General features: G+C 73.7%; 100 protein-coding genes, 1 tRNA gene and 4 pseudogenes (1 of these 105 only partly in view). 50 read left to right on the top strand and 55 right to left on the bottom strand.

What is annotated here, in order from left to right; all coding sequences use genetic code 11:
• Positions 1 to 1,016, bottom strand: the 5' portion of a protein-coding gene (locus IF83_RS0108210; RefSeq protein ID WP_394297306.1) for a sensor histidine kinase. It extends 682 nt beyond the left edge of the window; 1,016 of the gene's 1,698 nt are visible here — the first part of the coding sequence; it begins with the start codon at positions 1,014 to 1,016; the stop codon falls past the left edge of the window.
• Complete coding sequence (locus IF83_RS0108205) at positions 1,013 to 2,224, bottom strand: PP2C family protein-serine/threonine phosphatase (RefSeq protein WP_051722600.1); 1,212 nt, start codon at positions 2,222 to 2,224, stop codon at positions 1,013 to 1,015. Before IF83_RS0108205 ends, IF83_RS0108210 begins: the two co-directional genes overlap by 4 nt.
• Before the next feature lie 439 nt (positions 2,225 to 2,663).
• Between IF83_RS0108205 and IF83_RS0108200 the strand changes: the two genes are divergently transcribed.
• A complete protein-coding gene (locus IF83_RS0108200; protein WP_030543403.1) occupies positions 2,664 to 3,500 on the top strand; it encodes an endonuclease I family protein in 837 nt (278 codons plus the stop codon).
• Between the two features lie 106 nt (positions 3,501 to 3,606).
• Here the strand turns inward: IF83_RS0108200 and IF83_RS0108195 are convergent, their stop codons facing one another.
• Entirely contained in the window at positions 3,607 to 4,149 is a 543-nt protein-coding gene (locus tag IF83_RS0108195) for a DUF6817 domain-containing protein (RefSeq protein WP_030543402.1), read from the bottom strand.
• A 191-nt stretch (positions 4,150 to 4,340) separates the two neighbouring features.
• On the opposite strand from IF83_RS0108195, the gene IF83_RS0108190 reads away from it, so the two are divergent.
• Together IF83_RS0108190 and IF83_RS0108185 are read left to right on the top strand one after the other, a co-directional pair.
• Positions 4,341 to 5,354, top strand: coding sequence for a LysR family transcriptional regulator (locus IF83_RS0108190; protein WP_030543401.1), 1,014 nt, complete (start codon positions 4,341 to 4,343; stop codon positions 5,352 to 5,354).
• Positions 5,355 to 5,534: 180 nt separating this feature from the next.
• A complete protein-coding gene (locus tag IF83_RS0108185) occupies positions 5,535 to 5,753 on the top strand; it encodes a DUF5133 domain-containing protein (protein ID WP_030543400.1) in 219 nt (72 codons plus the stop codon).
• 45 nt (positions 5,754 to 5,798) lie between these two features.
• On the opposite strand, the pseudogene IF83_RS0108180 reads toward IF83_RS0108185, so the two are convergent.
• The 8 genes and pseudogenes from IF83_RS0108180 to IF83_RS0108145 all read right to left on the bottom strand — a co-directional run.
• Positions 5,799 to 6,587 (bottom strand): annotated as a pseudogene (locus tag IF83_RS0108180) (SGNH/GDSL hydrolase family protein); the annotation flags it as partial.
• Between the two features lie 404 nt (positions 6,588 to 6,991).
• A complete protein-coding gene (locus tag IF83_RS0108175; RefSeq protein ID WP_078843281.1) occupies positions 6,992 to 8,296 on the bottom strand; it encodes a cation:proton antiporter in 1,305 nt (434 codons plus the stop codon).
• 127 nt (positions 8,297 to 8,423) lie between these two features.
• Complete coding sequence (gene mnhG / locus IF83_RS0108170; protein WP_030543397.1) at positions 8,424 to 8,783, bottom strand: monovalent cation/H(+) antiporter subunit G; 360 nt, start codon at positions 8,781 to 8,783, stop codon at positions 8,424 to 8,426.
• The gene (locus IF83_RS0108165) at positions 8,780 to 9,046 is read right to left on the bottom strand and encodes an MrpF/PhaF family protein (RefSeq protein ID WP_030543396.1); all 267 of its coding nucleotides are present in this window, start codon (positions 9,044 to 9,046) and stop codon (positions 8,780 to 8,782) included. The genes mnhG and IF83_RS0108165 overlap by 4 nt, the downstream gene beginning before the upstream one ends.
• Positions 9,043 to 9,606, bottom strand: a complete 564-nt coding sequence (locus IF83_RS0108160) for a Na+/H+ antiporter subunit E (RefSeq protein ID WP_051722572.1) — start codon at positions 9,604 to 9,606, stop codon at positions 9,043 to 9,045. Before IF83_RS0108160 ends, IF83_RS0108165 begins: the two co-directional genes overlap by 4 nt.
• Complete coding sequence (locus tag IF83_RS0108155) at positions 9,603 to 11,135, bottom strand: Na+/H+ antiporter subunit D (RefSeq protein ID WP_030543394.1); 1,533 nt, start codon at positions 11,133 to 11,135, stop codon at positions 9,603 to 9,605. The genes IF83_RS0108160 and IF83_RS0108155 overlap by 4 nt, the downstream gene beginning before the upstream one ends.
• On the bottom strand, positions 11,132 to 11,623 hold the full coding sequence (locus IF83_RS0108150) for a Na(+)/H(+) antiporter subunit C (protein ID WP_078843279.1): 492 nt from the start codon (positions 11,621 to 11,623) through the stop codon (positions 11,132 to 11,134). Before IF83_RS0108150 ends, IF83_RS0108155 begins: the two co-directional genes overlap by 4 nt.
• A complete protein-coding gene (locus IF83_RS0108145; RefSeq protein WP_078843297.1) occupies positions 11,620 to 14,520 on the bottom strand; it encodes a Na+/H+ antiporter subunit A in 2,901 nt (966 codons plus the stop codon). The genes IF83_RS0108150 and IF83_RS0108145 overlap by 4 nt, the downstream gene beginning before the upstream one ends.
• 721 nt (positions 14,521 to 15,241) lie before the next feature.
• On the opposite strand from IF83_RS0108145, the gene IF83_RS0108135 reads away from it, so the two are divergent.
• Both IF83_RS0108135 and IF83_RS0108130 read left to right on the top strand, forming a co-directional pair.
• The gene (locus IF83_RS0108135) at positions 15,242 to 16,438 is read left to right on the top strand and encodes a right-handed parallel beta-helix repeat-containing protein (protein ID WP_037679138.1); all 1,197 of its coding nucleotides are present in this window, start codon (positions 15,242 to 15,244) and stop codon (positions 16,436 to 16,438) included.
• Positions 16,439 to 16,718: 280 nt separating this feature from the next.
• Complete coding sequence (locus IF83_RS0108130) at positions 16,719 to 17,513, top strand: SDR family NAD(P)-dependent oxidoreductase (RefSeq protein WP_030543389.1); 795 nt, start codon at positions 16,719 to 16,721, stop codon at positions 17,511 to 17,513.
• 217 nt (positions 17,514 to 17,730) lie between these two features.
• Here the strand turns inward: IF83_RS0108130 and IF83_RS0108125 are convergent, their stop codons facing one another.
• Positions 17,731 to 18,969: a PQQ-dependent sugar dehydrogenase gene (locus tag IF83_RS0108125; protein ID WP_030543388.1), complete on the bottom strand. Its 1,239-nt coding sequence runs from the start codon at positions 18,967 to 18,969 to the stop codon at positions 17,731 to 17,733.
• A 119-nt stretch (positions 18,970 to 19,088) separates the two neighbouring features.
• Complete coding sequence (locus IF83_RS0108120) at positions 19,089 to 20,276, bottom strand: LacI family DNA-binding transcriptional regulator (protein ID WP_078843278.1); 1,188 nt, start codon at positions 20,274 to 20,276, stop codon at positions 19,089 to 19,091.
• Positions 20,277 to 20,586: 310 nt separating this feature from the next.
• Here IF83_RS0108120 and IF83_RS0108115 point away from each other — a divergent pair, with 310 nt between their 5' ends.
• From IF83_RS0108115 to IF83_RS0108105, 3 genes are all read left to right on the top strand, one after another.
• On the top strand, positions 20,587 to 21,675 hold the full coding sequence (locus tag IF83_RS0108115; protein ID WP_030543386.1) for a glycoside hydrolase family 43 protein: 1,089 nt from the start codon (positions 20,587 to 20,589) through the stop codon (positions 21,673 to 21,675).
• A 94-nt stretch (positions 21,676 to 21,769) separates the two neighbouring features.
• Entirely contained in the window at positions 21,770 to 23,194 is a 1,425-nt protein-coding gene (locus IF83_RS0108110; RefSeq protein ID WP_347877096.1) for an RICIN domain-containing protein, read from the top strand.
• A complete protein-coding gene (locus IF83_RS0108105) occupies positions 23,191 to 25,089 on the top strand; it encodes a DUF2264 domain-containing protein (RefSeq protein WP_244176930.1) in 1,899 nt (632 codons plus the stop codon). Before IF83_RS0108110 ends, IF83_RS0108105 begins: the two co-directional genes overlap by 4 nt.
• 52 nt (positions 25,090 to 25,141) lie before the next feature.
• On the opposite strand, the gene IF83_RS33655 is transcribed toward IF83_RS0108105, so the two are convergent.
• Positions 25,142 to 25,624, bottom strand: a complete 483-nt coding sequence (locus tag IF83_RS33655; RefSeq protein ID WP_030543383.1) for a pyridoxamine 5'-phosphate oxidase family protein — start codon at positions 25,622 to 25,624, stop codon at positions 25,142 to 25,144.
• A gap of 815 nt (positions 25,625 to 26,439) precedes the next feature.
• Here IF83_RS33655 and IF83_RS0108090 point away from each other — a divergent pair.
• Both IF83_RS0108090 and IF83_RS0108085 read left to right on the top strand, forming a co-directional pair.
• A complete protein-coding gene (locus tag IF83_RS0108090; RefSeq protein ID WP_030543382.1) occupies positions 26,440 to 26,775 on the top strand; it encodes a YnfA family protein in 336 nt (111 codons plus the stop codon).
• A gap of 136 nt (positions 26,776 to 26,911) precedes the next feature.
• Positions 26,912 to 27,418, top strand: coding sequence for a GyrI-like domain-containing protein (locus IF83_RS0108085; protein ID WP_051722570.1), 507 nt, complete (start codon positions 26,912 to 26,914; stop codon positions 27,416 to 27,418).
• A 42-nt stretch (positions 27,419 to 27,460) separates the two neighbouring features.
• On the opposite strand, the gene IF83_RS0108080 is transcribed toward IF83_RS0108085, so the two are convergent.
• The 5 genes from IF83_RS0108080 to IF83_RS0108060 form a co-directional block, all read right to left on the bottom strand.
• The gene (locus IF83_RS0108080; protein ID WP_078843276.1) at positions 27,461 to 30,598 is read right to left on the bottom strand and encodes a glycoside hydrolase family 2 TIM barrel-domain containing protein; all 3,138 of its coding nucleotides are present in this window, start codon (positions 30,596 to 30,598) and stop codon (positions 27,461 to 27,463) included.
• A gap of 12 nt (positions 30,599 to 30,610) precedes the next feature.
• Positions 30,611 to 31,477 carry a carbohydrate ABC transporter permease gene (locus tag IF83_RS0108075; protein WP_030543379.1) on the bottom strand — a complete coding sequence of 289 codons (867 nt, stop codon included), beginning with the start codon at positions 31,475 to 31,477 and terminating at the stop codon, positions 30,611 to 30,613.
• A 14-nt stretch (positions 31,478 to 31,491) separates the two neighbouring features.
• On the bottom strand, positions 31,492 to 32,427 hold the full coding sequence (locus IF83_RS0108070; RefSeq protein ID WP_030543378.1) for a carbohydrate ABC transporter permease: 936 nt from the start codon (positions 32,425 to 32,427) through the stop codon (positions 31,492 to 31,494).
• Positions 32,428 to 32,443: 16 nt separating this feature from the next.
• On the bottom strand, positions 32,444 to 33,706 hold the full coding sequence (locus IF83_RS0108065) for an ABC transporter substrate-binding protein (RefSeq protein WP_030543377.1): 1,263 nt from the start codon (positions 33,704 to 33,706) through the stop codon (positions 32,444 to 32,446).
• 309 nt (positions 33,707 to 34,015) lie between these two features.
• Positions 34,016 to 34,708 (bottom strand): glycoside hydrolase family 11 protein, encoded by a 693-nt coding sequence (locus IF83_RS0108060; RefSeq protein WP_030543376.1) that lies wholly within the window; start codon positions 34,706 to 34,708, stop codon positions 34,016 to 34,018.
• Positions 34,709 to 35,679: 971 nt separating this feature from the next.
• Between IF83_RS0108060 and IF83_RS0108055 the strand changes: the two genes are divergently transcribed.
• Together IF83_RS0108055 and IF83_RS0108050 are read left to right on the top strand one after the other, a co-directional pair.
• Positions 35,680 to 36,450: an oxidoreductase gene (locus IF83_RS0108055; RefSeq protein ID WP_030543375.1), complete on the top strand. Its 771-nt coding sequence runs from the start codon at positions 35,680 to 35,682 to the stop codon at positions 36,448 to 36,450.
• A gap of 44 nt (positions 36,451 to 36,494) precedes the next feature.
• A pseudogene (locus IF83_RS0108050) lies at positions 36,495 to 36,803 on the top strand (SDR family oxidoreductase); the annotation flags it as partial.
• 17 nt (positions 36,804 to 36,820) lie between these two features.
• On the opposite strand, the gene IF83_RS0108045 reads toward IF83_RS0108050, so the two are convergent.
• From IF83_RS0108045 to IF83_RS0108030, 4 genes are all read right to left on the bottom strand, one after another.
• Complete coding sequence (locus IF83_RS0108045; protein ID WP_037679136.1) at positions 36,821 to 37,729, bottom strand: LysR family transcriptional regulator; 909 nt, start codon at positions 37,727 to 37,729, stop codon at positions 36,821 to 36,823.
• A gap of 163 nt (positions 37,730 to 37,892) precedes the next feature.
• Positions 37,893 to 38,750 carry an SAM-dependent methyltransferase gene (locus IF83_RS0108040; protein ID WP_037679134.1) on the bottom strand — a complete coding sequence of 286 codons (858 nt, stop codon included), beginning with the start codon at positions 38,748 to 38,750 and terminating at the stop codon, positions 37,893 to 37,895.
• Positions 38,751 to 39,057: 307 nt separating this feature from the next.
• Complete coding sequence (locus IF83_RS0108035) at positions 39,058 to 40,350, bottom strand: copper amine oxidase (RefSeq protein ID WP_030543371.1); 1,293 nt, start codon at positions 40,348 to 40,350, stop codon at positions 39,058 to 39,060.
• 68 nt (positions 40,351 to 40,418) lie between these two features.
• Entirely contained in the window at positions 40,419 to 41,258 is an 840-nt protein-coding gene (locus tag IF83_RS0108030; protein WP_037679133.1) for a hypothetical protein, read from the bottom strand.
• Between the two features lie 282 nt (positions 41,259 to 41,540).
• On the opposite strand from IF83_RS0108030, the gene IF83_RS0108025 reads away from it, so the two are divergent.
• Both IF83_RS0108025 and IF83_RS0108020 read left to right on the top strand, forming a co-directional pair.
• Positions 41,541 to 42,194, top strand: a complete 654-nt coding sequence (locus IF83_RS0108025) for a TIGR03086 family metal-binding protein (RefSeq protein ID WP_037679132.1) — start codon at positions 41,541 to 41,543, stop codon at positions 42,192 to 42,194.
• 216 nt (positions 42,195 to 42,410) lie between these two features.
• On the top strand, positions 42,411 to 43,286 hold the full coding sequence (locus tag IF83_RS0108020) for an ATP-grasp domain-containing protein (RefSeq protein ID WP_051722568.1): 876 nt from the start codon (positions 42,411 to 42,413) through the stop codon (positions 43,284 to 43,286).
• Positions 43,287 to 43,367: 81 nt separating this feature from the next.
• Here IF83_RS0108020 and IF83_RS0108015 read toward each other — a convergent pair whose 3' ends face one another.
• Positions 43,368 to 44,297 (bottom strand): universal stress protein, encoded by a 930-nt coding sequence (locus tag IF83_RS0108015; RefSeq protein ID WP_037679131.1) that lies wholly within the window; start codon positions 44,295 to 44,297, stop codon positions 43,368 to 43,370.
• 214 nt (positions 44,298 to 44,511) lie between these two features.
• Between IF83_RS0108015 and IF83_RS0108010 the strand changes: the two genes are divergently transcribed.
• A complete protein-coding gene (locus IF83_RS0108010) occupies positions 44,512 to 44,994 on the top strand; it encodes a phosphatase domain-containing protein (RefSeq protein WP_030543366.1) in 483 nt (160 codons plus the stop codon).
• 106 nt (positions 44,995 to 45,100) lie between these two features.
• Positions 45,101 to 45,493, top strand: coding sequence for a DUF302 domain-containing protein (locus tag IF83_RS0108005; protein WP_030543365.1), 393 nt, complete (start codon positions 45,101 to 45,103; stop codon positions 45,491 to 45,493).
• A 239-nt stretch (positions 45,494 to 45,732) separates the two neighbouring features.
• Here the strand turns inward: IF83_RS0108005 and IF83_RS0108000 are convergent, their stop codons facing one another.
• Positions 45,733 to 45,999 carry a metal-sensitive transcriptional regulator gene (locus IF83_RS0108000; RefSeq protein ID WP_019707948.1) on the bottom strand — a complete coding sequence of 89 codons (267 nt, stop codon included), beginning with the start codon at positions 45,997 to 45,999 and terminating at the stop codon, positions 45,733 to 45,735.
• Between the two features lie 448 nt (positions 46,000 to 46,447).
• On the opposite strand from IF83_RS0108000, the gene IF83_RS0107995 reads away from it, so the two are divergent.
• The 3 genes from IF83_RS0107995 to IF83_RS0107985 all read left to right on the top strand — a co-directional run bounded on the left by IF83_RS0107995 (position 46,448) and on the right by IF83_RS0107985 (position 49,297).
• A complete protein-coding gene (locus IF83_RS0107995) occupies positions 46,448 to 47,806 on the top strand; it encodes an MBL fold metallo-hydrolase (protein ID WP_030543364.1) in 1,359 nt (452 codons plus the stop codon).
• A gap of 157 nt (positions 47,807 to 47,963) precedes the next feature.
• Positions 47,964 to 48,326, top strand: a complete 363-nt coding sequence (locus IF83_RS0107990) for a rhodanese-like domain-containing protein (protein WP_030543363.1) — start codon at positions 47,964 to 47,966, stop codon at positions 48,324 to 48,326.
• Between the two features lie 407 nt (positions 48,327 to 48,733).
• Positions 48,734 to 49,297, top strand: a complete 564-nt coding sequence (locus tag IF83_RS0107985; RefSeq protein ID WP_030543362.1) for a rhodanese-like domain-containing protein — start codon at positions 48,734 to 48,736, stop codon at positions 49,295 to 49,297.
• Positions 49,298 to 49,474: 177 nt separating this feature from the next.
• On the opposite strand, the gene IF83_RS0107980 is transcribed toward IF83_RS0107985, so the two are convergent.
• The 4 genes from IF83_RS0107980 to IF83_RS0107965 form a co-directional block, all read right to left on the bottom strand.
• Positions 49,475 to 50,935, bottom strand: coding sequence for a GH1 family beta-glucosidase (locus IF83_RS0107980; protein ID WP_030543361.1), 1,461 nt, complete (start codon positions 50,933 to 50,935; stop codon positions 49,475 to 49,477).
• 117 nt (positions 50,936 to 51,052) lie between these two features.
• The gene (locus tag IF83_RS0107975; RefSeq protein ID WP_030543360.1) at positions 51,053 to 51,976 is read right to left on the bottom strand and encodes a carbohydrate ABC transporter permease; all 924 of its coding nucleotides are present in this window, start codon (positions 51,974 to 51,976) and stop codon (positions 51,053 to 51,055) included.
• Positions 51,977 to 51,995: 19 nt separating this feature from the next.
• Complete coding sequence (locus IF83_RS0107970; protein ID WP_051722567.1) at positions 51,996 to 53,084, bottom strand: carbohydrate ABC transporter permease; 1,089 nt, start codon at positions 53,082 to 53,084, stop codon at positions 51,996 to 51,998.
• Between the two features lie 90 nt (positions 53,085 to 53,174).
• The gene (locus IF83_RS0107965; RefSeq protein ID WP_030543358.1) at positions 53,175 to 54,479 is read right to left on the bottom strand and encodes an ABC transporter substrate-binding protein; all 1,305 of its coding nucleotides are present in this window, start codon (positions 54,477 to 54,479) and stop codon (positions 53,175 to 53,177) included.
• Positions 54,480 to 54,768: 289 nt separating this feature from the next.
• Here IF83_RS0107965 and IF83_RS0107960 point away from each other — a divergent pair, with 289 nt between their 5' ends.
• The 8 genes from IF83_RS0107960 (at position 54,769) to IF83_RS31110 (ending at position 62,190) form a co-directional block, all read left to right on the top strand.
• The gene (locus IF83_RS0107960) at positions 54,769 to 55,785 is read left to right on the top strand and encodes a LacI family DNA-binding transcriptional regulator (RefSeq protein ID WP_030543357.1); all 1,017 of its coding nucleotides are present in this window, start codon (positions 54,769 to 54,771) and stop codon (positions 55,783 to 55,785) included.
• Positions 55,786 to 56,024: 239 nt separating this feature from the next.
• A complete protein-coding gene (locus IF83_RS31115; protein ID WP_051722566.1) occupies positions 56,025 to 56,441 on the top strand; it encodes an SSI family serine proteinase inhibitor in 417 nt (138 codons plus the stop codon).
• Between the two features lie 169 nt (positions 56,442 to 56,610).
• Positions 56,611 to 56,832, top strand: coding sequence for a hypothetical protein (locus tag IF83_RS0107950; protein ID WP_030543355.1), 222 nt, complete (start codon positions 56,611 to 56,613; stop codon positions 56,830 to 56,832).
• Positions 56,833 to 56,924: 92 nt separating this feature from the next.
• Positions 56,925 to 57,206, top strand: coding sequence for a hypothetical protein (locus tag IF83_RS0107945; protein ID WP_030543354.1), 282 nt, complete (start codon positions 56,925 to 56,927; stop codon positions 57,204 to 57,206).
• Between the two features lie 135 nt (positions 57,207 to 57,341).
• On the top strand, positions 57,342 to 58,145 hold the full coding sequence (locus tag IF83_RS0107940; RefSeq protein ID WP_030543353.1) for a VOC family protein: 804 nt from the start codon (positions 57,342 to 57,344) through the stop codon (positions 58,143 to 58,145).
• A gap of 141 nt (positions 58,146 to 58,286) precedes the next feature.
• Positions 58,287 to 59,705: an NfeD family protein gene (locus tag IF83_RS0107935; protein WP_078843274.1), complete on the top strand. Its 1,419-nt coding sequence runs from the start codon at positions 58,287 to 58,289 to the stop codon at positions 59,703 to 59,705.
• 2 nt (positions 59,706 to 59,707) lie between these two features.
• A complete protein-coding gene (locus IF83_RS0107930) occupies positions 59,708 to 60,499 on the top strand; it encodes a slipin family protein (RefSeq protein WP_030543351.1) in 792 nt (263 codons plus the stop codon).
• A 182-nt stretch (positions 60,500 to 60,681) separates the two neighbouring features.
• Entirely contained in the window at positions 60,682 to 62,190 is a 1,509-nt protein-coding gene (locus IF83_RS31110; protein WP_051722565.1) for a serine/threonine-protein kinase, read from the top strand.
• A 164-nt stretch (positions 62,191 to 62,354) separates the two neighbouring features.
• Here the strand turns inward: IF83_RS31110 and IF83_RS31105 are convergent, their stop codons facing one another.
• Positions 62,355 to 62,981, bottom strand: coding sequence for an acetoacetate decarboxylase family protein (locus tag IF83_RS31105; RefSeq protein WP_051722564.1), 627 nt, complete (start codon positions 62,979 to 62,981; stop codon positions 62,355 to 62,357).
• A 317-nt stretch (positions 62,982 to 63,298) separates the two neighbouring features.
• On the opposite strand from IF83_RS31105, the gene IF83_RS29985 reads away from it, so the two are divergent.
• Both IF83_RS29985 and IF83_RS0107910 read left to right on the top strand, forming a co-directional pair.
• Positions 63,299 to 63,553: a DUF5133 domain-containing protein gene (locus IF83_RS29985; RefSeq protein ID WP_347877095.1), complete on the top strand. Its 255-nt coding sequence runs from the start codon at positions 63,299 to 63,301 to the stop codon at positions 63,551 to 63,553.
• Between the two features lie 130 nt (positions 63,554 to 63,683).
• On the top strand, positions 63,684 to 64,256 hold the full coding sequence (locus IF83_RS0107910; protein ID WP_078843272.1) for a DUF1360 domain-containing protein: 573 nt from the start codon (positions 63,684 to 63,686) through the stop codon (positions 64,254 to 64,256).
• Positions 64,257 to 64,400: 144 nt separating this feature from the next.
• Here the strand turns inward: IF83_RS0107910 and IF83_RS31100 are convergent, their stop codons facing one another.
• On the bottom strand, positions 64,401 to 66,032 hold the full coding sequence (locus IF83_RS31100) for a PP2C family protein-serine/threonine phosphatase (RefSeq protein WP_051722563.1): 1,632 nt from the start codon (positions 66,030 to 66,032) through the stop codon (positions 64,401 to 64,403).
• Complete coding sequence (locus tag IF83_RS0107900; protein WP_051722562.1) at positions 66,029 to 66,601, bottom strand: methanogen output domain 1-containing protein; 573 nt, start codon at positions 66,599 to 66,601, stop codon at positions 66,029 to 66,031. Before IF83_RS0107900 ends, IF83_RS31100 begins: the two co-directional genes overlap by 4 nt.
• A gap of 533 nt (positions 66,602 to 67,134) precedes the next feature.
• On the opposite strand from IF83_RS0107900, the gene IF83_RS0107895 reads away from it, so the two are divergent.
• The 3 genes from IF83_RS0107895 to IF83_RS0107885 all read left to right on the top strand — a co-directional run bounded on the left by IF83_RS0107895 (position 67,135) and on the right by IF83_RS0107885 (position 68,897).
• Positions 67,135 to 68,046, top strand: a complete 912-nt coding sequence (locus IF83_RS0107895; RefSeq protein WP_030543344.1) for a putative protein N(5)-glutamine methyltransferase — start codon at positions 67,135 to 67,137, stop codon at positions 68,044 to 68,046.
• A gap of 80 nt (positions 68,047 to 68,126) precedes the next feature.
• Entirely contained in the window at positions 68,127 to 68,570 is a 444-nt protein-coding gene (locus IF83_RS0107890) for an SRPBCC family protein (protein WP_030543343.1), read from the top strand.
• Between the two features lie 129 nt (positions 68,571 to 68,699).
• Complete coding sequence (locus IF83_RS0107885) at positions 68,700 to 68,897, top strand: DUF4236 domain-containing protein (RefSeq protein ID WP_030543342.1); 198 nt, start codon at positions 68,700 to 68,702, stop codon at positions 68,895 to 68,897.
• A 204-nt stretch (positions 68,898 to 69,101) separates the two neighbouring features.
• Here IF83_RS0107885 and IF83_RS0107880 read toward each other — a convergent pair whose 3' ends face one another.
• Entirely contained in the window at positions 69,102 to 69,797 is a 696-nt protein-coding gene (locus IF83_RS0107880; RefSeq protein ID WP_030543341.1) for a DUF4230 domain-containing protein, read from the bottom strand.
• 591 nt (positions 69,798 to 70,388) lie between these two features.
• On the opposite strand from IF83_RS0107880, the gene IF83_RS33650 reads away from it, so the two are divergent.
• Together IF83_RS33650 and IF83_RS0107875 are read left to right on the top strand one after the other, a co-directional pair.
• Positions 70,389 to 71,594: a hypothetical protein gene (locus tag IF83_RS33650; protein ID WP_158711012.1), complete on the top strand. Its 1,206-nt coding sequence runs from the start codon at positions 70,389 to 70,391 to the stop codon at positions 71,592 to 71,594.
• Positions 71,585 to 72,091 (top strand): hypothetical protein, encoded by a 507-nt coding sequence (locus IF83_RS0107875; protein ID WP_158711011.1) that lies wholly within the window; start codon positions 71,585 to 71,587, stop codon positions 72,089 to 72,091. Before IF83_RS33650 ends, IF83_RS0107875 begins: the two co-directional genes overlap by 10 nt.
• Before the next feature lie 128 nt (positions 72,092 to 72,219).
• On the opposite strand, the pseudogene IF83_RS31810 reads toward IF83_RS0107875, so the two are convergent.
• Positions 72,220 to 72,539 (bottom strand): annotated as a pseudogene (locus IF83_RS31810) (transposase family protein); the annotation flags it as partial.
• Positions 72,540 to 72,834: 295 nt separating this feature from the next.
• Here IF83_RS31810 and ppk2 point away from each other — a divergent pair.
• Together ppk2 and IF83_RS0107865 are read left to right on the top strand one after the other, a co-directional pair.
• On the top strand, positions 72,835 to 73,716 hold the full coding sequence (ppk2, locus tag IF83_RS0107870; protein ID WP_051722561.1) for a polyphosphate kinase 2: 882 nt from the start codon (positions 72,835 to 72,837) through the stop codon (positions 73,714 to 73,716).
• A gap of 187 nt (positions 73,717 to 73,903) precedes the next feature.
• Complete coding sequence (locus tag IF83_RS0107865; protein WP_244176928.1) at positions 73,904 to 74,569, top strand: VanZ family protein; 666 nt, start codon at positions 73,904 to 73,906, stop codon at positions 74,567 to 74,569.
• A gap of 84 nt (positions 74,570 to 74,653) precedes the next feature.
• Here the strand turns inward: IF83_RS0107865 and IF83_RS0107860 are convergent, their stop codons facing one another.
• Genes IF83_RS0107860 through IF83_RS0107845 form a run of 4 tightly spaced genes read right to left on the bottom strand, consistent with a single transcriptional unit; the run spans position 74,654 to position 79,048 of the window.
• Entirely contained in the window at positions 74,654 to 75,850 is a 1,197-nt protein-coding gene (locus tag IF83_RS0107860; protein WP_030543337.1) for an ROK family transcriptional regulator, read from the bottom strand.
• A gap of 13 nt (positions 75,851 to 75,863) precedes the next feature.
• Complete coding sequence (locus IF83_RS0107855) at positions 75,864 to 77,135, bottom strand: sugar ABC transporter permease (protein WP_030543336.1); 1,272 nt, start codon at positions 77,133 to 77,135, stop codon at positions 75,864 to 75,866.
• Complete coding sequence (locus IF83_RS0107850) at positions 77,132 to 77,908, bottom strand: ATP-binding cassette domain-containing protein (RefSeq protein WP_037679128.1); 777 nt, start codon at positions 77,906 to 77,908, stop codon at positions 77,132 to 77,134. Before IF83_RS0107850 ends, IF83_RS0107855 begins: the two co-directional genes overlap by 4 nt.
• A 42-nt stretch (positions 77,909 to 77,950) precedes the next feature.
• Positions 77,951 to 79,048, bottom strand: coding sequence for a sugar ABC transporter substrate-binding protein (locus IF83_RS0107845; RefSeq protein WP_030543334.1), 1,098 nt, complete (start codon positions 79,046 to 79,048; stop codon positions 77,951 to 77,953).
• Positions 79,049 to 79,385: 337 nt separating this feature from the next.
• On the opposite strand from IF83_RS0107845, the gene IF83_RS0107840 reads away from it, so the two are divergent.
• Both IF83_RS0107840 and IF83_RS0107835 read left to right on the top strand, forming a co-directional pair.
• Positions 79,386 to 80,114: a class I SAM-dependent methyltransferase gene (locus tag IF83_RS0107840; protein ID WP_030543333.1), complete on the top strand. Its 729-nt coding sequence runs from the start codon at positions 79,386 to 79,388 to the stop codon at positions 80,112 to 80,114.
• A 196-nt stretch (positions 80,115 to 80,310) separates the two neighbouring features.
• Positions 80,311 to 81,456, top strand: a complete 1,146-nt coding sequence (locus IF83_RS0107835; protein WP_030543332.1) for a glutathione-independent formaldehyde dehydrogenase — start codon at positions 80,311 to 80,313, stop codon at positions 81,454 to 81,456.
• Between the two features lie 189 nt (positions 81,457 to 81,645).
• Here IF83_RS0107835 and IF83_RS0107830 read toward each other — a convergent pair whose 3' ends face one another.
• Together IF83_RS0107830 and IF83_RS33645 are read right to left on the bottom strand one after the other, a co-directional pair.
• Positions 81,646 to 83,805: an MMPL family transporter gene (locus IF83_RS0107830; protein ID WP_030543331.1), complete on the bottom strand. Its 2,160-nt coding sequence runs from the start codon at positions 83,803 to 83,805 to the stop codon at positions 81,646 to 81,648.
• Positions 83,806 to 84,058: 253 nt separating this feature from the next.
• A complete protein-coding gene (locus IF83_RS33645; protein ID WP_051722560.1) occupies positions 84,059 to 84,472 on the bottom strand; it encodes an OsmC family protein in 414 nt (137 codons plus the stop codon).
• 438 nt (positions 84,473 to 84,910) lie between these two features.
• Here IF83_RS33645 and IF83_RS0107820 point away from each other — a divergent pair, with 438 nt between their 5' ends.
• From IF83_RS0107820 to IF83_RS0107810, 3 genes are all read left to right on the top strand, one after another.
• Entirely contained in the window at positions 84,911 to 85,768 is an 858-nt protein-coding gene (locus tag IF83_RS0107820; RefSeq protein ID WP_030543329.1) for a universal stress protein, read from the top strand.
• Between the two features lie 576 nt (positions 85,769 to 86,344).
• A complete protein-coding gene (locus IF83_RS0107815; protein WP_030543328.1) occupies positions 86,345 to 87,457 on the top strand; it encodes a CapA family protein in 1,113 nt (370 codons plus the stop codon).
• 233 nt (positions 87,458 to 87,690) lie between these two features.
• A tRNA-Gln gene (locus IF83_RS0107810) sits at positions 87,691 to 87,762 on the top strand.
• Positions 87,763 to 87,811: 49 nt separating this feature from the next.
• Here the strand turns inward: IF83_RS0107810 and IF83_RS0107805 are convergent.
• Positions 87,812 to 88,267: pseudogene (locus tag IF83_RS0107805) on the bottom strand (RNA-guided endonuclease InsQ/TnpB family protein); the annotation flags it as partial.
• A gap of 166 nt (positions 88,268 to 88,433) precedes the next feature.
• Between IF83_RS0107805 and IF83_RS0107800 the strand changes: the two are divergent.
• Entirely contained in the window at positions 88,434 to 90,734 is a 2,301-nt protein-coding gene (locus tag IF83_RS0107800) for a coiled-coil domain-containing protein (RefSeq protein ID WP_030543326.1), read from the top strand.
• 252 nt (positions 90,735 to 90,986) lie between these two features.
• Here IF83_RS0107800 and IF83_RS0107795 read toward each other — a convergent pair whose 3' ends face one another.
• A complete protein-coding gene (locus tag IF83_RS0107795; protein WP_030543325.1) occupies positions 90,987 to 92,321 on the bottom strand; it encodes a BTAD domain-containing putative transcriptional regulator in 1,335 nt (444 codons plus the stop codon).
• 189 nt (positions 92,322 to 92,510) lie between these two features.
• Between IF83_RS0107795 and IF83_RS0107790 the strand changes: the two genes are divergently transcribed.
• Complete coding sequence (locus IF83_RS0107790) at positions 92,511 to 93,068, top strand: hypothetical protein (protein WP_030543324.1); 558 nt, start codon at positions 92,511 to 92,513, stop codon at positions 93,066 to 93,068.
• A 472-nt stretch (positions 93,069 to 93,540) separates the two neighbouring features.
• Here IF83_RS0107790 and IF83_RS0107785 read toward each other — a convergent pair whose 3' ends face one another.
• Positions 93,541 to 94,206: a potassium channel family protein gene (locus IF83_RS0107785; RefSeq protein ID WP_030543323.1), complete on the bottom strand. Its 666-nt coding sequence runs from the start codon at positions 94,204 to 94,206 to the stop codon at positions 93,541 to 93,543.
• Between the two features lie 196 nt (positions 94,207 to 94,402).
• Here IF83_RS0107785 and IF83_RS0107780 point away from each other — a divergent pair, with 196 nt between their 5' ends.
• The gene (locus IF83_RS0107780; RefSeq protein ID WP_030543322.1) at positions 94,403 to 94,582 is read left to right on the top strand and encodes a hypothetical protein; all 180 of its coding nucleotides are present in this window, start codon (positions 94,403 to 94,405) and stop codon (positions 94,580 to 94,582) included.
• 156 nt (positions 94,583 to 94,738) lie between these two features.
• Here the strand turns inward: IF83_RS0107780 and IF83_RS31090 are convergent, their stop codons facing one another.
• The 12 genes from IF83_RS31090 to IF83_RS34035 form a co-directional block, all read right to left on the bottom strand.
• Positions 94,739 to 95,548, bottom strand: a complete 810-nt coding sequence (locus IF83_RS31090) for a CmcI family methyltransferase (protein WP_158711010.1) — start codon at positions 95,546 to 95,548, stop codon at positions 94,739 to 94,741.
• Between the two features lie 55 nt (positions 95,549 to 95,603).
• Positions 95,604 to 97,097, bottom strand: a complete 1,494-nt coding sequence (locus tag IF83_RS35260) for an insulinase family protein (RefSeq protein ID WP_030543320.1) — start codon at positions 97,095 to 97,097, stop codon at positions 95,604 to 95,606.
• On the bottom strand, positions 97,094 to 98,395 hold the full coding sequence (locus tag IF83_RS0107765) for a M16 family metallopeptidase (RefSeq protein ID WP_051722557.1): 1,302 nt from the start codon (positions 98,393 to 98,395) through the stop codon (positions 97,094 to 97,096). The genes IF83_RS35260 and IF83_RS0107765 overlap by 4 nt, the downstream gene beginning before the upstream one ends.
• Positions 98,396 to 98,398: 3 nt before the next feature.
• The gene (locus IF83_RS0107760) at positions 98,399 to 98,965 is read right to left on the bottom strand and encodes a DUF5825 family protein (RefSeq protein ID WP_030543318.1); all 567 of its coding nucleotides are present in this window, start codon (positions 98,963 to 98,965) and stop codon (positions 98,399 to 98,401) included.
• Positions 98,958 to 100,868 carry a RiPP maturation radical SAM C-methyltransferase gene (locus tag IF83_RS0107755; protein ID WP_051722556.1) on the bottom strand — a complete coding sequence of 637 codons (1,911 nt, stop codon included), beginning with the start codon at positions 100,866 to 100,868 and terminating at the stop codon, positions 98,958 to 98,960. Before IF83_RS0107755 ends, IF83_RS0107760 begins: the two co-directional genes overlap by 8 nt.
• Positions 100,869 to 100,879: 11 nt before the next feature.
• Positions 100,880 to 101,566, bottom strand: a complete 687-nt coding sequence (locus IF83_RS29975; protein ID WP_244176926.1) for a pentapeptide repeat-containing protein — start codon at positions 101,564 to 101,566, stop codon at positions 100,880 to 100,882.
• Complete coding sequence (locus tag IF83_RS0107745) at positions 101,559 to 102,245, bottom strand: DUF6445 family protein (protein WP_051722554.1); 687 nt, start codon at positions 102,243 to 102,245, stop codon at positions 101,559 to 101,561. Before IF83_RS0107745 ends, IF83_RS29975 begins: the two co-directional genes overlap by 8 nt.
• Positions 102,242 to 102,907 carry a DUF6445 family protein gene (locus IF83_RS0107740; protein WP_051722553.1) on the bottom strand — a complete coding sequence of 222 codons (666 nt, stop codon included), beginning with the start codon at positions 102,905 to 102,907 and terminating at the stop codon, positions 102,242 to 102,244. Before IF83_RS0107740 ends, IF83_RS0107745 begins: the two co-directional genes overlap by 4 nt.
• A complete protein-coding gene (locus tag IF83_RS0107735) occupies positions 102,907 to 103,512 on the bottom strand; it encodes a DUF6445 family protein (RefSeq protein WP_030543313.1) in 606 nt (201 codons plus the stop codon). Before IF83_RS0107735 ends, IF83_RS0107740 begins: the two co-directional genes overlap by 1 nt.
• On the bottom strand, positions 103,502 to 104,797 hold the full coding sequence (locus IF83_RS0107730) for an MFS transporter (protein ID WP_051722552.1): 1,296 nt from the start codon (positions 104,795 to 104,797) through the stop codon (positions 103,502 to 103,504). The genes IF83_RS0107735 and IF83_RS0107730 overlap by 11 nt, the downstream gene beginning before the upstream one ends.
• Complete coding sequence (locus tag IF83_RS0107725) at positions 104,794 to 105,966, bottom strand: spermidine synthase (RefSeq protein WP_030543311.1); 1,173 nt, start codon at positions 105,964 to 105,966, stop codon at positions 104,794 to 104,796. Before IF83_RS0107725 ends, IF83_RS0107730 begins: the two co-directional genes overlap by 4 nt.
• 102 nt (positions 105,967 to 106,068) lie before the next feature.
• Entirely contained in the window at positions 106,069 to 106,227 is a 159-nt protein-coding gene (locus IF83_RS34035; protein ID WP_167343575.1) for a hypothetical protein, read from the bottom strand.
• Between the two features lie 691 nt (positions 106,228 to 106,918).
• Here IF83_RS34035 and IF83_RS0107715 point away from each other — a divergent pair.
• The 6 genes from IF83_RS0107715 to IF83_RS0107690 all read left to right on the top strand — a co-directional run.
• The gene (locus IF83_RS0107715; protein ID WP_107046727.1) at positions 106,919 to 107,146 is read left to right on the top strand and encodes a FeoA family protein; all 228 of its coding nucleotides are present in this window, start codon (positions 106,919 to 106,921) and stop codon (positions 107,144 to 107,146) included.
• On the top strand, positions 107,143 to 109,392 hold the full coding sequence (feoB, locus tag IF83_RS0107710) for a ferrous iron transport protein B (RefSeq protein WP_051722551.1): 2,250 nt from the start codon (positions 107,143 to 107,145) through the stop codon (positions 109,390 to 109,392). Before IF83_RS0107715 ends, feoB begins: the two co-directional genes overlap by 4 nt.
• A complete protein-coding gene (locus IF83_RS0107705; RefSeq protein ID WP_030543308.1) occupies positions 109,389 to 109,691 on the top strand; it encodes a MarR family transcriptional regulator in 303 nt (100 codons plus the stop codon). Before feoB ends, IF83_RS0107705 begins: the two co-directional genes overlap by 4 nt.
• 124 nt (positions 109,692 to 109,815) lie before the next feature.
• The gene (locus IF83_RS0107700; protein WP_030543307.1) at positions 109,816 to 110,505 is read left to right on the top strand and encodes a FadR/GntR family transcriptional regulator; all 690 of its coding nucleotides are present in this window, start codon (positions 109,816 to 109,818) and stop codon (positions 110,503 to 110,505) included.
• Positions 110,502 to 112,196 carry a hypothetical protein gene (locus IF83_RS34610; protein ID WP_030543306.1) on the top strand — a complete coding sequence of 565 codons (1,695 nt, stop codon included), beginning with the start codon at positions 110,502 to 110,504 and terminating at the stop codon, positions 112,194 to 112,196. The genes IF83_RS0107700 and IF83_RS34610 overlap by 4 nt, the downstream gene beginning before the upstream one ends.
• The coding region (locus tag IF83_RS0107690; protein WP_030543305.1) for a GMC family oxidoreductase N-terminal domain-containing protein at positions 112,193 to 113,223 on the top strand (1,031 nt) is incomplete at its 3' end. The genes IF83_RS34610 and IF83_RS0107690, both read left to right, overlap by 4 nt.

Below are 113,223 nucleotides of genomic sequence, written 5' to 3'. Positions count from 1 at the left end.
TCGCCGTACCGTTTCTCCAGCAGCTGGCAGAAGGAGGCCACCTTCCGCAGCGGTTCCTGGAGGTCGTGCGAGGCCACATAGGCGAACTGCTCCAGCTCGGCGTTGGAGCGCCGCAGCTCGACGGCCTGCGCGTCGAGGTCGCCGGTCTGCTGGGTGAGGCGGGCCTCGCGGTTGCGCGTGGCCTCCAGCTCCTCGACGATCCGGTGCCGCATGGCCTCCACGGCGAGGGCGACCGCGCGCACGTCGGCGGGGCCGGCCGCGCTGATGCGGTGGTCGAAGTCCCCGTCGGCGACGCGCTGGGACGACTCCCGCAGGGCCAGCAGCGGGCCGCCCACGGTGCGGCGCAGCAGCACCGTCAGTGCGATGGCGGTCAGTACAAAGATGATGATCATGAGTCCGTAGACCCAGTCGCGGGTGGTGCGGGTGGAGATGAGCTCGGCGCGCGCCTCGGCCTTGGCCTCGGCTATGTGCTCGTTCTGCTTGGTGAAGAGCGCCCGCAGCTCCTCGAAGGACTTCCTGCTCTTCTCCAGCTCGGGGGTGTCACCGGTCTCCTGCTGCCCGGCGCGGGTGCGCTTGATGAGCGGCACGGCATGGACGGAGCGCCAGTCGCCGGCCGCCCGCTCGATGGCGGAGAGGTCCTCGGACATCACCCGGTCCGGTCCGACGAGCGACCGCAGCCGTTCGACCGAGCGGCGCTCCTGGGCCCGGCCACCGGTGTAGGGCTCCAGGAACCGCTCGTCGCCGGTGATGACGTAACCGCGGACCCCGGTCTCCTGGTTGAGCAGGGCGCTCTGCAGCTGGTACATCTCCGCGCGGGCCGGCTGGATGCGCTCCACCAGGTCGTTGGACTGCCGCACGGTGCTCGACAGCAGCTGCGCGCCGACGACGGCGCCGCCCAGGACGAACAGCAGCATGACCGAGAGGATCAGCTGGAACCAGCCCTGCACGGTCAGCCGGCGGCCGGTGAGGACCGAGCCGTCCGGACGCGGGGCCCGTGTGGGGGGCGTGGGGGTCACGGGGTCTTCCTCCATCCGACACTGACAACGGCGACGTCGTCGGCCAGACCGCCGTAGTCGGCGGCGGCCAGCTCCGCCCCGTCCACCAGGGCGTTGACGAAGTCCTGCGGACCCAGCCCGGCGCAGGCCTCGCCCGCCGCGAGCTCGCAGAGCCCCTCCTCGCCCAGGCGTTCGCGGCCGGGACCGGTCCGTCCCTCGAACAGCCCGTCCGTGAACACGACGACCTCGGCCCCCTCGGGAAGCGGGAGTTCGGTCTCCGGCCAGCCCGCCGCGCCCAGGCCGAGGCCCAGGGCGGGGCCGCCCGGGGGCTCCACCAGCTCCACCTCGCCCCGCGTGCGGATCAGCAACCCCGGATGGCCGGCGCGGACCACGCGCAGGCTGCGCCGGTCGGGCGGGAAGGTGAGCGTCGTGAAGGTGACGAAGACGGGGGAGTCGGCCCGCTCCGCGACGGTGATCTTCTCCAGGAGTTCCGCCAGGTCGCTCCCCTCGGTGCCGCACAGCACGGCCGTCCGCCAGGCGACGCGCAGGCAGACGCCGAGCGCCGCCTCCGCCGCGCCGTGCCCGGAGACGTCACCGATCACGGCGCGCACCGTGCCGTCCGGGGTCTGCACCACGTCGTAGAAGTCGCCGCCGAGGAGGGCCTGGGCGCGGCCCGGTTCGTAGCGGGCCGCGACGACGAGGTCGTCGGTGTGCAGCAGCGGCGTGGGCAGCAGGCCGCGCTCCAGACGGGCGTTCTCCTGCGCGCGGAGCCGGCCGGCCTGCAGATCCGCCGCGGTCTGCTCGACCTGCTTGCGCTGGACGGCGTAGCGGATGGCGCGGCCGAAGAGTTCGGACTCCAGCGCGCCCTTGACCAGGTAGTCCTGTGCGCCCGCGGCCACGGCGGCGAGACCGGCCTCGCCCTCGGCGCGGCCGGTGAGCACGACGACGGCCGTGCTGGGCGCGGCGTTGAGGATCCGGGTGACGGCGGTCACGCCGTCGGCGTCCGGGAGGTGCAGGTCGAGCAGGATGCAGCCCGGCATCAGCCGCGCCCCGGCCAGCCACTCCTGGGCCTCGGCCAGCGAGCGCACCCAGGTCAGCTCGGTGCGGATGTCGCTGTCCGCGAGGAGTTCCTCGACGAGCAGGGCGTCGCCCGCGTCGTCCTCCACCAGGAGGAGGGACTCCGGGTCGCCGCGCCAGCGCGGCCGCGCCATGCCGGCGGTGCCGAGCATCTCGGTCGTCACGCCGCCCGTGCCGCTGCCGGGCACCGGACGAGGACTCGGCACATCCTTCGTACCGCTCACAACCCCCACCCTCCGCCCACCGGGCTGTCCGTACGTCTGCTGGACAATACTGTCCGGTCCTCCTTGCCACCAGGAAGGTGTCCCCTTTAGTGGCCTATGTGTGATTTTTTCCATATTCGGGTTTCGCCGGGCATGCACAGATGGTGACGCCGGCGGTGCATGCCCGGCCGCGGTGGTGGCCTGGTCCCGCCCGGCCCGGCCGGGTCCGGTGGTCGCAACCTCTTCGCCGGATCCCCCCGTCATGTTCACGCCATAGTGATCTATCACGAGGAGACTCCTGAACACCCGAACGCAGGTTCGGGCGTGTCGGGAGTCTACGCGCGTTGCGCGTCAGACGGCCGGCACGGACTCCGAGCAGAGGACGGATATGTCCCCCACCCGTGTCACCCGCTGGAAGCAGCTGGCTCTGCTGGTCGGCGGCCTGTCGATCGCCGTCACGGCCACCCAGGCCACCGCGGCCGTCACCCCCTCCGGCACCGGCACCGCATCCCAGGCCGCCACCACCGTCACCGCGTACGACGACTCCTACTACCAGGGCGCGCTCGGCGAGACCGGCCAGGCGCTCAAGGACGCCCTGCACGGCATCATCAGCGACCAGACGAAGCTGTCCTACTCCCAGGTCTGGGACGCGCTGAAGGCCACCGACGAGGACCCGGCCGACTCCTCCAAGGTCGTCCTGCTCTACACCGGCCGCTCACAGAGCAAGTCCGAGAACGGCGGCGACGCCGACGAGTGGAACCGCGAGCACGTCTGGGCCAAGTCGCACGGGGACTTCGGCACCACGACGGGCCCGGGCACCGACATCCACCACCTCCGCCCCACCGACGTCACCGTCAACAGCACGCGCGGCAACAAGGACTTCGACGAGGGCGGCTCCGAGGTCGGCGAGGCCCCCGGCAACTACACGGACAGCGACTCCTGGGAGCCGCGCGACCAGGTCAAGGGCGACGTGGCCCGGATGCTCTTCTACATGGCGGTGCGGTACGAGGGCGGTGACGGCTTCGCCGATCTGGAACTCAACGACCAGGTGGGCAACGGGTCCAACCCGCTGATGGGACGGCTGTCGGTGCTGCTGGAGTGGCACGAGCAGGACCCGCCGGACGCCTTCGAGAAGAACCGCAACGAGGTCATATACGCCGACTTCCAGCACAACCGCAACCCGTTCATCGACCACCCGGAGTGGGCCGCGTCGATCTGGGGCTGAATCGTTCCGTCGCGGTGCTGACCGCTGACCGCTGACCCGGCGTCGCCGGCCGCGGCCCCGCCGGCCGGCGGGGCCGGTGCCGGAGCTGTTCCGGCACCGGCCCGGCTCAGGGCAGCACCGCGCGGCACTCCGCCCACGCGGCCTCGCTCAGCAGCGGCCGGAGCCGGGTGAGGAGTGCCGTCAGCTCTGCACCCCGCTGCCGGCGGAACTCCGGGCTCACCCGGGCGATGTCCAGCTCGTTGGCGGCCGTCAGCTCCGCGAAGTCGCGGAGCCGGCGCGCGGCGGGGGTGAAGACGCGGCCGGAGAACCGGTCGCGGAACAGCGGCGGGTCGTCCATGAGCGCCGGATACGAGGCCTTCCGGTCGCAGCTCGCGTAGAAGTACACCAGCCCCTCCGCCTCGGCGCCGATGGCCGCCGCGAGCTGCGGGCGGCGGGCGAGGGGCAGCAGCGCGGCGGGGAAGCCGTCCGTCCCGTACAGGGCGTGGCAGAGCCCGGCGAGCCGGAGGGCGGGCCGGGCGCCCCAGTCGCCGAGGAGTTCGCCGACCCGGCGGACGTGTTCCAGCAGCGACCCGCCGGGATGCTCCATCTCCCCGGCGCCGAGGGCGCGCAGCAGAGTCATCGCGTGGGTGGCACCGGTCAGGACGGGCATGCCGATCACCTCTCCCCGTATCCAGGGCACGGCGGGTCGGCACCCGGCCCCGTGGCCGTCGCAGCGATCCGGGAAGGTCTGCGCGGCGCGGGGCGGGTTGCCGCCCGGGCCCGGAACCATCGTCGGGCGGCCCAACTCCCAAGTCAATCCTAGGGTTTCCTTGCAGAGATCCCAGGTCTAGCTTGGGTGGAGTGACACTCGACGATCTCCGCACCTTCGTCGCGGTCTGCGAGGCGGGCAGCCTCAGCGCGGTCGCCCGCGACCAGCACCGCACCCAGTCCGCGGTCAGCCAGCACGTCAGACGGCTGGAACGGGAGCTGGGGCTCGGCCTGCTGGAGCGCCGTCCGCGCGGCGTCACCCCCACCCACGCCGGGCGCGTCCTGTACGCGGCCGCCGCCGAGGGCATCGGGGGCATCGACCTGGCGCTGCGCCGGCTCCGTGAACTGCGGGACGGGGAGGCCGGATCGCTGCGGATCACCACCGGCGCGACCACCGTCCGCCACTTCATGGCCGAGGCCGTCGTGGCCTACCGGGAGCGCTATCCCGGGGTGAGCCTGGAGTTCCAGACGGAGAACTCCAGCCGCGGCTGCTTCGCGGCGCTCGCCGCGGACGACGCCGATCTGGCGTGGATCACCATCGGTCCCCCCGTGCGCGGCATCGAGCAGCGGCCCGTCGTCGAACTCCCCTGGGTGCTCGCCGTACGGGACGACGACCCGCTCGCCGGGAAGAGCGCCGTCGGCCCGGGCGACCTGGCCGGAATCCAGCACATCCGGCTCCCCGGGAACTCCACCTCCGGCTCCCGGCTGGACACTCAACTGCCCCGGCTCGGTGTCCCGTCGGCGTCCGCGACGAGCGTGGCCGACTGGGACACGGCCGTCCTCCTGGCCGAACTCGGGCTGGGCCACGCGCTGGTGCCGGCGATGCCCGGGCCGCCACCGGCGGGGCGGGTCCGGCTCGTCCCCGTCCCGGCTCTGCCTCCGCTGTCGGTCGGCTGGGCCGTGCGGCAGTGGGACGCGCTGAGCCCGCTCGCGCGCGCCTTCGCCGATGCCGTGGACCGGAGCCTGGCCGCACGGCCGCGACCGGGCGCGGAGGCGGGAGGGGCCGCGGGGACGGAACCGGACCCGGGGGCGGGAGAGGGCGCGGGGCCGGGGGAGGGGGCGGAGCGGCAGGCCCTCCCGGGCCCCGGCGCGGCCGTGCCGTCATGAAACAAAGGCGTTACGCGCAAGGGGGTTCGGTGCGGGGACCCGCTGAGGTAACGTTCGCATAACAGCACCGCGGGTGGCCGCTTCCGGCGGGCAATCGCGTGTGCGACGGGGGAAGGGGCGCTCGGAGAGCCGATCGCCTTTCTCGTCCCTTTTCCCACGAAGGCGTGGAGGAGATGCCGGATGCTGATGGCGCACCCGACCGTGCTGCGGAATCTGCTCGAACACTACGAAGCCCTGCGGGCGTTGGCGAAGGAGCAGGTCGTCGCTCCGCACATCCACCGCCAGATGCAGGACACCGCCTACACGCTGTGCGTCTCCACCGGTGCCCGTGACATCGACCAGGCCCTGGCGGAGGCCCGCCGCCGGCTCGACGACGAACTCGCGGCGGCCGCCCCGTAGCCCTCCGGCCGCCGCGAAGCCGCCGGCCGCCCGGGCGGGTCAGGAGCCGGACGCACCCGGGGCGAGGAACTCCGTGAGCGCCGGGTACCAGCGGGAAGCGATCTTCTGGTCGCCGGAGGCGCTGGGGTGCACCCCGTCGTACGTGTCGGCTCCCGTGTCGAAGCCGGTCCACTGGTCCACCACGACCACGGGCGACTCCGGGGTGCTGATGCCGGAAGCCCACCGCGGGATCCGGTCGTTGAGGTCCCGCACCCGCTGGGCGCACTCCGGGCAGCTGCCGGGATTCATCGGGATGATCTGGGCGACCAGCACCTTCATGCCCGGGTTGCTCGCCCGCATCTGCTGGACGAGCGTGGTGTACGCGGCCAGGATGCGGTCGGGGGCGATGTTGCTCCAGACGTCGTTGGTGCCGAAGTGCATCAGCACGATGTCCGGCCGGGTCGCGGCAAGCCAGCCGGGCAGCTGGTTCCCGTCGGCGACCCGGGTGACGAGCGCTCCGCCGTGCCCCTCGTTCTCGCCGTCGTAGGGCTGCCCGCAGCCCTGGGGGCCGAGCGTGCCCACGAAGTCGACCGATGTGTAGCCGGTGCTGCGCAGCTCGTTCCAGAGGACGGAGCGCCAGCAGCCGGGCGAGCCGGTGATGGAGTCGCCCAGCGGCATGATCCTGGTGGCGGCGGCAGCCGTCTCCCCGTCCGCGGTGGCCGTCCGGGCCGCGGAGGAGGCGGAGGCCGCGTCCGCCGGCGCGGGTGCGGCGGCTCCCGCCACCTGAGGGGTGAGGGCGAGCGCGAGGGCCAGGGCCGATCCGGCCGTGACCGCCCGGAGAGGGGTTCTGCGCATGGTGATGGTGCCTCCTGCCGTGCCGTGGGGGGCGGTGGGGGGCGGGTGAAGGGCCCGGTGCGACTCCGCTCGGGAACCGTGCCGGGCCGCTTGCCGCACCTCGGGTGTGAGCGTGCGCGGGGCGCGCGAGGAGGCCGCGCGCCCCGCTGTGCGGTCCTCGGGTCGGACCGCCTGACGGTCGGGGGCGGACCGTCAGGCGGGGCACTATGGGTGTGGGAGCGCTCCCATGGTTGATGGTTCATGACAACCTTGTCAACCCCCTCGTCCCGAGCGGTGGCGGCGGCGCGGCCCGGCGGATTGAGCGCTCCTCCTGCGGCTGACGGACTGATGGACGGGTGAACTGCCGGGCCGGGCGCGCCGGGGCGCCCGGACGCGCGGTGTGCCGGCGGACCGGTGCGCGGGGCTCAGCTCTCCTCGGGGCGTCCGCCCGCCGCCCGGTCCGCCTCGCCGGTGTCTGGCCGCCGGCCTTCACCGTGCCCCGCCTCGTGCCCGTCCCGTCCCTCCCGGATCTCCCGCGTCTCCTCGGGCCCTTCGGGCTCCTGCCAGTGCGGTGTCTCCTCCGGCTTGTCGAAGGAGCGGGCGACCACGACGTCGGTGGAGGAGTGGGCGAGGACCGAGAGCACGATGGTGAGCGCCACCAGGTGGAAGACGAGATCGGCCTCGGCGAGCCCGGCCTCGAGCACCAGCAGGGCGTAGACCACCGAGGCGAAGCCCTTGGGGCCGAACCACATGGCCGCCGCCTGTTCGCGGCGGGTCAGATGGGAGCGGGCGAAGGCGACGGCCAGGGCCACCGGCCGGACCAGCACCAGGGCGAGCACGGCGAACACCCAGCCGCTCCAGGAGATCTCGCTCAGGAACTCCACCGAGATCAGCGCGCCGAAGACCAGCAGGGCGGCCAGTTTGAGCAGTTCGGCGACGAGCTCGCCGAACTCGTCGAAGGCCTTGCGCTGCCGGGGTCCGAGGGTGGCCACCGTCACGCCCGCCGCGAAGGCGGCCAGGAAGAGGTTGCCGTGCAGCACCTGGCCCAGCCCGAGGACGACCAGGCCGATGGCGAAGGCGTTGAGCGGTTCGTAGGCGGCCGAGGCGGCGAAGAAGCGGGTTCGCTCCAGCAGGATGGCCAGCCAGGGCACGGCGACGCCGATGACGACGCCCAGGGCGAGTTCGGTGGCCAGCTCGTCCAGATGGAGATCGTCGGACCCCTCGGAGACGCCGAGGAAGAGGATGACGAAGGGCAGCGCCAGCCCGTCGTTGATGCCGGACTCGACGTTCAGCACATGCCGCAGCCGCGCGGGGACCTTCTTGTTGCCGACGAGCGCGGCGGCGAAGACCGGGTCGGTGGGGGCCAGGATCGCGCCGAGGAGCAGGGCCTCCGGCCAGTCCAGGCCCACGACGTAGTGGGCGAGAGCGGCGGTGAGGCCGAGAGTCAGCGGGAGGCCCCAGCCCAGGGCCCGGCCGGGCAGCCGCCAGGCGGAGCGCAGATCGGACCAGCCCACCTTCATGCCGTCGGTGAACAGCACCGCGAACAGCGCCAGTTCGGCGAAGTTCTCGACGAGCGGGGAGTCGGCCGTCAGCTGGAGGACACCGGTGGTCTCCTTGCCGAGGAGGAAGCCGGCGACCAGGAACAGCGCGGCGGTGGAGAGGATGGTGCGGTGGGCCAGACTGGACACCAGGACGGCGATCAGCAGCACCACGGCGAAGGCGAGCAGCACGGCGACTCACTCCTTGATCGGCTCGGCGCGGGTCAGCGTACCGCCGGGCGGACCGGCGGACCGGAGCGGGGCACTGTGGCGGTGGGCGCGGTGCGGAGCCCGGAGCGGGTGGGAGCAGCACGGCCGGTCAGTCCGGCGGGGGCGCGGTGTCCTCCCGGTCGAGCCGCCCGCCGAGTTCGTCCACGACCAGCCGGCCGCGGTCCACGGCCCCCGTGCGGTAGGCGGTGCGGCCGACGATCTGCCCGGTCACCGGCACCGTGACCAGCTGGAAGAGGGCGAGCAGCAGGAGGACGAGGCCGTGGGCCACCGGCACCTGAAGAGCGGAGCCCAGCAGGATGAGCAGCACGCCGAGAGTCTGAGCCTTCGACGCGGCGTGCAGCCGGCAGACGGTGTCCGGGAACCGCAGCAGCCCGATGGCGCCGAGAAGGGAGAACGTCGCCCCGGACAGCAGGAAGACGGCGGAGAGGACGCCGAGGACGGTGCTCACCGCATGCCCTCCCTGCGCTCGATGAGGTTGGCCGCGGTGACCGATCCGATGAAGGCCAGGATCGCCAGCAGCAGGAGGACGGGAAGGAAGGAGCTCTCGTCCCGGGCGGCGACCCCCACGGCGGTGCCCGCGACGAGCAGCGTCAGCAGCATGTCCAGGGCCACGATGCGGTCCAGCGCGACGGGTCCGCGCACCAGCCGGACCAGCGTCGTCAGGGCGGCGGCCGACAGCAGGGCCGTGGTGACGGCGAACACGGTGCTCACGAGGTCTCCTCACCGGGGCGTGGTGCGCGGCTCCGTTCATCCGCCCCGGTGCGCGCCAGCGCCCAGCACACATGGTGCTCGGCCCGGAGCACCTCCCGGCGCCGCAGCTCGGTCTGGCGCGCATCGCCCGCCGGCAGCGCGTGGACGTACAGCAGCCGGCGGTCGCGGTCGATCTCCAGCACCAGGCTTCCCGGCGTCAGCGTGGCCAGCGAGGCCGTGGCGGCGATGAGCAGGTCGGTGTCGGCCCGGAGCGGGATCTCCACGACCGCCGCCGTGGTGCGCGGCCCGTACCGGAGCACCTGCCAGGCCACGGTGATCCCGGACTGGAGAAGGTCGGCGAGCATGTAGCCGAGCAGGCGCACCAGCCGCCACGGCCGGACCGGCACCCGGGGCAGCAGCGGGGGCAGGGCGAAGCCGCGGACGACCGCGGCGGACAGCAGCGCCCCGCTGAGCAGGACCGCCGGGCGGACCGACCCCCAGAGAACGGCCCACAGCACCAGCAGCCAGCAGAAAAGGGGCAGTTGGTCCCGCGCTCGGGACAGGATCCGGTGGACGGTCAAGGGGTGTTCGCCTCCGTGACGAGTACGGCCGAGCGGTAGGTGTCCCGGTGCAGAAGGTCCTCGGCGGCCCGTTCGCTGAGCCGCGCCAGCGGGCCGGCGAGCACCGCCAGGGCCACCCCGGTGAGGGCCATGCCCGCGGTGGCGGCAGCCATCAGCCGGGGCGGCCGGTGTGCCGGGGCCGGAGCCCGGGGAGCGTCCCGGTCGCGCGGACCGGTCCGGGAGGCCCCGGGGAAGGCGCTGCGCCCGAGCCGCGCCATCGCGGCCAGCGTCAGCAGGCTGCTCAGCAGCGCGGCGACGACGAGCGCGTACGCGGCGGCCCCGCCGTCCGCGACCCCGGCCCGCAGCAGCGCCAGTTTCGCCACGAACCCCGACAGCGGCGGGATCCCGGACAGGCTGAGCGCCGGCAGCAGGAAGAGCAGCGCGAGCAGCGGCGGAGGCGGGGCGCGGCCCTCCATCCGGCGCAGGGCGGGGGTGCCCGCCCCGCGCACGATGAGTCCGGCGACCAGGAACAGCGTGGCCTGGACGACGATGTGGTGGACGACGTAGAGGATCGTGCCGGTCAGCCCGGCGACGCCGGACAGCGCCAGGCCGAACAGCATGAAACCGATGTGGCTGACCAGGGTGAAGGAGAGCAGCCGGTTGATGTTGTCCTGCGCGAGCGCGCCCAGGATGCCCAGCAGCATGGTGACGGCGGCGAGGACGGCCAGCGGGACCCAGGTCTCCTCGCGGGGGAAGAGCAGCGTCTGGGTGCGCACCATGGCGTACACCCCGACCTTGGTGAGCAGCGCCGCGAAGACCGCGGTGATCGGCGCCGGGGCGGTGGGGTAGCTGTCCGGCAGCCAGAAGTGCAGCGGCACCATGGCCGATTTGATCCCGAAGACCACGAGCAGCAGCAGGCTGAGGGCGGTGCGCGGCCCGGCGGGGAGCGCGGCCGCCCGCTCGCCGAGCTGGGCGAGGTTCACCGTCCCCGTGGCCGCGTAGACCAGCGCGATCGCGGTGATGAACAGCAGCGAGGACGTCAGGCTGATGAGGACGTAGGTCATGCCGGCCCGGGTCCGCTGCGTTCCGGCGTTCAGGGTGAGCAGCACGTACGAGGAGCCGAGCATGACCTCGAAGGCCACGAACAGGTTGAACAGGTCCCCGGTGAGGAAGGCCAGCCCGACCCCGCCGGCCAGCAGCAGATACGCCGGGTGGAAGGCGGACGCCACCCGGCCGCGCCGCTCGGCGGTGCCCTGGCCCATGGCGAAGAACAGGACGGCGAGGGTGACCAGCAGCGAGACGGTCAGCAGCAGCGCCGACAGGCGGTCCGCGACCAGGGTGATGCCCACGGTCGCCTCCCAGCCGCCGACCGGCAGTACCAGAGGGCCCCGCCGGTCGGCCAGGACCAGCAGCGCGAACGCGGCGGCCAGGACGGTGACGAGCACCGCGGTGCTCAGCGTCCGCTGGGCCCACAGGTGCCGGCGCAACGCGATGGACAGGCCCGCGGCGAGGAGCGGCAGGACCACCGGCAGGGTGAGCAGCAGGTTCACGGGTTTCCCTCCGCCGGGTGGCTCCCCGTCCCGCCGGTCCCGTCCGGTCCGCCGGCCGTGGAGGGCCGGGACCCGGAGGCCCCCGGCCATCCCGCCCCGGCTGCCGGCGCCGCCGGCCGGGCGCGTTCCCGGGCCGTGCCGATCCGCCGGTCCTCCACGTCGTCCCGCACCTCGTCGTGGCCGGTCAGCCACCAGGACCGGTAGGCCAGGGCGAGCAGGAAGGCCGTGAGCCCGAACGTGATCACGACGGAGGTGAGGGCCATGGCCTGCGGCAGCGGATCGGCGTACCGCCCGGGCTCCGCCGCACTCCCGTCCGTCAGGGGCGGCTCTCCCGGACGTCCCGCCGAGAGCAGCAGCAGATTCGTGCCGTGTCCCAGGAGGATGAAGCCGAGCACGATCCGCATCAGCGACCGCTGCATCATCAGCAGAAAGCCCACGGCGAACAGCCCGCCGACCACGACGGCGAGGACGATGTCGGGTGTTCTCACCGGGTGAGGTCTCCTTCCGCCGACTTCCGCGTCCGCCGCGGGGCGGGAGCGAGGTTCGTGCCCAGGGCCGACAGCAGCTTGAGCGCGACCCCGAGCACCAGCAGGTAGACGCCCACGTCGAAGAAGAGCGTGGTGGAGAACTTCAGGTCCCCCAGGAGCGGCAGGCGCGTCTTCACGAGGAAGCCGGTCAGGGGTTCGGCTCCGAGGAAGGCCGGTACCAGGCCGGACCCGGCGGCCAGGGCCAGTCCACCGCCCGCGACAAGGCCGGCGTCGACCCGCACGGCGGCTCCCAGGCCGTCCCGGCCGCTCACGACATAGCGCAGGACGCACGCGAGGCCCGCCACCAGGCCGCCCGCGAACCCGCCGCCGGGGTGGTTGTGCCCGGAGAACAGCAGGAACACGGAGACCACCATGAGGGAGGGGAAGGTCAGCCAGGTGCCGGTCTCCAGAAGCAATGACCGTTCGCTGCCCGGCAGTTCGCTTCCCCCGGGCACCCAGTGCTCGCGGGGTTCGTCCCACTGGGCCGTCGGCGCGGGCGCGGCCCGGTCACCCGGTTCCCGGCCGGCGCGGACCCCGCCGCCCCCCGTGCGGCCCGGCCCGGCCTCGTCCCCGACCGGCCGCCGGACCCCCGCCAGGCTCACCACTCCCAGCGCCGCGACCAGCACCACGGCGATCTCCCCGAGGGTGTCCAGGGCCCGGAAGTCCACGATGATCGCGTTGACGACGTTGTGGGCACCGGTCTCCGGCAGCAGGCGGACGTACTCCCCGACGGCCGCCGGAGCCCGGCGGGCACCGGCCGCGGTCAGGGAGAAGAGACCGACGAGGACCCCGACGGCCGCGGCCAGCGCCCCCTGCAGGACCCTGGTCCACAGAGCCGACCGCTCGGGCGTGAAACGGGCCGGCATCCGGCGCAGCACGAACACCATGACCACCAGCGTCAGCGTCTCCACCAGCAGCAGGGTGAGGGCCAGGTCCGGAGCGCCGCGGAGCAGGAACAGCCCGGCCACGCCGTAACCGACCGCTCCCGTCAGCAGCACCCCGGTCAGCCGGTGCCGGGTCGCCGCCACCGCAGCGGCCGCGGCCAGGACGACCAGGGCGAGCGGCAGTTGTACGGGCGAGGTCCACAGCCTGACCCCGCCCGGGCCCGTCCCGGCGATGGCCAGGGCGGCCCCCGGCAGGACCAGCACGGTGCACAGGAGCACCGTCAGGTAGACGGGGAGCGAGCCGACCTGGGTGGAGCGCGCCAGCCGCAGCGCCAGCGTGCCGGTCGCGCGGGCCGTCCGCCCGTACGCGCGCTGGGAGTCCGGCAGCCGCACGAGGGTCTTCCAGCGCGGGAGCGTCCCGCGGACCCGCTCGCGGTCGGCCGCGTACAGCGCGGCTCCCAGCAGCAGCGTCAGCACGGACAGTCCCAGGGCGGGGGTGAGACCGTGCCAGAGGGCGAGCTTGTACGGGCCCTCCGGGCCGGCCGGGTAGCCGTCCGCGTAGGCGCGCGCGGGGGCCGCCATGCCCTGGTACCACAGGCCCAGGGCCGGACCCGCCGCCGACAGGAGCGCCGCCGGGGCGAGGAAGCCGCGGGCCGGCCGGTCCGGGACCACCGGCTCCGCCCACGGCTTGCGGGCGAAGGCGCCCCACAGAAACCGGCCGGCGTACGCCACCGTGAGGACGAAGCCCAGGACCAGCCCGGCCACCACCGGGAGGCCGCCGCCGGTCTCCGTGCCGTGCAGGAACGCCTCGTAGCCGGCTTCCTTGCCGAGGAAGCCCAGCAGCGGCGGCACACCCGCCATGGAGAGGGCGGCGAGCAGGGCCGCGGCGAACACGCCGGGCATGCGGCGGCCCGCGCCGGAGAGTCTGCGTACGTCCCGCGTGCCCGCCTGCCGGTCCAGGATGCCGGTGACGAGGAAGAGCGCGCTCTTGAAGGCGGCGTGCGCCGTCAGCATCACCACCCCGGCCATCGCGGCCGTGCGGGTACCGGCACCGAACAGCACCATCAGCAGGCCCAGTTCGCTGATTGTGCCGTAGGCGAGCAGCCTCTTCAGATCCGTCTCGCGCAGGGCCCGCCAGGCACCCAGGACCATGCTCAGCAGCCCGACGGCGAACACCGCCGGCCGCCACGGGGGGACGTCGGCGAAACCGGGCGCGAACCGTGCCACCAGGTACACCCCCGCCTTGACCATCGCGGCGGCGTGCAGATAGGCGCTCACCGGAGTGGGCGCGACCATGGCCGCGGGCAGCCAGCCGTGCAGCGGCATCTGGGCGGACTTGGCGAACGCGCCGACCAGCAGCAGCACCACCGCCACCGTCACCGGGGTGCCGCGCGGCGGGTCGGCCAGGATGCCGGAGATCCGGTAGGTGCCCGCGGCCTGCCCGAGGACGACGAGTCCCGCCAGCAGGGCGAGCCCGCCCGCGACGGTCGTCAGCAGCGCCTGCTCCGCCGCCCGGCGGCGCTCCCGGGGGCGGTCCGGACCGGCGATGAGGAAGTAGGACGCGACCGTGGTCAGTTCCCAGAAGGCGTAGAGCACGAAGAGGTTGTCGGCGAGGACCAGGCCCGTCATGGCCCCGGCGAAGGCCAGCAGCAGCCCCGCCTCCCGGCCGGTGTCCCGTTCGGTGTAGTACGCGCTGTAGGCCAGGACGGCCGCCCCCACCCCGCTGATCACCCACACCATGAGCAGGGACAGGGCGTCGAGCCGCAGGTCCAGGCTCAGTCCCAGGGAGGGCGCCCAGGCGAGGCTCTCCCGCACGGGCGTACCGCGGAGCACGTCCGGCGCCCGGACGGCGCTCCACACCAGGGCCGTCAGGAGCGGCAGCGCCGCGATCACCCAGACGGCGCGTCCGGCGCGGCGGGCCGCCCACGGAAGCGCCGCCGCCGGCACGGCGTGAGCGGTCAGCAGGAGGAGCACGGCCGGGACCACTCCTCCGGTACGGGGGGACGGCGGACGGGGCCGGCCGGAAGGGTCCGTCCGGGGGACGGGAAGACGCGGCGGCCGGCCGGCCGGGCACGGGAGGCCGGGGACGGGGGCACGGAGGACCGGTGCCCGGGGTGCCCGGTGGTGCGGTCGCCCGCTCGTGCCATGCGCCAGTCCTCCAGAGGCGGTCCGTTGGCGGTCCGCTGACGGTTCGTCGGCGGTGCCGGGGCCGGCGGCCCCGGCACCGCCGGCCGGGTGCCCGCCGGAACGCGGAAGACCTCCGGACGCGTCAGGCGCCATCGGCGCTTCCGGAGCACCCGGCCGGCTTCCGGCGACGGGCCGACGGCCCGGGGCGGTGATCGTCGCGGCGGCCCTGATCACCGTCCCGGGAACACCGTAAGTCGCGGACCGGTGCGCTCGGCCCGCACGGCGCCGCACGGCGCGGCGCGGGGCGGTCGTACCGCACGGGGCTGGGGCGGTCGCAGCAAGCGTTTGCTCCCCGTCCGGTCTGCCCGTTGTGGAGCAGCGGAGGTCGGGGGCGATATCACGGGAATGTCCCCTGGTCCACAGCAACTGGCCCGTCATCGGGGCTGATTGACGCTCCGGGGGCCGCTTGCTACGTTCCGGGGCGGCGTGAAAGCGCTTCCTCGGCCGCCACGCCGAACGCTCCCTCACCCCCCACCCGACTCTCACCCGCTCCGAAAGGAGACGTGGTATGTCTTCCACACCGCGAGGACGACGCGGAACGGCCCTGGCCGCCACCGGAACGGCCCTGGCCGCGCTGATCGGTCTGCTCGTCGCCACACCCGGACAGGCCCGCGACACCGGCGCGGCGGCGCCGGCCGCCCCCGCTGCCGCCGCCGCACCGGCCGCCGACTGCGGCACCGGCAGCTACCAGGCCGAGGCCGTCCGCAACGGCAACACCTGGACCGCGCCCGGCTACAGCGGCACCGACATGCTCTCGGCGATGCGCGCGGCCGTCGGCAGCCTGTCGCCCGGCCGGACCTCCAAGCAGCGGGTCGTGGTCCGGGGCTCCGGCTCGATGAGCGCCGGGTCCCGGCTCTCCCTGCCGAGCTACACCGTGCTCGACGTCTGCGGGACCATCAACGTGACCGGCTCGGGCTCGGGGGACCAGGCGCCGGTCTACGCCCGCGGCGCCCGTGACGTGGAGGTCCAGCACCTGACCCTCACCGGCGCCCCGCTGTACGGCATCTTCCTGCGGAACGTCGAGAACGTGACGCTCGGCCAGATCGACATGCGCCTCTCCGGCGGCCTGGGCGTCCGCATCGACAACCACGGCGACCGCTCGGTGCGCTCCCGCAACATCCGCATCGACAACGTCTACGTCTCCGGGACCGGCGCGCACGGCGTCGAGACCTACGGTGTGGACGGACTGACGATCGGCACCGTCACCGCCCGCGACACCGGCTACTCCGGACTGCTGCTGAACGACACGGTGAACGCGACCGTCGGGACGGTGGACGCCGACGGCGCCGGGACCGGCACCGGCTACGCGGCCTTCCGGATGGCCAACCGCAACGGCCGCATCGGTGACGGCTACCCGGTCAACGTCCGGGTCGGCCAGGTCATCGCGCGGGGCGGCGGACGCGGCGTCTTCTGCGTCTCGGAGAGCGGCGGCGCCGTCATCGACCGGGTGGACATCGCGAACACCGGAAGCAACGCCATCCTGATCGAGAACTGCTACAACGTGAACATCGCGGCCCAGGGCGGCACCGTCTCCGGACCGGGCGACATCCGGATCGCCGCCCGCTCCGAGTTCGCCAACACCCGCGACATCACCCTGCAGAACCTGACGGTCACCAACTCGGCCCTCAGGGAGAGCCCCTGCGGCTCGAACATCACCTACCGCAACCTCAACCTCGTCAACACGAGCCGGAACACCTGTTCTTAGCGGCCGGGACCGGGGGCTTCCCGGAGCTCTGACGGGGGGCCGTCCGGCCGCGGGCCGGGTGGCCCCCCGGTGCCACAATGCGCCGGCGGTGCCCTCGTGCCCGCCCGCGCCGCGCACCGCCGTCCGCACCGCCGCCGGCCCGCCACCGCGCCGCACCGCGGCCGGGGCGCCGCCCCGCGCGCATCGCGTCCGTCGTACCGTCGTTCCGCAACGCCATGACATCCACCCCGCGGACCCGGCCGCCACCGGCCGGAGCGGCCGCAGAGGAAGAGGAGACACCATGGACGACACGGGCGACGGGATCAGCGTGTTCATCACCGGGTCGGCGGACGGCATCGGGCGCGAGACGGCGGCGACACTGGCCGCCGCGGGGCACCGGGTGGTGCTGCACGCCCGGAACACGGTGCGCGCGGAGGAGGCCCGCGCGGCGGTGCCGCAGGCCGCCGGCGTGGTCGCCGGCGATCTCGCCTCGCTGACGGGCACCCGCGAACTGGCGGAGGCGGCGGCCGCGGCGGGACCCTTCGATGTGGTGATCCACAACGCGGGCGTCGGCGGGGGAGCGGCCTGGCGCAGTGTCACCGAGGACAAGCTGGAACGCATCTTCCAGACGAACGTGTTGGCCCCTTACCTCCTCACCGCACTGATGCCGAGGCCCCGCCGGCTGGTGTACCTGACCTCCGGACTGGAGGCGGACGGCACCGCCGACCTCGACGACCTGCAGTACGAGCGCAGGCCGTGGGACGGCATGAAGGCGTACTCGGACTCCAAACTCCTCGACGTGGTCCTGGCGTTCGCGGTCGCGCGCCGCTGGACCGGCACCCTCAGCAACGCCGTCGACCCGGGTTGGATCCGGACCCGGATGGGCGGGCCCAACGCCACCGGCGGCCTGCCGGAGGGCGCGGAGACCCAGGTGTGGCTGGCCACCGGCGAGGACCCGGCCGCTCGGGTGACGGGCCGTTACTTCAAGCGGCGGCAGGAACTGCGGGCCAACCCGGCCGCGTACGACCTGGGAGTGCAGGACGGACTGCTCGCCGCCTGCGCGGAGCTGACGGGAGTGGAGCTCCCGGCCGGCTGACGGCGCCGGGGGCGGGCGGGCACGGGTTCGGGGGCGGGCGCCGCACCTGCGACCCCCGCCCCCCGCCCCGGGTGGCCGGGAACGCGCGCCGCCCGGGGCGGCTGCGGCGTCGCCCGCCCGCCGGTGCGCCCCCGCCCGCACCGGGCCGTACCGGCGGTGCCGGGCGGTTGCCGACGGTGCCGGCGGTGCGGGCGGTGCCGGGAGACGCCCGGAGGCGTCAGCGCGTCGCGAAGGAGACCCGGTGCAGCTGTCCCGGCAGGTCGTTGGCGACGTACAGTTCGCCGTTCTCGTCCTCGCCGAAGCTCGTGACCTGGGTCGGGAACTCCCCGATCTCGGCGTTGGCGTAGCCGTCGGGGCCGGGCCGGATGCCCCAGACGGTGGAGGAGCAGTAGTCGGTGGCCAGATACGTGCCGCCGGCCAGTCCGGCGTACTCCTCGCCCCGGTAGACCGGCCCGCCGATCACCGAGCAGCCGGCGACGGAGGACGGGTAGCTGAACACCGGGTCGGTGTAGTCGGCGTCCGGGTCGCACTGGTCCGCGTTGAGGACTTCCGGACCCTCCATGCAGGACCAGCCGAGGTTCGCCCCGCCCTCGTCGGCGGCCAGGTGGTCCACCTCCTCCCAGCTGCCCTGGCCCACATCGCCGATCCACAGCGAGCCGTCGGCCTCGTCGAGGGAGAAGCGCCAGGGGTTGCGCAGACCGTAAGCCCAGATCTCGGGCCGGGCGCCCGGGCGGTCCACGAAGGGGTTGTCCTCCGGCACACAGGAGGCGGCGGCCCCCGCGCGGCAGTCCGGGCCGACGTCCAGCCGGAGGATCTTGCCGAGCAGGGTGTCCAGGCGCTGCCCGCTGTCGAACGGGTCGCCGGAGCCGCCGCCGTCGCCGATGCTCCAGTACAGGTAGCCGTCGGGGCCGAAGGCGAGATGGCCGCCGTTGTGGTTGGAGTACTGGTCGTGCTCCTGGGTGAGGAGCTCCTCCACACCGCCCTCGCGGACGTCGATCCGGGCGAGGGTGACGGCGTTGTCGGAGCTGCGGGTGTAGGCGGCGTAGAGAAGCCGGCTCTCCTCGAAGTCGGGGGCCGGGGCGATCCCCAGCAGTCCGCGCTCGTTGTCGTTCGCGTTGACACGGCCGGTGAGGTCGAGCAGGGGTTCGGCGGCCAAGCCGGTATCCGGGTGGTAGACGCGTACGGTGCCGGCCTTCTCGGTGATGAACAGCCGGCCGGTGGCGTCGTCGGGGGAGGCGATGGCGGTGGGGCGCCGCAGACCGGCGGCCACCTGGGTGGTGCTGACGGTCAGATCCTCCAGCGGCGCCGGCTCGGCGGCGGCCGGGAGGCCGGTGGCGGCCGCGCGCTCGTGCTCGCGGTCACCGAACTGTGACTCCGCCGCCCAGCTGACCGGTGCCACGGCGGCGGTCAGCGTGACGGCGAGGATTAAGCGGCCGATCCGCTTTCCTCGGGACATAGCGACTCCTGGGGAGGTGGGGGGTGCCTCGTGACGGCAGGCTTCTCGTCCGGTCCGCCGGCGGTCCCGGGCGCGGTGGGGCGCGACAGCCCGGGTGGGAGCGTTCCCAGCGGCCTGGTTCACTGTGCCACGGCGGTGGCCCGCGGTACAGGCCCGGATTCCCGGGCCGGTCCGTCCCCCCGGCCGGCCGCGGGACCGCCGGGCACGGGCCCCGCCGGGAGGCCGCCCGCCGCCGGGGCGGAGGCGCGGAGGGAACGCGCCGGCCGCGGGGCCGCCGGTGCCGTGCTGTGCCGGGGGACGAGGCGGGTGGACAGCTCGGTGCGGGGTGACTCCGGACGCTCCCCGCGCATCATCCCGGCCAGCAGCCGTAGCGCGGCCGCGGCCATCGCGGAGAGCGGCCGGCGCACCGTGGTCAGGCCCGGTGACGCCCAGCCGGCCTCCGGCAGGTCCCCGAAGCCCACGACGCTGAGGTCCGCGGGGACCCGTAACCCCCGGACGGCCAGGGCCTCGTAGGCACCGAGGGCCATCACGTCCGAGCAGGCGAACAGCGCGGTGGGCGGCTCCGGCAGGCCGAGGAGGGCGAGCGTCCGCCGCCGCGCGCAGGCCCGTTCGGATTCCCCGTGCCGTACGTACTCGGGCCGGGGCGTGACGCCCGCCGCCGCCAGGGCCGCGCGGTGGCCGGCCAGCCGGGCGTCACCGCGCGGTGTGCCGGGACGGGCGGCGAGGACCGCGATCCGGCGGTGGCCCAGGGCCAGCAGATGGCCGGTCGCCACCGCCCCGCCGCGCTGGTCGTCCGTGCCGACCTGCACGGTGCCGGGCGGCGGACGGAGCGCGGGATCGATGAGGACGTACGGAATGCCGTGGCCCTCCAGCCAGGCGTACTGGCGGGGGCTGAGCCCGGGCAGATGGAACAGCACCCCGGCGGAGCCGCGGGCCGCCAGCCTCTCCGGCCACCCGGGTCCCGCCCGCCGGCCGTCCGGCCCGCCGGGCCCGTCCGCCACCGAGACCACCACCTCCAGCCCCGCGTCGCGCGCGGCCTCCATGACGCCGTGCAGCACCGCGCCCGTGCCGGGGCCGTCGGGGGAGCGCACCACCAGATCGACCATCGCGGGCCGCGCCTTCGGCGCCCCGGCGCGCGGACGGCGCACATAACCCAGCCGCTCCAGCACCTCGGTGACGCGGCGTCGGGTGTCCGGGGCCACATCGGCGCGGCCGTTGAGGACCTTGGAGGCGGTCGGCACCGACACCCCGGCCTCGCGGGCGATCACCGCCAGGGTCGGGCCCGCGGCGCTCCCGGTACGAGCCATCGCTTTCCCCTTCCGCTCCACGGCCTCGCGGATCACACTCAGGACAGCCCGAGTCCCCCCGCGGTACCGGCCGGGCAGCGGCCGGCCACCACTGTAGATCGCGCCGCGTCACCGCAGAAGACCGATGTCCCAGCGGATGAGACGGGCCGGGGCGCGGGCCCGGCGGTGCGGCGGGGACGGGTATTCCGAAACTTTCGCCGTCGTCCATAGGGCTGACCGGCAATCATCAGAAGCCCTAACATTCCAACAAAATCGATCAGTTGCGGGCCGGACGCACAGGCCCACTTCTCCCCCTCCACAGGAGACCCGGATGAGCCGTGGTGCCGTGCCCGATCGCAGAAGCGTGCTCAGGACGGCGGCGGGGCTGGGCGCCCTCGGCGCCCTCGCCGCCACACCGGGCGCAGCCCACGCGGCCGGGCCCGCCGCGGCGGACGCCCGGACGGCCGGCCCCCGCGCGGTGGCCCCGTACGCCAATCCGCTGATCCGCAACCGCGCCGACCCGCACATCCACCGGCACACCGACGGCCACTACTACTACACGGCCACCGTCCCCGAGTACGACCGCGTCGTGCTGCGCCGCTCCCCGACCCTGGCGGGGCTGGCGGACGCCGCGGAGAGCGTGATCTGGCGGCGGCACGGCAGCGGCGACATGGGAGCCCACATCTGGGCGCCGGAGATCCACCACATCGACGGCGCCTGGTACGTCTACTTCGCCGCCGGGCGCACGGACGACGTCTGGCGCATCCGCATGTGGGTCCTGGAGAACCGGAGCGCCGACCCCTTCTCCGGCACCTGGACGGAGCGCGGGCGGATCACCACCGCCTGGGACACCTTCTCCCTGGACGCCACCACCTTCGTCCACCGGGGCACCCGCTATCTCGCCTGGGCCCAGCACGAGCCCGGCATGGACAACAACACCGCCGTCTTCCTCTCCGAGATGGCCGGCCCCTGGACGCTGAGCGGCCCTCAGGTGCGGCTGACGACACCCGAGTACGCCTGGGAGACGGTCGGCTACAAGGTCAACGAGGGTCCCTCCGTCATCCAGCGCAACGGCCGGGTGTTCCTGGTCTATTCGGCCAGTGCCACCGACAGCAACTACTGCCTGGGCCTGCTGACCGCAGACGATTCCGCCGACCTGCTCGCCCCCGGCTCCTGGAGCAAGTCGCCGCGACCGGTGTTCACCAGCAGCGACACCACCCGCCAGTACGGCCCCGGCCACAACTCCTTCACCGTCGCCGAGGACGGCCGCACCGACGTGCTCGTCTACCACGCCCGCCAGTACAAGGAGATCAGCGGCGACCCGCTCAACGACCCGAACCGGCACACCCGCCTCCAGGAACTGGGGTGGAAGCCGGACGGGACACCCGACTTCGGCGTCCCGGTCGCCGATTCCCGGTAGCCGGCCCGGGGCTCCGCCGCGCCGCGACCGCCGGCCCGCCACGGCCGTGCGCCGCCCGACCGCGTTCACCCCCCCACCAAGGAGCGTGCCCGAGTTGAACCGCCACCGTCTGCGAGCCGCGCTGCTCGCCCTCTGCCTCACCCTCGGCCTCACCGGCGTCCTGTTACCGGCGGGCGCCGCGCAGGCCGCACCGGTGACCGTGGTCAACGCCACCCAGTTCACCGACACGTCGGGCGCCCCGCTGCAGGCCCACGGCGGCGGAGTGCTCAAAGTCGGCGCCTACTACTACTGGTTCGGCGAGAACCGCAACGCGGACAACACCTTCCGCTACGTCTCCGCGTACCGCTCGACCGACCTGAAGAACTGGGAGTTCCGCAACCACATCCTCACCCAGGCCAGCGACCCGGAGCTGCGGCGGGCCAACATCGAGCGCCCGAAGGTCATGTACAACCAGCGCACCGGCCAGTACGTCCTGTGGGCGCACAAGGAGAACGGCTCCGACTACAGCGAGGCCCGCGCCGCCGTCGCCACCTCCTCCACCGTCGACGGGAACTACACCTGGCGCGGCAGCTTCCGGCCGCTCGGGCAGCACATGTCACGCGACATCACCGTCTTCACGGACAGCGACGGCACCGGCTACATGGTCTCGGCGGCCCGCGAGAACTACGACCTGCACATCTACCGGCTCACCGACGACTACACGGGCGTCGTCTCCCTCGTCGCCAACCCCTGGCCCGGCGGCCACCGCGAGGCACCGGCCCTCTTCAAGCGCGGCGGCGTCTACTTCATGCTGACCTCCGGGGCCACCGGCTGGAGCCCCAACCAGCAGAAGTACGCCACCGCCACCAGCGTCTCCGGGCCCTGGAGCGAGATGCGGAACGTGGGCGACTCCACCACCTACGGCTCGCAGACCACTTACGTCCTGCCGGTGCAGGGCAGCGGTCAGACCTCGTACCTCTACATGGGCGACCGCTGGGGCAACTCCTTCGGCGGCACGGTCAACGACTCCCGGTACGTCTGGGCCCCGCTGTCCTTCCCGTCCGCCACCAGCATGAGCATGGACTACCACCCGGAGCTCGTCATCGACACCGACGCCGGGACGGTCACCGGCCGCGGCGGGCCGTTCGAGACCCTCACCGCCCGGCACAGCGGCCGGTGCGCCGACGTCACCAGCCAGTCGCTCAGCGCCGGGGCGCTGCTCAAGCAGTACGGCTGCAACGGCGGCGGCAACCAGAAGTTCTGGTTCCGGGACGCCGGAGGCGGCCGTGTCCAGCTGATGGCCCGGCACAGCTCCCTCTGCCTCACCGAGACCAGCGCGGCCGTGCAGCAGCAGACGTGTTCGGACGCGGCGCAGCAGCAGTGGCAGGTCCAGGACGCGGGCGGCGGATACGTCCGGCTGGTGGCCCGCGCCAGCGGCGAATGCCTCGACGTCTCGAACGGGGCCACCGGCGACTCCGCAGAGATCATCACCTACGCCTGCTCGGGCGTGCACAACCAGCAGTGGCGGCGCGGCACGTGACGGCGTGCCGACCCCGGGGAGCCGGGGGCATCCCGTTCCCCCTGCCGCGCGAGGACCGCGCGCTCAGCCCCCGTACCGGCTGGACCCGCGCGCACTGGGAGGCCGCCGCCGACGGGCTGCTCGCGGCCGTCACCCCGTACGCCACCCCCGGCCGCGCCCTCTACCACTTCCCCGGGGCCCGGCCCGGCTTCTCCGGCCGGCGCTCGGACGGGCTGGAGGGCTACGCCCGCACGTTCCTCCTCGCCGCCTTCCGGACTGCGGGCGCCGGCGGCGCCGACCCGCACGGGCTCATCGGCCGGTACGCCGACGGCCTCGCGGCGGGCACCCGCCGGCCCGGCGGCGACGGCCCCGAGGACTGGCCGCGCATCACCGACCGCAGCCAGCCGCTGGTCGAGGCCGCCTCCATCGCCCTGGCGCTCCGCCTCACCCGCCCCTGGCTGTGGGACCGGCTGGACGCGGCGGTACGGGACCGCGCCGCGGCCTGGCTGGCGGACGCTCTCACCGCCGAACCCTGGCCCTGCAACTGGGAGTTGTTCCCCGCCACGGTCGGCGGCTTCCTCGCCGCGACCGGCCGGCACACCGAGGCCGCGGAGTCCGCCCGCGAGCGCGGCCTCGCCCGGATCGAGGACTGGTACGCGGGCGACGGCTGGTACACCGACGGCCCCGGCCGCGCCTTCGACTACTACAACGGCTGGGCCATGCACCTCTACCCGGTCCTGGAGGCCCACCTCTCCGCCGACAGCACGCTGATGGACCGCCACGGCCCCCGGCTGGAGGCCCATCTCGCCGACTACGCCCGCCTGTTCGGCACCAACGGCGCGCCGGTGCACCAGGGCCGCTCGCTCACGTACCGCATGGCGACCACCGCCCCGCTCTGGCTCGGCGCCCTCACCGGCCGCACCCCGCTGAGCCCCGGCACCACCCGCCGCCTGGCCTCCGGCACGCTCCGCCACTTCCTCGACCGGGGAGCCGCCGACCCGGCCACCGGCCTGCTGACCCTCGGCTGGTACGGCCCGAACGAAGGCGTCCTCCAGCGCTACTCCGGCCCGGCCTCCCCGTACTGGGCCGCCAAGGCGTTCCTCGGCCTGCTGCTCCCGCCGGACCACCCGGTGTGGACGGCCCCGGAGGAGCCGGGCCCGGCCGAGCGCGCGGACGCGGTCACCGCGCTGCCCGTGCCGAACTGGCTGCTCCAGTCCACGTCCGCCGACGGGCTCGTGCGGCTGCACAACCACGGCAGCGAGGACGCCCGCTACGACCCGTACTACACGCGCCTCGCCTACTCCACCGCCACCGGCCCGACCCCACCGGGCGCGGAACCCGACAACCACTTCGGCCTGCTCGACGAGCACGGCGCCGTCTCCCCGCGCCACGGCCTGGAACCGCTGGGCACGGGGGAGGGCTGGGCGGCGTCCCGGCACGGGGTGGGCGCGGCCCGGGTCGTGAGCGTCGTCCTCGTGCACGGCGCGGCGGAGGTCCGCGTCCACGCCGTCACGAACGCTCCGCCGGGCACCCCGGTACGCCTCACGGGCTGGGCGGCGGCGACACCGGGCCCGGCCTCCGAACTCCTGCCGCTGCACGGGCTGGAGCCGGCCCCGCCGCTGCCACCGGTGGCGACGGCGTACACGCCGGAGGCGGTGACCCCCGCCGTGTCCGGGCGGACGGGCGCGGCGGTGAGCGTGTTCGTCTGCGCGGCCCGCCTCACGGCCGAGCCCCGCCCGGCTCCGCTGGGCGGCCTGGTGCGGGCCGAGGTGAGCGGCGACGGCACGGCCCCAGCGGTGACGGCCCGCTGGTCGGACGGCTCGGAGCACCGGATACGCCTGTCCGCCGGCACGGCGGAGGTGGAACACCGGGCGGCGGCCGGCACGACCTCCGGGGAGCCGACGGCTCCCGGCTGACCCGGACGGGCCGTGGCCCGGTTGCGCCCGAGCGCGCGCCGCCGGACAGTGCCTAGAGCTGTACTGCTACGCGGTGGTCGGATATGCGGCCGTGCACCGGGCACGGCCGGCTGGATGCCTGGGGACAGAGCATGAAGTGTTCGGTCACCGTTGCCCGGTACGCCCGGTACTGACCGGGAGGCCGGAAGACCTCCGGTCCCCTGCTGAAGGGCGCCGCGCCCAGGTAGATCTCCAGCCCCCGGTCCAGTTCGGCTCCGGACAGCTCGCACGCCGTGGCTGCCATGTACACCGCCTCGTCGGAGCCCGGTTCCTGCTGCGAGTTGAACACCACGATGCCAATCCGCGGCCGCATCGCGATGTTGCGGACCTGCGTCGCCCCGGGGGAGGAGATCCAGTAGAACGTCGAGTACCCGTCGGCCACATAGAAGACCGGTGACGCCCAGGGTTCGCCGTTCGTGTCCGCGGTCGCCAGCGTCATGAAACGGTTGCGGTCGATGATGGCCCGACCCTCGACTTCAAGCTCCCCGGTGTCCATGGCGCAGACCGTACATTCAATGCGCCTCCGGGCCGACCACGCCGGTCTGAGAACCTGCTTGCCGCGGCGGCGAGTGGCCGTGGTGCGGGGCGCCGGTCCCGCCGCTTGTCGGCAAGGTGGAAGTCGAGGCACGGCCGGCCGGGCACTGCTTGGGGCTACGGCACCAGTTGGGTGCCGCACCCACCCGGCCTGTGTGGGGTGGTCCTGAACAGACGTGGCTGGTCGCCCTAGAGGCCCGGGAACAGCCGCCGTGACCACACCACCCGCGGGGCATGACCGGGCGGGGCGGGCCGTGTCCACCGCCCGGCTGCCGCTCCCGGCTCGTCGACGACCTCCGCAGGGCCCTGCCGGGGCCGGTGCTGGGCGGCCAGGAAGGGCCAGTTCCGTTTCACCGGGGTGCCGACCAGGGCAATCGCATGATCCAGGTCGCGGGGGGAAGGCGGAATGCCGACCGCGGGCCGGCTCTCCGTGGAGCGGGAGCGTCATGCTTCTCCGGGTGTGACCGTTCCCTTCCCGAGCAGCGACGGTCCCCGTGGCACACGGGATTGCTGCCGGAACGAGAGGGGTCAGTCACCGTGAGGCCCGGAAGGGAAGAATCCGACCAGCCCTCGTACGGCATGAACAGGCCGCATGCCGTCATGTGGTGGTGGAGCGGCATCGGGCTCGGGATTCTGCTCGTCGCGCTCTTCCTGATGAGCGGTGGCTGAGCCGCCGGCCGGGGTGGACCCGGGGAGCCGGGCGGGTGGCGCCGGACCCCGTCTCCCCGGCGTGCTTAGCTGAATACTCCCGCGTCCCCTCCGGCAGAAGGTCGCCCCGTGTCCGTCGCCCGTTCCGTGGCTCTGTTCGTCGTCGCCGCCCTGTTCGAAATCGGCGGTGCCTGGCTGGTCTGGCAGGGCATCCGCGAGCACCGGGGCTGGGTCTGGATCGGGGCCGGCGCCATCGCCCTCGGGCTGTACGGGGTGGTGGCCACCCTCCAGAGCGACGAGAACTTCGGCCGGATCCTCGCCGCGTACGGCGGCGTCTTCGTCGCCGGCTCGATCGCCTGGGGGATGATCGCCGACGGCTACCGGCCCGACCGGTGGGACGTCGTCGGCGCCCTGGTCTGCCTCGCCGGGATGGCCGTCATCATGTACGCCCCGCGCGGCCACTGACGGGACGGGACGGACGGGCTCGGCCCTCCGCGGTCGGCGCCGCTCGAGGGATCCCCGCACCGGCGTGACGATGAGTTTCCGGCATCCGCGAGGTCTGCACGATCGTGGACAGTCCGCAAACGTGGAGGGAAGTGGCATGAACACTCGCGGATCCGATGGTGAGACTCGCGTTCCGGCACCGGAGCCGGAGCCGGAACTCGTGACGCTCGACCCGGCGACGACGGCGGTCGTCCGCAGCGTCGTCCCGATGGCCGGCCTGCGGGACTTCTTCGACGCCTCCTTCCGGGACCTGGCACGGGTCATGGAAGCGCAGGGGATCGCCCCGACGGGCCCGGCCTTCGGCCTCTACCACGGGACGCCGGGGGAGACCCTGGACCTGGAGGTCGGGTTCCTCACGGACCGGGCGGTGCGTCCGGAGGCCGGGGTCGTGGCCGGTTCGCTTCCCGGAGGGCGGGTCGCGAGGCTGACGCACCACGGTTCGTTCGACCGCCTCGGGTCCTCCTGGGACCGGCTGGGCTCCTGGATGCGGGCGCGGGGACTGCCCGCCGGGGAGGACAGGTGGGAGACCTACGTCACGGAGCCCTCACCGGACATGGACCCGCGCGACCTGCGCACCGAGCTCAACTGGCCCGTGGCGGACTGACCGGGGCCCGGCAGCCGGTACGCGGGGACGCGCCGGGCCTCGTCAGGTCCGGCCCACCGCCGAGAAGATGAACGAGAACTCCGCCGGTTGCGCCCGCAGTTGGTACGCGGGAAGGACGCCCGGGCCGCAGGACTGGGAGCCGATGCCCTGCTGGGCGTGGTCCAGATTGACCCAGACCAGGGGGCCCGGTCTCAGGTCGGGGGTGTGGCGGGCCGCGTCCAGTTGCCCGGTGGTCCAGCGGCGGGCGGTGAACCAGAAGAGGTCACCGGGGCCGCCGCTTTCGGCGCGCAGGCCCGCTCCCGCGGCGTCGGTGAGTTCGGCCCAGCGGACGTCTGCGCGGGCACCGTTCTCCTGGGGGCGGACATACGGGGTCTGGAGCTGGTCGACCGTCATCGACCAGAGGCCCGTCATGGCGGCGGCCCGCGTGTCCGGATACGCCTCGCCCGGGCCGCCGCCGAACCAGCGGGCCGTGCCGTACGCGGCCGGGATGCCGAAACGGATGCCCAGGCGGGGAAGGGCGCACGGCCAGTCGCCCTCCGGGGTGACCGCGACCGTCAGTCCCAGCCGCCCGGCGTCCGCTGTCCAGCGGTACTCGGCGCGCAGGGCGAGGTCGGTGGCGGCGGGGGCCACCCGGGTCCGCACGGTCAGGGCGTCGGCCGATACCTCGACCGCGTCCGGGCGGTGCCGCATCCGGTGCAGGCCCAGGGCCCGCCACAGCGGGCCGTGGCGCGGATCCGGCTGCCACGGCGCGCCCTCGTCGTTGTCGGTCGGGGCCCGCCAGACGTCCAGCCGGAGATCCGTGACGGGGAGGCCGTCCAGGCGCCGGAGCGCGCCGGTCGCGGCGTCGAAGACCCCCGGGCCGAGGGTCATCGACTCCCCGTCGCGGCGCACCGGTTGGCCAGTCGCGGGCCGCGGGAGCGGGCGCCAGCGGGCCGGGAGCTGCGCCCAGGCGACGAGGTGGCCCCTCGGTGCCCAGGCGGTGTCGGCGGCGAGCACGGCCCGGACGGTCCACTGGCGTTCGGCGTCCGCGGCGTGCCCCTCGACGCGGTCACCGGCGTCCAGGGCCCCTGCCCCGACACCGTCGCCCCTGCCCGCATCCCCGCCCGCGGGGAGTCCGGGTGGTGCCGGCAACTGCACCTCCGCGCTCCCGCCGGGCGCCAGGTCCGGCACGGGCAGTGCGCCGGCCGCCACAGGCGCGCCGCCCGCCTCGTACGACCAGGTGAACGCCAGGTGCGACAGGCCGGAGAAGTCGTGGGTGTTGGTGATCCGGACGGTGCCGGCCGCGCCGTCGCCCTCGATGCGCACCGGCTCGATGACCTTCTTGTACTCGGCGAGGCCGGGGGAGGGGGCGCGGTCGGGGAAGAGCAGCCCGTCGCAGACGAAGTTCCCGTCGTGGACATCCTCCCCGAAGTCGCCGCCGTACGCGAAGTACGGAGTGCCGTCCGCCGCGCGACGGGCGAGGCCGTGGTCGGTCCACTCCCAGACGAAGCCGCCCTGGCAGCGCTCGTACCGCTCGAAGAGACGCTGGTACTCCGTGAGACCACCGGGGCCGTTGCCCATCGCGTGGGCGTACTCGCAGAGGATGAACGGGAGTGCGCGGCGGCGTGCGTCCAGCGCCGGGTCGCCCAGCGGCTCCTCCGCGCGCCGGCCGATCAGCTCCACCTCGGCGTGCGGGGCGTACATGCGGGAGTAGACGTCGGTGTCCGCGCAGGAGGGGTCGCCCTCGTAGTGCAGCGGCCGGCCGGGGTCCCGGGCGCGGATCCACCGGGCCATGGCCGTGAGCCCCGGGCCGGTGTCGCACTCGTTGCCGAGCGACCACATGATGACGGACGGGTGGTTCTTGTCGCGCTCCACCATCCGCGCGGCCCGGTCGAGCAGGGCGGGGAACCAGCGTTCGTCCCGGACCGGGTTGTTCCGCCAGCCGGTGTCGGCGAAGCCGTGGGTCTCCAGGTCGCACTCGTCGACGACCCAGAGGCCGAGCTCGTCGCACAGGTCGAGGAAGGCCGGGTGCGGCGGATAGTGGCTGGTGCGGACGGCGTTGATGTTGTGCCGCTTCATCAGCAGCAGGTCCCGGCGCATGGTCTCCGCGTCCACCGCCCGCCCGGTCACCGGGTGGAACTCGTGCCGGTTGACGCCCCGGAACAGGATCCGGCGGCCGTTGACGGTGAAGACGCCGTCCTCCACCGCGACCGTGCGGAAGCCGACGCGCAGCGCGATCCGCTCGCCGGGCGCGGCCAGTCCGGCCTCGTACAGCCGCGGGGTCTCGGCGGTCCACGGCTCCACGGGGACGGTCGCGCTCTCGCCCGCCGCGAGGTCCAGGCCCAGCTCGGGGACGCCGATCCGGACGGGAACCGCGCCGTTCCCCGCGCCGCCGTCCGGGCCGTCGCCCGCGGGGCAGTCCACCCGCAGGGTCCCCGTTCCGGTGCGGTGGTCGTAGGAGGCGTGGACGGTGAAGTCGCCCACCGAGCCCGGCGGCCGGTGCAGCAGCGTCACCTCGCGGAAGATGCCGGGCAGCCACCACTGGTCCTGGTCCTCCAGATAGCTCCCGGCCGACCACTGGTGGACCCGGACCGCCAGGACGTTCCCGCCGGGCCGGAGCAGCGCGCCCACGGAGAACTCGTGCGGCAGCCGGCTGCCCTGGAAGACGCCCAGTTCGGTGCCGTTGAGCCAGACCCGGGCGCAGGACTCGACACCGTCGAAGCGCAGGACCGTGTCCCCGGAGCCCGCCGCGAGCGGCCAGTCGTCCGGCAGTTCGAAGAGGCGCAGATGGTCGCCGGTCGGGTTCTCGTACGGGACCCGGGGCGGATCGACGGGGAAGGGGTAGCGGGTGTTGGTGTACCCGGGCGCGCCGTGGCCCTGGAGCACCCAGTGGCCGGGGACGGTCAGCCGGTCCCAGCCGCTCGCGTCGTGGCCGGGGCGGGCGAAGGAGTCGTCCTCGGCGCCGGCGGTGGGGGAGAGCCGGAAGCGCCACTCGCCGCCGAGAGAGAGCCTGCGGGCGTCGGAGGCCGCGTACCAGGCGCGGGGCGGGAGGGTGCCGCGCCCCGGTGACCGGTCCTCGTAGTAGGGGAGCCCGGCGGAGGACGGCTGCCCGGCGCCGCCCGGGCGGGGACGCGGCTCCGCCGAGGCCCCCCGGGACGTGGGGGCGTGCGCGCTGCGGAGCGGGTCCTGGGGTGTGCTCATGGGTCCCCTCGGTCAGCCCTTGATCCCGGTCTGCGCCACGCCCTGCACCAGCCAGCGCTGCAGGACGAGGAAGACCAGGATCAGGGGCAGGATGGATATCGCCGCGGCCATGAAGATCAAGTGTAGGTTTACGGTTTGCGCGGTGAGATAGGACGAGAGCGCCACCTGCACCGTCCAGGACTCCTGGTCCTGGCCGATGACCAGCGGCCAGAGGAAGGCGTTCCAGCCGCCGATGAAGGTGATGACGGCGATCGCCGCGAAGAAGTTCAGCGAGTTGGGCACCACCACCCGCCAGTACGCGCCCCAGTGGTTCAGCCCGTCCACCCGCGCCGCCTCCTCCAGCTCCCGGGGGAAGCCCAGGAAGTACTGGCGGAAGAGGAAGGCGGTGAAGCCGCTGAACAGCCCCGGGATGACCAGACCCCGCAGGCTGGAGACCCAGCCGAGGGACGAGACGAGGACGAACGTGGGGACGAAGGTGACGGCCGCCGGGACCATCAGCGTGCCCAGCACCAGGTAGAAGACCTTCTGCGCGTGCCGGTACGGGATGCGGGCCAGCCCGTAGCCGGCGGTGGAGCAGAGCAGCAGGGTGCCCGCGGTGTGCAGCACCCCGACGACGAGGGAGTTCCACAGCGCCCGCGCGAACGGCACGGCCGGGTCGGCGAACAGCTCCCGGACATTGCCCCACTGGAGGTCGGTGGGGAAGAACGTCCAGGTCTCCCCGGTGATGTCGGCGTCCGTGGAGAGCGCGTTGCGGGCGATCAGATAGAAGGGGACGAGGAAGAGGACGGTGGCCACCAGCAGCGCCGCGTACAGCCCCGCACTGCCGAGCGTGCCGCGCGCGCCCCGCGCCGCCCGGCCCCCTCCGGCCGCCGCGCTCATATGGCTGACGCGGCTCATGTGTCGCTCTCCCGTCCGAAGCCCAGGAACCGGCCCTGGAGGAGGGTGACCAGGCAGATGAGCAGGGCCAGCAGCAGGGCGCCGGCGCTGCCGAGCCCGTAGTCCTGGTTCTCGCCGAGTGCCAGGTTGTAGAGGTAGACCAGGGGCGGCCGGCCCCAGGTCGCCTTGTCGAGGAGGTTGTAGAACTCGTCGAACGCCTGGTAGGCGGCGATGAGGAGCAGCAGGATCACCGCGGTGGACGTGGTGCGCAACTGCGGCAGCGTGATGTGGCGGAAGGTCTGCCAGCCGGGCCGCGCGCCGTCGATGGCCGCGGCCTCGTACAGCACCCGCGGGATGTTCTGCAGCGCCGCCAGGAAGAGGATCATGTAGAAGCCGGACTGCAGCCACAGCCGCACGGTGACGATCACCAGCCAGTACCAGGGCGGGTCGGGAGAGGCCAGCCAGGCGACGGAGTCCAGGCCGAGCCATCCGAGCACGGTGTTGGCCAGCCCGAAGCGGACCCCGTTGAAGACGGACATCTTCCACACCAGCGAGGCGGCCACATAACTGCACGCCGTCGGCAGGAAGAACGCGGACCGGAAGAACGCCCGCAGGAAGCGGATGCGGTGCACCAGCAGCGCCAGTGCCAGTGACAGGGCGAAGGTGAGCGGGACGGCGAAGAGGGCGAAGACGGTGAAGGTGCCCAGGCTGCGCACGAAGTCGCCGTCGGAGAGCATCGTCAGGTAGTTGCCGAGCCCCACGAACTCGGTGGGCGTGACGGTGGAGCGGGCCTCGAAGAGGCTGAGCCACAGGCTCCAGCCGATCGGAAGGTAGACGAAGACGAGCAGCCCGGCCAGGAACGGGCCGGTGAACAGCCAGAAGGCGAGGGCGTGTCCGCGTCCCGGCACGGGACGCCGGCCGCGGCCGGCCGGCCGGCGCAGGGGCGTCGCCATGGTGGTGGCCCCGCCCTCAGCCGAAGATCTTGTCGAGCTCGCGCCGGATCTTCCGGTCCGCCTTGTCGAGTTCGGCCTCCGGATCGGCATCGTCCCGGACGGCGTTGGCCATGACATCGGTGAGGGTGGTGATCATCGACTGGGTCCAGGACGGATTGTCGAAGATGCCGGCGCTGTTGAAGAGCTCGACCCCTTCCGCCGCCAGCCCGGACTTGAGCTCCTCGGCGCCGGCGGCCACCGACTTCCGCGGCGGGATGTGGAAGCCGTAGTCCAGGCACCACTCGCGCTGGAATTCCTTCTGGTCGATCCACAGCCACTTCACGAAGGCCTTGGCCGCGTCGACGTCCTTCGCCTTCGCCGAGACGAAGGCCGACCAGCCGCCGTTGTAGACCGCCGGCCGGCCCTGCGGACCGCCGGACGAGGGCCACGGGATGATGCCGACGTCGTCGCCGTGCGCCTCCAGGATCTGCGGCATCGCCCACATGCCGCACCACTGCATCGCGCACAGGCCCTGGTTGAAGGAGGCCGGGTCCCAGTGCTCGGTGGGCGCCCCCTTGAGCAGCGCCTTGCCCGCGTACAGCCGACGCAGCTTGCGCAGCGCCTCGGCCACCTCGTCGGTGTGGTACGCGATCTCGTTGTCCGGGGTGAGGAGTTCGGCGCCGGTGGACCAGATCAGCGGACTCTGGATCGGCTGCAGGGTCTGCCCGAGGTAGAGGCCCTTCACCTTGTCCGTGGTGAGCTTCTCGGCCGCCTCGATCAGCGCGTCGAGGGTGTCCGGCGGCTCGATTCCGGCCTTGTCCAGTAAGGACTTGCGGTAGTAGAGGAACTGCGGATCGTCGATCATCCGCACGCCGTAGACCTTGCCGTCGATGGTGTGGGAGGTGATGTCCGCCTCGTTGAAGTCGTCCTTGGCGTCTTCGAGGATGTCGTCGAGCGGCACGATCTGCCGCTCGTGCGCCATGTGGATCTGCGGGTGGAACTCGAAGACATCCGGCCCGTCGGAGGACAGCAGCGCGGTGAACAGCTTCTTCTCGTACTCGCCCGGTATCCACTGCACCGACACGTCGGCGTCCCGGTAGGCCTTGGCGAACTTCTGGGCGGCCTGCTGCGTGCCCGGCTCGCCGTAGGCGTGGTACATCTGCTTGAGCGACCGGCCCGATCCCCCGCCGCCGCGCCCGGTGTTGGAGCCGCAGGCGGACAGCGCGCCCAGGGCGGCGATCCCTCCGGCGGCGCGGAGAAGATCGCGGCGGTCCCACTCTCTGCTGCTGATGGCCGGCATGTGACGTCCCGTCTGTAGCGGCTCAACTCGCTTGTGTGCGAACGGCGTTGGGGTGTGTCGCCAGGGTGCCGTGGTGCGGTACTGCCGTTGTGGTGCGGGACGCTAGCCATGGTCCAGGGGGTTCGGCAAGAGGGTCCGGCCGCTCCCGGAGAGTCCCGTGCGTGTCGTTCCGGGACCCTGAGCGGGCGCGGGGTGGGCTCCGGAGCGGGACGCCGGAACGCGGTGTGGCGCGACGGCCGGATGGGCCGCCGCGCCACAGGTGCGGTACGGAGGTGGTGCTGTCCGGGGGCCGGCTCGCCGGAACGGCGGTCAGTTCACGGTGATGTTGGAGTTGCCGCTGCTCTGGTAGCCCTCGGTCGCCATGATCATGTAGTAGTTGAAGCTGCCCATCTGCATGCCGGCGCGGGACCAGGCGTCGAAGTGGTTGCCGGTGGTGATGGTTCCGCCGGTCTTCTTCTGCTGCCGCACGCTCCAGTACTGGTCGAAGGTCTTGGTGCCCTCGACGGACGGGGCGTTGTACCGCGTCGTCTTGTAGATGTCGTACGTGCCGCCGTCGGTGCTGACGGTGCCCCGGTGCTCACCGGTGGGCCGGTAGGTGCCCCAGTTGTCGACGATGTAGTACTCGACGAGCGGGTTCGAGGTCCAGCCGTAGAGGCACAGGTAGCCGTTGCCCGACGGGTTGAAGCTGCCCGAGTACGACACCGTGCGGCGGCTGCCGTTGCTCCAGCCCTTGCCGCAGACGAAGTTGCCGGTGTTGCTCCACTGGACGCTGTACTGGCCGCCGCCGCCCATGGTCATGGAGACGGTGTTGTTGGCGTCGGTCCAGAACGAGAAGTAGTAGCCGTTGTGGTTGCCGGTCTGGTTGGTGGTGATGGTCTGCGCGGCCCGGGCGTGGGCGGTGCCGGGCAGGATCAGTCCGGACGTGGCCAGCGCCAGGGCGCCGGTGCCGCCGATGAAGCCCCTGCGGCTGAGCCGGCGGGCGGGGGTGTCGTCCTTGTGCATGATTCCTCCTGGTGGGGGCTGGCGGAGGCCAGGCAGGGTGATACGACCCGGCGGGCCTTCGGTGGCCGGGCGGCGCCGGCCGCGCGCGCCGGGGTCGGACGGCTCGCGCGGGCTCGGCCGGTCGTCCTGCGGTCGGCGAACCGGGGGGGCCGGGCCGCACGGGTGAACCGGATCGGCGGGGTCGGGCCCGTCGATGCCGATAGTGTTGAGCCGACCTGTCACGTTGTCAACAGTTTCCGGAAGCATTGCGGAAACGCTGCCCTGGTAGGGGAGTTCGGCCGTCAGTGTTATACCTGCTCAGGGCTCTGATGGTGTGCTCGATGGTGACGGTGGTGAACATGATGCCCGCTCAGTGATCAGCTTCCGGGTCCTGGTCATCGAAAATTTTCGGAAACATTCCGGACGGTTTGAGGGGCCGGTGGCGGCCGGCCGAGGAGCCGGCGCGCGGGTGTGAGCGGATCGCCGGACGGGCGCCGGGTGCCGTGGGCTGCCCGCCGGCTTCGGCCTCGCCGCCGACCGGCGCACCCGCGGGGAGGGTCCCCTCATCCCCTTGGTCGCGCCGCCGGTCTCGCGGAGCCGCTTCTCCCGCCCGCCCCGGCCATCGGCCCGGAGAACACGGCCCGGGCTCCCTCGCGCCCGCCCCGTGCCGGTCTGGACGACGTACGCCCCGGCGAGGGCCGGGGCACTCCCGGCCCGGTGCGCCGTCCGCCGGATCCCGCGCGGGCCGGGCGCCGCCGTCCGGGACGCGACGCCCTTCCGCGCCGGACGTGGGGGGAGAAGGCCGGGGCGCCATAGGAATTCCCTATGGCGCCCGCTGGTATTTCGTCTTTGCCCTTCGTTGATTTCCGCACGTAGCGTGAAACAGCTCGACGAGGCGCTCATCGCGATATCTCCGAGGATGCGCGCTCCGCGCACTCAGCCCCTTTCCTCCGTCGAGCGGCACCGCATACGCACCAGAAAGGACCGGTGGCATGACCACAGGGGACAACGGATCGGAAATACGGGAGCTCGCGGGAAAGCGGGCCCTGGTCACGGGAGGTTCTCGCGGAATCGGAGCAGCGGTCGTGCGGCAATTCCTGGACGCGGGAGCCGAGGTCCTCACCACCGCGAGGTCCGGGACCGGCACGGTGCCGGAAGGCGCCGTCTTCGTCGCGGCCGACCTGCGGACACGGGCCGGAGCGCAGGCCGTCGCCGAGGCAGCGCAGGAGGCCCTCGGCGGGGTGGACATCCTGGTCAACAACGCGGGCGGAGCGCGGCCGTTCCCGAACGCCCTGGCCATCCCCGACGAGGAGTGGCAGGACCAGCTGGACCTGAACTACCTGGCGTCGGTGCGGCTGGACTCGCTGCTGACCCCGGGGATGCGCGCACGGCGTTCGGGTGCGGTCGTGCACGTCTCCACGGCCGCCGTCACCACCTCGGCACCACCGTTCCTGCACTACACGGCGGCGAAGGCGGCGCTGGAGAACTACAGCCGGGGACTGGCCCTGGAACTGGCCCCGTTCGGAGTCCGCGTCAACGCGGTGTCTCCCGGCAGGACCGCCACCCCCGGCGGCGAGGCGACGCGGAAGCAGTGGGCGAGCCTGCGGGAGGGGCCGGGCCAGGACAACACCGCCCCTCCGCTGGGACGCGACGGCCGGCCCGACGACATCGCCAACGCGGTGCTGTTCCTCGTATCGGACCGGGCGAGCTGGCTGACCGGAAGGAACCTCACCGTGGACGGCGGCGAATTCCCCGCGGGATGACGCCGGCGAAACGGAACGAGGCCCGGACGAAGACGTGAGGACAGGAGGCCGGCGTCTACGCGGCCGGCAAGGCAGCGCTGCGCTCCATGGCCCGCAGCCTCTCCCGCGAGCTTCTCCCGCGGGGAATCCGGGTCAACGCGGTCAGCCCCGGTCCCGTCGACACGGGAATCCTGGAGACCACGATGACCAAGGAGGCCGCGGACCGGTTCAAGGCGGAAAGGGTCGCGGAAAATCCCATGCGACGTTTCGGAACACCGGAAGAAGTCGCCAGGGCGGTGGCATTCCTGGCCTTCGACGCCACGTACACCACGGGCGCCGAATTGGTGGTCGACGGGGGCATCACCCAGTTGTGAGCGGTGCCCCCGGGCGGTCACCCCACCCGTGACCGGAGAAAGCCGGTGTGGTGCCAGGTCTCCTGACGCAGGAATGCGAGCAGGGCCATTTCCGCCGGCCCCGCACCGGGCCGGATCGCGGCGACGGCGGGCATCGAGACGGCGGGAAGGACGGGACGCGTGAGGTGCTCGAACCCGGGAGGCACCGCGGAGGTCGGAACGAGGGTCACCCCCAGCCCGTGGGAGGCCCAGCGCACCGCCGTCGCCGTCTGGGAGACGCGGGCGACCGTGGTCGGGGCCAGCGCGTTGTCCCGCAGCACGTCCCGCAGCACGCCGTCGAGCGCGCTGCCGTGGTCGAACCTGATCCACGGCTCCCGCGCCACCTCGCGCAGCTCCACCCGGTCCGCGGCGAGCTGCGCGTGCTCGGGACCCAGCACCACGACGAACTCCTCGTCGCCCAGGTGGTGGCCCTCGTACAGGCCGCCTTCCCCGCACGGCCCCGCCAGCAGGCCGAGGTCCACCACCCCCCGGCGTGCCAGCCGCTCCAGCTCGGCGGGGTTCGCCTCCTCGAACACGGTGATCTCCAGCCGCGGGAAGCGGCGGCGCAAGGCGCCCAGTGCGCCCGGCAGTTGCCGCGTGCCCAGTCCCATCTGCGCCGCGACCACCAGCTCGCCCCCCGGCTCGTCGGCACCGGCCCGCGCCGTCGCCTTCGCCCGCCGCGCCGCCCGCACCGCGACCTCGGCGTCCCGCAGGAACGCGCGGCCGACCGCGGTGGGCACCAGCCCGGCCGGCGTGCGGGTGAACAGCGTCACGCCGAGTTCCCGTTCCAGGCCGCGGATCTGCTGGGACACCGACGGCTGGGCGACGTGGAGCAGCTCCGCCGCCGCCGTCACCGAGCCCTGCTCGGCAATGGCCAGGGCGTATTCGAACTGGCGAAGGCTGCTCATGGGCTCCCGTCCCCTCCCCGCGGTGGCCCTCGGTCCACCCGTCGTGATGGTGGGTAACCCGGTCGCGCCGGGGGACATTCCCGGTCCGCTCGTCCGGTGGTGCGGAAGCGCCCCTCCGCACCACCGGAATGACGGACCGTCAGGTAGACCGGTCGGAGCGGCGTCACCGGCGCTTGACGGCCACCCCGGCCCACAGGCTGACCGCCGCGTCGGTCAGCTCGCCCAGCTTCACCAGCTCCTCCGTCTCCTCGTCCGGGTGCCAGCGGTGCGGCACCTCCAGACCCGGCTCCACCAGCTCCAGCCCGGCGAAGAACCGCTCCACCTCCGCCTTGCTCCGCACCTGGGCGTTGCCGCCGTCGGCCTTGTACACGTTGATGGCCTGTTCCCACTCCTCGGGGGCGAAGTCCGGCGTGCACTGGGAGAAGACCAGGTACGAGCCGGGGACCAGCGGCTCCAGCAGCTGCTTGATGATGCCGTGCGGGTCCCGGTCGTCGGTGATGTAGTGGAAGAGACCGACCAGGCTCAGCGCGACGGGCTGCTCCAGGTCCAGGGTCTCGCGCAGTTCGGCCGATTCGAGGATCGACCGCGGGTCGGTGATGTCCGCCTCGACATAGGCGGTGCGGCCCTCGGGGGTGCTGGTGAGCAGACCGCGGGCGTGGGTGAGCACGATCGGGTCGTTGTCGGCGTAGACGACCCGGGACTCCGGAGCCACGGCCTGCACGACCTCGTGCAGATTGGGGCTGGTGGGTATGCCGGTGCCGATGTCGAGGAACTGGCGTATGCCGCGTTCCGCGAGGTAACGGGCCGCCCGGTGCATGAAGGAGCGGTTGGTGCGGGCCGCGGTGCGGAAGCCGGGGAAGGCCTGGAGCAGCTTCTCGGCGACCTCGCGGTCCGGCGGGTAGTGGGTCTTGCCGCCCAGGAAGTAGTCGTAGATGCGTGCGCTGTGATGGCGGTCCAGGCCCAGGTCACGGCCCGTGCCCTCCGGCCGCGTCGGTCCGCCGGATTGGATGTTGCCGCCCATGTGCGCCCCTTCAAGCAGGTGATCGATCGTGTGGGGAATCGTAGCCCCGTTCGGGCCGGTGACTTGTCGATTCCGCTCGCTCAACCACCTTGGCCGGTCGGCGGGTTGACTGTCCGGTCCCGGGACGCCGCCATCCCCCCGGATACGCGGGGTGCGTCAGGGGCCGGGCATGGGCGGACGGGGAGGGAGGGTGGCGAACCGGAACGGAACGGCGAAGCCCCGGGCCCGCCGGAAGGGGGATTTCCGGTGGACCCGGGGCGGTCGGTGCGGCCGGACGGCGCCGGCCGGGGCGCGGCGGCCCCGCGGGTCAGTGCGGGGCGCCGTTGTGGCCGGCGAAGTCGGGCGGGGTGAGCGGGCTCATCGCCGTCACGTCACGGGGCACGATCTGGAAACCCTGCCAGTGGACGGGCATCGGGGCCTGGTCCTCGTCCCGCGCGTGGTGGTGGAAGCCCACGTTGACCCAGGTGATGGGGTGCTTCAGGGTCTCGCCGTTCACCCACTTGTCGACGCTCTTGCCCGGGCAGGAGCGGTTGTGGCTGGCGAACTGCTCGCAGGCGTCGTACTGCGTGAAGAAGACGTCCTTCTTGGTGTACGGGCGCCCGGGGTACTTGTTGCTGTGCCCGAGGACGAGTTCGTAGCTGCGCGGGTGGTTGTCCTTGTTCTTGCCCGCGGTGCTGACGACGCGCCACCAGCGCTGCGGCCCGGTGTTGCCCGCGAGCTCCTTGGTGACGGTGGTGCGCTTGGTCTTGGTGCGCGGGGTTTCGCCGGCCACCGGGGTCGTCGTGGAGTCGAGCTGCTCCACCTTGGCCTTCGGGGAGCCGTCGAGGCCGAAGTTCAGCCGCCAGAATACGTTGTGACTGTGACTCAGGGCGCGGTCCCGGCTGTTCTTGCCGAGGGGCATGCCGTAGCCGTCGGCGGCGTCGTAGTCGCCGGGGGAGAGCTCACCGGTCGCGCCGACCTGGGTGGAGATGGTGCCGTCGTCGGAGAAGCGCCACTCGGTGATGTACTCGTAGTAGGCGACCTTGTTGACGGTGTACACGAGCAGGTCCGTGCCCTGGGCGGTCGACACGCTGCTGCCGTCGTCGGACGCCAGCCGGTAGGCGTGGCCCCGGGCGCGGGTGGTGACGCACACGCCGTTGACGGCGGGCTGGTCGGGCAGCTTGACCTTCTTCAGGGTGCCGCCCGGGCACTCCTTCGTGCCGAGGTCCGCGACACCCGCGCCGAAGGAGTAGCCGGTGAGGTCGTCGTACTCGGCCCGGCCGTCGTCGTAGGGGACGTGGATCTGGGCGAGCTTGGCCGTGGTGAGCACGGGTATCGGCTGCGGCTCGCCCTTCGGCTGGTAGGTGATCTTGTCCAGGACCAGGCCGGCCGTGCTGGTGTAGTGCCAGCACATCCGCCAGGTGGTGCCGCCCGTGAGCTTCTTCTCGATCTTGTAGGCGTCACTGCAGGACGCCGCCTGCGGCGCGGAGGGCGCCTGCGGGGCGTTGCCGGCGGCGTTGGCCACCGGGCCGGCGGCGGCCGCGGCCCCGCCCACGAGGGCCGTCAGGGCGAGCGCCGCCCGGACGCGCTTCCGGGCGATGCCGGTTCGTCGTGTCGACATGCGTGATGACTGCTTTCTGGTCTGCCGGGGCTGGTCGGGCACCCGGTGAAGTCATGGGGGAGAGGCGGTCAGCCGAGACGGGCGGCGGTGCCGGCGCTGAGGTCGATCACCAGATGCCGGACGTCGATCCACGGGCCGTCCGTGACCTTGGTGAAGAGGCGGACACAGCGGTGCTCGCCGCAGGCGCGGACTCCGGCGGCGCCCGCGTTCTCCTCGTCCACGCGGTAGATCATCGCGGTGGTGGTGAGCTGCTCCGGCTTGGTGAGCGCCTGTCCGGTGGCCGCCTTGTAGTCCTGCTTCAGCCCCGCGCCGAGCGGGTCCGCCAGCAGCACCCTGACGGCCTCGGTCGCCTCCGCGCGGGTGGGCGGCGGCTGCTCGCCCTCGCGGGTCTCGGTCTTCTCGACCTCCCCCGTCGACAGGTTGACCGTCCGCAGGACGAGCTGGTCGTCCTTGTAGTCGTAGAAGGACACCTCCGCACGGCGCGGCGGGGCCGTGTCGTCGACCTCCGACGGCTTCAGCTCGGCGAGATCCGTGCTGAGGATCTCCGGCCCCCGGTCGCCCTCCACGTCCTCACTGCCCGAGCGGATGCCCGGCGTGACGGCCAGGCGCTCCACGCGCTTCAGCTCGTCCGCCGTCAGCCCGTCCCGGCCCACGCCCTGCTTGCCCACGGGCGGCTGCTCCTCGACCACGCCCGCCGGCTGCCGGCCGGCCGCGTTCGCCCCCTCGCCGCTCTCCGCGCCGGGCCTCTCCTCCGCGCCGGCGGCGGTCTCCGCGCCGGCGGTCTCCCGGCCGCCGGAGGCCCCCGCGCTGCCCGGCAGCGTCACGGCGACCGCGATCGCCGTACCGCTCACCGCGATGGCCGCACCCGCCAACAGCTTCCCCACCCGGCGGTGCATCAACTTCCCCACTCGTGCTCCCCATCCCCGTATATCTCTCACATCGCGTCAGGTGCGCGACTGATCAGGAGGACGCCGTGACGACCGGGCCGGTTCAGTGGCGTTCGCATCTTTGTGCGTTACGGGGGTGCTCTGGACATTTGGGCAACGGCCTTGGCCTGCGGGGCAGTTCACGCGCGGCCGCACCGGAAGCGGGGCCCGCCGACCGCTCCGGCGCGGGACGCGCCGTGCCGGCCCGGCCGGAGCAGTCCCCGCGGCCGATGAGTTTCGGCACCCCGGGCGGTCCGGTAGAGCATGGACATGCATGCGGAAAACGAATCCGGCACGAACGCCACGGACCCCACCGACACCACCGGCCCGGCCGTCCCCGACCTCGGCCCGGCGGCGCGCCGCGTCGCCCGGCTCCTGGACGGCATCACCGACGACCACCTGTCCGCCCCCACGCCCTGCCCCGAGTACGCCGTCCGCGACCTCCTCCAGCACCTGGTCGGGCTGACCGCCGCCTTCCGCGACGCCGCGGAGAAGAGGCTCGGTCCGTCGACCGCGACCGACCCGGGGTCCGCCGGGCCCGGCCCGCTGGCGGAGGACTGGCGGCACCGGCTGCCCCGGCAGCTCGGCGAACTCGTCACGGCCTGGCATCGTCCGGAGGCGTGGGAAGGGCAGACCCAGGCCGGCGGCGTCACGCTTCCCGGGCAGGTGGCGGGCGTCGTCGCGCTGAACGAACTCGTCGTCCACGGCTGGGACCTGGCGCGCGCCACCGGCCAGGAGTACACGGCCGACGAGGAGAGCGCGCGGGCCTGCGTCGAGTTGATGGCCCCCGCCGACCCCTCGGGGACCGAGGGTCTCTTCGGGCCGGTGGTCGACGTCCCGGACGGGGCACCGGTGCTGGACCGCGTCATCGGCCTCAGCGGCCGCTCGCCCTCCTGGACCCCGCCCGCCATGGGGTGACGGGGACGGCACGACGGGATCGGCGCGGACCGGCCGTCACCGAGGGGGGCCGCGGCCCTGAGCCCGCCTTCCCGAGGCCCGCGGTTCGGGGCGCACCGCCTGCCCGGCCGGGGCGGGGGCCGGGGGCCGGGCCGTTCCGGGGCGGCCCGGCCCCCGGCGCGGGGGACCCGCGCGGGTATGTTGGCCGGACCCGCACCACAGGAGAGCCACCCCGCCATGCCGTCCGACCGCCCGCGCCTGCTCTACGTCACCGACCCCGCCTACCCCGCGCGCGGCCGCCGCTACGGCGACGAGGACCTCGCCCTCTCCGCCCGGCTCCGCGAGGACTTCACCGTCGCCCTGTGCCACCCGCTGGACGCGGCGGAGCTCATGGGCGCCTTCGACGCCGTACTGATCCGCAACAGCGGACCCGTCACCCACTACCAGGCCGCCTTCGACGCCTTCCGCGAACGGGCCCTGGCCGCCGGCGTGCGCGTCCAGCCGCCGCTGACCGGCCGGGGTGACATGGCGGGCAAGGGGTATCTGCCCGAGCTGAGCGCCGCCGGGTACCCGGTGATCCCCACCGCGGCCCGCCGCGAGGACCTGGCGGCGCTGCCGGAGGCGGACGAGTACGCCGTCAAACCGCTGCGCGGCGCCGACTCGCACGGCCTGGTCTTCCTCACCCCGGACCGGCTGGGGGAGATCCGGTTCGGGGACGTCCTGGTGCAGCCGCGGATCCGCTTCCGGTACGAGGTGTCCTTCTACTTCGTCGACCGGGTCTTCCAGTACGCCCTGTACGCGCCCCGCCCCGGGGAGCGCTGGCGCCTGGAGCCCTACGAGGCGAGCCCGGAGGACCTGGAGTTCGCCCGCCGCTTCGTGGAGTGGAACCCCGCGGACCACGGCGTCCAGCGGGTCGACGCCTGCCGCACCGGGGACGGGGAGCTGCTGCTCGTCGAGCTGGAGGACCTCAACCCGTACCTCTCCCTGGACCTGGTCGACGAGGACACCCACGAGCGCTTCGTCGCCGCGCTCAAGAGCTCGCTGCACCGGCTGGCCGCCCGTGGCCGGGAGACGCCGGCGCGGGCCGCCGGCCCGGGCGGGCCCGCCGCGTAGCCGAAACCGCCGTCCGCGCCGCCGTACCCGGGGCGTGCCCGCCGCCCGTGGCCCCGGCCGCGCCCGCCCCGCCCGGCGGGCTCAGCCGCCGGCCGCGGGCCGGACCGGTACGACGGCCACCGGGCAGGCGGCCGTGTGCAGCACCTCCGCGCTCACCGATCCCAGCAGCGCCCGCCGCACCCCGGTACGGCCGTGGGAACCGACGACGACCAGCTCCGCCCCGTGGGAGGCCTCCGTCAGCGCGGCGGCGGGCCGCCCGGCGACGTGGCGCGTGGTGACCGTGACGTTGGGGTATTCGTGCCGCCATGCCGTGGCCAGGTCCTCCAGGTCCCGCACGTCCTCCGGGCCGTTCTCCGTCCGGGCGACGGCCCCCCGGCCCGGCACGGCCGGTCCGGGGGGCTCCATGGTCACGGGCCGTGTCCGGGAGCCGGCCGTCAGCAGGATCAGCTCCGCATCCCGCAGCGCGGCCTCCTCGAAGGCGAACCGCAGCGGCTCGGCCGTGGGATCGGCGGTGTCCACGCCGACGACCACCCGGTGCACCGGGTGGACCGCGGTCCGGCCCGGCCGGACGACGATCACCGGGCACTCCGCGTGCGTCGCCACCTGCCAGCTCACCGACCCCAGCGGCAGCCGGGGGAAACCGCCCGTGCCCCGGTGCCCGACGACGATCAGCGACACCCGCGCGGAGCGCTCGACCAGGGCCGCGGCCGGGCGCCCGGCGTACGGCTCCGCCACCACGTTCAGCCCCGCGTGCTCGGTGTGCGCCTGCGCGGTGAACGGTGCCAGCACGGCCGCGGCCTGTGCCTGCGGGGCGGAGACCTCCCGGTAGATCTCGCTCGCACCGGCCGGCAGCGGCCACTCCACGGCGTGCAGGATGTGCAGCGGCAGGCCCCGGCGGACGGCCTCGGCGGCCGCGTGCCGCAGCACCACCTGCTGGTCGTGCGCGTCGTCGACGCCCACCAGGACGGGGCCCGGCCCGGTGTTCCCAGGCGTCGGATCCTGCTCCACCATGGCGGCTCCTTCGCGCGAATGGGCGGCGCCGGTCGTGCGCCGCGGCCCGCCGGACGGACGCCGTACCGGTATCCCGGCCCACGCCGCGTAAACGCCGGGGCCCCGGGACCGGGCGGTGGTCCGGCCCGGCTCCGGCCGGGCTCCCGGCCCCGGCGTGTGCCCCGGTGATGGGACCATGAACGGGCCCCGTTCCCAGCCTCCCGGGAGATGACCGATGGCCCAGCGCCCCCTGGCCGTGTTCGATCTGGACGGCACCCTCGCCGACGTCCGGCACCGGCTCCACCACGTCGAGGGCCGGCCCCGGGACTGGGACGCCTTCTTCGCCGCCGCCGTCGAGGACGGGCCGCTCACGCAGGGGATCGAGCTGGCCCTGGCGAGTGCGGGCGAGTGCGAGGTGGTGTACGTGACCGGACGCCCGGAGAGCTGCCGCGCCGACACCCTGGACTGGCTGGCGCGCCAGGGGCTGCCGCTGGGCGAGCTGCGGATGCGCGGCCCGCGCGACCGCCGGCCCGCGCGGATCACCAAGCCCGAACTGCTGCGGCGCCTGGCCGCGCGGCGCACGGTGGCGTTCGTGGCCGACGACGACCCGCAGGTCTGCGACGCCTACGAGCGGGACGGCTTCCGGGTGATACGGGCCCACTGGATGGCGGCGCAGCCCGTACTGGAGGAGGTCCAGGAGCGGGAGGGCCGGACCTGAGACGCCGGGCCGCCGCGCGTCCGGGCGGCGGGGCGGGTATGCCCGCCCGGGTACCGGGAAGGCCTCTGACCGTACCGGGAACACCGCACCGCCGAGGAGAAGAGCAATGGAGTACGCCCGCACGATCACGCTGGACCTCCCCTACGACCAGGCCGTCCCCCGGGTGAAGGAGGCGTTCGCCGAGCAGGGGTTCGGCACGCTCACCGAAATCGATGTCCGGGCGACGCTGAAGAACAAGATCGGCGAGGACATCGAGGACTACGTCATCCTCGGCGCCTGCAATCCGCACCTCGCCCACCGGGCCCTCGGCATCGAGCGCGAGATCGGCCTGCTGCTGCCCTGCAATGTCGTGGTGCGTGCCGCGGAGGACGGGAGGACCCTGGTCCAGGCGCTGGACCCGGCGGTCATGGTCACCGTGCCGGGCAAGGCGGAGATGGAGCCGGTGGCGGAGGAGGCCGGCCGGCGCATCCAGGCCGCGCTGGACACCCTGACGGGCTGACCGGGGCCGGGCCGGAGGCCGGGTGCCGGGGAGACGGGGGCCGGGGCCGGGCCCGCGCGAGCCCGGCGGTCCGGTTCCCGGCCGCGGGCCCCGGGCCCGCGCCGCGCCGGTGCCGCCGGCCGCTCCCGGGCATACGACCGGCCGGTGGCCCGGAGAGACCGTTCTCTCCGGGCCACCGGCCGGTTCCGCTGTGTGCGCGGGGCCCGCGGGCGATGCCGTGCGCCGCCCGCCGGGGCGGGTCAGGCGAGGGCGAGGAAAAGCTTCTCCAGTTCCTGCTCGCTCATCGGGGGAGTGTCCTCGTCGGCCGCCGCCATGCACTGCCGCATACCGCTGGCCACGATCTTGAATCCGGCCCGGTCCAGCGCGCGGGACACGGCGGCGAGCTGGGTCACGACATCCTTGCAGTCACGCCCGGCCTCGATCATGGCGATCACGCCCGCCAGCTGTCCCTGGGCCCGGCGCAGACGGTTCAGCACCGCGCCGACAGCTTCCTCGTCCACCTGCATTCGGACGCCTCCTTCATACCGGTCGTTCATGGTACCCGGGCGGTTACGGGCCCGGGCGTGCTGTCCGGCTGCCGGACGGCGGCACCCGGGCGGGGCGGGCGAGGGCGGTGACGTCCGGTGAACCGGTGCCGGCTTTCCGCCGCCGCTCCCGATGGCGTACCGTGGCCGCCCCGCATACCCCATTGGGTATGGGGAACGCGTCCCGGTGCCGGAACATTCCCCGGCCCGCCGCGGGCGGCCCCGGCGGGGTGTGCGGGGCCGGCCGGCCGGTGCTCCGTACCCCGGGCCGGCGGGCGCCGCCCATCCGGGCGGAGGGCTCGCGGCAGGGTCCGCCCGCGTCCCGGGAAATACGGCCGGGGGTATAGGGTGTTGTGCCAGGCATACCCCCCTAGGTATCCAAACCCCAGCCCCCACCCCCACATGCACGTCGAGGCAACAGGAGGAGCGCATGTACTTCGTCGAGACTCTGGCCCTGGAAGGTCTGGGCAACCGCAGCTACCTGGCCGGCGGCCGGACCGCCGCGGTGGCCGTGGACCCGCCCCGCGACATCGACCAGGTTCTCGCAGCGGCCACCCGCCGCGGAGTGCGCATCACCCACGTCGTGGAGACCCACATCCACAACGACTACGTGACCGGCGGCCTGCAGCTCGCCCGCCTCACCGGAGCCCGCTACCTGGTGCCGGCCGGCGCGAACGTCTCGTTCTCCCGCGTCCCGGTCGCCGACGGCGACACCGCCGAGCTGGAGGAGGGCGTCGTCGTACGGGCGGTCGCCACCCCCGGCCACACCCCGCACCACACCTCCTACGTCCTGGAGGACGGCGGAGTGCCGGTGGCCGCGTTCACCGGCGGCTCCCTGCTGATCGGCACCGTCGGCCGCCCCGACCTCGTCGAGCCCCGGCTCACCGAGGAGCTGGCCCGCGCGCAGCACGCCTCCGCGCACCGGCTGGCCGAGCTCCCCGACGAGGTGACGGTCCTGCCCACCCACGGGTTCGGCAGCTTCTGCTCCTCCTCGCAGGCCGAGGGCGAGTCCACCACCATCGGCCGCGAGAAGACCGGCAACGACGCCCTGACCAAGGACGTCGACACCTTCGTCGCCGACATGCTGGCCGGCCTCGACGCCGTCCCCGCCTACTACACGCACATGGGCCCGGCCAACGCCGAGGGCCCGGGTCCGGTCGACCTGACCGAGCCGCGCCGGGCCGACGCCGCCGAGATCGCGGCACGCCTGGCCGCCGGCGAGTGGGTCGTGGACCTGCGCAACCGCGTCGCCTTCGCCGAGGGCCACGTCGCCGGCGCGTTCAACTTCGAGCTCGAAGGGCAGCTGGCCACCTACCTGGCCTGGCTGATCCCGTGGGGCAAGCCGGTGACCCTGCTCGCCGAGACCCCCGAGCAGATCACCGCCGCCCAGCGCGAGCTGGTCCGGGTCGGCATCGAGCGCCCGGCCGCCGCCGCCACCGGCTCCCCCGCGGAGTGGGTGGACGACCCGGAGGCGCTGCGCTCCTTCCGCCGCTCCGACTTCGCCACCCTGGCCAAGGAGATCGAGCGCGGCGCGGAGACGGTCGTCCTGGACGTCCGGCGCGACTCCGAGCGGGCCGGCGCCCAGATCCGCGGCTCCGTGCACATCCCCATCCACGAACTGCACGGCCGGCTCGGCGAGATACCGGAGGGCACGGTGTGGGTGCACTGCGCCGGCGGTATGCGCGCGGGGATCGCCGCGTCGATGCTGGACGCGATGGGCCGCGAGGTCGTGGCCGTGGACGACGGCTTCGACAACGCCCGCGAAGAGGGCCTGGTCGAGAACGGCTGACCTCTCCGCGCCGGAGACCGGTGGCCCGCGACCGGCCGAGGACACGGTCGCGGGCCGCCGCCCGTCCCCGCCACCTCTTGTGTTCTTCTGTTCCCTTGTTCCCTCCGTTGTGTTGTTCCGCTGTTCCGTCGTCTCGCGCAGTCATCCGGAGAACCCCATGAGCCTTCCGCACCGCCCCCGTACCCCCGAGATCACCGTGGCCGAGGCCGACGAACGCGCCCGGTACGGCGACGCCGTCCTGCTCGACGTCCGGGAGACCTCCGAGTTCACGGCCGGGCACGCCCCGGACGCCGTCTTCCTGCCGCTGAGCGCGCTGGCCGCCGGAGCGGAGCTGCCGGCCGAGGCGCAGGGCCGCCCGGTGCTGGCCATCTGCCGTTCGGGCAACCGCTCCCGGCAGGTGACCGAGGCTCTGAACGCCCGGGGCATCGACACCGTCAACGTCGCGGGCGGCATGCAGGCCTGGGAGCAGGCGGGACTGCCCGTCCGCACCGAGGACGGCGGCCCCGGCCAGGTCCTCTGACAGCCCGCCTCCGCGACGCACGCGATCGCCCCGGCCGCCAGGCCGGGGCGATCGCGTTGCCGGGACGTGTCGCCGGGAGGCCCGGCGAGGCGGGGACGGGCGACGGAGGCGCGGCCCCGGGCGCGGGACGAGAGGACCGGAAAGGGGAGCCGGCGGGGCCGAAGGGCGGACCGGAACACCGGGGGATGCCCCTGCGGGTATGGTGTGGGCCCGCCGGTCCCTCCCCGTACCGTCCACCGGACGGCCGGGAAACCGCCGCGCGCCCAGGCCGTACCCTGGCTGACCAGGTACGTGCCGCTGCCCGGCCCCCCAACCGGCGGTGCCGGACGGCCACCCCCGGCCGGACCGGCAGGCACTCCATCAGCCCCCGTCCCCGCACGCGTAAACGAGTAAGGACCCGGAACCCCATGAACTCGGCTCTGACCCCCCAGCAGCTGCGTCCCCGTCTGGACCATTTGACCGTCATAGACGTGCGCAGCCCCGGCGAGTACGCCGGCGGGCACATCCCCGGCGCCCTCAACATCCCGCTCGACCAGCTCCAGCGCGCCCTGCCCGACCTGCGGGCCGCGGCCGAGCGCGGCGAACTCGCCGTGGTCTGCGCCTCCGGCGCCCGCTCGCAGCAGGCGTGCGAGCAGCTCACCGCGGCCGGCGTCCCCGCCGCGACCCTCGTCGGCGGCACCAACGCCTGGGCCGAGCACGGACATCCGCTGAACCAGCCCGAGGGCGGCCGCCCGACCTGGGCGATGGACCGTCAGGTCCGGCTGGTGGCAGGCTCCCTGGTGCTGACCGGGCTGATCCTCGGCCTCTTCTTCCCCATGGCGCTGTGGCTCTCGGCCTTCGTCGCCGGCGGACTGGTCTTCTCCGCCCTCACCAACACCTGTGGCATGGCCGTCATGCTGAGCAAGCTGCCGTACAACCGGCCGCGCGGCGGGGCCGGACTGGACGCCACCCTGGCGGAACTCCGCCGCTGACGCCGCGGTGGCGCGGCGACAGAACGGTCCGTGAGCCACCGGTCCGCGAGCCGCCGGTCCGCACAGCGGGACGCCGCCCCGGGCCCGCGCCCGCCGCCAGGAGGCGGGGCGCGCCCGGGGCGGCGCCGTGTCCGGAGCCGGCCCGACCCCGTGATCCCGGCCGGCTCCGGAAGCGCGTCAGCCCTGCCCGTCCGGGGCCGGCGGCAGCACGTTGCTCCGGGCCACCCCGGCGTACCAGCGGGCACTGGACTTCGGGGTGCGCGTGCCGGTCGGGTAGTCCACGTACACCGCGCCGAACCGCTTGCTGTAGCCGTAGCCCCACTCGAAGTTGTCGAGCAGCGACCAGAGGAAGTAGCCGCGCACGTCCACGCCCGCCTCGATCGCCCGGTGCACGGCGTCCAGATGGCCGTGCAGATAGCCGATCCGGCCCGGGTCGCGCACCTCGCCGTCCGGGCCCGCGTAGTCGTCGAAGGCCGCGCCGTTCTCCGTGATCATCAACGGCAGCCCCGGGGCGTCCTCCCGGACCCGGAGCAGCAGGTCGTACAGCCCGCTCGGGTCGACGGCCCAGCCCATGGCCGTGGTGTCGCCGGGCGGCAGATGGAAGGCCACCCGGTCGCCGCCGGGCCAGGGGCTGTACGGGCTGGCGCCGTGCCCGTCCGAGCGGTGCGCCCCGGACCCGTCGGCGGCCGAGACGAGGGTCGGCGTGTAGTAGTTGACGCCCAGGAAGTCCAGCGGCTGCCGGATCGCGGCGGTGTCGCCGTCCCGGACGAACGACCAGTCCGTCAGATGCGCGGTGTCGGCCAGGGTGTCGGCCGGGTACGCGCCGTGCAGCATGGGCCCGGTGAACACCCGGTTGGCCACGCCGTCGATCCGGCGGACCGCGTCCGCGTCCTCCGCACTGTCCGTCAGCGGGCGCACGTGGTGCAGATTGAGGGTGACGGACACCTTCGTGCCGGCGGGCGTCCCCGCGCGCAGCGCCTGGACGGCCAGTCCGTGGCCGAGGTTGAGGTGGTGCGCCGCGCGCAGCGCCGCCACCTGGTCGGTGCGGCCCGGGGCGTGCACCCCGGAGCCGTAGCCCAGGAAGGCGCTGCACCAGGGCTCGTTGAGGGTGGTCCAGGTCCGGACCCGGTCGCCGAGCGCCTCGGCGGCCAGGGCGGCGTAGTCGGCGAAGCGGTGGGAGGTCTCCCGCTGCGGCCAGCCGCCGGCGTCCTCCAGATCCTGGGGGAGGTCCCAGTGGTAGAGGGTGGCGACCGGCTGGATGCCCTTCTCCAGCAGTTCGTCGGTGAGCCGGCGGTAGAAGTCCAGGCCCTTCTGCAGGGCCGGGCCGCGCCCGGTGGGCTGGACGCGCGGCCAGGAGATGGAGAACCGGTAGGCGCCCACGCCCAGATCGGCCATGGTCGCGACGTCCTCGCGCCAGCGGTGGTAGTGGTCGGTGGCGACGTCCCCGGTGTCGCCGTTGCGCACCTTGCCGGGCGTGCGGGAGAAGGTGTCCCAGATGGAGGGGGTGCGGCCGTCCAGGTCGGCGGCGCCCTCGATCTGGTAGGCGGCGGTCGCGGTTCCCCACAGGAAGCCGGGCGGGAAGGCGCGGCCGCCGGTGGACTCCGCGGCGTTGTCGGGCGTACGAGGGCTTGAGGACACGAGGGGTCCTTCCACGGTGCGGTGGTACGTAAGGGGGAGGGGGAGCAGGGCAGCCGGGGGAGACCGGACGGCCGCCCGGCGGGGGAGGAGGGGAGAGGGAGGAGGGAGCGGGGGCCGTCAGCCCTTGACCGCGCCCTGCATGATCCCGCCGACGATCTGGCGGCCGAAGACGATGAACATGAGCAGCAGCGGCAGGGTGCCGAGCAGCGCGCCGGCCATGATGACCGACTGGTCCCGCACATAGCCCGCGCTGAGCTGGGTCAGCGCGACCGGGATCGTGGGGTTGCTCATGTCCAGGGCGATGAACGGCCAGAAGAAGTCGTTCCAGGCGTGCACGAACGTGATCATGAAGATGACGGCCATCGCCGGGCGCGCCACGGGCAGCACGATGCTCCAGAAGATCCGCAGCGAGTGCGCGCCGTCGACCCGGCCGGCCTCGATGAGCTCGTCCGGCAGCGCCTCGCTGAGGTACTGCCGCATGAAGAACACACCGACCGCGCTGACCAGGGTCGGGAAGATGACGGCGGGCAGCTTCTGCCCCCAGCCCAGCTCACTCATCATCATGAACAGCGGGACGACGCCCAGTTGGGGCGGCACCATCATCGTGCCGATGACCAGGGTCATCAGGATGTTGCGGCCCTTGAAGCGCAGCTTGGCGAAGGCGAAGCCGGCCAGGGTGGCGAAGAGCACCGTGGACAGGGCGATCGTCCCGGCCACGATGGTGCTGTTGATCAGCGCCTGCCCCATCGCGGCGTCCTCCCAGGCCGCCGCCAGGTTCTTGAAGAGGTTCGGGCCCGGCAGGAAGGGCGGAGGGGTCTGGCTGACCCGGGTGTTGTCGGTCGAGGCCGCCACCATCGTCCAGTACAGCGGGAAGACGGAGAGCAGGGCGGCCACGATCAGCAGGGCGTAGGCGACCGGGCCGGCGTGGTGCTGGCGGCCCGCCCGGGGGCGCAGCCGCAGCCGGTTGCGGGCCGGGAACGGAGCGGAACTCGGCCGGGTCTTGCGGGGCTCGGCCCGGCCGGGGACGGTTTCGGTGGTCATGGCGGTTACCGCTCCCTGGTCAGGACGAGGACGAGGACAAGGACGACGAGGACGGCGAGGAGGGAGCCGGCGGGGCCGGCGAGCGCCGGGCCGGAGCCCGCCGGGACGCCATCAGCCGCTTGATCAGGCGCTGCGCCGCGAAGACCAGGATGAGCAGCAGGAACATGGTCCACGCGACCGTGGCCGCCCGCCCCATCTGGTAGTTCTTCCAGCCCTCCTCGTACAGCAGCAGCCCGAGGGTCTGGTACTGGTTGTTCACGCCGCCGGTGATGCCGTTCGGGCCCTGGCCGAAGATCAGCGGTTCACCGAAGAGCTGGGTGGAGCCGATGGTGGAGAGCACGATGGTGAAGACGATCGTGGGCCGGATGCCGGGGATGGTCACCGTGCGGAACTGCTGCCAGCGCGAGGCGCCGTCGATGGCCGCGGCCTCGTACCGGTCCTTGGGGATGGCCTGCATCGCCGCCAGGTACAGCAGGGCGTTGTAGCCGGTCCACCGCCAGATCACGATGGAGGAGATGGCGAACTGGGCGGGCCACTTCTGGCTCTCCCAGTCGACGTTGTCGAAGCCGAAGAGGCTCAGAAACCAGTTGATCATGCCGAAGTCGCGCTCGAAGAGCATGGTGAAGACCAGCGCGGCGGCACCGACGGAGGTCGCGTACGGGGTGAGGGCCGCCACCCGGAAGAAGGCCGAGCCCCGCATCCGGTAGTTCAGCAGATGGGCCAGGCCCAGGGCCATCAGCAGCTGCGGGACGGCGGAGATGACGCCGATGGTGACGGTGTTGGCGACCGCGTTCCAGAACCGCTGGTCCTGCAGCAGCTCCGTGTAGTTCTGCAGCCCCTGCCACACCATCACGTCCATGGTGGCGAGCTCCACGTCGTGGAGGGAGATCCAGGACGTGTACAGCAGCGGATAGAAGCTGAAGGCCGCGAAGATCACGAAGAACGGCGCGATGAACGTGTAGGGCGCGGCTCCCACGTCCAGCCGGTGGAAGAGGTTGCGCCGGCGCTGCCGGGTGTCCTTCGAGCCGCCGGAGCCGGGCCCTCCGGGGGCGTCGGCCGGGGCGTCCTGCGGCCCGTCGGCCGGGGGTACCGAGGTGGAGGTGGCCACGGAGGGCTTCCTTCCGTCAAGTCGTGGGAGAGCGGGCGGAGCCCGGTGGCCGCCGCCGCGGGCGGGCGGCCACCGGGCGTCACGGGTGGGTCAGCCGACGGCCTTCTCGATGCGCTCGTCGGTGGTCTTCCGCGCCTCGGAGGGGCTCTTGCCCTGCTCGATCAGCTGGAGGCCCTGGGAGAAGATGTCCTTGATGGTGCCGTCCTTGCGGCCCAGGACCTGCTCCTCGGGGATGTCCTTGGCGGCGGCGCCGAAGATCTCACCGATCGGCGCGTCGTTGAAGTACTCCGACTTGGCCCCGGAGACCGCCGGGTCCTTCAGCGCCTCCTCGGAGGACGGGAAGTTGCCCAGCTCCTTGAAGAGGTACGCCTGCTGCTCCGGCGCGGTCAGCCAGGCGACCAGCTTCTTGGCCTCCTCCTTCACCGGGCTCTTCTCCATGACGCCGAGGAAGGAGCCGCCCCAGTTGGCGCCCTGTGGAGCCTTGGCCACGTCCCACTTGCCCTTGTTCTCCGGGCCGGCCTTCTCGCTGATGTGGGCGAGCATCCAGGCCGGGCAGACGGTGGTGGCGAAGGTGCTGTTCGCCAGTCCCGGGTCCCAGCCGGGCTGGAACTGCCGCAGCTTGGCGGTGAGTCCGGCCGTCGCGGTCTCCGAGGCCAGGTCCCAGGCCTCCTGGACGGCGGGGTTCGTCTTGTGGATCAGCTCGCCGCTCTTGTCGTAGAACTGCTCGGAGTTTCCGTAGATCATGGCGTTGAAAAGACCCGAGGCGCTGTCCAGGTAGGCGGCCTTGTCGTTCTTCAGGCCCTTCTTGAACTTCTTGCCGGTCTCGACGTACTCGGACCAGTCGTTCTCCCAGAGCTTGGCCACCTCCTCGCGGTCGCCCGGCAGGCCGGCCTTCTCGAAGAGGTCCTTGCGGTAGCAGACGGCCATGGGGCCGATGTCCGTGCCCAGGCCGATGATCTTGTCCTTGGGGGTGGTCACCTGGCTGAGCTTCCAGGGGAGGAAGTGGTCGACGCCCTTCACGTCCGACAGGTCCGCGAACTTGTCGGCCTGGGTGTCGACGAGCTCCTTGGCCCGGCCGATCTCGATGCCCTGGATGTCCTTCAGCCCGCTCCCGGCCGCGAGACGGGTCTGCAGTGCCGTGTAGTAGGTCTGCTCGTCGCCGGCCACGTCGGCCTCGATGACGACGTCCGGGTTCTCCTTCATGTAGCGCTTCAGGAGCTCGGTCTCCTTGAAGCCCATGACGCCGAACAGCCCCATAGTGATCTTGGTCTTGCCGTCCGCCGTCTTCCCGCTCTCGCCGTCCCCGCCTCCGCAGCCCGCGACGAGCGCGAGGGAGAGAGCGGCCGAGACGGCGGCTACGACTCTTGTACCAACTGCCTTGCGGACACTGCCCATGACGTCCTCCTAGTGGCGGCGCCGGTGCGCCGGAGCCTTGGCTCTTCGAGGCTGTCCCACCAAGCTGGGCTAGGGTGGGACCGTTCCCATCGCCGGGTGGGAACGATCCCACCGGGGTTGCTGATGACTGTGTGACCGAAATCCGATGGCGTCAAGAAGAGAAGTCGCCTCCGTTACGAGAACGTGTCCGAGCCCCCGGCGGCCGGTCGGCGGGCGGGCCGCCGTCTGGCACAATGCGCTGCTTAGGTGCCGTCCGCGGCGCCGCGCAGGAGAAGAGAGGCGGGAGCCCATGGGCGCCAGTCAACGGCCAACTATTAAAACCGTGGCCGCGCGAGCCGGAGTCGGCCGCACCACGGTCTCCCGCGTTCTCAACGGTTCGCCCCTGGTCAGTGACGCGGCCAAGGCTGCCGTCGAGGCCGCGATCAGCGAACTCAACTACGTCCCCAACTCGGTGGCCCGGAGCCTCGTCACGAGCCGCGCCGACTCCATCGCGCTGGTGATCCCCGAGTCCGAGAGCCGCCTCGGCTCCGAACCGTACTTCTCCGCCGTCATCCGCGGGGTGAGCACCGGACTGGCCGAAAGCCAGATCCAGTTGCTTCTCGTCCTCGTCCGCGACCAGCGGGAACTGGACCAGTTCACCCGCTTCCTGGCCGCCCGCCGCGTCGACGGCGTGCTGCTCGTCTCCGTCCACCGCGACGACCCGCTGCCCGGCCTGCTGGAGGAGATGGGCCTGCCGACCGTCCTCGCCGGCCGCCGGTCACCGGACGAGGCCCTGCCGCACGTCCACTCCGACAACCTCGGCGGCGCCGCCGAGGCGGTGCGCCACCTGCTGGAGCGCGGACGCACCAGGATCGCCACCATCAGCGGCCCCCTCGACATGGATGTCGGCCACAGCCGGCTGCAGGGCTGGCGCGACGAACTGCGGCGCGGCGGCCCGGAACCCGACGAGAGCATGGCCGAGCCCGCCGACTTCACCGAGGAGGGCGGCCGCGCCGCGATCCGCGCCCTGCTGGAACGCCACCCCGACCTCGACGCGGTCTTCGCCGCCTCGGACGTGATGGCGGCCGGCGCCCTGGCCGAACTGCGCAAGCGGGGGCGGCGGGTGCCGGAGGACGTGGCGGTGGTCGGCTTCGACGACTCGATCATCGCCCGCCACACCGACCCGCCGCTGACCACGGTCCGCCAGCCCGTCGAGGAACTGGGCCGCAGGATAACGGAGTTGCTGCTCAAGGAGATCGACGAGCCGGGGAGCGCGGAGCACTCCCAGGTCCTTCCCACCTCCCTCGTCGTCCGCGACTCCAGCTGACTCCCGGCACCTCTTGGAGGGGCCGGGGAGCGGCCGCATCCCCGGCTCGCACCGCCGGCGGTCCCCGGCGGCCGGGACGGTCCCGGAGCGGGCAAGGGGGCGTCCCGCCGGTCTGTGCGCATGCCGCCCGCCGTCCGTCCCGCCGGAGCCGTTCCGGCGGAGCCATGTCCTCCTCGCGCTCCCGTTGTTAGCCTCGCCGCGTCACGTCACGGGCACGTCTCGCGAAGGAGAAGAGACCCATGCGGAGAAAACGCGTCCCGGGCTTAACGGCGGCCGTCACCACGGCCCTCGCCCTCACCCTGCCGATCCTCCCGGCCGGACCGGCCGCGGCCGCCTCCCCGGCCGCCGCGCCCGGATCCTCGCTGACCCTCACCATCGTCCCGGACCGGCTGTCCGGCCCGCGCAGCACCGTCACCCTGGAGTGCGACCCGCCAGGTGGCACGCACCCCGATCCCAAGGCGGCCTGCGCGGTGCTGGAAGCGGCGGGCGGGTACTTCGAGCGGATCGAACCCGGCTCCGGGGGCTGCACGGGGCTCTGGGATCCGGTGACGGTTCGCGCCGACGGCAACTGGGGCGCCCGCAAGGTCCTCTTCGAGGAGCGGTACTCCAACCGCGGCTGTGCGGCGGCCGCCACGAACGGCGTCTTCCGGTTCTGACGCCCGGGCTCACCCCGCCGCGCACCAGGGTCCGCGGCGCCTCCGGACCTCGGAACGGCCGGATGCCCCGGCCCCCCTCCGGCCCCGTCCGCACCGGGATCGCACCGGATCGCACGGTAATGAGCCCCGCACCTCCCGCCCGGGGGCCCGCTGGCGCATACTGGAGGCAATGTCAAAGTCAGCCGGATACCGGCGCCACCTGCCCTCCAGCCCCTTCAACGTCCCGGTCGTGCCGCCGCCCGAGCAGTTCGCGGTGGGAAACCGGGTCACTCACGACGAGCACGGCCTCGGCCGGGTCATCGGCGTCGAGGACGAGACCGCGGTCCTGGTGGACTTCGGCGGCCTTCGCGCGCGCGTCAAGAGTCCCTTCAGCAAGATGACCAAGCTCTGAGGCGCCGGCCGCCCGTCGCCCGGCCCGCGAGCGGCCGGCCCCGCGGGCGCGCCGGCCACCTCGTGAGGCTTCCGGTACGGCCCGGCCACCCCGTGGCCCCCGTACCGGAGGCCCCACACGGCGGCGCCCGCGACCGGGCGGCCGCCCCCCACCGGTGCCCCTGGCGGCGCCGGCCGGCCGATACGGCCGCCCTTCCCCTGAACCGGAGACCTCCCATCCACCACACGACCTCGCTCTTCTCCGCTGTCGAAGCGGAGCGGACCACCACGGCGGAGACCCCCGGGCCCCCGGCCACGAACCCCTTCCTGACTCCCGTCTTCGACGAGACGATCCGCGGAGCGGAGGACGACTTCGGGGACGCCCCGGACCGGTAGGCGCGCGGCGCCCCGCCCGGACGCCCGCCCGTCCCCCGCATGAGCCGGCCGGGGGACGGCCGCCGGGCGGCTGCCGGTGGCCGGTGGCAGGCTGAGTCCACGGACATGGACGGACGGCCCGCCGAAAGGAACCCCGTGATCACCACTGACTTCGTCACCGGCTCCCCCTGCTGGATCGATCTCGGCGCGCCCGACCTCGACGCCGCGGCCGCCTTCTACGGCGCCGTCTTCGACTGGGAGTTCCGGCCCGCCGGCCCGGAAGCCGGGGGCTACGGAGTCTTCCGCCGGGACGGCAAGGTGGTGGCCGCGGCCGGCCGGCTCACCGAGGAGGGCGCCCGCCCCGCCTGGACGGTCTACTTCCTCACCCCCGACGCGGACGCCGCGGCCCAGGCCGCCGAGCGGGCCGGCGGCACGGTGCGGGTGCCCCCGTCCGACATGGGCGGTGAGGGCCGGATGGCCCAGCTCACCGACCCGCTCGGGGGAGAATTCGCCATCTGGCAGCCCGGGACGGAGCCGGGCCTGGAGTCGGTGGACGCGCCCGGAGCCCTGTGCTGGGTCGAGCTTTACACCACCGACTCCTCCGCCGCCCAGGAGTTCTACCGCGGTCTCCTCGGCTGGGAGACGCAGGACATGGACATGCCCGGTGGCGGGGGCGGCTCCTACACCCTCGTCACCCCCGGGGGCCTGGGCCAGGAGCGGATGCACGGCGGGATCATGGAGCTCCCGGCGGAACAGCTGAAGCCGACCGGCGGACGCCCCTACTGGCACCCCGTGTTCGCGGTCGAGGACTGCGACGCCACGGTCGCGAAGGTCTCCGGGAACGGCGGCACGGTACCGATGGGTCCGGAGACCGCCGAGGGCGTCGGCCGGATGGCCGTGTGCGCCGACCCCTTCGGGGCGGACTTCGTGGTGCTCAAGCCCTCCCCTTCCGGCAGCTGACGCCAGGGCCGGGCGCACCGCCGGCCGGCATCCGGAGAACACCGAACCCGGGTCACGGTGTCCGCGCCCGGCCGCCGCGCCCCGAAGGGGCGGAGCCCCCGGAGCGCGTTGCCGGAGCGCGAGCCCTCTCAGGAGACATCCATGGCGCGGGCAGCAGAAGAAGAGCCCCCTGCCCGGTCCGGCGGGGCCGGCCCCGGACCCCGCACCGGTCCCCGCTACGGCCGTGCGCCGTCCCCCGTCCGCCTGTGCGTCTGGGCCTTTCTCGTCGTCCTCGCGGGATTCCCGGCCCTTCCGGCGGCGGCAGCCGCGCCGGCGGGGGAACCGACGGTGCTGGCGACCCGCGTGGACGGCACCATCACCCCGGTCGTGGAGGGCCATCTCGACGAGGGGCTGCGCCGGGCCGAGCGCGAGGACCACGCCGCCCTGCTCGTCGAACTCGACACCCCGGGCGGGCTGCTGGAGTCCACCCGGGGCATCGTGCGGGGCTTCCTCACCGCGGAGGTCCCCGTCATCGTCCACGTCTCGCCCTCCGGGGCCCGCGCCGCCTCGGCGGGCGCCTACCTCACGATGGCCGCCCACATCGCGGCCATGGCCCCGGGCACCCACATCGGCGCGGGCACCCCGGTCGGAGGACAGGGGGAGAAGGCGAGCGAGAAGGTCGTGGGTGACTCCGCCGCGTTCGCCGTCTCGATCGCCGAGCAGCGCGGCCGCGACACCGGCTTCGCCGAGGACATGGTGCGCGAGGGGACCTCCGTCTCCGACCGCACGGCGCTGCGGGACAACGTGGTGGACCTGGTGGAACCCTCCCGCCGCGCCGTGCTGGACGCGGCCGACGGCCGCCGGGTCCGGGTGGGCCCGGAGGGCGGCGGCCGCGGGGTGGTGCTGCGGACCGCCGGCGCCCGCGTCGTGGAGTACGACCTGGGCTTCTTCGGAGAGCTGCGGCAGACACTGGCCCGCCCCGAGCTGGCGTATCTCTTCCTGTCCATCGGCACCCTGGCCGTCATCTACGAACTCGCCAGTCCCGGAATGGGCTTCGGCGGGGTCATCGGTGCCGTCGCGCTGCTCCTCGGCTTCACCGCGCTGAGCGTCCTGCCGTTCCACCTGGCCGGGCTGTTCCTGATCCTCCTGGCCGCCGCGCTGTTCACCGGCGAGGTGTTCACGCCCGGGATCGGGGTGTTCGCGGCCAGCGGGACCGTCGCCCTGGTGTTCGCCGGGATCTTCCTCTTCCGGGGGGAGACGGAGATCGGCCCGGCCGTGCTGTGGCCCACCGCGCTCGTGGTGGGAGCCGGCTCGCTGGTCGCCGGGCGGCTGGCCTGGCGGGCCCGGCGCGGACCGCCGGCCATCGGGGAGGAGGCCCTCCTCGGACGCGAGGTGGTGGTGCGCCGGGCCGAGGGCGACCGCGGCCAGGTGCTGCTCGACGGCGCGTGGTGGGACATCCGCGGCCGGGAGGCGCCCCCGGCCGAGGGGCAGCTCGTCCGCGTCGTGGACCGGCGGGGTCTCGTCCTCGTCGTCGAACCGGCCGGCCCCGCCGGGGACCGGCCGCCTTCCGAGAAGGAGTGACCGTGAACGGAGCACTGGTCGGCATCCTCGCCGCCGTGGGAGTCCTGCTCCTGCTGGCGATGGCCGCCATCAAGATCGTCCCGGAGTACGAGCGCGGAGTGGTCTTCCGGCTCGGACGCATCATCGGGGCCAAGGGCCCGGGCCTCATCGTCATCATCCCCGTGGTGGACCGGCTGATCCGGGTCTCCCTGCGCACGGTGACCATGGACATCCCGCCGCAGGACATCATCACCAAGGACAACGTCACCGTCCGCGTCAACGCCGTGACGTACTTCAACGTCGTCGACCCCAACCGCTCCGTGGTGGCCATCGAGGACCACATCAAGGGCACCTCGCAGATCGCCCAGACCACCCTGCGCAGCATCCTCGGCCAAGTGGACCTGGACGAGCTGCTGATCAACCGGGACGAGATCAACCAGCGGCTCCAGCGCATCATCGACGACGTGACCAACCCGTGGGGCGTCAAGGTCACCCTCGTGGAGGTCAAGGACGTCGAACTGCCCCAGCCGATGCGGCGGGCCATGGCGCGCCAGGCCGAGGCCGAGCGGGACCGGCGGGCCAAGGTCATCCACGCCCAGGGCGAGTTCGAGGCCGCGCAGACCCTGTCGGACGCCGCGGAGCGGCTGGAGGAGCACCCGGCGGCCATGCAGCTGCGGATCCTCTCCACGATGGCCGAGATCACCGACGAGCGGAGCTCCACCATCATCTTCCCGCTGCCGATGGAGCTCCTCCGGCTGGCCGACACCCTCGGGACGCGCGGGCGGCCGTCCGGCCCCCACGTTGAGCAGGCGTAACCCGCGGTACGGTAGGGCGGCCGCGGTGTGCCGCACCCCCGGGCGGCCGGCCCCGCTCCGGGGCGGGGACCCGATTCCGGGCGGATGGGGCGGGTCCCGCCGGGTAGACGCCGCGACAGCGTGTGATGTCCGTGTTGTCGTCAAGTGCCGCCCCGCCGTTCGCCAGGGGTGTGGGAGTACGCATGTGGGACTGCCAGTCACCGCCGCTGTCGCCGGCCCCCGCCGGACCCCTCTCCGGGCGGTACCGCCTGGACCGGCCCCTCGGCTCGGGAGGTGTCGCGGACGTGTACGCGGGGGTGGACCTCCGCCTCGGACGGCCGGTGGCCGTCAAGGTCTTCCGCCCCGGTACGGAACCGGAGATGGAGGAACGCTTCGCCCAGGAGGCCCTCCTGCTCGCCCGGCTGCGGCACCCGGGACTGGTCACCGTCTACGACACCGGCCGGCACGAGGGCCGCGCCTACCTCGTCATGCAGCTGGTGGCCGGCCAGACCCTGCGCGACCGGGCGACCGCGCCCCTGCCGCTGCCCGAGGTCACCGGGCTCGGCGCCGCCCTGGCGGACGCCCTGGCCCATGTGCACGACGCGGGCATCGTCCACCGGGACGTGAAGCCCGCCAACATCCTGCTGGACACCGGGTCCCGTCCGTACCTCACCGATTTCGGCATCTCGCAGTTCGTCGGCACGACCGCGCACACCGCCACCGGCGCGCTGGTCGGCACCGCCGCCTACATGGCGCCCGAGCAGGTCACGGGGGAGGGAGCCGGGCCGCCCGCGGACGTGTACGCCCTCGGCCTGGTCCTGCTGGAGTGCCTCAAGGGCGATCTGGAGTACCACGGTGCGCCCCTGGAGGCGGCCATCGCCCGCCTGCACCGCCCTCCGGTTCTTCCCGGCTTCCTGCCGGACGACGTGGCCGCCCTGCTCCGGGCGATGACGGCTCTCGACCCCGCAGCCCGGCCCACCTCCCACGACTGCCGCACCGCGCTGGCCGCCCTGAGCGGCGACGGGACCGCCGTCCCGGGCCTCCACGCCCCCCACGGTCATCCGGCTGGCGGCTTCGTGTACGACGCCGCCGCACCCGCCGCCCCGGCCGCCCCGGCCGCCGCGGAGGCCGTGGCAGCCGGGCCCGGGCCCGCCGCAGGGCGGTCCGACGGCGACACCCTGCCCGGGATCCCCCGGCAGCCGGCACGGGGACGCCGCCTGCTCGCGGCCACGGGCACGGCGGTGCTCGCCGCCGTTCTCGGCACCGCGCTGACGGCTCCGGGCGACGCCGCCGGCAGCGGCGACCAGGCCGCGTCCGCTCCCGCCGGTTCCCGGCCCGAGCAGCCGGCGCACCGGGCCCCGGCCACGGAGCGGGCGGGAACTCCGGAGACACCGGAGCGGGGCGACGGCGTCCCGGCCCGGCAGGCGGACCACCGCCCGGAGTCCTCCGGGCCCGCCGCGTCCACCGCGGCCTCCGGTCCCACGCCGCGACGGCTCTCCCCGGGCCCGCACACCCGGTCCGGCACGCCCGGCCCGGCGGCGGCCTCCGCCCGGTCCGCCGCGGAGGCCCCCCGGGGGGCCCATGGGTTCCGGACCTCCGGCACCACGGGAAGGACCGGCACGACCGCCGAGGCTCCGGGGAAGGGCGCGAACGGCAAGGCGTGGGGCAAGCGGACGAAGATCCTGGACGGCGGGGGAGCGCACCGGCGCTGACGCCCGGCGGCTCGCCGGCCCATCTCATCGGCGACTCCGGGCCGTTGCCGCCCCGCTGTGTCCGCTGCCGGACCAGTTGCTCTCCGGGCCGGCCGCGGTGCACGCGGAGGGTGTCACCCACGGGAACATCAAGCGGCCACCGTCCTTGAGTGCCCGGGAACCGCTCAGCAGCGCACCGGCGCGGGCACCGTCATCCGGAACGGCCGGAAGGCCAGCGAGGGACGGGCCCGGACACCTCGCAGCGGCGGCAGCCGGTCCGACCACTCGGTGACGGTCATGGTCTCCCGGCGCGGCCTGCCGGTGAGCCGTCCGGCAACGAACAGGCGCCGCCCGGGAGTTCCGCCGAACCCGGGGAGCAGTGCCGGCACCGGCGGCAGCGCGGAGAGCGGCCCACGGCCGGGGCGGAAGACGATCCGGGCCAGCGTCCCCCCGGCGTCGCCGACCCGGACGGAGTCCCCGGCCCAGGTGAACTCGGCCGGTTCCTTGGGCAGTCCCCAGATGGCGCGCCCGCCCCGCACCGACGCGTCGTCGTCGACCCAGATCCGCTGGATCAGCAGCCCCGCCCGGCGGCCCCGGCGCACCAGCGGGCCCATGGCCAACTCGTCGTAGCGCAGGGTCCCTTCGCGGTAGCGCACCACGCCGACCGCGATCCGGCTCCGCGGCCCGAGCGGGCGGAGGTCCGGCGGCAGGTCCGGAGGCCGCCGGACGGGCAGCAGCCCGAACCACATCTCGCCCCGGGACACCCAGGGCGCGGGCGGATGGGACGGCCGTCCTCCGGTGGTGTCGGGCATCGCTCGCTCTCCCCTTCCCTCGTCTTCCGCGGCCTCCGCCGCCCTCATCAGGTGCTCTTCTCAGGTGCTCTTCCGAGGCTTCTTCCCGGGACTTCCGGGACCTTCCCCGGCCCGGCACGCGCGTACCGTCGCCCGGCGCCGCGTTTCCGGACGCCGGCCCGGAGGCGTCCGGTGGTCCGCCCGCCTCCCCTTCCCGTCCCCGGCGGGCGCACCGGAACCGCGGATCGATCAGCCCTCGCTTTGTCGGCATATGCGGGGATGGGCGGGGCAGTCGAAGCAAGGACCACCCCCTCTTCCGATGGAGGATCATCGTGCTGATGGCCCACCCCGATGTCCTGCGCGACCTCGTCGACCGCTACACGACCCTGCAGGCCGTGGCGGGAAGCGGCGAGACGGGCCCGGAGTTGCGCCGGCGCCTGGAGGACACCGCGTACACGCTCTGCGTGACCACCGGCACCCGCACGGTCGACAGAGCCCTGGCCGAGGCCCGGCGGCGGCTGGCGTCCGTCCCCGTCCGCGCCGCCGGCTCCACGGTGCCGGACTCCCTCTCCGGCACCGTGTCCGCCGGCTGAGCCCGGCGGCCGGGGCCGCGCCCTCGCGCACGACCCCGGCGCGCGGTCCGCCGGGGCGCGGCGCCGCGGCCGGTGCGCCGTACGCCGCGGCGCCGACGGCCCGACCCACCCGACACGTTACGGAGAACCGATGCCTTCCCCTCCCGGGCCACCCCGCCCCACCCCGCCCCCCGAGCACCCGCGGCGGCATCCGGACGGACCGCCGCGGACAGCCGGCGGCCCCGGCGGCGCGTACGCCCCGGACCGCGAGGTCCCGCTCGGCGGGTACGCCGCCCTGACCGCGGGCTTCGCCACCGGGGTCGGCCTCTTCGCCCTGGGCCTGCGGAAATCCGGGCGCCGGCTGCCCGAACGGGTGCCGCCCTGGGACCTGCTGGTCCTGGGCACGGCCGTCTACAAGGCGTCCCGGCTCGTCAGCAAGAGCAAGGTCGCCGGTTTCGTCAGGGCGCCGTTCACCCGGCGCACGGAGGAGCTGAGCGCCGGCGAGGTCATGGACGAACCGCACGGGCACGGTGCGCGGCGGGCCGTGGGAGACCTGCTGGCCTGCCCGTTCTGCCTCTCCGTCTGGGCCTCCGGCGCGTTGGTCTGCTCCTACGCCGCCGCCCCGCGGCCAACCCGGCTGGTGACCTCCGGGCTGACGGCCGTGGCCATCTCCGACTGGCTGCAGTACGCCTGGAGCTTCACCCAGGACCGGGTCGAGGGCTGATACGGGGCCGCGCCGCCGCCGCGACCGGGCCGCGGCATCACGGCCGGAGGCCGGGGCTCCGGGGACCGCTCCCCGGGGCCCCGGCCTTCGGCATGCCGGCCCTCGTCGCCTCGTCGCCTCGTCCGCCGTCCGCCGTCCGCCGTTTCAGGCTTCCGGGCCGGTCGTGCGCAGCGCCAGCAGCGCGCAGTCGTCGGGCTTGTCGGCGCTGGGCTGGTGGTGGAGGAAGACCTCGCACAGCTCGTCGGCGGACAACCCGGCCGTGCGGCGGGCGAGCCCGGTCAGCCGTTCGAGCCCGGTGTCCAGGATCTCGCCGCGGCGCTCGACGAGGCCATCGGTGAAGAGCAGCAGGGTCTCCCCGGCACGGACGCGCGTCTCGCTCTCCGTGTAGGCCACATCGTTGACCATGCCCAGCGGCGGCGCCAGGGCCCGGTCCAGATAGCTGCTGCTGCCGTCGGCGTGGATCAGCAGCGGCGGCAGATGGCCCGCGCGGGCGTAGTGCACCGTCCCCGACGGCCGGTGCAGCACGAGATAGCAGGCGGTCGCCATCCGACCGGGGTGGTAGGCGCGCAGGAAGTGGTCCAGCTCGGCGAGGACGGCCCCGGGTCGCCGCCCGTGGCGCAGCACGATGCCGCGCAGCGCCGCACTGATCTGCCCCATGGCGGTGGCCTCGGACAGGCCGTGCCCCGCGACGTCGCCGATGGTGAGCCCGATGTGGTCGCCGTCGAGCACATGGACGTCGTACCAGTCGCCGCCCACGTCGACGAGGTCGCTGCCGGGGGCGTAGCGGCCGGCGACGTCCAGTCCGTCGATCACTGGCAGGACGGGCAGCAGGCTGCGCTGCAGTCGCTCCGCGAGGCGGTGTTCGTGCTCGTACAGACCGGCCCGCCGCAGAGCCTGCGCGATCTGCTGGGCGATGGCCGTGACGTGGGCCTCCTCGGGCGGGTGGTCGCCGGCGTGGTCGACGGTGAGTTCACCGAGCGACAGCCCGTCCGCCTCCAGCGGCAGCCGCAGGAATCTGCCCGGGACTCCGGGCCCGTCCGGCCCGTGCGCGCGGTCCGTCGCCGTGTCCGGTCCGGTGCCCTGCTCCGGCACGGCCGGGGTGTTGCCGTGGTCGAGGTCGGTCCAGCTGTCGCCGGCCGCCGCGCGGAGGCTGTCCGCCGGGCCGAGGGACGGCACCAGCCGCTCGGAGTGCAGCGCCAGTCCGACCGACCGGGCGCCGAGAGCGGCGGGCGCGGTGTCGTGCACGGCCTGGACGACGGCGGCCGGGGTCGCCGCGGCCGCCAGGGCGGCGGTGAGCCGGTACAGGTGGTTGAGCCGGATGCGGCCCGTCTGTTCGGCGACGAGCAGATGCTCCCGCTCGGCCTCGGCCGCCCGCCGGAAGGCCATCTCCTTGTTGAGCGCGAGCACTTGCTGGCTCAGCGCCACGAACTGGTCGGTGTGGTCGAGGCGCGTCAGATGCAGCTGGATGGCCGGCTCGGGGCCGGTCCACCAGGTCGCGCGGGCGCCGTGGCAGCGGAACGGGATGAGCTCCCCGCGGGAGTCCTTGATCTTCAGGGAGCCCGGCAGGGGGTCCCCGCTGCGCAGCCAGTGGCCGAGATGCCCCCGCAGGCCGTCGGCGTTCCCGTCCGCGAGGGCGAACAGGTCGGCACCCGCCCGCAGCTCGGGCACCAAGCGCCGCGCGGCGGTGTTGACCGCCAGGATCCGCCCGTCCGCCGTGGCCAGCAGAACAGGGTGCGGCAGCAGCTTGGTGATCGCCCGGAAGAGATCCAGGCTCATTCAGTCACCGGGCCCGGCGCGGGGACACGGCCGGTCAGCGCGGAGTCGTCGAAGTACTCCCGGCCCGCGGCGGACGGGTCCCCCTCCGGGTCCTCCGGCTGCGGCACCAGGTGCACGACGACACGGCAGCCGGAGCTGCCCCGGGCGATCGTCTCCTCCAGGTCCACCCGCGCGTAGCCGAGATTCCGGGCGGCCACCGTGCCGAACATGTTGGAGGTGAGCATGCACATGGACTCACGCCCCTTCACCTGCTCGCCGAAGGGGCAGCTGTGGCTCCCCAGGACGATCTTCTCCTCGTCCTGCTCGATGATGTGGAAGCCGCCGCCGATGCGCTGCTTGAAGTCCACCATGACCTCGGCGACCTGCTCGCGGTTCAGCGTGTCCAGCCGGAGGGCCCGCGTGTACGTGTCGTTGAGCTGGAGGCCGACGGACTGCCCGACCAGGCTGATGTAGCCGGACGCCTCCTGCAGACCGATCACGGACTCCAGCGAGGTGGCCAGCTCCCGCAGCAACGTCCGCATGAACACATCACGCTCCACGCCGACCCCGGCTCGGGCAACCTGGTTCATGGGGTCCTCCCAGCAGTTCGCACTGACGCCGGATCCTCACGCCACCGTGGAGGGAAGCCGGTCATAAGAGACGATACGTCACCGCACGTCCGGGCCGGGAAACAGCTGTCTCCCGGCCTCTGCCTTCCCTTCCCCCGATACGTCCCGGCATGCCCGGCCCGGGAGCGGCTCGCGCCGTGCGCGGCGGCGTACGGGGGCGCCCGCGAGCCTCCGGACGGCATGGGCCCCCGCGCCTCACCCCGGAGCGCACGGGGGGCGGGCGGCGGCGGGCGCCGGTCCTCCGCGGCCGGGTCCGATGGTCCGGGTCCGGGGCCCGGACCCGGGGGGAGCCGCCGCTCATATCCCGTGCCGGGCACGGATGTTGCGGCGCGCCCGCGGCCGCGCCTGCGGTAGTGTGGCCGTCCCGAGCCGTGCACGACCGAGGAGGTGGGACCCATTACCGCTGTCGCAGGCCGGGTGCCCTCCTCTCGTGGACTCGACGTACGTCCGGGATAGGTGACAGGGAGGCGCCCTTCGGTTTCCGGAAGGTTCTCATGCCGCTTTTCCCCTCGTCGTCTCCTTCTTCCTTCTCTTCCTTCTCCTGCCCCTCCTCCCTGCCCGCCGGCGCTCCCCGGCCCTCCGCCGCCGCCACCGCCGCCGTCGTCGTCGCCAGACTGCGCGCCGCCGGCTGCGTCTTCGCCGAGGACGAGGCGCGCCTGCTGATCTCCGAGGCGTCCACCCCGGAGCGGCTCACGGCCCTGGTCGAGCAGCGCGTCGGAGGGCTGCCCCTCGAACACGTCCTCGGCTGGGCCGAGTTCTGCGGTCTGCGCGTCGCCGTGGATCCGGGTGTCTTCGTCCCCCGTCGCCGGACCGAGTTCCTCGTCCACCGCGCGGCGGCGCGCGGCCCGTCGGAGGGCCGGATCGCCTCCGGGGGCCCGGCGCCCGTCGTCGTCGATCTGTGCTGCGGCTCGGGCGCCGTCGGCGCGGCCTTGGCGGAGGCGCTGGGGCGGGCCGAGCTGTACGCCGTGGACATCGACCCGGCCGCGGTGCGGTGCGCCCGCCGCAACCTCGCACCCGCCGGCGGCCGGGTCCACGAGGGCGATCTGTACGAGCCGCTGCCCGCCCGCCTGCGCGGCCGGATCGACATCCTCGTCGCCAACGCGCCGTATGTGCCCACCGGCGCCATCGGACTGCTTCCGCCGGAGGCGCGCGACCACGAACCGCGTGTCGCGCTCGACGGGGGCGCCGACGGGCTGGAGATCCAGCGGCGGGTCACCGCCGGGGCCGCGCGCTGGCTGGCGCCCGGCGGACGCCTGCTGATCGAGACCGGCGAGCACCAGGCACCGGACACCGCCGCGGCCCTCGCCGGCGCCGGGCTGATACCCCGCGTCGACCACTCCGAGGAGCTGGACGCCACCGTCGTCACCGGCACCCGGCCTCCCCTCGGCCCGGGCCCCGGCCGCTGAGCGTGCCGCCCCGGCCCGGCCCGGCCCGGCCCGGCCCGGCCGTGCCGGGGCGGGAGGGCGCCGGTGCCTATAGTCGTCCGGTGGCCCTCTTCCGCATCACGCGCCGTACGCCGCTGCCCGCCGACGAGGCGTGGCGGCGCGTCACCGACTGGGAACGGCACGCGGACCATGTGCCGCTGACGCGCATCACGGTCTCCCCGCCCCCGCCCGCACCGACCCGCCCCGGCACCGTCTTCACGGCTCGTACCGGTGCCGGGCGGGTGGCGTTCGCGGATCCCATGGAGGTCGTCCTCTGGGAGCCGCCCGGGGACGGCCGGCCGGGCCGCTGCCGGATGGAGAAGCGCGGCCGGGTCGTGACCGGCTGGGCCGGGATCGAGGTGTGCGCCCGGGGCGCCGGCTCCGAGGTGCTCTGGAGCGAGGATCTGCGGATCACCGGGCTGCCGCGGCTCTTCGACCGTCCGACGGCCCTGGCCGGCCGCCTTCTCTTCGGCCGCGTCCTCACCCGGCTGCTCGCCACCGGCTGAACAGGCGTCACCGGAGTCCCGGCCAGGGGACTCGGTGGCAGGTCACGCGCACCTTCCGGCGTTCCCGGGGCAGAAGAAGGCCGACCGGACAGTCGAGCCCTCGCCGGAGGGCAGTGAGGAGAAGGAACCGTGCCCGTCACCTTCCGCAAGAGCTTCCGCATCCTGCCCGGAGTGCGGCTGAACCTCAACCGCCGCTCCATGTCGCTCACGTTCGGATCGGGCAAGGGCCCGAAGCGCACGTACAGCACGACCGGACGCACCACCACGAGCCATGATCTGCCGGGCCCCTTCGGCTATCGCAAGACGACCGGGCGGAGCGGGCACTGATCCGCGCGGCGCGCGCCCCGGCACGGGCCGGGCGGAGGACGGAACGGCGAAGGCCGGCGACCCGGAGGACGGGGTCGTCGGCCTTTTCGCCGCCCATCCGCACCGGATGGGCGGACGGGCGGGCAGGCGGAAGGACAAGCGGGCGGACGGAGCGGACGGAACCGAGGGAGCGGGGGAAGCGGGGGAGAGGAGCCGCGCCCCCGCTCAACCCCGCTCGCCGTAGCGGATGGTGACTTTCTCGAAGCCGAGCGAGGTCAGCAGCCCGCGGAGCATCGCGGTGGTGTTCTTCTCGGCGCGCTCGGCGAGTTCGCTCTCCTCGGCTGCCTCGGCGATGTGACGGACGGCGAGCCGGTTGACGGCGCGTTCGTCGTTCGGGTTGTCGGAGAACAGGTCGCCGAGCCGGTTCAGCAGCCCGCGCTGCTTCGACACGGCATACGAACGGTCGGCGTCCAGGGCGGGTTTCCCCAACCGCGCGCGGGGGAGCAGGAGCGTGGCCTCCGTGCGGTCCTCGTTGACGACGACGGCGCGCTCGTCGAGCTCGCCGAGGTCCACATAGGAACTGACGCTGCCGGTACCGACGTAGAGGGTCCTGGTCCCCCGGATGGAGTCCGGCAGGTACTTGGTGTCCTTCTCCAGATCGACGACGACCTGGAAGTTGCCGGAGGCGCCCTCGTAGCGGCTCATGTCCTGGATGGACTCCAGCAGGGCCGGACCGGACCGGTCGTGCGTCTCCTCCCCGAAGAGGCTGTCCAGGTCCGGAAGGACATCCGCCCTGGTGACGAGGGTGAACAGCAGGACCAGCGCCGCGAGTCCGGCGGTCGCTCTGGCCCACCACGGAAAGCGGCGGGACCGGCCGGGCGGGGCGGGGGGAGCGGGCTGGGTCTCGCTCTGTGCGACCACGGTGAGCCTCCCGGGGCGGCGTAGTTGTTCCGGCCGTCGATGCGAACCTTGTTGTGGACCTGACGCCCGTATGCCCCGGCCGCGGAACGCGCAGTCCCGCGATCCGCGCCCGGCCGAAGCACCGGAAGCACGGGGCGCTCCCTCCGTGCCCCGTCACCGAGCGGACCGGCGCCGATGCCGGTGGCGCTCCAGGATCCGACCCGTGTTCAAACCTCTCGATCCCGACGAGCCGGTCTTCAAGAAGAGCAGGTGGGGGACGAACCGACACGTCTACAATGCCGATAACCCCGTGGGACTCACGCTCATCGTGGTCAGTGAGGTTTCCCCAACGGTGATCACTTCCAGGTTTCGTTTTCCGTGGACATGATCTTGGCAGATTTGTTCCTACCAGGGGCTTCGCGTTTGTCCGTGGCCGGGCGCGGCCTGTCCGGCCTGCTCACGCATGGAGCGGTTCACACCTTTTCGCGTAAATCTTCGCTGAGCAGACGCCACTCGCCCACTCTCCCTTCTCAAGAATCACAGCAACTACATGTCCATCGCAGCTCGCGTACCGTCGCCGGGATCGGCGCCCAATTTGTTTGGGGAGTCGCCGTGTTGAGTACCTTCATGCCTATCGACAGGTTTCTGGATCTGTCCTTCCGAAGGCTGTGTGACGGCGGATTCGCCGGATTGGTATTCCTCGTATCCCGAACGGCAGACGATCCGGAAATCCAGGGGGGTCTGTTCAGGAACTGGAGTGACATCCATGACCTGACCGAGCGATACCTCGGCGTGATCGTGCCATCGGAGGGTGGCGCAGTCACGATCGCCGAGGATGTGCGTAACAGCTATCAGACTCGTGTGGCGGGTATCAGATGTCCTCACGGCGGCCACCGGCTGTCTCTCACCCGCGGTGATTCTCGCCCGTTATCCACCACCATGGTGGACCCGCATCGGAGGCGCCGGGCAGTCATCACGCCGTTCCGTACCGACCCCCTCGAAGATTGTCAGAACAGGCTGAACACATCGGTCAGCGCCCTGCAATCCTTCTTCGGCATCTCTGAGTCGCTCCTGCCGTGCCTGGTCATCGCTTCGCTTGCGGAAGAGGAGGTGTATGCCCTTGCGCTGGAGGAGGGCACAAGCGTGTATCACTTGCTCAAGCTCATCAAGACTCAGATGGAACCAGCGACCGCCCGATGCAGAGAGAAGGACGCCGAACGTCTCCACGCCATCAGGCAGTACAGGGAGCTACGGGCAACACCAGGCCGCGGAACCGTGCAGCAGAGAGCAGAGGCAGTCAGACAGCAGTGGGCAGACCTCACCGGCCGGATTGCACGCGACCTTGCCCAGGTTGCCGACGTCACCCCCTCCCGCCAAGAGGCTGGACAGCTACGCTGGATGAGTCAGCGACTGCAGATCGCAGGGCCCCTGAGCGAGGCTGAGGCCACCACAGCACGAGAGCTTCGACGACGGCTTCGAGAAGCAGGCACATTCGGACGACTGCCGCGCAAGCTGGGCAGAGCGTTAAGGCGGCTCAACAACGGCTATCCGGAAACTGATGCAGCGGTCCAACGTTGGGCCATGATGACGGCTGCCGAAGTTGCTCTTGAGCAGAGAATCGATCGCACCCGGTCTGAGCTCGCTGCCTTCGAACAAGAGCTGCAACTCGGCAAGGCCGTCGCCGCTGCTGCCGTAGAAGTGGGCCTCACGGAGTCAGGGGCGCGGGGCCTGCTCTCCCCGAGGCGATGCGCTTGGCCGATCACCGTCCTGAGTCGCCCGCAGCGCTCTCGCCCGAGGCTCACGACGGGGTGGAGCTGATGGGCGCCACGTCATCCCCCGCCCCATACGAGATGCTCCTGACCGACCAACTCGCCGAGGAACGGAGCAAGAAGACGTCCTTGGAACAGCGCGGCATCGCGGTGATCTCAACTTCGGGCACCCTGGTCGCAATCGTCCTCGGCTTCATCTCCCTACGGGGTGCGCAGAACGCAGCTGCCCGGTCCTCGGGGACCACATCACTTCTTGTGTTGGCCCTCATCGCGCTTGCCGTCGCTGCCGCCGTGGGGCTACTCATAAACCTGCCTTTGCGCACACCTGTCATCGAAGCCACGGACTTCATGGCGGTATTGGATGCCCCGAACTGGAACTCCCGCGATCAGGAGGATCTCCGGTCCGAACGCAGGATTCAGGTGCGGATACTGCTCCGCCTGAGCCAGATCAACAGGATACGAGCCCGAGTGCTGTTCGCGGCGCTCCTGCTGGAGGTCGCCGCGCTTACGCTGATGCTGTTCAGCGCCGTGCTGGCTCTCAAGTAGCCGGCTCCAAGGTGGCTTACCGTGACCGTCGCCCAGCATCAGAAGCCGGTGTTTGCGCACCGTCGAGAGATCTGGCAAGTGCGTACGAGCCCTGAATTCCAGCTTCAAGCAGGACACAGTAAACTTGTTCAGCGTTGCCTCTCCGGAGTGAGGACGGCGGCTGCGACTGCGGTGAGGAGGGTGGGCTGCAACGGGCGTGTCGGAAGAGTCGCCAGGATTTCAGGTGGGCGACTCCGCGTTCGACGGGTGCCCGGGCGGCGGACAGAGCCCGGTTGGCCGTGCGCTCGGTGGGTGTGAGGTCGCCGTTCGGCGGGCGGCGTTTGGCGGTGGTGACCCAGTCTCCGGCACCGATGTAGGCCATGTCGGCGCGGTCCGGGACGCCCTGGCGTTCGCAGATTCGGATGATCTTGTGAGTGCGGGCTGCGGTCAGGTCGTGGGTCCGGCCCGGTCCGTTCGAAACAGGGCCCATTGGCTCCCCGAGCCTTCCCCGTTCGGCACTGTGCCGGGCCGGTGCGAGACGGCAGCCTGGTCCTGCGGCCTTGGGGGGCGGCGCCATAGGGGTACGAGGAGAGGAGCGAGGGGGTAGAACAGGGGGGAAGTGCGAGGGCGGCCCGGCAGAGTGTCCCCGGGCCGCCCTCGCCGTGTCCGGATCACCCGGGGCGAGTCCCGGACCGTCCGGACACGGAGGCCGCACACGCCGCACACACCACCGCACCACACCCGCCCCACCCCGGAGGACGCACATGCCCGACAAGCCCCGTGACCGGACCCCGGCCGGAACCGTGCCCGCCGGCACCGCGCCGAGCGGCCGGCCCGCCCGGCTGCCCCGCCCGGTCTACGAGCAGGAACTGCTGCGCTTGCAGGAGCAGTTGGTGGTCATGCAGGAGTGGGTGCGCGCGACGGGCGCACGGCTCGTCGTGCTCTTCGAGGGCCGCGACGCGGCCGGGAAGGGCGGTGCCATCAAACGTGTCACCGAGTATCTGAACCCGCGCGTGGCCCGGGTCGCCGCCCTGCCCGCGCCTACCGAACGCGAGCGCACCCAGTGGTACTTCCAGCGCTACACCGAGCATCTGCCCGCCGCCGGCGAGCTGGTCCTCTTCGACCGCAGCTGGTACAACCGGGCCGGAGTCGAGCGGGTGATGGGCTTCTGCACCGAGGAGGAGCACGCGCGCTTCCTGCGCCAGTGCCCCGTCTACGAGCGGCTGCTCATCGAGGACGGCATCCTGCTGCGCAAATACTGGTTCTCCGTCAGCGACGAGGAGCAGGAACGGCGCTTCCGCTCACGTATGGCCGACCCGACGCGGCGGTGGAAGCTGTCACCGATGGACCTGGAGTCCCGCATCCGCTGGGAGGACTACTCACGGGCCAAGGACGAGATGTTCGCCCACACCGACCTCCCCGACTCCCCCTGGTATGTCGTCGACGCGGACGACAAACGGCGGGCGCGCATCAACATGATCGCCCATCTGCTCGCCACCGTCCCCTATCACGAGGTGCAGCGGCGCGAGTTGAGCCTGCCGCCCCGCCCGCCGTCCACCGGCTACCGGCGGCCGCCGCGCGACACCCAGACCCATGTGCCCGACCACGCCTCCTCCCTGCCGGGAGCAGCGGGAAAACGGTCGTGAGGCCGAGCGTCTCGCGGGCGGGGCGGAGAGCCGACCCCGTGCCGGGATCCCTGCACGGGCGGTGACTCCCCGGGGCCGGGGACGGCCCCGCCCCGGCCCACAGCCGCCCTCACCGGCGCTCTCGCATGTGCTCCTTGACTCCGGGTAACCGGTGCCCACGAAGCAAGACGACCCTGGGGGTGGCACCGTGGTACGCGTACCGTTCGGCAAGACGCCGACGACTGAACGGAAGAACGGCAAGGCCGAGGCGGGCGCGACGAAACGGAGCGCGACCACAGCGCGCCGAAGGCCGGGGGGCGGGCTCGCGAGGGCCAAGGCGGGCGGGCGCGGAAGCGGCGCCTCCGACTCGGGGGACCGGCGCTCCGGGCCCACCGGTTTCGTCCGGGTGCTCGTGATGCTGGTGGCCTTCGCCGGGATGGTCGCGTTCGCGGTCGTCCTGGCCCGGCTCACGCTCGAACCCTCCGTCGCCAGCGAGGATCTGATCCACAGCAACCTGCGCCCCGGCGACTCCATCCGCAACTACCTCGAACAGCCCGCCTTCCAGGACACCGTCAAGCAGATCGGCGGCAACATCCTGCTCGGCCTCCCCTTCGGCCTGCTGCTGCCCGTGCTGCTCCCCAAGACCCGGGGACTCATCCGCGTGGCCCTGACCACCGCGGTGGTCATGGTGCTGGTGGAGCTCGCCCAGGGCTCGCTCGTCCGGGGCCGCGCCTTCGACATCGACGACGTCATCCTCAACACCACCGGTGCGCTGATCGGTTACCTCCTCCTCGGCCGGCGTCTGGGCCGCGCCGTGCATCCCCGGCGGCACCACTGGTGGCACCGCTGGACCGACGGCCCGGCGCGCACCTGACGGCGCGGCGCCCCTGCCGCCCGCGCCCGGCTGCCCGCAGCTTGGCGCGGGGGTGGAAGCACCGGGTCGCGGAAAAGAAGTCCCCTACTGCGACCGGTGGTTGAGCGGGTCGGCGAAGAGATGCGTGAAGGCCAGCTCCGCGGCGCCCACCAGAATCGTGTCGTTGCCGAGCCGGCAGACGCGGAAGCGGACGTTCTCCCGGGCCGCGGCCAGCGTGTGCGTGTTGATGCTGCTGCGGATGTGGGCGGCGGCGCCCAGGTAGATGTCCGGCAGGGTTCCGCCGAAGATGACGGCCGCGGGGTTGTAGAGGTTGACGAGGTTGGCGATGCCGATGGCGAGCCAGTCCCCGACGGTGTGCAGCGCGGACCGGGCGGTGATGTCGCCGCGGTCGGCGGCCTCGATGATGGTCCGCACCGCCTGCCGGCCCGTGGTGGCCGGCACGCGTCCGGCCGCGTCAAGGAGCGCGTTCTGCCCGGCCTCGGCCTCCAGGCAGCCGCGGGCGCCGCAGCCGCAGCGCCGGCCGTCCCGCGGGTTGACGATCATGTGGCCGACCTCGCCGCCGTACCCGCTGCTCCCGCGCAGCAGCCGGCCGCCGGTGATGACGCCGCCGCCGATGCCGATGTCGCCGTGCAGGTAGATGAGATCGTCCAGGCCCGTACCGGCGCCCCGCAGGTGCTCGGCCAGGGCGCCGAGGTTGGACTCGTTGTCCAGCAGCACCGGCAGGCCGAGGCCGAGCCGGCCGCCGAGGTCCCCGCCGAAGTCCTCGTCCGTCCAGCCGATGTTGGGGGCGGAGCGGACGAGGCCGTCGGGATGGCGGACCATGCCGCGCACCGCCGCGCCGGCGCCGACGCACACGGCGTCCGCGGGCGCGGCGGCCATCATCTGCTTCGCGTGCCCGGCGAGGATGCCGGCCGCCTCGCCCGGGTGCATGCCGATCCCCGGGTACGTGGTCTCGCGGCGGTCGAGGAAGGCACCGCCGAGCCCGATGCGGGCGGCGGCGAGGTAGTCGACGCCCACATCGAAGGCCAGCACGTACACCCGGGTGCCCTCGGGCTTGACGACCAGGGAGGGCCGGCCCGCCCGCCCCGTCTCGCGGGGGAGTTCCTCACGCACCAGACCGGCCGAGGTCAGCTCGCTGACCAGGGCCAGAATGGTGCTGCGGTTGAGCCCCATGCGCTCGGCGAGGGCCGCCCGGGAGGCGGGGCCGCCGAGGTGGATGTGGCGGAGCAGACTGCTGAGATTCTGCCGGCGGACCTCCTCCTGCGAGGGACCGGCTTTCATCCGTGCTCCGACTTCATCGCTGTACGGCTCGGCGGCGGGACACCGCGTCCACACCGGCGGCGATCAGCAGGACGGAGCCGGTCACAGCGTACTTGACCCCCGAGCTGTACCCCATCAGACCCATGCCGTTCTGAATGACGGCGACCACCATGCCGCCGAGCACCGCGTCGACCACCCGGCCGCGGCCGCCGAAGAGACTCGTCCCGCCGATGACCGCCGCGCCGACCGCCAGCAGCAGGACGTTGCTGCCGCCCGTGTTGGGGTCCACCGAGTTGCCGCGGGAGGCCGCGATGATGCCGCCGACCGCCGCCAGAGTCGAGCAGATGACGAAGGCGGAGACCCGGATCGCGGAGACGTTGATCCCGGCCCGCCGTGCGGCCTCGGGGTTGCCGCCGACGGCGTAGATGTGCAGGCCGTAGGAGGTGCGCCGGAGCACGAACGTCCCGATGACGACGAGCACGGCGATGAGCGGCACCACGATCGGCACGCCCTTGAGCGAGTCGACCAGGACGTTGCGGCTGCGCTCCTGGTTGAGCAGATGGACGGCGACGCCGCCGAGGACGGCGAGGGAGCCGATCCGGACGGCGAGCAGGGAGGGCGGGGCGGAACTGAGGCCCCGCCGGCGACGGTTCGCCGCCTGCCGCAACTGGACGAAGGCGAACGCCCCGACACCGGCCGCCAGCAGGGCCCAGCCCAGCGCGGGGGAAAGGTTGTCGTTGGCGATGGCCAGGATCGTCTTGTCGTTGATCGAGATGTTGGTGCCTTCCTTCAGCAGCATCAGCACGATGCCCTGGAAGGCGAGGAAGGCGGCCAGTGTGACCACGAACGAGGGTATGCCGATCCTCGCCACCAGCAACCCCAGCACCAGGCCGATGAGGACACCGGTGAGCACGGCCGCGAGGACGGCCCCGTACCAGGGCCAGCCCATGTCGGTGAGGAGGATGGCCAGCACGGCGGCGCAGACACCGCTGGCGAAGCCGGCCGACAGGTCGATCTCGCCGAGGAGGAGGACGAACACCAGGCCCATGGCGATGGCGATGCTGCCGGCGCCCTGGGTCAGGAGGTTGGCGAAGTTGAGGTTGGAGAGGAAGACCGGCCGCAGGATGGCGAAGACCAGGCAGAGCACGACCAGGCCGAGGACGGCCGGGAAGGCGCCGAGGTCGCCGCCGCGGAGCCGGGCCGCGTAGTCGCGGACGGTGGTGCGCAGACCGGGGGCGGCGGGCGGCGGCTGCTTGGCGGTTTGCTGCTGGGGCTGCGGCGGGTCCTGGTGGACGGCGGTGGTCATGCGGTGGCTCCGTTGGTGGTGGCGAGGCCCAGATCCCCGCTGCGTCCGGCGGTGATCAGTTCCACGACCTGCGCGTGGGTGACGTCGGTCGTCCTGACCTGGGCGGCCATCCGGCCCAGGTAGAGGGCCGCGATCCGGTCGGAGACCGCGAAGACGTCGTTGAGGTTGTGCGAGATGATGACGACGGTGAGGCCGTTGTCGGCCAGCCGCCGGACCAGCTCCAGGACCTGCGCGGTCTGGGCGACGCCGAGCGCGGCGGTCGGCTCGTCGAGGATGACGACCTTGCTGTTCCACAGCACGGCCTTGGCGATGGCCACGGTCTGCCGCTGGCCGCCGGAGAGGCTGGCGACCCGCTGGCGCACCGACTTGACGGTCCGTACGGACAGGCCGGCGAGGGTCTCGGCGGCCATCTCCTCCATCGTGGCCTCGTCCAGGATCAGCCCGCTGCGCTTCTCGCGGCCCAGGAACATGTTCTGGACGATGTCGAGGTTGTCGCAGAGCGCCAGGTCCTGGTAGACGATCTCGACGCCGAGGGCGGCCGCGTCCCTCGGGCTGTGCATCTGCACCGGCCGGCCTTCGAAGAGGTACTCGCCCGAGTCGAACGAGTGGATGCCGCCGATGCACTTGACCAGGGTGGACTTGCCGGCTCCGTTGTCGCCGACGAGCGCGGTCACCTCCCCCGGGTGGGCGGTGAAGTTGACGTCGTGCAGGACCTGCACCGGGCCGAAGCTCTTGTCGATCCCGCGCAGTTCCAGGATCGGGGTGGCGGTCATGGAGGGATGGCTCCTTGGGGTCGGGACCCGCGGCGGGACGGGTTACTTGATGCCGGCCTCGGCGCAGAGTTCGGCGTACTTCTTGGTGCAGAGCTCCGCCTTGGTCACGTAGCCGTCGTCCACGACGTCCTTGACGTTGTCCTTGAAGATGGCCACCGGGGTCTCCAGCACCGCCGGGACGTCCCGCTTGCCCTCGGGGTCGCGGACGGTCGCGTTGGTCTCGGCCTTCTCGCCCTTGGCCAGGGAGATCGCGAGTTCGGCGGTGGCGTCCGCCTCCTTCTTGACGGCCTTGTAGACGGTCATGCACTGGTCGCCGGCGAGGATGTTCTGCAGGCCCTGGACGGTGGCGTCCTGGCCGGTCACCGGCACCTTGCCGTTGCGGTTCTGCTTGCGCAGGATGGCGATGGCGGCGTTGCCCAGACCGTCATTGGCGGCCAGGACCCCGTCGATCCCCGGCTCCTTGGTGAGCATCTGCTCGAAGATGGTGCCGGCCTGTGCGTTGTCCCAGTCCGGAACGGACTGGTTGGGGCCCTTGGCGTATTCGCCCGACTTGTACTTCGGGTCGAGGACGCCGTCGTAGCCCTCGGCGAACAGCTTGGCGTTGTTGTCGGTGGGGGAGCCGTTGAGCTCCGCGACCATCGGCTTCTTCACCTTCTGCTCGGCCAGGCACTTGCCGAGGCCCTCGCCCTGCAGCCGGCCGACTTCCACGTTGTCGAAGCTGACGTAGTACTGGGCGGAGCCGCCGAGGGTGAGCCGGTCGTAGTCGATGGTGGCGACGCCCTGCGATTTCGCCTTGTCCAGGACGGCCTTGCCGGTACCGCTGTCCAGGTTGACGATGATCAGGACGCCGACCCCGCTGGTGATCATCTGGTCCGCGATGGTCTGGAAGGTCTGCTTGTCGCCCTGGGCGTTCTGGATGTCGTAGTCCACACCGGCCTTCTTGAAGGCCGCGGCCAGGTACTTCCGGTCCGCGGTCTCCCAGCGGTCGGAGGACTTGCTGTCCGGGAGGATCACGCCGATCTTCGGCTTCTTGCCGTCGGAACCGGCGGCACCGTCCGAGGAGGAGTCCTCGCCGCAGGCGGTGAGAGTGGAGGCGAGCAGGGTCGCCGAGGCGACGGTGAGGAGGAGTCCCTTGCGCATGGGCAGGGTCCTTTCTGCGGGTGCGACGGGACAACCGTCCGCACGGTGTTCTACGGGAGCCTTACGGGATGAGAAGCGCGCTCTCGACCGGTTCGCGGGCGTTGGTGGGGAACGCCCGACTGAATGTTGTGAGCGGGAACTTATGGGCATCGCGGGGGGCTGCGCCAGCCCCCGGACGGGAGAATTTGTTGGGCGCTATAACAATCAGATGACGCGGCCGCCGCCCGGGGCCGGCCGGGAAGCGCGGTCATGCCCGCCGCGGCCTCCGGAGACGCGGGAGCGGACCGGTCCCCCGGAGGCGGACCGGCGGGACCGGGCGTTCGTTACGGTGGCCGTCATGTTCTCCGACCGGGGCCCGACCCTCCGCGAACTCGCCGTGCAGGCCCTCTCCTCCGTCGAGCGCGGCTACGACCTGCTCGCGCCCAAGTTCGACCGGACGCCCTACCGCACCCCCGACCGCGTGCTCGACGCGGTGGCCGCCGCGCTCCGCCCGCTGGGGCCCTTCGGCACCGGGCTCGACCTCTGCTGCGGCACCGGGGCCGGCCTGGGCGTGCTGCGCCGGGTGTGCCGGGGGCGGGTGACCGGCGTCGACTTCAGCGCGGGCATGCTCGCCGCCGCCCGGTCCGCGGTCCCCGCGACCGCGGACGGCCCGGCCGTGGACCTGGTGCGGGCCGACGTCCGGCGGCTCCCGTTCACGGACGCCTTCGATCTGGCCGTCAGCTTCGGGGCCCTCGGGCACTTCCTGCCGGAGGAGCGGCCCGCGCTCTTCGCCCGGGTGCACGCGGCGCTGCGGCCGGGCGGGGTGTTCGCCTTCCCGCTGCCGGCCCCGCCCCCGGTCGGGTCGCGGCCCTACTGGGCGCTGTGGGGCTTCGACGCCGCCATGCGCGTCCGCAACGCGCTCTGGCGGCCCCCGTTCGTCATGTACTACCGCACCCTCCGCCTCGACGGCGTGCGGCGGGAGCTGGCCGCGGCCGGATTCGCGGTGGGCACGGTGCCCCTGGAGGAGCTCGGCCGGCGGCCGGACGGCAGCCCCCGCTGCCGTCTCGTCGTGGCCCGCCGGGACTGAACCGGCGGACTGATCCGGCAGGCCGGCGGGACGGCGGGACGGATCCGGCGGGGCCACGCGGAGGGGACATCGGGGGACCAGCGGGTGTGAATCCGGCGGAACGGGGAACTCCGTCGGAACCGCGCGCGGGGAAGCGGCGATTCCGCGCCGGCGGAACGCGGAGATGCCCCGGCGCCACGCGAGGAGGAGGAACCCTGTGAGAGCCGTCGTGTACCAGGAGCCGTACAACGTGACGGTGGAGGACGTCGAGGATCCCCGGATCGAGGACCCCACCGACGTGGTCATCAAGGTGACCACCTCGGCGATCTGCGGTTCCGACCTCCACATGTACGAGGGCCGCACCGGAGCCGAGCCCGGCATCGTCTTCGGCCACGAGAACATGGGCGTCGTGCAGGAGACCGGGCCCGGCGTCGCCGGGATCCGCGAGGGCGACCGGGTCGTCCTGCCGTTCAACGTGGCCTGCGGCTTCTGCAAGAACTGCCTCGCCGGCAACACCGGCTTCTGCCTGACCGTCAACAAGGGCTTCGCGGGCGGCGCGTACGGCTATGTGTCGATGGGCCCCTACCGCGGCGGGCAGGCCGAGTACCTGCGGGTGCCGTTCGCCGACTTCAACTGCCTGAAACTGCCGCCCGGCGACGAGCACGAGGACGACTTCGCGCTGCTCGCGGACATCTTCCCCACCGGCTACCACGCCACCGAGCTTGCCCGGGTGTCACCGGGTGAGTCCGTCTGCGTGTTCGGTGCCGGGCCGGTCGGCCTCATGGCGGCGTACTCCGCGCAACTCCGCGGCGCCTCCCGGGTCTTCGTCGTCGACCGGCAGCCGGACCGGCTGCGCCTCGCCGAGAGGATCGGGGCGGTACCGGTCGACTACAGCCAGGGCGACGCGGCCGAGCAGATCAAGGAGCAGACCGGGGGAGAGGGCACCGACAAGGGCATCGACGCCGTGGGCTACCAGGCCACCGCGCGCGAGGGCGAGGAGCAGCCCGCCATCGTCCTCAACACCCTGGTCGAGGCCGTCCGGCCGACGGGCATGCTGGGCGTCGTGGGGCTGTACGTCCCCGAGGACCCGGGCGGCCCGAGCGAGCACGCGCAGAAGGGCGAACTGCTCTTCCGCATCGGCCGGTTCTTCGAGAAGGGCCTGCGGATGGGCACCGGCCAGGCCAACGTCAAGGCGTACAACCGCCACTTGCGCGACCTCATCGTCGCCGGCCGGGCCGAGCCCGCCTTCGTCGTCTCCCACCGCCTGCCGCTGGAGGACGCCCCGGACGCCTACCGGCGCTTCGACCGGCGCGAGGACGGCTGGACGAAGGTGCTGCTGAAGCCGGGACAGGCCGCCGCCTGAGGGCGTCGGCACGGCTTGCGGCACAGCCGGGAGGGCACCGCCGGGAGGAGCGGTGCCCTCCGGTCGTGCCAACACCCGTGCCGGGCAGCCGCGTTCCCGGACCCCGGCACACCGGCACCCCGGCACACCGGCACCCCGGCACCCCGGCACACCGCTCCCGGGCCCGGACGAGTGGCGCCCCGGCCCGGATCAGTCGTGGGCGAAGCGGACGTCGGGCAGGACGCGGCGCAGCCAGGCGGGGGACCACCAGGCGGCCCGGCCGGTCAGCCGCAGCAGCACCGGCAGCAGTACCAGCCGCACCAGCAGGGCATCCAGCAGGACGGCGATGCCCAGGATGATGCCCATCTCCTTGGGCGGCAGCGGCTTCGCGAGGGCGAAGGTGAAGAAGACGGCGACCATGACCCCGGCCGCGGCGAAGATCACCCGGCCCGAGTGCGCCAGCGAGCCGACCATCGCGTCACGCGGGTCCTCGCTCCGCTCGAAGTGCTCCTTGGCGGAGGAGAGCAGGAAGACGGTGTAGTCCATGGCGATCGCGAAGATCATGGCGAAGAAGAACACCGGCGCCCAGGCGTCCAGGAAGCCCTGCGAGGTGAAGCCGAGCAGATCGTCGCCCCAGCCCTCCTGGAAGATCAGCCGGGCGGCGCCGAACGCGGCACCGGTGGACAGCAGGCTGGCCAGGGTGCCCAGCGCCGAGATCAGCGGCGCCTGCAGGGCCAGCAGGAGCAGGGCGAAGCCGAGGACCAGGACGACGCCGATGACCAGCGGGGCCTTGTCGCTCAGCAGCTTCTGCAGATCGAGGTTCTCCGCGGCGGCGCCGCCCACCAGCGCCTCCTCGGGCAGCGCGGCGCGCAGTTCGTCCAGCGTCCCGCCCAGGGCCGGATCCGAGGGGTCCACCTCCGGCACGGCCTGGATCATCGACAGGCCGGAACCGTCCTGGGCCGGCTGCGCGGGCATGACGGCCGCGAGGCCGGGAGCCCGCTCCAGCGCGGCGGCGGTGTCGTTCGCCCGGACGCTCGGCGTGATCACCTGGAGGGTGCCGGGCGCGCCGGGACCGAACGCCTCGCTCACGGCCGCGTAACCGGCCCGTGCCGAGGCGTCCTCGTCCACCACCGTGATGGACGGCATCGCGGTGCGCAGCCCGAACACCGGGACGGCCAGCGCCGCCAGCACGGCCAGCGACGCCGCGCCGTAGAGCAGCGGACGGCGCCACAGGCGCTCGCCCCAGGCGGCGAACACGGGCGAACGGTGCTCGCCGGCCTTCACCCAGGGCAGCGCCACGGCGTTCACCCGGTGGCCGAGCTTGCCCAGGACGGCCGGGAGCAGGGTCAGGGTGGCGGCGAGCACGAAGAGCACCGCGAGCATGATGCCCCCGGCCATGGACCGGAACGCCGGCGCGGGCACCAGCATCACGGCGGAGAGGCTGATCACGACGGTGATCCCGGAGAGCAGTACGGCCTTGCCCGCGGTGTCCATGGTCTCGGTGACGGCCCGCACGGGCGTGTCCGCCCGGCTCAGGGCGCCGCGGAAGCGCATCACCAGGAACAGGGCGTAGTCGATGCCGAGCGCGAGGGCGAACATCATCGCGAAGTTCATCGCCCAGACGGAGATCGGCGTCAGCTCGTTGAGCAGGACCAGGCAGCCGGCCGAGGCCACCAGCCCGGCCAGGGTCAGCAGCAGCGGCAGCCCGGCGGCGACGAGCGAGCCGAAGGCCAGCACCATGACGGCGAGCGTCACCGGCCAGGAGAGCACCTCCGCTCGGATCATCGCGTCGTGGTTGGCCTCGTTGAAGTCGCTCCACAGCACCGAGGAACCGGTCGCGTGCACGGTGACGCCGTTCCGCGACAGCTCCTCCAGGGGCTCCTTGAGGTCGTCGGCGGCCCGCACCATGTCGTTGGTGTCCGCGGCGGCGCCGCCCAGCACGATGGCGGTGCGGCCGTCGGGACTGAGGGTCGCCCCGGGCTGCGGCGGGATCACCTCGGAGACGCGGTCGTCGGCCTCCAGCTCCCGGGTGACCTCGGCGATGACCCGCCGTACGGCCGGGGCCGTGACCTGCCGGTCAGCGGAGACCACCACCTGCAGGGCGGAGGAGGCGTTGCCGCCGAAGTGCCGCTGGGCGAGCTCGCGGACCCGGACCGACTCCGAGCCGCCTGCCTGCCACCCGGCGCCCGACAGGGCCGAGTTGACCTGCGGGGCGAAGACGCCGAGGGCGGCCACGACCACCAGCCAGCCGAGGAGGACGAGCTTGGCGTGGCCGGCGGCCCAGGCTCCCAGGCGGCCCAGCGGCCCCGGCCCGTGGACGACTCCGGTGTCCGGTGGCGTGCTCCGGGCGTTCGGTGGCAGGGAGCTCATGTCTCGTCCTCCGCACCCGGCGGGCGGTGGACCCGCGGGGTGACTGACGTCCGGTGCTGCGGCGATGGGGGATCCACCCCTGCCTATCAGCAGGCGGACGCGGGCTCCTCCGCACGCACCCCTGAGAGGCACACCGTCCGGCCGGACGGCCGAACGCGGGCCCACCGACGGCCGGGCGGCGCGGACCGGGCGCGGCCCCGGGCGGCCGGGGGCTCCCCGTACCGGCCGGGCTCCCGGTACCGGCCGGTGCCGGTCAGTCGCCGCTGACGCGGACGTTCGCCGCGAGCGGGCAGAAGCGGATCGCCTCGTCGATCAGCGTCGACCGGGCGTCGCCCTCCAGCCCCGGCAGGTCGATGGTGACGTCCGCGGCGAGGGAGTAGCGCAGGGCGCCGTCGTGCTCCAGGGACACCTCGGCGGTGACGCTGCTGCCGGCCGCGTCCGAGCCACGGACTCCGGCCGCCAGTTCGATCGCCTGGTGCATGCACGTCGCCACGGCCGCCGCGTACAGCTGTTCGGGGCTCCAGCCGGAACGTTCGTCGAGGCCTCCGGGCGCCGTGGGGTTCACCACGGGCAGCGCCCGGCCCCCGTCCCCGCTCACCCGGGCCTCCGCCGCCCCCGGCCGCGACTCGACCGCCGTGGTGTAGAGCGTGCGCTGCTGGGTCGTCATGTCTGCTCCTTCCGCCGGATGCCTCCCTCCAGTCTCGGACCGTCCGGCCGGACCGGCGACCGCAGCCGACAGCGCCCCGCTGGCCAGGGAGGACGCGAGGGCCGGCAGGTCTGCCGGGGCCGCCGGATGCACTCCGGCCCCCGGCCCTCTGCCCCGGCCCCGGCGACCGCCCCGTGGTGTCCGGACGGTCCCGGGGACGACACGTGGCGCCGCCGGTCGTCGAACGGGAGGACCGCCGACCGTGTCACCGCGGTGGCGGGGACGGGTCCGGCGGGCACCCGGCCGTCTGCCGAATTGCCGCCTCCCGCCGCCGGCCACACAGTGGAGACCGGGAGCCACCGGGGCCTGCACGGCACCGTGCCGCGGCGGCCACGCGCCGGGCGGCGTCCGCGGCCGCAGGCCGTGTCCGGGCAGGCCCGTCCGCGGAGGAGAGAGACAGTGCTGCATTCGGTTGTCGCGGGGGTCGACGGATCTCCGCAGAGCCTGACCGCCGCGGACTGGGCGGCCCGCGAGGCGGTGCTCCGCGGCCGGCCGCTGCGCGTCGTCTGCGCCCGGGACACGCTGCCGACCGACGCGGAGGCCGCCCTCGGCCCGGGGGAGGGATACCGCTGGATGGAGGAGCGGCTGGAGGATCTCGGACGGCGCCTCCGCGAACGGCACCCGGATCTGCCGGTGGACATCATGCGGGAGCCGGACCCGCCGGTGGAGAGCCTCCTGGACCAGCACGCCGAGCTGCTCGTCCTCGGCTCCCGGGGGCTGGCCGGCATGGTCGGGCACCTCATGGGCTCGGTGAGCCTGGCCGTCGTCGGCCGCTCCGAGCGGCCCGTGGTCCTCGTCCGGGCCGGTTACGACCCCGGAGAGCCCGAACACGGTGTCGTCGCCGTCGGGTTCGACTACCACCACGAGGCGGAGGAGCCGGTCCGGTTCGCCTTCGAGGCGGCCGCCGCCCGGGGCGCCCGGATCAAGGCCGTCCACGTCTGGGACGCCCAGCGGGCCTACGGCTGGGCCACGATCCCGCAGGACATGGAGGTGCTCGACGAGTACGAGGGCCCGGCGCGGCGGTATCTCGCGGACGCGGTCGCCCCCTGGCGGGAGAGATACCCGGAGGTCGGGATCGTCGAGGAGGTCGTCCGCGGCAGTGCCGGCCCCGGCCTCATCGCCGCCGGCGCCGGCACCGATCTGCTGGTCGCCGGCCACCGCATCCGGGGGAAGGGCCGGGCTTCGCCGCTCGGCCACGTCACCCACGCGGTGCTGCACCACGCGCCCTGCCCGGTCGCGGTGGTCCCGCACGGCTGAGCCCCGCGCTCGCGCGCACTGCCGGGCGCGTCCCGGCGCCGGCCGGCGCGGGCGGGGTCCGGCCAGGGCGATGGCCCCGTGACCCCGTGGCTGCCGTGGCTCCGGTGGCGGCACAGGCGGGCCGGTGACCTCCCCAGGTGACCGGCCCGCCTGCCGTACCCGGCCCGGACTGCGGGGGTCCGGGCCTTCCCGGCGTCCGGCCTCTCGGTCGGGCGCCGGAAACCTCCGGGTGCCGCCGGCCGCTGTCACCGCCGGCCCTCCGGCGGCCCAGACGCCACCGCGTGCGCCGGGATGCCGGAGGGGCCCCGGGTGCGGGACCGCGCCGGACGGCCGGGGTGGACGATACCGAAGCGCGCCGAGCGGCCGTGCCGCCCCCCTCGGGCCGAGCACCCGGTGGCCGGACCGGCGGCGCCCGGGGCAGCGGCGCGCGCCCCTCCCAGTCACCGAGACCATCGGTCATCCGATCCAGCGCACAGGCCGGACCGCCTGCGCGACCGCCTTCGCCACCCCTCACTTCGACATGGGTGACTTCACCTCCCGGAGGCCGGCCCGGCGGTGCGGGCCTAGCCTGGAGGCATGGCCAGAAGACCGGTCACCCTTCTCCTCGCCGGCGATGTGATGCTCGGCCGCGGCGTCGACCAGATCCTCCCCGGCGCCGGAGACCCGGCGCTGCGGGAGGCGTACACCCCGGACGCCCGCGCCTACGTCGGGCTGGCGGAGGCGGCGAACGGCCCCGTGCCCCGCCCGGCCCCGTACTCCTGGCCCTGGGGCGAGGCCCTGCGCGTGGCCGAGGAGGCCGCCCCGGACGCCCGCGTGATCAATCTGGAGACGAGCGTCACCCGAAACGGCGCGTTCGCCCCGGGCAAGGAGATCCACTACCGCATGAGCCCGGACAACCTCCCCGCGCTGGAGGCGGCCCGCCCGGACGTCTGCGTGCTGGCCAACAACCACGTCCTGGACTTCGGCCGCCCCGGCTTGGAGGAGACCCTCGGCGCCCTGTCCGGCGCCGGGCTCCGCACGGCCGGCGCCGGACACGACGCCGGCTCCGCCTGGCGCCCCGCCGAGGTGCCGCTCGCCGGCGGCGGCCGCCTCCTGGTACTCGCCGTCGCCATGCCGTCCAGCGGGGTGCCGCTCGACTGGGCCGCGGCGGAGGACCGCGCCGGCGTCGCCGTCGTGAGCGAGCCCTCCGAGTCCGCCGCCCACGCGCTCACCGACTGTCTCCGGCGGGTGAGACGCCCGGGCGATCTCGCCGTCGTATCGGTCCACTGGGGTTCCAACTGGGGCTACGGCATCGCCCGGCAGCAGATCCGCTTCGCGCACGCGCTCGTCGACGGCGGGGCGGACGTCGTCCATGGCCACTCCTCGCACCACCCCCGGCCGCTGGAGACCTACCGGGGCAAGCTCGTCCTGTACGGCTGCGGGGACCTCGTCGACGACTACGAGGGCATCACCGGCTACGAGCGCTACCGGGACGACCTGCGGCTGCTGTATCTCGCCCAGTTGGAGCCGGACACCGGCCGGCTGGCCGGACTGCGGATGGTGCCCCTGCAAGCCCGGCGCATGACACTCCGTCACGCCTCCCGCGAGGACAGCGCGTGGCTGCGGACCGTCCTGGACCGGGCGAGCCGCGACCTGGGCACCCGCCTGGACCAGGAGCCGGACGGAGCGCTCACGCTGCGCCTCGCCTGACGTCTCGCGCGAGGACGCTCCGCGTCCGCGAGGCGGGCGGACTCGCGGCCCTCACGGACCCTCCCGCCGCCCGGCCGGGGACGGGCCGTTCCCCGCGGACGCCCGGCCGCGTCCACGGCTCGAACCGATGCCGGAACGCGGCAACTCCGGTCCGCGACCGTGCCATGGCGATGACGACCGGGCGGAATCCCGGTTGTGTGCCGATCACCGCGGCGTCTAACGTCTGCCGTCATCGGCGTGTAGCTCAGCAGCAGAGCACCGGGCTCTGGACCCGGAGGGCGCAGGGGCGGAACCTGCCACGCCGGCTTGTGACTCCACCCGCGACTGAAGGTCGCGGGCTTCCTGTGTCGGTGGCTAGGCACCGGCGCAGAGGACCAGCCCGGCCCTGTGTTTGACGTTGAGCGCGCCGACGTGGTCGGCGTTCGCGACCAGGCCGCAGTTGACGCATGTGAACTTCGCCTGGGTGACGCGGTTCTCCTTCGCCACGTGCCCGCAGCCGCCAATCGTGGGTGGGCAGGTGCGGGTGGGGGTACCCCCGGCGAAGCCAGGGGGAGTGTTGCGGGCGTCCACCGGGATCACGCGGCGGCCGGCGCTTTCAGCCTTGTCCGCCAGGATCCGCAGGAACTGCCCCCAACCCGCTTCGAGAATACTGCGGTTCAGCCCGGCCTTCGCCGCGGCGCCGTTCGCCAGGAACGCACCGTCGCGGTCGGGGTCGGGCCGGGGTGCGGGCGCTCGGGTCATGCCCGCGGTGTTCAGCCGCTCGTGCCCGATCACATCGTGCTCGCGCACGAGATCGAGTGCGGCTTTGTGATCCCGCAGCATCTCCACCAGTGCCCGCTCCTGCCGGACCGTGGGACGCAGCAGAAACCGGTACGCCCGCCTGACAACGCAGCGTGCTCCGCCGCTGCGCGGCTCCGGCCCAAGGATTCGATTCCCCCACCGGCTGAAGCCGGTGGTCCCCTCGAAAGAAGGTCTGATGGACGACAACGCTGAGCAGCAGCCCCTCACCGCGGCCCCGGCCTATCCCGAGGCCCAGCTGGCCAAGGCCTTCACGACCGCGCTGACCCACGAGGACCCCGCCACCCGGCGCCGCGCCGAAGTGCGCGGGCAGCGCTGGCGCGAGGTCCTCGCGGGCATGGCCTCGGGACGGCTGACAGTCGGTTCGCGCAGGCCCGTGGACGGGCTTCCCGCCTGGGTGACCCCCGAAGTGGTGCGGGGCGGCTTCGCCACCGGGACCGCGAGCGCGGGCGGCCCGCTCCAGGAGTACGAGACCGCGACCGCGCGGATCCTCGGGGTGCCCGCCGAGCGGCGCGCGCTCTTCGCCCACTGCCTCACCGAGCCCGGACTCGCTTGGCTGTGGAGCCTGTTGGACAGCGGCCACTACGAGATCGGCGTGCCCGAGGAGGCCGCGCTCCTCACCCTGGCCTGGCTCGTCCGGCACGGCGAGACGGACGCGGCACTCGACCTCGCGGCGGAACTGGAGCCGTTCGCCGACCGGCTGCGCTTCCTCCCCCGCCCGGCCGAGGGGCCCGCGCCGGACGCCACCGCGGCCGTCCACCGGCACACCGTCTCCGACGCCGCCGGCACCCTGAAGCGGCGGCGGCCCAACACGGCCGTCGAGACCCAGCGCGAGGCGCTCGCCGTCTGGCAGCCGTTCGGCGACGAACTGCTCGTCCACTGGCTGAGGACGGCGCGGGACGGCCGGGTCCTCGAACTCGCCCCGGACGCGGACTGGCTGACGCACGCTGAGATGCTGCTCGGCCGCTACCGGCGGCTCGCCGCGGAACACACCTTCGCCGGCAAGCACCGCAACCCCAAGGAGAACCTCGGCATCCTGCGCGCCGCCCTGGAGGAGACCGTCGCCGGCCGCCCGCTGGACGCGCGCCGGCTCGGCCTGCTGCGGCACGCCGTGGAGTCCATGGTGCGGCGGCGCGGCCTGCCCGGCTCCGCCGCGCACACGGCGCTGCGCCGGTGCCAGGCCGAGCAGGCGGCGCTCCCCTCGCACCACGCCCTGGCCCAGCTGATGCTGCGCCGGCTCGCCGGCCTCCCGCAGGAGACGGGCATCCCCGACGTCGCGCCGCTCCTGGTCGCGGTGACCGGTGAGGAGAGCCGGGAGACCGGCCTGCCCGCAGGAGCCGCCGTGCCGCCCGTGATCCGCCGGGTGGTCGAGTCCGCGCTGAGCGCACCGCTCGGCACGCTCGTGGAGCGGGGCGTCGTCCCGTCCGCCGAGGTCCTGGCCGAGCTGGTGCCGCAGTTGGTCGCCGCCACCACCACGCAGGCGTACCGCGAGGAGACGCTGCGGACGCTGATGGCCGCGAACTACCGGGCGTTCCGCAGCCGCCGCTCCCTGCTGCTGCTCAACCTGGAACGGCAGGTGCGCGTCGAGGAACTGCCCTGGGTCCGGGCGGTGTCGGGGCAGCGTTCCGCGGTCCTGGGCAAGCCGGACGGCCAGGGCGCGCTCGCCGTGCTGCGGCAGCTGGGCGAGCTGGCCGTGCAGGCCTTCCCGGGCACGATCCTGCCCAACCCGCTGGTCCGCGAGTTCGGCGTTCTTGAACGCCAGTGCGGCCTGGGCGCCCCGTTCGTGGAGGAGCTCGCCGCCGACATCTTCATGGGCACGTTCAGCCCGAAGTTCCTCACCGCGGCGCGGGTCGCGGGCGACCTGCTCGGCGGCACGCTGTACGAGCGCTACTACGGCATCGACTACCCGGCGATCGCCGGCCTCGCGACCGCCGAGGCCGGCGCGGCCCCGACCCGTTCCCACGGCGCCGGCACGTCCCCGGGTTTCGCGCGGCTGTGCGCCGAGCGGGCCGGGCCGGCGTCGCGGTCCTGGTCGGTCGCGGCGAACGGCACGGTGATCGAGCAGGCCCAGATCCTCACCACGCACAACCTGGCCACGCTGGTCCACCGGGTGGGCATCGCCCCGCGGCCCGGCTGGGCCGACCTGGCGCGCCGCTGCTTCGTGACGGTGTGCCGGCTGACCGCTCGTGTGCACGGCAACCCGCGGCCGTTGAGCACCATCAAGGACGCCGCGTACGCGTGGCGCCAGATGGTGTTCCACCTGTCCCTGTGCCCGCCGGACGCGCAGCGGCGGGTCATCGCGGGCCTGTGCGAGGAGACGGCCCGTCACCCCGCCCATGTCGCGACCCGTCTCGCTCCCGCCCTGGCCGGCCTGGCCCTGGTCGCCGGGGGCGGCACCTTCGGCGCCGACGGTACGGCGGACGGCGGGCGCGCCCGGCGCTTCCTGGGCTGGAGCACCGGCGGGCACTGGATGCGGTGAGGGCGGAAGCAGGGGCGAGGCCGGTGCGCCGTCACGGCCGGCCGTGCGCCGCGGGGCGGGCGGGGTAGCGGCAGCAGGCCCCGCAGCCGCTGCCCGGCGGCGTCCCGGCCGTGTCCGTGTGGACGGGACGCGGAAGGCCGTGCTGGTCCTCTCGTGCCTGCTCGGAGGCCGGTCCCTCCCGGCGTTCCCTCACCCGGCCGGGCCGGGACCCCGGCCGTGACGGAACCAGGGGCGCGGAGCGGGAGGACTCCCTCACTCCGGCCGGTGGCCGCCGCAGGTGCCGAGGCTGCACCAGCGGCGCTGTCCGCTCCGGTCGAGGAACAGCCAGCCGCAGTCCGGGCCGGGGCAGGCGCGTACCGTGAACCGCCTGGGGTCCGCGAGGAGTTCGGCGGCACTGCGGGCGACCGCGAGGAGGGGAAGCCGCAGACCGGCGGCGGGGGAGAGGCGCCAGACGCCGAGCCCTTCCTCGCCGCGTACGAACTCCGCTTGCCCGGCGGCCTCTTCGGCCACGGCCGCCACCGTCGTGAAGGCCCGCAGGTCACCGGGGTCGGTCAGGCAGGCGTACAGGTCCCTACGGAAGGCCCGGGCCTCCGCCAGCGCGGCCGCGGCCTCCTCCGGCCGCTGCCGGGCCAGTCCGGTCAGCCGGGTGACGAGATGATCCTCCGTCAGGTCCTGGTGCCCGGCCCAGACGGCGAGCGTGCCGTAGCCGCGCAGCCATTCCGAGCCGGGCCGCCGCGGACGGCCCCAGCCGGCGTAGGTGTTGCAGAACTCCAGGGCCGGATGGCCGCTGGTGTTCCACGGCAGCCACTCGCCGCGGACCCGCACGGCGTGGACGGGCACCGGCGGCCTGTCCAGCCCGGGGTCACCGCGCAGGACGCGCTCGTGCAGTTCCCGGAGTTCCCCGCCCGGCTCGATGCCGAACCGCTCGACGAGGGCGTCGCGGGTGTCGCGGTACAGCTCCAGCGCCTCGGCCTGCCGGCGGCTCCGGTACAGCGCCGTCATCCGCCGGGCGACCAGCCCTTCCCGCTCCGGGCGGTCCCGGGCCGGGGCGGCCAGATCCGCCGCCGCCCGCTCGTGGAGACCCATGGCGAGCTGCGTCCCGGCCCGCTGCTCGAGCGCGGTCAGCCGCAGTTCGTCCAGTTCGCCGCCGAGCCGGTCGCGCAGCCGGTCACCGGCGGCGTCGGCGAGCAGCGGCCCCCGCCACAGGCCGAGGGCTTGGTCGTGGAGCCGGAGGCGCTCGGCGGGGTCGGTGGCGGCGGCCGCCTCCCGCACGAGGCGGGTGAACTCCTCCGCGTCGGTCACCGCCCCGGCGGGATCGAGGGCGTAGCCGTCGTGCCGCGTGTCGATCCGCGGCCCGTACGGCCGGAGGGCGGCCCGCAGCCGGCCGACGTAGGTGTGGACGGTGCCGCGCGCCGAGGCCGGGGCGGCGCCGTCCCAGAGCAGGTCGATGAGGCGGTCGGTGGTGACGGCCCGCCCCGGGCACAGCAGCAGGACCGCCAGCAGGCAGCGCTCCTGGCGGCGGGTGGCCCCGAGGACCGGCCGCCCCTGATGACGGGCTTCGAAGGCGCCGAGCAGCTTGAACTCCATGACCCGCCGACCTTAGTGCCCGGGCCGGGCGCCGTCCGCCCCGTCACGGCGCCCGGGGTGCTGCCCGGGCTCCCCGGGCTCCACGAGTCCTCCGAGCGGGGGCGTCCGGTGGTGAGAGTGTGGTGAGCGGCCGGGGAGAGGCTGGCGGCCGAGACCTTCCGTCCGTCCCCTTCCCCAGGAGAAGCGGCCATGCGACGCACCACCCTCGTCCTGCCCGTCCTCGTCACCGCGCTGCTCGGCACGGCACCGCCCGCCACGGCCGCGTCCGGACCGGGGCCCGCCCCGGGCGCGCCCGCCGCGGCGGCCGTGGATCCGGGCGCGGGCTGGGAGCCGGCCCCGTCCGCGCCCTGGGAGGTTCCCGCCGGGGCCCGCTGCGACTTCCCCGTCCACGGGGAGCCGGTGGTGGACGAGGTGGTGCGGCGGGTCCTGGAGACCCGGCCCGACGGCTCCGCGAAGCGGGTCGCGTACAAGGGAGACCTGGTCATCCGGGTCACCAACCAGGAGACGGGCGCCTCGTACGACGCCGACGCGAGCGGCACGGCCGTCGTCGAATACCGCACCGACGGCTCGCAGTTCTGGACGGTGCTCGGCCCGGTGCTGGTGGGAGTCGGCGAGAACGGCGGGAATCTGGCGCGCGGCCTCTACATCGTCGACGGCGCCTACACCATGGACATCGGCCCGACCGGCTACAAGACCGTCACCATGGCGGCCGGTACGACGGACGACCTCTGCGCGCGCATCGGCTGACGCGCCACGCGCCACAGGCCGCACGCCGCCGCCTTCAGCCGTCCCGGCGCTCCGAACGCCCGGGGCGGCGGGGCGGCAGGGGCGGACCGGGCGGGGCCGGCCGGCCCGCGGTACGCCGCGGCCGCCGCGCCCCCGCGGTGGCCGCCGGGAACGGGGGGCCCGGCGGCCACCGGGGGGTGCCGCGCCCCCCTCCGGGGCCGCCGGAGCGCGAGGTGCGCGCTGCCGGCGGGCCCGCCCCGCGTACCGGCCCGTTCGCCGGTACGCCCGACCGGCGACGCGCCGCCGGTCGCCGGGCGTCCGGCTCCACCGGGGCCAGGTCGGCGGCACGCCCCACCGCCGCCGTGCCACACCACGCGGCGTCTCCACCGCGCCGTGCTCCCGCGCGTACCGCGCTACCTCCCGCGCGTACCGCGCTACCTCCCGCGCGTACCGCGCTACCTCCCGCGCGTACCGCGCCACGGCCCCGGGCGGCTCAGGCCCCGCCGCCCCGTCCCGCGTTCTCCTCCTCGCGCCGCCGGAAGCTCTGCACCAGCCAGGAGGAGAACACTCCGACCACCGCGCCGATCAGCCCGACGCCCACGCTCATCAGCAGCACGCCGACGAGCCGGCCGTGGAAGGTCACCGGTGCCACGTCCCCGTAACCGGTGGTGGAGAGCGTGACGCAGACCCACCACACGGCATCGCCGAAGTCCTCGATGGTCGCCCCGCGCGCACCGCGCTCGGCGCGGTAGACGGACAGCGCGCCGACGAAGCCCAGCAGCAGCGCGGTCAGTCCGCTGTACGCCATGACCTGCCCCTCCAGGGACAGCATCGTGCTCCCGGGCCGGCGCCGGTACAGGTAGCGCACGAGGGCCAGGGGCCGGAGCGCGGGGAGAACCAGGACGATGACGTCCAGCCAGTGCTCCCGCACGAACCTCCAGCGGCGGCGGCTGAGCGCCAGCCGCACCAGGTAGTCGGCCGCGAACAGGGACCAGGTGAGCAGCATGGTCCAGGACCAGGCGGTCCGCCAGGCCGGTGAGCCCTCCCGGTCCAGCACCGTGATCGTGTAGGCCGCCAGATACAGCAGCGAGGCCGTGATCAGCGGCAGCTGACCTCGCTGCTCCCACCGCCGTACCCGGTCCTCGCCGTCGTTCTCCACCGTCTCAGCATCACGGCCCGGAGCGGAGCCCGCGGGGTGGCAGGGGGCGAACGGGCGAAGCGGACGGCCCGAGCCGTGAGGTACTCCGGGAGGGCCCGGGGCGTTCCGGGAAGGGGATGGGGATACCCCCTTGGGGTTTTTATACCCCAGGGGGTATAGTCGACGGCAGGGAAGTGCACGACGAAGGGAAAGTGCCATGTGCCAGCGAGTCACCTGTCGTACCTGCGGCAAGTTCACCTACTCCGGATGCGGCAATCACGTCGACCAGGTGCTGGCGGGCGTCCCGGCCGCCAAGCGCTGCGACTGCGACTCGGCGGCGGGGAGGCAGGCCAAGACCGGAGGCTCCGGCTGGAAGTCGCTCTTCGGCCGGGGCTGACGCGCGGCGCCCCACCCCGCACGCCCCGGTGCGCGGTGGGGCGCCGGCATGCCGCGGCGGAAGACCGGAACCGGGCGCCGGCCGGCTCCGGCCGCCGGGCCGGTGACGCGGCGCGCGGAGAGCCCCCGGCGGCCGTCCCCGCCCGCGGGAGGGGTACTACCGGCGTATCAGGACCGAGTCGACGGCGCTGGTGACGTTCTCCCCGAAGGCGTCCGTATAGCGCCTGTCCAGGGCGTATCGCCCGTCGGCCGACTCGAGGAAGGCCAGCAGGTCGGCCCGCTTGACGATGCTGTCCTCGATGACGAGGTAGTCGCCCGGCCGTACGACGGCGTCGAAGTGCGCGAGGACGCCCCGGACGTTGACGTGGGCGTCCTCGACGACCAGCCACGGGTGCTCCAGGGCCGACAGCTCCTCCCGGCCCAGTACCGTTTCGATCTCCGTCAGGTCGCCCCGGCGGAACGTGACGCGTGCGTCCCGCACGGCCACCGGGTTCCGGTCGACGGAGAGGATGGCCGGCGCCAGCCCCGCCGAGGCCGCCACGTCCGCCATCCAGACGGCGCTCGCCCCCGAGCCGGAGCCGAGTTCCACGATGCTCGCCGGTCGCAGCTCCGAGATCAGCATGGGAATGATCGCGGCGTCGTACACGGACTTGACGAGCGGCAGACCTGCCCAGGTCAGGGTCGACACGACGCCCTGACTCCGGTGGATGGTGCGCAGGTCGGCGGCCATCGCCGCGTGCACCTCCCGCAGCGATCTGCCGAGTCGCTCCGTCGGATCGGCGAACCGCGGAGCCTCCGCCCGGCGGAGAAAGTCGGTCAACTCCTCCACCGCGGCGCGCACGTGTTCCGACCGGCGGGAGCCCGGTGCGCCGTCGAGGGCGGAGTGCGCGATCTCGGCGAGCAGCAGCACCCTGTTGTCGAAGAAGGTGGGAACCCCGTTCTGCGCGGCCACTTTCTCGCGAACCACCCCGCGGGACCTGGCGACGGTCGTCGCCACATCGACGCCCGCAGGGAACTCCCCCTCAGCTCCTGTCGGTTGTGGTGCGTCCCGCATCGGTCTCTTCCTTCCGTTCGACATCGACATCGACATCGGCCTCCCCGGCGTCACCGACGCTGCCGCCCGGCGGCTCCCGGCCGGAGGCAGCGACGCGACGGGCGTAGGCGAGCAGCGCGTCCGCGCGGCCCGGCGGGCTCCGCCGGGCCACGGACACGACGGCTCGCCGTACCTCCTCCGGCCCGTGGAGCGCGCCGTCCACCACCACCGCCACCTGTTCCGGCCCGAACAACGCCGCTGCTCCGGACCGGAACCGGGCCGGGGTGAGGCCTTCGGGCGGGTGCCCCGCCGGTACGGCCGGCGACGCGGTGCCGGCCGCTGCCACGGCCGCGGGGCTGCCGGTGGTGGCAACACTGTCCCGCCGGTACGCCTCGACGGTGCCGCGCAGATCCTCCGCGTCCACCTCCTCCGTCGCGAGGCCGAACAGCTCGCCGAGCGCGGTCACCACGGCCGGGAGCACCCGGGCCGGGGCCACCTCGAAGCGGAGCCGGAGCGAGCACACCCTGCCGTCCTGCCACAACTCGCCGTGCACGGAGTAGGCCAGGGCGGAGGTGTCCCGCAGGGCGCGGAAGAGCCGGGACGAGGCGGTTTCCACGAGGAGGCGGCGGGCGGTCTCCAGGAACAGCGGGGCGTCGTCCGCGGCCGCGGCCCGGACACCGAGCATCACCACGCACGCCCCGGGCCCGGTGTGCCGTCGTACGGTCAGGGGCCGCACCCGGGCGGCGAGGTCGTCCGCCGGTCCGCGCCGCGGGGGCGCCGAAGGCCGCCGGCGCAGTGCCTCCGCCTCCGCCTCCGCCTCCGCCTCCGCCTCCGCCTCCGCCTCCGCCTCCGCCTCCGGCGCCGGACAGGACCGGACAAGGGCGCGCAGGTCCACCCGCGCGAGGTCGGCGGCCACCACGAGGTCGCGAGGCGCGCTCAACACCCCCCGGTGAAAGGCGCGTACGGCGCCGGCGTCCACGCGCGTCGCCGAGCCGGCGTCACCGGCCATGCCCCGCCCGTACCGGCTGCCCGGGAACAGCGCCGCGTCGAGCAGCGGTCCCGCGGATCCGCCGGGCGCCCGGCGGGCCGCGGCGAGAGCCCGGCCCCGGCGGTGCGCGAGCGCCCGCACCTCCTGAGGCGTGGTGCGGAACGCGCCGAGGGCCCGGGCCAGCAGGGCGAGGGCGTCCGCCAGGCGGTCCGGAGCCGAGTCGAGCGTGAGCCGGACCGTCTGCCACCCCACGCCGAGGGTGAGGGTCGTGCCCAGCTCCTCCAGCCCGGTCTCCAGGCACTCCCGCGCTTCCCGCCCGCCCGGTCCGCCGTCGCGGCGCAGGAGCACCGCCCAGGTGGACCCGGTGCCCTCCTGGCCCGGCGGGTCCGCCGCAGCACCGTGGCGCAGGAGCAGGGAGGCGGAGGCCGTCAGCCTGCCGGGCAGGTGGACGGGGACCAGCCGGGTCCGGGGCGTCCGTGCGCGGGCCCCTCTCACCGCGCGGCCCCCGCGGTCACGGTGCCCGCCTCGTCGTAGACGAGGAAGGTCGCGGCGGCCGTGCTCCGCGAGGCCGCGCGCACGACGGCCCGCTCGGTGACGTCGGCGACCGCCTCGGCCGCGGTGTACGCGTGGTGCGCCCCGCCGGTGACGCGGGTGTGTACGGCGAATGCCTCCGCGCGCCGGGCGGGGTCGTCCAGCCCGGCGCGCCGCCGCCACAGGACGAGCCGCACGGCCCGCTGGAGTTCCCGGGGCGCGAGGCCGTCGGAGACCGAGGCGAGAACGGTCCGCACACCCTCCAGCAGGCGCGCCCCGGTGATGCCGGGCGCGGCGGTCACCGTGCCGTAGAGCAGCGAGCTGCCCCGCTCCAGCTCCCACGCGGCCAGTGACTCCCCGGCCGGGCGGGCGATGCGGGCGCCGCGCACGGCCGAGCGGAACAGCCGGCTGCCCCTGCCCAGGCCGAGGACCGCCGCCAGCACGGCGTACGCGGGGTGGCCCCGTGAGCCGTACGGCGGGGTGTGCAGCAGGGTGTACACCCGGGGCGGGACGCCGGCGGGGCAGGCGGCCCGGGCGACGGCGGGCGAGCCGCGGAGCGGGGCGCGGGTTTCCTCCGGGGGCGGCGGGACGCCGGCGTCCCCGGGAACGCCGCCGAGGGTCTCGGCGGCTGTGCCGGTCACCGCGGCCGGGTCCAGGTCGCCGAGCACGACCAGGGTGGCCCGCTCGGGCCGGTAGTGCCGGCGGTGGAAGCCGGCGACCTCCCCGGGGGTGAGGCGGCCCAGCGCGTCCGTGTCGCCCATCGACGGGTGGCGGTAGGGGTGGCCGGGAGGATACGCGCGCGCGAAGAGCAGCTTCGCCGCGTCGCCGAAGGGCCCGCCGCAGCGCTCCCGCTCCTCGCGCCGGACCAGCGCCAGATGGTCCGCCAGGGCCCGCTCGTCGAGCGCCCCCGCCAGGCCGGTCATCCGGTCGGCCTCCATGTCCAGGGCCTGCCGGAGCAGTTCGCGGGGCACGGTCATGGTGAAGGCCGAACGGTCCTGGTTGGTGGACGCGTTGACGTCCCGGGCACCGGCGCGCCGGAGGGTCTCCAGGAAATCCGGGTGCCGGCGGGTGCCGAGGAACATCAGGTGCTCCAGGAAGTGCGCGAGACCGTGCCGGCCGGGTGCCTCGTCCCGGGAACCGACGTCGTACCGCAGATGGACGTGGAGGTCGCGCAGGACCGGGTCCCGCTGGGCGACCACGGTCAGCCCGTTCGCCAGGCGCGTGGTGGACAGCGGGCCGTGCGGGGCGTCGTACTGCTCCACCGCTCAGACCCTGGCGTAGGCGTAGCGGACGGGCAGGGCGAGACAGTGGCCGGCGCCCAGCCCGAGCACCAGGCGCTGCTTCGCCAGGCGGGCCAGCGCACCCCGGTCGCCGGGGTCCTGGGCGGCCGGGGCCGCGTACTTGCGCAGCAGGTGCCCGTAGGGCCGGTCGGGAACGGTGTGGCGGCGCGGCGCCCGTGCGTCGCGCAGGTCGTCGACGACCACGAACCCCGGTCCGCGCCGCAGGGTCAGCAGGGGAGCGGGCGGGACGGGCCAGGCCGGTCCGGTGTCGCCCCGCGGCGGGTCCAGATGGTGCAGCAGCTCCGGCGGAACGTCCCCGGTGCCGCCCTCCCAGTACACCCGCAGGCCGGTCCCCGCGGCCTCGGTCAGCAGGTGCAGGAACCGCAGGGTCGCGGCCGGGTCGGCGGTGGAGAGGCACACGGGACGGTGGATCACCAGGCCGCGCATGCCCGAGCGCGCCCACCCCGCCAGCGTCTCCCTGCCGGGGGCGTCCTCGGGCGAGCAGGGCACCAGGAGGGACGACCGGGCGGTGGTCCGGGCCGGCTCACTCATGGCCGAGTCCGGTGGTCAGGGCCACGTACCGGCCGTCCTCGCGGAAGAGCCAGCGCCGCTCCCGCCACTCCTCCAGCAGCGCGGTCACCCGGTCCTCGGTCGCCCGAAGGCCCCGTGCGGTCACCTCGCGGGTGACGCCCGCGGCGGAGCGGCCCTTGAGGGTGGCGCGGAAGGCCGCGACGGCGAGCGGGGTGTCGAGCACCTCCTGGACCGGGGTGCGGTCGCGCTCGTCGACGATCCGCAGCGTGTCCCCCTCGGGGAGCGCCACCAGCCGGCGGCCCCGGTGGTGGGCACGCCAGGTGTCCACGGCGCTCCGCAGGCGGTCCGCGACCTCCTCGGAGATGCCGGCGGGTCTGCTCTCGAACACGTAGCCGATGTCGGCCACCTCCTCGGCGGGCAGCCGGTAGACCTTCTGCAGCAGGCCGGAGGGGCCGAGGTTCTCCAGGCCGAGCCCGGGGTCGTTGTAGAAGGGGCTGAAGCGGGTGAGGACGGCCCGGTAGACCCCCTCGGGCGGGGTGAGGTGCCAGAGCCCCGGCAACTGCCCGATGATCTGCTCGTAGTCGGCCTCCGTCTCCCCGGGGAAGCCGTAGAGAAGGTTCCAGCCGGGGAAGACGGCAACGGTGCGGCTGTCCCGCAGCAGGCGCACGTTCTGCCAGCCGGTGACGCCCTTGCGCATCAGCTTGAGCACATGGGTGCTCAGGCTCTCGATGCCCGGCTGGACCTGGGTGACCCCGGCGTCGGCCAGCCCCTTGAGTTGGCGTATCCCGAGGTTCGACTTGATCTCGAAGAAGAGCCGCAGGTCCCAGGGCTGCTCGGCGAGCTTCGGCAGCAGGTCGCGGAGGTAGCCCATGTCCATGATGTTGTCCGCGAAGACGACATCGAGGACCTGGTGCTCGCGGACCGCGTTGGCGATCTCGGCGAGGACGCGGTCGGAGGACTTCGCCCGGAAGGCCATCAGGGAGCCGTTCAGCCCGCAGAAGGTGCAGTGGTGCTTCTCGCCCCACCAGCAGCCCCGTCCGCCCTCGAGCTGGATCTTCGGCTCGACGTCCGCCACCGCCCGGGCGGCCCGGAAGGTGCTGAAGTAGCCGCTGAGGTCCGCCTCGGGAACGGCGTCGATGGGCAGCCCCGCCGACGGCTGCTCGTTGGCCCGCGCCCGGCCCCCGGCGTCCCGCCAGCACAGCCCGGGGACCGCGGCGAGCCGTGCCGCCGCCGGGGCAGCGCCCGGCTCCGTACGGGCCAGCAGCCGCAGCAGCGCCGGGAAGACCGACTCCCCCTCGCCGCGCACCACATAGTCCAGGAAGGGGAAGTTCCGGTGCAGCGCTTCGCCCTGCACGTCGTCGCAGTTGGCGCCGCCCATGACCGTGACCACGTGGGGAGCGCGTTCCTTGAGGGCGCGGGCCAGGGCCAGACTCGGCATGTTCTGGTCGAAGGTGCTGGTCATCCCGACCAGGTCGTAGCCGCCCGCGACCAGTTCGCCGGCGAGCGCGTCGACGAAGCCGGAGCTGAGCCGGTACATCTCCACGGCCGCGCGGAGATCGGCCCCGCTGCCGGTCGCCGCGGTGTGGAAGGCCGACCCGACCGGTTCCTCGAAGCCGTACAGGGCGGGCGAGAAGATCCATTCACCGGTCGCCACGTAGTAACCGTCGACGATGCGCCCGTAGTCGGCGCTGCCGATGGTCCCCCCGGTGTGCTCGTGGACGTGGTCGGCCCAGCGGATGTTGGCGTAGACGGTGTCGGCCGCGGAGACCTCCTCCAGCGCGCGGGCGACCGGAGCGAGGGTGCTGACGGCCATCGAGGGCATGTCGAGCGCCGCCCAGGGCATGCACACCAGGGCCACCCGCAGCGTGCGGACGGGCCCCCGCTCCGGGGCTTCGGGGAGGCCGAGGAACTCCGTCGTGGTCATGGGCCTGCTCCTCAGACGCGGGCGTTGACGGGCTTGGGCAGGTGCGTCCCCCGGTAGTCCGCGCGCTCGATGTCCGCCCCCTCGGTGAACGCCTCGTCGAAGGACACGTCCCAGACGTACGCGGACCAGAAGTCCGCTCCGCGGAACGCCGTCCGGAGGCAGGTGGACTCGCGCAGATCGGAGTGACGGAGGTCGGTGCGCCGCAGGTCGGCCTCCGTGAGGTCCGCGCCGAAGAGGCTGGCCCGGCGCAGCGTCGCGCCCGAGAGGTCGGCGGAGCGCAGGCAGGCGCGGGCCAGGTCGGCGCTCTCCAGCCGGCTGCCCGAGAGGTCGGCGCCGGAGAGGTCCGCACCGGTCAGCCGGGCCCCCGTCAGGTCCGCGCCCCGCAGGTCCGCGCCGCGCAGGTCGGCTCCGGCACCGTGGCCGCGGAGCAGGAGCCAGCCGTCGACGAGCGCCGGCGTGCGCAGGCCGCTCTCCTCCTTGACGACGAGGGCCAGGGTCCGCATGCCCAGGCCGGCCGCTGCGACCTCGGCCGCGGTCCGCGCCAGGGGCACTCCCGCGGCGGGCAGGGGGGAGGCGAGGACCGGATCGGCGCCGGCGGGCCCCCGCAACCGGCCGTCCAGCGGCAGCAGGCCGCAGCCGCCGGGGCCGGCCGTGTCGTCGCCGACCTCGGCCAGCACCACATCCAGCAGGCTAAGCACGGGTTCTGCTCCTCTCGTCATCCGTCCGGGGAGCCCGGGCGGACTCGCCTTCCATGAAGAAGAAGTTCTGGGTCAGCCGGCCTTCCCCGGGCGCGTCGCCGAACAGTTCGGTGATGCCGTGGAAGAGGCGGCCCCCTCGGAAGACGACACACCGGTTGTAGGCCAGCTCCACCTCGTGGAGGGTTTCCCACCGGTCCTCCGAGGCGGTGTCCCGCAGGACGTACCGCTCGTCGAACTCCTCCCTGCTCCGGCAGCCGAAGCGGGCCAGCTCACCGTCCGCCGGGACCCGGTCCAGGCCGGTGGGGAGGTGGCGGTAGAACCCCAGTCCGCCCCGGGCGTGTTCGGCCGGCGAGAGGTAGACCACGGCCGTCCAGTCGACGAAGTCGAGGTGCACGCGGGTCTGCCCGGCGTCGGACCGGGTCGCGATCCGGAACTTGCCGAACACCAGCTGCCGGGGGTCGTGGGAGATCGCGGTGCCGACGATCTCCGCCAGGCGGCGGGCGTGCCCCGCGGAGGCGTACGCCTTGACGCTCTCCTGGCCGGGGAAGTTCGCCGCCTCGCCGAAGCCGCGGTACTCGGCCGCGAGGGCCAGCTCCCTGACGCGGTCCGGGTCCTGGTAGAAGCCGTCGACGACCAGGAGGTCACCGCCGAGCGCGCGCTCGACGCGGAGGGCGGTCACCGCACCGCCGCTTCCGCCGCGGCCGGCAGCCGGCGCACCGCGCTGGGGACGGAGCGGACCTCGTTGAAGAAGAAGTTGTGGGTGATCCGGGCATTGGCCGGGCGGTCCCCGATTCCCCCGAGCGGCGCGTGGTAGAACTCGCAGCCGCGGAAGAGCACCAGCCGGTTGTAGACCGGGGCGACCCAGTCCGTGAGCTCCCACTTGCCGAGATCGGCCATGTCGCGCCGGGCGACCCCCTCCTCGAAGGCGTCGGCGTCGGCGAACCCGAGTGACCTCGCCACGCGGTCGCTGGGCGGCCGGCTGAATCCCGTCTCCCGGTGCCGGAAGAATCCGGTGCCCGCGGCGGCGGGTGCGCCGGGGGTGAGATAGACCATGCCGGCCCAGTCGACCGCGGTGTCGGCGTGCACCTTGGTGACCCGCCCGGTCTCCTCGGTGATCACCCGGAAGCCTCCCCACGTGAGGCGGTCCCCGTCCACGTGGACCGCCGTCCCCACGATCCGCTCGATCGCCTGCCTCAGCGCGTCCGTGCTGAGCGCCTTGCTGCTCTGCCAGCCCGGGTAGTTGTAACGGCTCGCGCTCTTGAAGTCGGAGCGGAGCGCGGCGGCCCGCACGCTGTCCGGGTCGGCGTAGAAGTCGTCGACAACGATCAGTCTGCTGCGCATCACGCGGCCCTCTCTTCGTCGAAGAAGAAGCGCTGGGTCAGGCGTCCGTCGGCCGGGCCGGTGCCGAAGCCCGAACTCGCCCGGTGGAAGCGGGCGCCGCCGCGCAACAGGACCAGGCGGTTGTAGACCATGCTGACGCGGGACATCTCCTCCCACGCCTCCGGCCGCACCTTGTCCGGGAAGTAGACCGCCTTCATCCAGTGCTCGCGGTCCTCGTAGCCGAGCTCCACGGCCTTCGCGTCGTCCGGCGGGCCCAGGAGACCGCTGTCGCGGTGCCGGAAGAAGGACAGGCCGCCATCGCACCGCCCGGGCGGCACCAGGTAGACGATGCCCGCCCAGTCGGTGTCGTCGTAGTGGGTGGTCAGCGGGACGTTGGCGGACTCCCCGGTGAAGGCGAACACGCCGAAACCCATCACCGCCGGGTCGTACCGCACGCGGATGCCGAGGATCTCGCCGAAGGCCTCGGCGACCCCGCGCCCGGCGAAGGAGTTGTAGGTCTCGGCGTCGTAGGTACGCCCCGCGTCGGTCTTCTGCGGTGACCAGTCCCCCTTCTCCAGGGCCAGGGCACGCACCCGGTCCGGGTCCGCGTAGAAGTCATCGACCACCTGAAGTGTCTTGTCGATCGGACTCTCCTCTCTTCCCTGTGACGATGCGGTCGCCCCCGAGGCGGAGCCGGAGGAACCCGGCGAGCAGCAGGTACGCCGCGCCGCTTGCCAGGTAGGGGACCCGCAGGGCGTCCCGCAACCCGAGTGGTCCGGCGGCGGCCTCCACGAGAAGTCCGCCCAGGAGCATGCCGACCGCGCTCATGCCGAACGTCACCGTGCGGAAGGTGGCGTTGACCCGGCCGAGCGTCGCGTCGGGCACCGCCACCTGCCGTACGGTCAGTGCGGTGACGCTCCAGAGCGCCACCCCGGCGGAGGCGAGCGCGTACAACCCGACGACGACCGGCACGGTCGACATCACGCCGACGCCGAGGAAGCACAGCGCCATCACCCACAGCGCCGCCGTCAGCGACCGGTCCACGCCCCACCGGTCCAGCAGCCGGCGCGCGTACTGGCTGCCGGCGACGCCCCCGAGGGCCGCGCAGGAGAGCAGCAGCGCGTAGCCGAGGGCGTCGAGGCCGAGGGTTTCGCGGACGAAGAGCACCTGGCTCGCGAGCATGGTCGCGTAGCAGGTGTTGAGGACGACAGCGCTCGAGGCCAGGAGGCGCAGGAGCGGGTCCCGCCACACCAGTCCCAGGCCGGCGCCCAGCTCCTCCCGGACCGAGCCGCTCTCGGCGGGCGCGGGCGGCGGGTCGTTCACCCGGCGTCGCATCAGCAGGAGCGCCCCGGCGGAGGCGCCGTTGAGCAGGGCGTTGCCCAGGAACGGGACCGCCAGCCCCGATTTGAGGAGCACGCCGCCGAGTGGCCGGCCCACGAAGTCGTTCGACAGGATCTGGCTGGCCCGGACGTGGCCGTTGGCCCGTGCCAGGCCCCGTTCGGGGACGAGGAGCGGGATCGCCGTGTCGGCGGCCACGCCGTAGGCCACCTCGGTCGCTCCGAAGAACAGGGCGAAGAGTGCCAGCACGGCCACCGGTACGTCCGTGGTCAGCAGCAGCACCCCCAGCACCAGCATGGCGGCGGCCCGTGCGGCTCCGGTGACCGCCATCAGCCCGACCCTGGGCAGCCGGTCCACGAGGGCGCCCATGGGGAGGGCGAACAGCAGCCACGGCAGGCGCTCCGCCATCGCGACCAGCGCGATGTGGAAAGCATTGTCGGTGACCGTGGCCGCTGCCCAGGTCAGCGCGATGAGCGTCATGCCGTCCGCGAGGCTGCCCGCGGTCAAGCAGGACCAGAAGAGCCAGAACCGCGACGGCAGCGACGACTTCCGGGGAGGAGCCGGTGCGCTCATGAGGCAGCCGTCACGGCACTCGTCCGCTTCAGCAGGCGGTCCGTCCAGGGCCACTCGGGCACCAGCGGGTTGGCGGCCATGGCGAGCGCCTGGGCGAGAGCGGTCCTGGTCAGCCACTCCGGGTACTCCGCGGCCAGCGACTCCGCCTCGTCCGCGATCCAGTCGCCGTACCACCCGAGCGAGGTGTCCCCGCCGAAGGTGAGCGCGGCCGCGACGTTGGGCAGCAGGGCCGCGGCGGGGTGTCCGTGCCGGGCGAGTTCCAGGGTCGTCGGCACCGCCACCTCCCGGCGCCGGTAGAACTCCCGGCTCCCCACGACGGAGGCGTCGGCACCGGCGGCGTCGGCGTGGGCGCGGACCTCGGCGAGCATCTCCGGCCAGCGCCGGGCCATTTCGGCGTCGAGCTGCTCCGGGGTGCGGGGGACGGCCCGGCCGGTGTCGCCCGCGGGCGCGTCCGCGGGTACGCGGAAGTCCGCCGCCCGGACCAGCCGCAGCCGTTGCAGCGCCAGCACGGCCTCGTCCACGGGGGAGAGCCGGGTGCCGCGGCCCGCCTCCGCGCCGCGGAGCGTCTCGGCGGGGTCGTCCTCCCGGGTGTCCCGGAGGACGACCGTCATGTTGCGGCGGCAGGAGAGGTAGGTGGCGTGCGGCCAGAGGGGGGTCAGCAGGCCGGCGAGCAGGTGCTGGGGGGACGGCGGGGTGAGGGGCCGCAGGTGCTCGGGCAGTCCCCAGGCGTTGAGCAGCGCCGTGCCGCCCGGCGCGACGGCGCCGCGCACTCCGCGCCAGAAGGGCTCGGTGAGGACGAAGTCCGGGTACGACTCGCCCGCGTAGATGTCGATCACGACGAGGTCGTAGCGCTCGCTCCCCTCGAGGAAGACGGACGCGTCGGCCACCTGGGTGCGGAAGTCCGTTCCGGGGAAGTGCTGCCGGAACAACGCGCGCGTCACCGTCACCATGTCCGGGTCGAGGTCCACGGCGGTGATGCGGCTCGCGGGCGACGCCGCGAGCAGGGGACGCAGTGATCCGCCGTACCCCAGGCCCAGCACGCAGACGGTGTCCGCCGGGCCGGCCAGCGGGCCGACCGCGAAGTCGTCGGGCTGGTTCCCCACGAAGACCCGGTCGCCGGCGAGGAGGGTCGCCGAGGTGCTCAGCAGCAGGGGGGACGCGCTGTACATTCCACTCCTAGCGGGCGGTCACGGTGCCACGGCCGGGGACCGCCGGCGCGAGAAGCCGGGCTCGCACCAGCGGTCCCCGGGCGGGTAGCGGGCGCGGACGGGTCAGGACAGCGCCAGCACGTCGTCGACCTCGGCCTGCTCGTCCTCACTCAGCGGGACGAAGGTCGCGAACATCGGCATGTTGTTGTTCGAACAGCGGGAATACACCGCGTGGTCGAACTCCTCGAACAAGGGCTCGTCGTTCCGCGCGTGCTCGGCCATGTGCTCTCCTATCGGAAAAGGGAACTCGCGTCGCTTGCCTGCCACGCATCCGGAGCACCCAACTCCCTTTACACGCAAGGTAGTTAGGATTCCGTGGCGCGGTTGGCCGAATCATGCCCAAGGTATGGGCGATCGGCAAGAGGCGCCTGCCGCGGGACGCGCCGACTTTTCTGCTGATACCGGACATACGGGGGCGGGGGCGTGTGGTTCCTGTGGAAGCAGTCCCGGGTGGGACGTGAGAGCGTCCGCGGCAGGCGGTACCCGGTCCGGTGGCCGGCTGGAATCGGCCGACAGCGCGACCGCCGGTGCCTCACGCCTTCCGGACCGCGGCAGTCCGGGCGCCCGCACGCCAGAGGCGGGCCGGTCCCCTTCCCGGCGGCCATCGGTGCCCGAGGAGCCGGCGGCCACTCCGCGCCGCGGCCGGCCGGCGGACACCGGCCGGCGCCGCGGGCGGCCGGTGTGCGGCCCGGGGCCCGGGGCGGGGACGCCGCTCCCGCACGCCCGGGGCCGTGCCGCGCCCACCAGTCGCCGGGCCCGGCTCCGGACAGGGCTGACCGGCCCGCTCATCAGGGCCATTGGTCCTGCCGGATCGCCCTGGCGCGGACGTACATTAGGCATGCCTAACCTCAGGTCATAGCCGGGTGTGTTCCCCCGCGGCGGACGGCTCCCGGCCGGGAAGAAGGGCCGAACCGTGACCTTGTACGAATGGCGGGCCTCCGAGCCCGTCCGGCTGCGCCGGATCGCGGCCGGCAGCGAACTACGGCTGCGCCTGCTCGAACTGGGCTTCGTCCCCGGCACCGAACTGCGGGTGCTCGCCCGGGGCCTCGCCGGCGGGCTCGTGGTCGCGCACGGGGACACCCGCACCGCGCTCGACGACCGCACGGCCGCGGCGCTCATCGTCCAGGGAACGCCGGCGTGAAGCCCTGCTGCGCCGCCCACGACGCGGCCACGTCCGCGGCCACCGCCCCGGGCGCGGAGGGGGCGGGACGGGACGCGCCGCCGCGCGTCGTCCTGGTCGGCAATCCGAACACAGGGAAGTCCACCCTGTTCAACGCCCTCACCGGAGCCCGCCAGAAGGTCGGCAACTGGCCGGGCAAGACGGTCGAGGTCGCCTCGGGCACCTGGCGGACGGCGTCCCGGGGTGGCGGTGGTGCCGGGGAGGCCGGGGCGTGCGGCATCCCGGTCACCGATCTCCCCGGCACCTACAGCCTCGTCCCCGCCTCGCCGGACGAGGAGCTGACCCAGGACCTCCTCGTCTCCGCGGACCCGGCCGAACGCCCCGATGTGGCGGTGGCCGTCCTGGACGCGGCCAACCCGGCACGGAACCTCTATCTGTGCGCCCAGCTCAAGGACACCGGCGTACCGCTCGTCGTGGCGCTCACCATGACCGACATCGCCCGGCGCCGGGGCCTGCGGATCGACGCCGAGGCCCTCGCCGCCGGTATCGGCGCCCCGGTGGTGCCGGTGTCCGTCCGGGAGGGGCTCGGCCTGGCGGAACTCGCGGACGCGGTGGGGCAGGTGCACCTGCACAGGGCGGCGCCGCCCCCGGCCCGCCTCGGCGAACCGGTCGAGTCGGCCGTACGGGACCTGCTCCGGGCCCTGGCACGGCATGCCCCGGAGGAGCGCCGCCCCGCGCGCTGGATCGCCCTGCGGCTGCTCAGCGGTGCGCGGGTGCCCGGCATCCCCGGCGAGGTCGCGGCTCTCGCGGCGCGGCTCGCGGAGCGGCTGGCCGCACAGGCCCGGTCCGCGGCGGAGGGCCGTACCGGGGAGGCGCCCGACCAGGAGTACGACGAGGACTGGGACGTGGAGACCCTCCTCGCCGAGGGCCGCTACGCATGGGTGCACCGGATCATGGCGTCCGCCGTGGACCGCGGCGAGGACACCGGCGCCGTCCGCGCCACCCGCAGCGACCGCGCCGACCGTGTGCTCACCTCCCGCCTCTTCGGCCTGCCCGTCTTCCTGGCCGCGATGTGGGCCGTCTTCCAGGCCACCACCACCCTCGCCGCCCCGCTGCAGACCGGGCTGTCCGACTTCTTCGCCGGACCCGTCGCCGGCTTCGCGGAACGGATCGCCGGTGATCCGGACGGCAGCCCGCTCGCGGGGCTCCTCGTCCAGGGGATCGTCCCGGGCGTCGGGCAGCTGCTGTCCTTCGCACCTCTGATCGTCATCATGTTCGTCCTCCTCGGCCTGCTGGAGGACTCGGGATACATGGCGCGCGCCGCCTTCCTCGTCGACCGCCTGATGCGGACGATCGGGCTGCCGGGCAAGGCCTTCCTGCCGATCATCGTCGGCTTCGGCTGCAACGTCCCCGCCCTGTCGGCCGCGCGCATCCTCGGTGACCGGCGGCAGCGGCTGCTGCTCGGCATGGTGCTGCCCCTCGTCACCTGCAGCGCGCGGCTGACGGTGTACATCCTGATAGCCGGCGTCTTCTTCGGCAGCAGCGCCGGGACGGTCGTGTTCCTGCTGTACGTCCTGTCGGTGCTGCTGGTGATCGGGGCCGGACTGCTGCTGCGTCCCCTGTTGTTCAGGGGAGCGCGCGCCGACGCCCTCGTCCTCGAACTGCCGCCCTACCGGCTGCCCGTGCCGCGCGTCGTCGCGGCCCAGGCGTGGCAGAAGCTCGCCGGCTTCCTGAAGACCGCGGGAGGCGTCATCGTCGCCACGGTCGCCGCGGTCTGGCTGCTCTCCTCCATCCCGCTCGGGACCGGGCAGGACGGATCGGGCGGCACCGGGGGCTTCGGCGGGGTCGCCGTCGAGGACAGCGCCTTCGGCGGGGTCTCGCGGGCGGTCGCCCCGGTCTTCGCCCCCGCGGGTTTCGGCGACTGGCACGCCTCCGCGGCCCTGATCCCCGGCTTCGTCGCCAAGGAGGCGGTGGTCTCGACGATGGCGCAGACCTACGGCACCGAGGAACCGGACGACGGGCGGAAGCCGGGAACACTCGGCGAGGAACTGCGGCGGACCTTCGACCGCTCCTCCGGCGGCCACGGCGCCGCCGCCGCGCTCGCCTTCATGGTCTTCCTGCTGGCCTACACGCCGTGTGTGGCGACGGTCGCGGCGCAGAGCTCGGTGATCGGCCGCCGGCTCACGCTCTGGAGCATGGTGACGATGATGGCGATGGCCTGGCTGCTGGCGGTGGCCGTGTTCCAGGTGGGGAGGCTGCTCACATGAACGGTCGTGCGGCGAGCCCGCTGCGCCGGGTGCTCGCGGCGGTGGTGGAGGGCCGGGCCCGCACCCCGGAGGAGCTCGCCCGGGAGGCCGGGGTGTCCCGGGAGGAGGCGTCGGCGATGCTCGACTACTGGGTGTCCCGGGGGCGGCTGACCCGTGAGGAGATCACCCCCGGCTGCCCGGCGCGGGACTGCGGCGGCTGCCCACTGGCGTCCGGATGCGCGGGGAAGGGCACGGGCGGCGCCCCGGCCCTCGTCACCATCGGTGTCCGGCCCGGGCGGGAGCGGCCCGGTACGTCCTGATCCGGGCTCGGCGTCCCTCCCGACTCCCCTTACCGGAAGGGTTGACCGGGTCGGCGGGCTATTGGTTGAGTGGCTGATCCACTGAGCCAATCCGGCTCGGGTTGCCGATCCCGGGAGGGATGCCGTGGAGGCGCTGCCCCGCCAGACCATCGTCGACGTACTGGAGGACCGGCTGCGCGAGGACATCCTCGCCGGCCGCCACCCGGTGGGTGACTACCTGCCGCCCGAACGCGAACTGGCGCACGGCTACGGCGTCACCCGCACCACGCTCAAGCACGCCTTCGGCCGGCTGGTCCAGGCCGGGCTCCTGGAGACCCGGCACGGGGTGGGCACCCGCGTCCGCGACTACGCCCGCCTGGGCGGGGCGGACCTGTTGCCGATGCTGGTGCGGCACAGCTCGGGCTGGCTCGGCGAGGTCTTCGAAGTACGGCGCGCCGTCGGCGCGCTGATCGCCGAACGCGCCGCCGCTCGGGCCACCGCGGCCCAGAAGGCCGAACTCCGCGCCCTGCTGGCGGCGGTGGCGGCGGCCGAGGGCGCCGACGCCGTGCAGCTCGCCGACGCCGAAGTGCACCGGGCCCTGGCGCGGGCCACCGGCAACCGCGTCTACGTCCTGCTGACCAACACCCTCTTCCAGGCCTATCTGGCCGTCCGCTCCGCGCTGGCCGCCCCCTTCACGGACCCGGCCGCCGCCCACGGCCGGCTGGCGCCGGTCGTGGAAGCGGTGGTGGCCGGTGACGGGGAGGCCGCGCACAAGGCGGCGGGCCGGTACCTCGCCGCGACCGAGCGGATCATGCTGGCGGGAGAGAACTCATGAGCCGGCGGGAGACGCGCTTCACCGAGACGATGCTCGGCACCGTCCGCCTCGACGGCCGCGAGCCGCGGCAGCGCATACGCCTCGACCTGCACGCCCGGGCCGACGGCGTGCTGCGCCCCTGGGCCACCACCCGCGCCGAGCTCACCGGCCGCGTCAGGATCACCGGCCTGGCCGACGATCCGCACGCCGCGGGCGAGTTGGAGATCTCCCCGCTCGCCCGGCGGCGCATCCGCTACCGGTTGCCGTTCACCGCCGGCGACCGGCGCCTTCTCCTGGACGGCTGGAAGTCCGTGACCCCCGCCAGGCCGCTGTCCTCCATGACCGTGCTGCCGTTCACGCTCTACGAGGACGGGGCGCGCGTGGGCGAAGGCACCCTGCGCTTCCCGCTCGCCACCGGACTCCTGCCGTTCCTGGCCGGCTTCCGCTTCCCGCGCGCGGCGGACCGGCGGACCGCGGGCGGCCACGAGGGCCCGGAGCCCGCCGGCAGCCCGCAGGGCGTGAAGGGCCCGCGGTCGAGCGGCCGTCAGAAGAACGGCCTTCAGGAGAACGGCCGTTACCTCGCTCCCCGGTGGGACGGCGCCGCCGGGCGGACGGAGGTCTGGTACACCACCCTGACCGATCCCGGGACCGGCACCGGCATCTGGCTCCACCACGAACTCACCGCCCCGGCGGACGGCTCACCTCGCTACGCGCACGGCTGGGTGGCGGCCTTCCCCCAGGACGGTCCCGTACGCCACGCGCGCTTCGGGCCCGTGCCGTGGCCGGAGCGGACACCCGCCGACGAGGCCGGCGGCACTCCCGCCCAACAGGCGGAGACGCAGGCGGAGAACAGTCGCGCGCCCGGTCACGGCCCCGACCACCGGGGCGGCGACGAGGACCCCGCCCGCGAGCCGCACAACCCCCGCGAGCCGCACGACGGCCCCGAACCGCACGGCGATCCCCCCGCTTCCGGCGACCCGTCCGGGCCCGCCCCGGACGAGGGTTTCACCGCCGCCGGCGTCTTCGCCGTCCCCGGCCGGCTGGCGGGCCGCGCGGGCGACTTCTCCTGGGACCTGGCCGAACAGGCCCAGGAACCGCCCCTGTTCACCTTCCCCCGCTGGTCCTGGCGCCGCCCCCTCCTCCCGGCGGCACAGATGCTGCCCGCCGCACGCGCCGCGTACGACGGCGTGTTCACCTACGCAGGCCGCACGCTCACCCTGCGCGCCGCCCCCGGCGCCTCCGCCCGCATCTACGGCCACGGCAACGCCCGCCGCTGGGCCTGGCTCCACGCGGACCTCGGCAAGGACGGCGTGCTGGAGATCGTCGCCGCCGTCTCGCCCCGCCCCGCCCTGCGCCGCCTGCCCCCGCTGGTCTTCCTCCGCCTCCGGCACGGTGGCCGCACCTGGCCCCGGCGGGCGGAGCGCTCCGCCGCAGGCTGGGCCGGCCCCGGCCGGTTCCGGGCCCGTATCGGCCTGCCCGTCTGGACGGTGACGGGCCGCGCCGGACTCCGCCGCATCCGCGTCGAGGTCACCCAGCCGCCCGAGCGCACCATCGCCCTGGAGTACCGGGACCCCGACGGCAGCCTCTCCGTCTGCCGCAACAGCGAGACCGCCGACGCCCGCATTCTGCTGGAACGTTGGTGGGGGCACTGGCGCGGGGAAGCGGAATGGACGCTGGAGGGCACCGCGCACGCCGAGGTGGGCAGCCGATGAGCCTGCACGCGTTCGCCGCCGCCCTCCTCGCCGACGACGGCACCGAACCCTGGACGGCGGGGGTGGGGCACCGGCTGGAGGCAGTGGTCGCGGCCATGCCCGCCCACGCCCGGCTCGGACTGCGCGCCGCCGCCGCGGCCGCCGACGGTTACGCCCTGGCCCGCACGGGGCGGCCGCTCGCCGCGCTCACCGCCGCGGAACGCGAGACGGTCCTCGCCCCCCTGGCTGCCCGCCCCGCGCTTTCGGCGCTGCTCGATGTGGTGAAGATGCCGGTCCTGCTGGCCGGAGGCACCGAACACATGCTTCACCACGGGCCCGGACCGGGCACCACCGGCGCCGCCCCGGCCCCGCCGCCCGAGGACCCGCCGCTGGACTGCACACCCTCCGACCACTGGCCCGCCCGCAGCACCGCCGACGCCGTCGTGATCGGTTCCGGTGCGGGGGGTGCGGTGGCTGCGCGGACCCTGGCTGGGGTGGGTTTGTCCGTCGTGGTCCTGGAGGAGGGCGAACACCACACCACGGGTTGGTTCGCCGCCCGCCCGCCGCTGGAACGCTTCACCCGGCTGTACCGCGACGGTGGTGCCTCCCTTGCGGTGGGAAGTCCGCCGGTGTTGTTGCCGCAGGGCCGCGCGGTGGGCGGGACGACGGTGGTGAACGCGGGTACCTGCTACCGCACCCCGGACCGTGTTCTGCGGCGCTGGAGTGAGGATTTCGGGTTCCGCCCCGCTGGGGATTTCGGCCCCTTCCTGGACGAGGCCGAGCGCAGCCTGCGGGTCGCCCGCCAGCCGCTGGACGTCTTGGGAGGCAATGGCCGGCTGGCCCTCGCCGGAGCGCAGCGGCTGGGTTGGCGGGCCGCTCCGCTGCGGCGTAACGCGCCGGGCTGCCGGGGCGCCCGCGAGTGTGTGGCGGGCTGTCCGAGTGGTGCCAAGCAGAGTGTGCAGTTGTCGGTGCTGCCGGAGGCCTGTGTGGCGGGTGCGCGGATTGTCACCGGTGCGCGGGTGTCGCGGATCTTGGTGGATCCGGATGC

This window comes from Streptomyces albus subsp. albus (assembly GCF_000719865.1).
Lineage (GTDB): Bacteria > Actinomycetota > Actinomycetes > Streptomycetales > Streptomycetaceae > Streptomyces > Streptomyces albus_E.
Note: the sequence above shows the minus strand (reverse complement) of the source record. Positions and strands in the feature narration are given on the sequence as shown.

Coding starts and splice junctions, on each gene's coding strand:
- IF83_RS0108020 (WP_051722568.1), top strand. CDS start 42,411: ATGCCGTCCGACCGCCCGCGCCTGCTCTACGTCACCGACCCCGCCTAC.
- IF83_RS0108065 (WP_030543377.1), bottom strand. CDS start 33,706: ATGCCGGCCATCAGCAGCAGAGAGTGGGACCGCCGCGATCTTCTCCGC.
- IF83_RS0107985 (WP_030543362.1), top strand. CDS start 48,734: ATGAACTCGGCTCTGACCCCCCAGCAGCTGCGTCCCCGTCTGGACCAT.
- IF83_RS31100 (WP_051722563.1), bottom strand. CDS start 66,032: ATGAGCCTGGATCTCTTCCGGGCGATCACCAAGCTGCTGCCGCACCCT.
- IF83_RS0108130 (WP_030543389.1), top strand. CDS start 16,719: ATGGACGACACGGGCGACGGGATCAGCGTGTTCATCACCGGGTCGGCG.
- IF83_RS0107725 (WP_030543311.1), bottom strand. CDS start 105,966: ATGTACAGCGCGTCCCCCCTGCTGCTGAGCACCTCGGCGACCCTCCTC.
- IF83_RS0108060 (WP_030543376.1), bottom strand. CDS start 34,708: ATGCACAAGGACGACACCCCCGCCCGCCGGCTCAGCCGCAGGGGCTTC.
- IF83_RS31110 (WP_051722565.1), top strand. CDS start 60,682: ATGTGGGACTGCCAGTCACCGCCGCTGTCGCCGGCCCCCGCCGGACCC.
- IF83_RS0107705 (WP_030543308.1), top strand. CDS start 109,389: ATGAACGGTCGTGCGGCGAGCCCGCTGCGCCGGGTGCTCGCGGCGGTG.
- IF83_RS33655 (WP_030543383.1), bottom strand. CDS start 25,624: ATGGACACCGGGGAGCTTGAAGTCGAGGGTCGGGCCATCATCGACCGC.
- IF83_RS0107840 (WP_030543333.1), top strand. CDS start 79,386: ATGTTCTCCGACCGGGGCCCGACCCTCCGCGAACTCGCCGTGCAGGCC.
- IF83_RS0108035 (WP_030543371.1), bottom strand. CDS start 40,350: ATGTCGACACGACGAACCGGCATCGCCCGGAAGCGCGTCCGGGCGGCG.
- IF83_RS0108010 (WP_030543366.1), top strand. CDS start 44,512: ATGGCCCAGCGCCCCCTGGCCGTGTTCGATCTGGACGGCACCCTCGCC.
- IF83_RS0107815 (WP_030543328.1), top strand. CDS start 86,345: ATGGCCAGAAGACCGGTCACCCTTCTCCTCGCCGGCGATGTGATGCTC.
- IF83_RS0107910 (WP_078843272.1), top strand. CDS start 63,684: ATGCCTTCCCCTCCCGGGCCACCCCGCCCCACCCCGCCCCCCGAGCAC.
- IF83_RS0107780 (WP_030543322.1), top strand. CDS start 94,403: ATGTGCCAGCGAGTCACCTGTCGTACCTGCGGCAAGTTCACCTACTCC.
- IF83_RS0107935 (WP_078843274.1), top strand. CDS start 58,287: ATGGCGCGGGCAGCAGAAGAAGAGCCCCCTGCCCGGTCCGGCGGGGCC.
- IF83_RS0108015 (WP_037679131.1), bottom strand. CDS start 44,297: ATGGTGGAGCAGGATCCGACGCCTGGGAACACCGGGCCGGGCCCCGTC.
- IF83_RS0107895 (WP_030543344.1), top strand. CDS start 67,135: ATGCCGCTTTTCCCCTCGTCGTCTCCTTCTTCCTTCTCTTCCTTCTCC.
- IF83_RS0107795 (WP_030543325.1), bottom strand. CDS start 92,321: ATGGAGTTCAAGCTGCTCGGCGCCTTCGAAGCCCGTCATCAGGGGCGG.
- IF83_RS0107860 (WP_030543337.1), bottom strand. CDS start 75,850: ATGAAAGCCGGTCCCTCGCAGGAGGAGGTCCGCCGGCAGAATCTCAGC.
- IF83_RS0108185 (WP_030543400.1), top strand. CDS start 5,535: ATGCTGATGGCGCACCCGACCGTGCTGCGGAATCTGCTCGAACACTAC.
- IF83_RS31105 (WP_051722564.1), bottom strand. CDS start 62,981: ATGCCCGACACCACCGGAGGACGGCCGTCCCATCCGCCCGCGCCCTGG.
- IF83_RS0107965 (WP_030543358.1), bottom strand. CDS start 54,479: ATGGGCAGTGTCCGCAAGGCAGTTGGTACAAGAGTCGTAGCCGCCGTC.
- IF83_RS0107845 (WP_030543334.1), bottom strand. CDS start 79,048: ATGCGCAAGGGACTCCTCCTCACCGTCGCCTCGGCGACCCTGCTCGCC.
- IF83_RS0107800 (WP_030543326.1), top strand. CDS start 88,434: ATGGACGACAACGCTGAGCAGCAGCCCCTCACCGCGGCCCCGGCCTAT.
- IF83_RS0108120 (WP_078843278.1), bottom strand. CDS start 20,276: ATGGCTCGTACCGGGAGCGCCGCGGGCCCGACCCTGGCGGTGATCGCC.
- IF83_RS29985 (WP_347877095.1), top strand. CDS start 63,299: ATGGCCCACCCCGATGTCCTGCGCGACCTCGTCGACCGCTACACGACC.
- IF83_RS0108200 (WP_030543403.1), top strand. CDS start 2,664: ATGTCCCCCACCCGTGTCACCCGCTGGAAGCAGCTGGCTCTGCTGGTC.
- IF83_RS34610 (WP_030543306.1), top strand. CDS start 110,502: ATGAGCCGGCGGGAGACGCGCTTCACCGAGACGATGCTCGGCACCGTC.
- IF83_RS0108075 (WP_030543379.1), bottom strand. CDS start 31,477: ATGAGCGCGGCGGCCGGAGGGGGCCGGGCGGCGCGGGGCGCGCGCGGC.
- IF83_RS0107755 (WP_051722556.1), bottom strand. CDS start 100,868: ATGACCACGACGGAGTTCCTCGGCCTCCCCGAAGCCCCGGAGCGGGGG.
- IF83_RS0108195 (WP_030543402.1), bottom strand. CDS start 4,149: ATGCCCGTCCTGACCGGTGCCACCCACGCGATGACTCTGCTGCGCGCC.
- IF83_RS0107855 (WP_030543336.1), bottom strand. CDS start 77,135: ATGACCACCGCCGTCCACCAGGACCCGCCGCAGCCCCAGCAGCAAACC.
- IF83_RS0108025 (WP_037679132.1), top strand. CDS start 41,541: ATGGACATGCATGCGGAAAACGAATCCGGCACGAACGCCACGGACCCC.
- IF83_RS0108135 (WP_037679138.1), top strand. CDS start 15,242: ATGTCTTCCACACCGCGAGGACGACGCGGAACGGCCCTGGCCGCCACC.
- IF83_RS0107900 (WP_051722562.1), bottom strand. CDS start 66,601: ATGAACCAGGTTGCCCGAGCCGGGGTCGGCGTGGAGCGTGATGTGTTC.
- ppk2 (WP_051722561.1), top strand. CDS start 72,835: ATGCCCGACAAGCCCCGTGACCGGACCCCGGCCGGAACCGTGCCCGCC.
- IF83_RS0107975 (WP_030543360.1), bottom strand. CDS start 51,976: ATGACCACCGAAACCGTCCCCGGCCGGGCCGAGCCCCGCAAGACCCGG.
- IF83_RS0107960 (WP_030543357.1), top strand. CDS start 54,769: ATGGGCGCCAGTCAACGGCCAACTATTAAAACCGTGGCCGCGCGAGCC.
- IF83_RS0108125 (WP_030543388.1), bottom strand. CDS start 18,969: ATGTCCCGAGGAAAGCGGATCGGCCGCTTAATCCTCGCCGTCACGCTG.
- IF83_RS0108040 (WP_037679134.1), bottom strand. CDS start 38,750: ATGGGCGGCAACATCCAATCCGGCGGACCGACGCGGCCGGAGGGCACG.
- IF83_RS0107730 (WP_051722552.1), bottom strand. CDS start 104,797: ATGAGCGCACCGGCTCCTCCCCGGAAGTCGTCGCTGCCGTCGCGGTTC.
- IF83_RS0107760 (WP_030543318.1), bottom strand. CDS start 98,965: ATGAGTGAGCCGGCCCGGACCACCGCCCGGTCGTCCCTCCTGGTGCCC.
- IF83_RS33645 (WP_051722560.1), bottom strand. CDS start 84,472: ATGACGACCCAGCAGCGCACGCTCTACACCACGGCGGTCGAGTCGCGG.
- IF83_RS0108005 (WP_030543365.1), top strand. CDS start 45,101: ATGGAGTACGCCCGCACGATCACGCTGGACCTCCCCTACGACCAGGCC.
- IF83_RS0108115 (WP_030543386.1), top strand. CDS start 20,587: ATGAGCCGTGGTGCCGTGCCCGATCGCAGAAGCGTGCTCAGGACGGCG.
- IF83_RS0108085 (WP_051722570.1), top strand. CDS start 26,912: ATGAACACTCGCGGATCCGATGGTGAGACTCGCGTTCCGGCACCGGAG.
- IF83_RS0107990 (WP_030543363.1), top strand. CDS start 47,964: ATGAGCCTTCCGCACCGCCCCCGTACCCCCGAGATCACCGTGGCCGAG.
- IF83_RS0107950 (WP_030543355.1), top strand. CDS start 56,611: ATGTCAAAGTCAGCCGGATACCGGCGCCACCTGCCCTCCAGCCCCTTC.
- IF83_RS0107850 (WP_037679128.1), bottom strand. CDS start 77,908: ATGACCGCCACCCCGATCCTGGAACTGCGCGGGATCGACAAGAGCTTC.
- IF83_RS0108205 (WP_051722600.1), bottom strand. CDS start 2,224: ATGCTCGGCACCGCCGGCATGGCGCGGCCGCGCTGGCGCGGCGACCCG.
- IF83_RS34035 (WP_167343575.1), bottom strand. CDS start 106,227: ATGGCCGAGCACGCGCGGAACGACGAGCCCTTGTTCGAGGAGTTCGAC.
- IF83_RS0107995 (WP_030543364.1), top strand. CDS start 46,448: ATGTACTTCGTCGAGACTCTGGCCCTGGAAGGTCTGGGCAACCGCAGC.
- IF83_RS0107790 (WP_030543324.1), top strand. CDS start 92,511: ATGCGACGCACCACCCTCGTCCTGCCCGTCCTCGTCACCGCGCTGCTC.
- IF83_RS0108070 (WP_030543378.1), bottom strand. CDS start 32,427: ATGGCGACGCCCCTGCGCCGGCCGGCCGGCCGCGGCCGGCGTCCCGTG.
- IF83_RS0108000 (WP_019707948.1), bottom strand. CDS start 45,999: ATGCAGGTGGACGAGGAAGCTGTCGGCGCGGTGCTGAACCGTCTGCGC.
- IF83_RS0108080 (WP_078843276.1), bottom strand. CDS start 30,598: ATGAGCACACCCCAGGACCCGCTCCGCAGCGCGCACGCCCCCACGTCC.
- IF83_RS0108045 (WP_037679136.1), bottom strand. CDS start 37,729: ATGAGCAGCCTTCGCCAGTTCGAATACGCCCTGGCCATTGCCGAGCAG.
- IF83_RS0108055 (WP_030543375.1), top strand. CDS start 35,680: ATGACCACAGGGGACAACGGATCGGAAATACGGGAGCTCGCGGGAAAG.
- IF83_RS0107740 (WP_051722553.1), bottom strand. CDS start 102,907: ATGCGCAGCAGACTGATCGTTGTCGACGACTTCTACGCCGACCCGGAC.
- IF83_RS0107830 (WP_030543331.1), bottom strand. CDS start 83,805: ATGAGCTCCCTGCCACCGAACGCCCGGAGCACGCCACCGGACACCGGA.
- IF83_RS31115 (WP_051722566.1), top strand. CDS start 56,025: ATGCGGAGAAAACGCGTCCCGGGCTTAACGGCGGCCGTCACCACGGCC.